Origin of the sequence: Rugamonas rubra (assembly GCF_900114705.1) — a bacterium.
Taxonomy (GTDB): Bacteria; Pseudomonadota; Gammaproteobacteria; order Burkholderiales; family Burkholderiaceae_D; genus Rugamonas; species Rugamonas rubra.
In genome coordinates, this window is sequence record NZ_FOTW01000011.1 from 168,121 (window position 1) to 283,463 (window position 115,343).

A 115,343-nucleotide genomic window follows, 5' to 3' on the forward strand; every position below is an offset into this window, starting at 1 on the left:
CGATCGGCCGCATGATGGCCGCCTTGGCCTGGCGGTACTCGGCGTTGTGCAACAGCTCGCTGGCGGCCTGGCGCCGCGCCGGTTCGGCCGCGCCGCCGCCCTCGAGCAGGGCCATGGCGGCCAGCTCGGTGTGGGTCAGGCTGTCGGAGTTTTGTTTGGCTTCGCTCAGCAGCGAGAATTCCAGCGCGCTGAAGCCGGCCCGCCGCATGCGTTCGAGCAGGGGCGCTTCGGCCGGCGCCGCGCGCGCGGCGGGCGCCGCCGCTTCGGCCGCCGCTTCGGCCGGCGCCAGGTCCCAGTAGGCGTGCGGCTCGATCGGCGCCGCGCCGGGCCGGCCGTCGCGCGCCGCCAGGATGTCCTGGTAGTGCTGGCGGTAGCCCGGCTCGCCGGTGGCCACGTAGCTGCGCACCATGCGGGTCAGCTCGTCGGAGGACTGGCGCAGCTCCTCGGTCAGCTGGTAGGAATGGTAGCGCAACTCGTTGGCGTCGTCGATGCGCTGCTCGGCCCAGACATACAGCCAGAAGCTGGCGCAGAACAGCGCCAGCGCGGCGACGGTGAGCCAGGCGCTGCGCGAGAAACGGGACATGGTGCTGCTGGCGGTGGTGGTCATCTTGGTCGTCGGTGGCGCGCCGTGCCACCGGCGCTGGGCGGGCGAAGGGTTTAGACGGCGGGGCCGACGTCCATGCCGTCGTAGGTCTCGATCTGCTGCTCCTCGGCGAAGCGGTAGAACTCCTGGTTGCGCGCGTGCAGGCTGGCGGCGTCGTGTTTCTCGACCTTTTCGACGTGCAGCCAGCTTTGCGCCGGCGTGCCGTCGGCCTGGGCCGCCGAGTCGAACAGGCCGACCACGCGGTAGCCCTTGGCCACCAGCAGCGGCGCCGCCTGTTCCAGCTTGGCCTTGGCCTGGTCGGCGAAGAAGTAACCCCACAGCAGCGGCTTGCTGCTGTCCCAGGGGGCGTTTTGCGCCATGTCGGCGAACAGTTCGGTCATGTCCTCTTGGCTGATTTTTTTGATGCTCATGCTGCGCTTTCCTTGTGTGTCGTGGTGGCTTGTTAGGCGTATTGTAGCGCCAGCCGCCCGGGCGGTGGCCTTAGGCGAGGGCGGAAAACAACAGCCGCACGCGCAGGCCGCGCCCGCCGGCGCCGTCGGCCAGCACGATGGCGGCGCCGTGCAGGGCGGCGATGTCGGCCACGATGGCCAGGCCCAGGCCGGCGCCGCCGGGGTTGCGCTCGAGCGTGGCGGCGGCGCGGTAGAACGGCGCGAAGACCTTTTCGCGCTCGGCGGCGGCGATGCCGTGGCCGCTGTCCTCGACCTCCAGCAGCACCCGGCCGGGGCCGCCGTCGGCCGCCGCGCCGGCCAGCACGCGCAGCACCACGCTGCCGCCGGGCGGCGTGTAGCGCAGCGCGTTGTCGAGCAGGTTGGCGACCAGCTCGTGCAGCAGCAGGGCGTGGCCGCGCACCAGGCCGTCCAGCTCGGCCTCGAGCGACAGGTCGATGTTGCGCGCGACGGCGGCCGGCGCCTGCTCCAGCGCCACCTGGCGCAAGGTGTCGCGCAGCGCCACCGGGGCCAGCGCCGTGCCCTCGCCGCCATGCTCGATGCGCGCCAAGGTCAGCAGGCGGTTGGCCAGGTTGACCGTCGAGTCGGTGGTGGCGGCGATGCTGCGCACGATCTCGCCCAGCGCGGCGCGCAGCCGCTCAGGGTCGTGCTGTTCGCGCTCGCACTCGCGCAGCGCCAGCTCGGCCTGGGTCTTGAGCACCGTCAGCGGCGTGCGCAACTGGTGCGAGGCGTCGGCGATGAAGCGGCGCTGGCTGGCGATCAGGCTTTGCAGCCGCGCCATGGCGCCGTTCATCGCCGCCACCAGCGGGCGCACCTCCTTGTGCACCAGCGCCGGGTCGACGTCGGACAGGTCGGACAGGCTGCGCGTCTCGACCGCCAGCTTGAGCCGCATCAGCGGGCGCAGCACCAGGCGCACGGCGAACCACACCAGCAGCGCCAGCGCCACCAGCAGGCCGGCCTGCCACAGCAGGGTGTCGAACAGGATCTGGTTGGACAGGCCGCGCCGCGCGTCGAGCGTCTCGGCCACCTGGATCAGCGCGATGCCGCGCATCGAGTCGTCGTACACCGGCTGCAGCAGGGCGGCGATGCGGATGGCCTGGCCGTGGTAGCTGGCGTGGTAGAAGCGCACCAGCGCCGGGTAGGCCTGCGAGCGCGGCACGTTGGCCGGCACCGGCGGCAGGTCGGCGTAGCCGGACACGGTCTCGCCACGGATGCCGGTGACCTTGTAGTAGATGCGGCCCAGGGTGTCGGTCTCGAAGCTGTCGAGGGCGACGTAGGGCACGTCGGCCACCACCTTGCCGTTGACCACCGAGACGCGCTCGGCCAGCGCCCGCGTCGAGGCCAGCAGCGAGCGGTCGTAGGCCATGTCGGCGGCGTCGAGGGCGTTGCGGTAGACCGAGACGGCGTTCAGCAGCACCAGCACGATCAGCGGGCCGAGCAGCCAGCGCAGCAGCTGGCCGCGCAGGCTGCCCAGCGCGGCCGGCGCCGCAGCAGCGCCGGTGGCGGCGCGCGCGCGCAGGGCGGCCGGCAGCCTCATTCAGGCGGCCGGGGCGGCCGGGGCGGCCGGGCTGGCCGGGGCGGCCGGCCTTGGTTGCAGCAGGTAGCCGATGCCGCGCAGCGTGGTGATGACGGCGCCGCCGGCCGCGCCGGCCGCCACGCCGCTGTCGAGCTTCTTGCGCACGCGGTGGATGTACAGCTCGATGGCGTCGAGGTTGGCGTCGTCGGCCAGCGCGAACACCTCGTCGAACAGCTTCTCCTTCGACACGGCGCGGCCGGCGCGGGTGATCAGCGCCTCCAGCACGGCGTGCTCGCGCGGCGTCAACGCCATCGGCGTGCCGGCGTAGCTGAACATGCGCGTCACCGTGTCGAAGCTGAGCGCGCCGCAGCTGTGCACCAGGCTCTCGTTGCCGACGCTGCGGCGCAGCAGCGCCTTGACCCGCGCCTCCAGCTCGGCCAGCTCGAAGGGCTTGGCCAGGTAGTCGTCGGCGCCCAGGTTGAGGCCCTGCACCTTGTCGTCCAGGCCGCCGCGCGCGGTCAGGATCAGCACCGGCGTCTGGCCGCGCGGCGCGGCGCGCGCGCGCAGCCGGCGCAGCACCTCCAGCCCGTCCATGCGCGGCAGCGTCAGGTCGAGGATCACCAGCGCGTAGTCCTGGGTGTGTAGCAGGGCGTCGGCGTCGGCGCCGTTGTCGGCGCACTCGACCGTGAGGTGGGCGTCGCGCAGCGCCTTGGCCAGCCAGCGCGATAGTTCGGTGTGGTCTTCAACTAACAGAATGCGCATATTTTCTTGCCAACAGTTTGAAGTAAGTTCAGTGTAGGGCCACAATCATCGCCGCCGCCGGGCCAATTGGGAAGCGCACCCCGCCGATTGTGGCGCCTTGACGACAAGCCGGGCCCGCCACCCCCGCTGAAAGCCAATTGAAAGGAAGCGACTTCTATAGTGGCAGCCTGATTCAACGATCAGGCAACTCACCAATAACTATATCCTCTGGAGACCCACATGAAGAAAACCACCCTGTCACTCGCCGCGCTGGCCCTGCTGGCCGCCGGCGGCGCCGCCCAGGCCCAATCGAACGTCCAGGTCTACGGCCTGCTCGACATGGGCGTCGACTACGCCTCCGACGCCAAGGCCGGCGGCGGTTCGCTGACCCGGGTCACTTCCGGCGGCATGAACACCTCGCGCTGGGGCCTGCGCGGTAGCGAGGACCTGGGCGGCGGCCTGAAGGCGGTGTTCCAGCTCGAGGGCGGCATCCTGATGGACAGCGGCGCCTCCGACGGCGTGCTGTTCAAGCGCCAGGCCAACGTCGGCCTGGAGGGTGGTTTCGGCCGCGTCGTGCTGGGCCGCTCGTTCAGCAACGTGTACGACACGGTGATCGCCTTCGACCCGATGGGCTTCGCGCCGCTGTACTCGTGGGCCACCTCCGGTCCGGCCACCGGCCCGAGCAAGTACGGCTTCACCACCGCCTTCGACAACCTGGTCAAGTACTCCGGCAAGGTCGGCGCCTTCAAGTTCGGCGCCTCCTACGGCTTCGGCGAACAGGCCAGCGGCGCGCGCGACAGCAGCAAGATGGGCCTGTCGACCGTCTACACCACCGGCCCGGTCAGCCTGATGGCGACCTGGGAGCGGGTCAACGGCAACACCGTGGCCGCCACCGGCAACCGCGACAAGAACACCGTCTGGCACATCGGCGGCAACTACGAGAACGGTCCGCTCAAGCTGACCGCCGTGGTGCGCGACTTCAAGACCGTGGCCGGCAAGGCGCTGACGCCGGACGTCGAGGCGACCACCTACTGGGGCGGCGTCAACTACAAGATCAACGCGGCCACGCTGACCGGCGCGATCTACCACGTCAACGTCAAGAACGTCGCCGGCGGCAAGGATGCCGACCCGACCATGTACGTGGCGCGCTACCGCTACGCGCTGTCCAAGCGCACCGACCTGTACGTTTCGGCCGCCTACGTCAAGGCCAAGAACGGCCAGCTGACCGGCCTGTCGCGCGACGACGCCGGCTTCGGCGAATCGCAGCGCGGTTTCGTCACCGGCATGCAGCACCGCTTCTAAGCCGCGCCTCTAGGCCTCGATCGGGCCCGGCGAATTTTCGAGGAATGTTGAAAAATCGCCGGGTTTTGAAAGCGCTTTGAAAGCTTCACCGTTCTACTATACCCATACCAGATGAAGAAAATTTTGCTGGCTTTGCTGGCGCTGATATCCGTCCCGCCGCAGTCCGGCGCGGCGGCCCAGCCGGCAGGCGTGGAGTGCATCGTCCCGTCCAAGCCGGGCGGCGCGATGGACCTGACCTGCAAGCTGGCGCAACAAGGATTGAACGGACTGCCGGGCCGGCCCGCCGGCGCCATGCACATCAGCTACCTGCCCGGCGGCATAGGCGCGGTGGCCTGGCACTCGCTGGTGTCGCAGCGGCGCGCCGAGCCGAACACCCTGGTGGTGTTCTCCGGCGGCTCGCTGCTCAACCTGGCGCAGGGCAAGTTCGGCCGGGCCACGGCGGGCGACGTGCGCTGGGTGGCGGCGCTGGGCGCCGACTACGGCATGATCGCGGTGCGCGCCGATTCGCCCTACAAGACGCTGGGCGACCTGGTCGCCGCCTTGAGGAAGCAGCCGGACAAGGTGCTGGTGGGTGTCTCGGGCACCATCGGCAGCCAGGATTGGTTGAAGATCGCGCTGGTGGTGAAGGCCGCCGGCGTCGATCCGAAGGTGTTGCGCTTCGTCGCGCTGGAGGGCGGCGGCGAGGCCTTCACCGCGATGCACGCCAACCATGTGCAGGTGGTCTCGGGCGACGCCTCGGAGGCCACGCTGTACTCGGCGGGCGGCAACACGCGGGTGCTGGCGGTGCTGTCGGAACGGCGCCTGCCGGGCGTGTTGGCGAATGTGCCGACGGCGCGCGAGCAGGGCATCGACGTGGTTTGGCCGATCATCCGCGGCGTCTGGATGGGGCCGCAGGTGGCCGAGGGCGACTACCGCAAATGGGTCGCCACCTTCGACCGCGTGCTGGCCACGCCGGAGTTCGCGCAGAGCCGCGCCGCCTACGGCCTGTATCCGTTCAGCCTGACCGGCGAGGCGCTGGCGGCCTACGTGAAGAAGGCGGTCGACGACTACGGCCGGCGCGCCAGCGAACTTGGCTTGATGCGCTAGGCGCCGCCGCAGGCAATACGCAGTACGCGGTACGCAACTCGCAGTAGGAACAAGGCAGTAAAACGCGGTACATAAGGCGAATCATCGCCACATATAAACGACGGAGACAAGACATGATGTTGAAAACCACCCTGGCCGCTGCATTGACCACCGTATTCGCCTCGGCCGCCCTGGCCCAGGTGCCGGCCGGCTACCCGGCCGACTACCAGAAGATCATCGACGGCGCCAAGAAGGAGGGCAAGCTGGTGGTCTACGGCGCCACCGACAGCAAGGCGACCCAGCCGCTGATCAAGGACTTCAGCGCCCAGTTCCCCGGCATCAGCGTCGAGTACAACGACATGAACTCGACCGAGGTGTACAACCGCTTCATCTCCGAGGTGGCGGCCGGCGGCAACACCGCCGACGTCATGTGGTCGTCGGCGATGGACCTGCAGATGCGCCTGGCCTCGGACGGCTACGCCCTCAAGTACAAGTCGGTCGAGGCGGGCAAGATCCCCGGCTGGGCGATCTGGGACGAGCAGGCCTACGGCACCACCTTCGAGCCGGCCGCCATCGTCTACAACAAGCGCCTGGTCGAGGCCAAGGAGGTGCCGCAGACCCACGCCGACTTCACCAAGCTGATCCAACTGCCCAAGTTCAAGGACAAGGTCACCACCTACGACATCGAAAAATCCGGCGTCGGCTTCATGTTCATGACCCAGGACGCGCGCGAGAATCCCAAGTTCCTCGAGCTGGAAAACGCCTTCGGCGCGGCCAAGGTGCGCGTGCAGTCGTCCACCGGCACCATGATGGAGCGCATCTCCTCGGGCGAGAACCTGATCGGCTACAACGTGCTGGGCTCCTACGCCCTGGTGCGCGCCAGGACCGACCCGTCGATCGGCGTGGTGTTGCCGAAGGATTACACGCTGATCCTGTCGCGCGTCATCTTCATCAACAAGGCCGCCAAGAACGTCAACGGCGCCAAGCTGTGGCTCGACTACATGCTGTCGCACCGCGGCCAGACGGTGATCGCCAACGACTCCAAGCTGTACGCCATCCGCGCCGACGTCAGCGGCGAGACCACCTCGGCCGACCTGATCAAGCAAATCGGCAAGGACAACGTCAAGCCGGTGCCGGTGCACCCGATCATCCTGCAGTTCCTCGGCCCGGCCAAGCGCATGGCCTTCCTCAAGCAGTGGAAAGAAACCGCCGGCAAGAAGTAAGCCGCGCCGCTTCACGCTTCACCACCGGGGTCGGTGCCAGGGTTCGCGTCGCGGGCCGTGGCTAATCACGCCCGATCCCGGCCAGCACGCCCCATTTCAAGGCCCGATACTATGCAAACCATGACCCTTCCCAGCTCCGGCCGGCGCAGCCTCAATTGGCCGCGCGGCGTGGTGGTGGCGCTCGCCCTCGTCGCCATCTTCCTGCCGCTGTTCCTGATCTTCTACCAAAGCTTCCTGTCGGCGCCGTTCTTCATGCCGGTCAAGGAGCTCGGCTTCGACGCCTACCGCTTCATCTTCGACGACCCCGACTTCAGCCTCGCCTTCCGCAACGGCCTGATCCTGGCCACCGGCCTGGCGGTGATCGCCGTGCCGCTGGGCGGCATGCTGGCCTTCCTGATGATCCGCACCGACCTGCCGTGCCGCGGCTGGATCGCGCCGATGCTGCTGGTGCCGATCTTCGTCTCGCCGATGGTGATGGGCTTCGGCTACGTGGTCGCCATGGGGCCGGTCGGCTTCTACTCGACCTGGGCCAAGGACCTGCTCGGCTTCATCCCGTGGAACATCTACTCCTTCGGCAGCATCGTCGTCATCGCCGGCCTGACCCACGTGCCGCACGTCTACCTGTACGCCTCGTCGGCGCTGAAGAGCCTCGGCTCCGACGTCGAGGAGGCGGCCCGCGTGGCCGGCGCCTCGCCGCTGCAGGTGATGCTCAACGTCTCGCTGCCGATGATCATGCCGGCGCTGGCCTACGCCGCCGTGCTGGTGTTCTTCCTCGGCTTCGAGGTGTTCGGCCTGGTGCTGGTGCTGGGCGACCCCGAGGGCCACATGGTGCTGGCCACCTACCTGTACAAGTTGACCAACAAGCTGGGCACGCCGTCCTACCACCTGATGGCCGCCGTCGCCGTCTGCCTGGTGATGGTCACCATGCCGCTGGTGATGCTGCAGCGCTGGCTGCTCAAGTCGGCCAACAAATACGTCTCCATCAAGGGCAAGGGCGCGCGCACCAAGGTCATGCCGCTGGGTAACTGGAAATGGCTGGCCTTCGCCCTGATCGCCGGCTGGCTGATGTTCACCATCGTCATGCCGATCTCCGGCATCGTGCTGCGCTCCTTCGTGCTGTACTGGGGCGAGGGCGTGCACCTGGCCGACGTGCTGACCCTGCAGCACTTCCGCGAGATCCTCGAGCAGCCGTCGCTGATGCGCGGCATCCTCAACACGGTGCTGATCGGCGTCATCGGCGGCGCCCTGGCGGTGGTCTGCTACAGCGCCATCGCGCTGGCCATGCACCGCAAGCCGGACGGCATCACCCGCCTGCTCGACTACAGCGTGCTGGTGCCGCGCGCCGTGCCGGGCCTGCTGGCCGGCTTGTCCTTCCTGTGGGTCTTCCTGTTCGTGCCGAGCTGGTTGGACGGCATGTTGAAGGGCATGGACAACAGCGTCGCCCTGTGGCTCAGCGCCCATGCGATACCGCTGCTGCGCGAGGTGCGCTCGACCATCTTCGCGCTGTGGCTGGCCTACTCGGTGGTCTGGCTGGCCTACGGCATGCGGCTGATCTCGGCCGCGCTGCTGCAGGTCGGCCCCGAGCTGGAGGAGGCCGCCCGCGCCGTCGGCGCCAGCCGCGGCCAGGTCAGCCGCGACGTCACCCTGCCGCTGATCAAATACGGCATGCTGGGCGCCTGGCTGATGGTGTTCCTGATCTTCGAGCGCGAGTATTCGACCGGCGTCTACCTGCTCTCGCCCGGCACCGAGGTGATCGGCGCCATGTTGGTGTCGCTGTGGGCCGGCGGTTCGACCGACCTGGTGGCGGCGCTGTCCTTCATCAACATCACGCTGGTCGCCATCGGCCTGGGCATCGCGCTGCGCTTCGGCGTCAAGCTGCATAACTAATCAAATCAAAAACATGAAACGAGACATCATCATGAACGAACTGACCGTCAACGACCTGCACCTGGACTACGGCAGCGGCGCCCACACCAACCCCATCCTCAAGGGCGTCTCGATGCACCTGCAAAAGGGCGAGGTGGTGGCCCTGCTCGGCCCGTCCGGCAGCGGCAAGACCACCTTGCTGCGCGCCGTCGCCGGCCTGGAGAGCGCCAAGTCGGGCACCATCGACATCGGCGAGCGCCGCGTCTTCGACGGCAGCCGCGCCTTCGAGATGCCGGCCGAGCAGCGCAACCTGGGCCTGGTGTTCCAGTCCTACGCGCTGTGGCCGCACAAGACGGTGTTCGACAACGTCGCCTACGGCCTCAAGCTGCGCAAGATGGGCACTAGCGAGATCAAGGAGCGCGTCGACGAGGTGCTCAAGCAGCTCGGCCTGGGCCACCTGGGCGAGCGCTTCCCGCACCAGCTGTCCGGCGGCCAGCAGCAGCGCGTGGCGATCGCCCGCGCGCTGGTCTACAACCCGCCGGTGATCCTGCTCGACGAGCCGCTGTCGAACCTGGACGCCAAGCTGCGCGAGGAGGCGCGCGCCTTCCTGCGCGAGCTGATCGTGCGCCTGGGCCTGTCGGCCCTGATGGTGACCCACGACCAGGCCGAGGCGATGGCCATCTCCGACCGCATCCTGCTGCTCAACAACGGCAAGATCGAACAGCAGGGCACCCCGCAAAGCATGTACGAGACGCCGGACACCCTGTTCACCGCCGAGTTCATGGGCAGCAACAACCGCCTGCCGGCCCGCATCGTGCAGCGCAACGGCGCCGCCGTGCGGCTCGACGTCAACGGCGTGGCGCTCAATGCCACGGCGCGCGGCGCCAGCGGCGGCAAGGAGCCGAGCACCATCATCCGGGTCGAGGAGGTGAAGATCAGCGCCAGCCCGGTGGACAACGCGCTGCAACTGCCGCTGCTCACCTGCATGTACCTGGGCGACCGCTGGGAGTGCCTGTTCAAGGGCGCCGACGGTAGCGAGCTCAGCCTGCGCGCCTACTCGAAGTACCGGCTGGAGCCGGGCAGCTACTGGCTGCAACTGCCGGCCGACAAGCTCTGGGTCTTCTAAGCAAGCCGGCGCCACGCCGCAACCGTCAAGGCCGCCCGGCATCCGCCGTGGCGGCCTTTTTTATGGCCGCGCGCCGTCGCGTCGCCGCAAAGGCCGCAGGCCGTGCCCGCCCGCGTGGTGGCGCCGCCGCCCGACATCTAAAATGCCGCGCCGCCGGCCGGCCGGGGTAGAATGCCGCCTTCGCCAAATTCGGCCCTTGTGCCGGATAGGGGGCTTCTTGTCGATTTTGACAACAGTTAGCGTGGTTATTGGTGAGATTCGCCGGAATGCAACACGCAAATAGTTGCTTTGTGTATATATTTCCGCGTTGAATACACCACCCTAGTTTATAATTTGAAAAGATCGTTGGCCGGAAATTCCGCGCCATCCCGGGTGCAAGTTCGAACGGTTTTTTTATTGAAAGTTCGAGGTTAGGTGAAATGCGCACCAATGGCGTACAGTTTTCGATTGCGGCGCACGCCGCCTGGGCCCCTGGCTTGGCCACGGCGGCCGATTGGGCGGCGTGGGCGCGGGCGCCGTTCGACATCGTCGGCTCCGGCGAGCCGGGCGTCAAGCAGATGCCGGCCATGCTGCGCCGGCGCGCCGGCGCCTTCGGCAAGATGGCGCTGGAGGTGGCCTACCAGTGCCTGGACGGGCGCAGCGAGGTGCCGACCGTGTTCTGCTCGCGCCACGGCGAGGTGGTCCGCGCCGTCGAGCTGTTGAGCGAGCTGGCGCGCGGCGAGGCCTTGTCGCCGACCGGCTTCGGCATGGCGGTGCACAACGCCAGCGCCGGCCTGTTGACCATCGCCCGCGCCGAGCGCGCCAACCACATCGCCCTGGCGGCCGGCGCCGCCACCGTCGAGCACGCGGTGATCGACGCCTGCGGCCTGCTGGCCGACGGCGCGCCGATGGTGCTGATGGTGGCGTGCGACAGCGCGCTGCCGGAGTTGTTCGCCGGTTTCGCCGACTGCCACGAACAGCCGCACGCCTGGGCCTGGTTGATGGTGCCGGCGGCCGACGACGCCGTTTCGCTCAGCTGGAGCGGCGCCGCCGCCGAGGCCGCCGACGCCGACGCCGACGCCATGCCCGGCGCGCTGGCGGTGCTGCGCTTCCACTTGAGCGGCGCGCGCCAACTGGAGCGCCACGCCGAGCGGCGCCGCTGGCGCTGGAGCCGCGATGCTTGAGCGCCTGGCGGCGCAGGCGGGGTTGTACTGGCGGGTGCTGGCCACCGGCCTGTGTTTCGTCGTCTTCGGCGTCGGCGGCCTGGTGTTGCGGCTGTTGGTGTTCCCCCTGCTGAATTTGCTGGTGCGCCAGCCGCAGCGGCGCGTCGCCTGCGCGCGCGAGCTGATCCGCCGCGCCTTCCGCGCCTATGTCGACCTGATGCGTTTGCTCGGCGTGCTGCGCTACGAGCTGAACGGGATGGACAAGCTGGCGCGCGGCGGCCTGCTGATCCTGGCCAACCACCCGACGCTGATCGACACGGTGTTCCTGATGGCCTTCGTGAAGAACGCCGACTGCATCGTCAAGGACGCGCTGTGGAACAACCCGTTCACCGGCGGCCCGGTGCGGGCGGCCGGCTACATCAACAACGCCGGCGGCGCCGAGCTGGTCGACGACTGCATCGCCTCGCTCAGGCGCGGCAACAATTTGATCGTCTTCCCCGAGGGCACGCGCACCGGCGGCGACGGGCTGATCACGCTCAAGCGGGGCGCCGCCAACATCGCCGTGCGCGGCGCGCGCGACGTGACGCCGGTGCTGATCCGTTGCCAGCCGCTGACGCTGGGCAAGGGCGAGAAGTGGTGGCGCGTGCCGCCGCGCCGGGTGCGCTTCGTCATCGAGGTGCAGGACGACGTGGCGGTGGCCGGCTTCAGCGGCGACGACACCAGCGAGGTGATGGCGGCGCGCCGTTTGACCGAATTTTTACAGATTTATTTTACCGGGAAGTGCCAAGAACATGCTTGAGCTAGAAGTGAAGGAAATGATCATCGAGGTGCTGCAGCTGGAGGACATCACTGCCGCCGACATCGACGCCGAGGCGGCGCTGTTCGTCGAGGGGCTCGGCCTCGACTCGATCGACGCGCTGGAACTGGGCGTCGCGCTGCAGAAGAAATACGGCATCACGCTGTCGGCCGACTCGCAGGACACGCGGCGCCATTTCGCCTCGGTGAAGGCGCTGGCGGCGATGATCGCCAGCCACAGAACAAAATAAGGGAACCGCGAAATGATACAACTGAACGAGATGGGCCGCGACGAGCTCTACACCTGGATCGTCGACCTGCTGGCCGAGATGTTCGAGCTCGACAAGGCCGAACTGACGCCGCAATCGAACCTGTACGCCGACCTCGACATCGACAGCATCGACGCCGTCGACCTGGCCGTCAAGCTCAAGCAGCTGACCGGCAAGCGCCTGCAGCCGGAGGTGTTCAAGACCATCCGCACCATCAACGACGTGGTCGACGCGCTGGCCGGCGTGACGGAGCCGGCGGTATAAACAGCATGTTGTTGACCATCCTGACGGTGTTGATCACGCTGCTGTACCCGCTCGCCATCTGGCTCGGCAAGGGACAGGTCGAGCCGCGCTGGCTGGCCTGCCTGCTGCTGCTGGCGGCCGCCACGCGGCTGCCGGCGCTGCGCCTGAGCGGCGTGGCGCGCTGGTCGGTGGGCGGCGCGCTGCTGCTGGCCGGCTGCGCCGTGTGGAGCAACCTGCTGCTGCCGCTCAAGCTGTACCCGGTGCTGGTCAACGGCGCCCTGCTGGCCGGCTTCGGCTACAGCCTGGGCACGCCGCTGTCGGCGGTCGAGCGCATGGCGCGCCTGGGCGGCGAAGATTTTCCGCCGGCGGCGACGGCCTACATGCGCCGCGTCACCCAGGTCTGGTGCGGCTTCTTCGTCGTCAACGGCGCCATCGCCGGCGCCACCGCGCTGTGGGCCTCGGAGGCCGTCTGGTCCTTGTACACCGGGGTGGTCTCCTACAGCCTGATGGGCGCGCTGTTCGGCGTCGAATATCTGCTGCGCCTGCGCTTCAAACGGTTGCACCATGTCTGAGAACTTGTACCGGCTGGCCGCGCGGCAGGCCGCGCGCGGCGTCGACGCGCTGGTCGGCTGGCGCGCCGGCCGGCCGCTCGACAACGCCCACTTCATGGCGCGGGCGCGGGCCTGGCGCGCGCTGCTGCAAGGCCGCGCCGGGCGGAACTTCGCCCTGTACCTGGAGGACAGCGTCGAGTTCGGCGCCGCGTTGCTGGGCGCCTGGCAGGCCGGCAAAACCGTCTGGCTCAGCGCCGACACGCTGGAGGCCAGCTGCGCCGCGCTGCGCCGCCAGGTCGACGGCTTCCTCGGCGAGTTCCCGGCCGCGCTGGCGCCGCTGGCGCCGCTGCCTGAGTCCGCCGCCAACGGTGCCGGCGCCGATAATGCCGCCGCCGCCGCCGCCGCCGCCGCCGATGCAGGCCCCGGCCCCGGCACCGCCGCCGCCTCCGCCGACAACTTCTATGCCGGTGCCGACCGCCTCGACGAGCCCGCCGCCGCGCCGTGGCCGGCGCTGGCGGCCGACTTCCCGGCGCTGGTGGTGTTCACCTCCGGCAGCACCGGCGCCGCCCAGGCGATCCCCAAGAAACTGTCGCAACTGGCCAGCGAGGTGGCCACGCTGGAGACGCTGTTCGGCGCCGCCGCCGACGGCTCCGCCGTGCTGGCCACGGTGTCGCACCAACACATCTACGGCCTGCTGTTCAAGGTGTTGTGGCCGCTCAGCGTGGGCCGCCCCATCCACGCGCTCAGCCTGGCCTATCCCGAGCAGCTGGCCGTGGCGCTGGCGGCCGGCCCCTGCGTGCTGGTGGCCAGCCCGGCCCATTTGAAACGCCTGCCCGAGCAGCTCGACTGGAGCGGCGCCGCGCGCGCGCTGCGCGCCGTGTTCTCGTCCGGCGGCCCGCTGCCGCTGGAGACGGCGCAGGCCAGCGGCAGGCTGCTGGGCCGGGTGCCGGTCGAAGTCTACGGCAGCTCGGAGACGGGCGGCATCGCCTGGCGCCAGCGCCGCGCCGGCAGCGACGAGTCCTGGCTGGCCTTCCCCAGCGTGGCCTGGCGCCTGGCCGCCGGCGACAACCTGCTCGAGGTGCGCTCGGCCCACCTCGCCGACGACGACTGGCTGACGCTGGCCGACCGCGTCGCCAACGTCGACCACGCCGGGCAGAACCGCCTGCTGCTGCTGGGACGCAGCGACCGCATCGTCAAGATCGAGGAAAAGCGCGTCTCGCTCGACGCCATGGAGGCGGCGCTGGTCGCCACCGGCATGGCGCGCGAGGCGCGCGTGGTGCTGTGCGACCCGCTGGCGGGCGAGCGGCAGAAGCTGGCCGCCTTCGTCGTGCCGACGGCCGCCGGGCAGGCGCTGCTGGCCGGCGCCGGCAAGCAGGCCCTCAACACCAGGTTGCGCGCCGCGCTGGCCGGCGTGGTCGAGGCGGTGGCGCTGCCGCGCCGCTGGCGCTACCTGGACGCCATGCCGATCAACGCGCAGGGCAAGACCACGCTGGCGGCCCTGCTGGCGCTGCTCGACGAGGCGTCCGCGCCGGGCGCAGCCGCTGACGCCGCAGTCGCTGCTGTCGCCCCCCCTGCGCCGCGCCTGCCGCACCTGCGCGAGCTGGAACGCGACGTCGACTCGACGCCGCCGCGCGTGCTGTTGGCGCTGACCGCGCCGTCCAACCTGTTGTACTTCGCCGGCCACTTCGACCAGGCGCCCATTTTGCCCGGCGTGGTGCAGGTCGAATGGGCGATCCACTTCGGCCGCCGGTACTTCACCCTGCCGGTCCGCTTCAAGGGCATCAACGCGCTCAAGTTCCAGCACGTGATCCGGCCCGACCGCGAGGTGCAACTGGAGCTGGTGCACGACCGGCAGAAGAACTGCCTGCAGTTCCGCTACCTGTCGGACGAGGGCCAGCACGCCAGCGGCCGCGTCATGTTCGAAGCGGAGGAGGGCGGTGTTTAAACCCTGCATCGTGGTCCCCGTCTACAACCACGAACACGCCATCGGCGCCGTGCTCGACGGCCTGCTGCGCCACGACGTGCCCTGCATCCTGGTCGACGACGGCAGCTCGGCGCCCTGCGCGCAGGCGCTCGACGCGCTGGCGCTGGCCCACCCGGGCCGCGTCACGCTGGTGCGGCTGGAGCGCAACCAGGGCAAGGGCGTGGCGGTGCTGAGCGGCTTCCGCCAGGCCGCCGCGCTGGGCCACAGCCACGCCCTGCAAATCGACGCCGACGGCCAGCACGACACGGCCGACGTGCCGCGCTTCCTGGCCGCCGCCGCCGCCCGGCCGGCGGCGATCATCGCCGGCCATCCGGTCTACGACGAATCGGTGCCGAAGGCGCGCCTGTACGGCCGCTACGCCACCCACGTCTGGGTATGGATCAACACGCTGTCCTTCGACATCAAGGACTCGATGTGCGGCTTCCGCGTCTATCCGCTGGCGCCGGTCAACGCGCTGGCGGCGCGGCGCCGCATCGGCGCGCGCATGAACTTCGACACCGACATCCTGGTGCGCCTGTTCTGGCGCGGCCTGGAGGTGGTCAACCTGCCGACCCGGGTGTCCTACCCGAGCGACGGCGTGTCGCACTTCCGCCTGTGGCGCGACAACCTGCTGATCTCCTGGATGCACACCAAGCTGTTCTTCGGCATGCTGCCGCGCATCCCCTTCCTGTTGGCGCGCAAGTGGCGCCGTTCGGCCGCCGGGAGCGCCCGGTGACGGCGCGCGGCCAGCACTGGGCCTCGCTCAACGAGGTCAGCTTCGTCGCCGGCATGCGGCTGCTGTTCTGGATCTGCCGGGTGTTCGGCCGCTGGCCGTTCCGCGTCGTGCTGTATCCGGTGCTGGGCTGGTACCTGCTGAGCCAGCCACGGGCGCGGCGCGCCTCGGCCGAGTTCCTGGCGCGGGTGCGGCGCCACGCCGGCCGGCCGCTGCCCGGCGTGCTGCGCCACTTCGGCAGCTTCGGCGAGGGCATCCTCGACAAGATGCTGCTGTGGGGCGGCCTGTTCAAGCTCGACACGGTGCGCTTCTTCGGCGCCGAGTTGATCGACCAGGCGCTGGCGCAGGGCCGGGGCGGCCTGCTGATCTGCTCGCACCTGGGCAACCTGGAGCTGTGCCGCGTGCTGTCGCGCCAGCGCCACGACATCAAGCTGACCGTGCTGGTGCACACCCGCCACGCCCGCGCCTTCAACCAGATGCTCGGCCGCCTCAACCCGGCGAGCCAGCTCAACCTGCTGCAGGTGACCGAGATGACGCCTGCCACGGCGATGCTGCTGTCCGAGCGCGTGGCGCGCGGCGAGTTCGTCGTCATCGCCGGCGACCGCGTGCCGGTGTCGCCCAATCCGCGCGTCGCGCTGGCCGAGTTCATGGGCGCGCCGGCCGCCTTTCCGGTCGGCCCCTACGTGCTGGCCAGCGTGCTGCAATGCCCCGTCTACCTGCTGTTCTCGCTGCGCCTGGGCGCCGTCTCCGAGGTGCACATCGAGCCCTTCGCCGATGCCGTGCGCCTGCCGCGCCGGGAGCGCGATAGCATGTTGGCCGCGCTGGCGGCCGGCTACGCCAAGCGGCTCGAACACCACTGCCTGCGCGCGCCGCTGCAGTGGTTCAATTTCTACGATTTTTGGCACCTACCCGAATTGGATACCCCCGATGCGCCCCGCTGACCTGAAAACCACCCGGCGCGCCGTGCGCTTCGACCGCGAGCGCTTGTCCATCGAGGACATCGTCGCCATCGCCCACGGCGAGGCCGGCGCCACGCTGTCGGACGATCCCGCCTTCCGCGCCATGATCGCGCGCGGCGCCGATTTCCTCGACCGCCTGCTGCGCGAGGACGGCAACATCTACGGCGTCACCACCGGCTACGGCGACTCCTGCACCGTCAACGTGCCGGCCGAGCTGGTGGCCGAGCTGCCGCACCACCTGTACACCTACCACGGCTGCGGCCTGGGCGAATACTTCGATCCGGCGCAGACGCGCGCCATCCTGGCGGCCCGCCTGGCCTCGCTGAGCAAGGGCTACTCCGGCGTCAGCGTCGAGCTGCTGCTGCAGATCACCCGCCTGCTCGACGCCGGCCTGCTGCCGTTGATCCCGTCCGAGGGCTCGGTCGGCGCCAGCGGCGACCTGACCCCGCTGTCCTACCTGGCGGCGGTGCTGTGCGGCGAGCGCGAGGTGTGGCGCGACGGCGCGCAGGTGCCGGCCGCCGAGGCGCTGCGCGCGGCCGGCATCGCGCCGCTGCGCCTGCGGCCGAAGGAGGGCCTGGCGATCATGAACGGCACCGCCGTGATGACGGCGCTGGCCTGCCTGGCCTTCGACCGCGCCGAGTACCTGACGCGCCTGTGCACCCGCATCACGGCGATGGCCTCCTACACGCTGGACGGCAACGCCCACCACTTCGACGAAGTGCTGTTCGCCGCCAAGCCGCACGCCGGCATGCAGAACGTCGCCGCCTGGCTGCGCAGCGACCTGCCGACCGAGCAGTGGGAACGCAACGGCAAGCGCCTGCAGGACCGCTACTCGATCCGCTGCGCGCCGCACGTGATCGGCGTGCTGGCCGACGCCCTGCCGTTCTTCCGCAGCTCGATCGAGAACGAGCTCAACAGCGCCAACGACAATCCGCTGATCGACCCGGACGGCGAGCGCGTGCTGCACGGCGGCCACTTCTACGGCGGCCACATCGCCTTCGCCATGGACGGCATGAAGAACGCCGTGGCCAACCTGGCCGACCTGCTCGACCGCCAGATGGCCTTGATGGTCGACAGCCGCTACAACCACGGCCTGCCGGCCAACCTGTCCGGCGCCAGCGGCCCGCGCGCCGCCATCAACCACGGTCTGAAGGCGCTGCAGATCAGCGTCTCGGCCTGGACCGCCGAGGCCCTCAAGCTGACCATGCCGGCCTCGGTGTTCTCCCGTTCGACAGAATGCCACAACCAGGACAAGGTCAGCATGGGCACCATCGCCGCGCGCGACTGCCTGCGCGTGTTGCAGCTTACCGAGCAGGTGGTCGCCGCGCTGCTGATCACCGTGCGCCAGGGCGTCTGGCTGCGCCAGCAGGCCAACCCGGAGCTGCCGCCGCACGCCGCGATCACGCGCATGCTGGCCGAGCTGGGCGCCGACGTCGCCCCGGTGCAGGAGGACCGCCGCCTGGAGCCGGACCTGCGCCTGCTGATCGAACGCATCCGCGCCAAGGCATGGGAGCTGTATGTCTAGGCCGCCCAAGGACAGCCGCTGGTTCGCCGAGCTGGAGATGCAGGTGCAGTTCTTCGACCTCGACCCGATGGAGATCGTCTGGCACGGCCGCTACGTCAAATACCTCGAGGTGGTGCGCTGCGCGCTGCTCGACAAGATCGGCTACAACTACCCGGCGATGAAGGAGTCGGGCTACGCCTGGCCGGTGATCGACATGCACCTGCGCTACGTGAGCCCGGCCACCTTCGGCCAAAAGCTCAAGCTGCGCGCCGACATCGTCGAGTGGGAGAGCCGCTTGAAGATCGACTATCTGATCACCGACGCCGAGAGCGGCAAACGCCTCAACCGCGCCAGCACCACCCAGGTCGCCGTGCACATCGCCAGCAAGGAGATGTGCTTCGTGTCGCCGCCCGTACTATTTGAAAAATTGGGAATCGAAGCCGAATGAAGCCGAACGTAAAACGCATCGCACTGACCCTGCTGTTGGCGGCATCGTCCGCCATGGCCGCCGCGCCGTCGCCGGTGGCGAAGATCCAGGCCATGCTGGCCAAGCCCAAGCTGATGTGCGGCCGCTTCGACCAGAGCAAGCAGCTGGCCGGCATGAAGAAGCCGCTGGCCGCCAACGGCCGCTTCTGCGTGGTCAACGGCAAGGGCGTGCTGTGGCGCACCCTGCAGCCTTTCCCCAGCACGCTGCGGCTGACCCGCGACGAGATCGTCAACTACCAGGGCGACCGCGTCGCCATGCGGCTCGACGCCAAGACCGAGCCGACCGTGCGCATGATCAACAGCGTGCTGTTCTCGCTGCTGGCCGGCGACCTGGGCCAGCTCGAAACGCTGTTCGAGGTCGACGGCAGCGCCGAGGCGAACAGCTGGAACGTGGCGCTGAAGGCGCGCGAGCCGGCGCTGGCCAAGGCCGTCGGCGCCATCAAGCTGGAAGGCGGCGCCTACGTCAAGAGCATCGTCATGAGCGAGGCCAGCGGCGACCGCACCAGCATCGTGTTCTCGGCGATCCAGACCGGCGACGGCGCGATGACGGCGGAAGAGGCGGCCCTGTTTTGAAGCCCATGGCGCGCGCGAAAAGCCTGGCGCTGCTGTGGGCCGTCGTGGTCGGCCTGCTGCTGGGGCACAACGCCTATCTGTGGCTGGTCAAGCGCATCGTGCCCGACACCGACATCATGGCGCTGCTGCCGACGCAGGAGCGCGACCCGGTGCTGCAGCAGTCCTTCACCCACATGGTGGACGCGGCCCAGCAGCGCCTGGTGGTGCTGGTCGGCGCGGCCGACTGGAACGACGCCAAGCGCGCCGCCGACGCCTACAGCGCCGTGCTGGCCGCGCGTCCCGAGCTGTTCGAAGCGACAGCGGTCAACGAGCAGACCCAGGCCGACTGGCTGACGCTGTTCCAACAGCACCGCCTGGTCTTGTTGACGGCGCAGCAGGAGGGCCAGCTGCGCACGCAGCCGGCCGCCTTCTGGTTGCAGTCGGCGCTGAGCAAACTATATAGCCCGTTCGGCGGCCCCAAGCTGGGCGCCTGGCAGGACGATCCCTTCGGCCTGTTCTCCGGCTGGGTGCAGGAGCGCGCGCTGGAGACGCCGGTGCGCCCGCGCGATGGCCACCTGTTCGTCGCCGACGACAAGGCGCAGTACGTGCTGCTGCCGCTGACCCTGAAGGTGCCTGCGCTGTCGATGACGGCGCAGGAAACCGTGCTGCCGCTGCTGGCCCGGGCCGGCGCCGCCGCGCGCCAGGCCGCGCCGGCGGCGCAGCTGATCCAGGCCGGCGTGATCCTGCACGCGGCCAACGCCAGCGGCCAGGCCAGCGGCGAAATGTCGACCATCGGCATCGGCTCGCTGACCGGCATCGTCCTGCTGATGTGGTTCGCCTTCCACTCCTTCAAGCCGATCGGGTTGATCCTGCTGTCGATCTTCATCGGCTGCCTTGGTTCCCTGTCGCTGTGCTGGCTGCTGTTCGAGCGCATCCATTTGATGACGCTGGTGTTCGGCGCCAGCCTGATCGGCGTGGCGCAGGACTACGGCATCTACTTCCTCAGCAACCGCCTCGGCGCCGACGACAAGCTCGACTCGCCGGCCCTGCTCAAGCGCCTGCTGCCCGGCCTCAGCCTGACGCTGCTGGCCGCCGTGATCGGCTACATGGGCCTGGCGCTGACGCCGTTCCCCGGCCTGCGCCAGATGGCCGTGTTCTCCGCGCTGGGCCTGGTGTTCGCCTGGCTGACGGTGGTGTTCTGGTTCCCCGTGCTGATCGGCCCGCGCGCGCTGAAGAGCGGCCCGCTGGTGCGCCGCTACGGCGCCGCGCTGGCGCGCTGGCCGCTGCTGCGCCTGAACCGCGCCACGCTGGTGGCCGCCGCGCTGTTCGCGCTGGCCGCCGGCGTCGGCATCGGCCGGCTCGGCGCCAACGACGACATCCGCCTGCTGCAGAATCCGTCCAAGCACCTGATCGCCGACCAGATCAAACTGAGCAAGCTGCTCGACGCGCCCACGCCGGTGCAGTATTTCCTGGTGCGCGGCGCCAGCGCCGAGCTGGTGCTGCAACGCGAGGAGGCGCTCAAGCTGCGCCTCGACCCGCTGATCGCCGGACGCGGCATCTCCGGCTACCAGGCCATGTCGAACTGGGTGCCGTCGGCGCGGACCCAGGCGGCGCGGCTGGCGCTGCTCGAGGCCAAGCTGCTGCAGGACGGCGGCCCGTTGGCCGACCTGGCCGGGCAGACCGGCGCCGGCGCCGACTGGATCGACGCCACCCGCGCCGGCCTGCGCGCCGCCGGCACGCCACTGACCCTGGACGACTTCCTGCGCACCCCGGCCAGCGAGCCGTGGCGCCACCTGTGGCTGGGCCACACCGGCGGCGGCTACGCCAGCATCGTCGCGCTGCGCGGCCTGGACGGCAAGCGCGCGGCGCAGGTTAGCCAGGCCGGCGCCGGCATCGACGGCGTGCAGTGGGTCGACAAGGTGGCCGAGATTTCCTCCGTGCTGGGCCGCTACCGCCAGTACATGGGCTGGGTGGTGCTGGGCGCCTACGCCGTGGTGTTCGCGCTGCTGCTGCCGCGCTACCGCCGGCGCACCTGGCGCGTGCTGGCGCCGACCGCGCTGGCCAGCGTCGCCACGCTGGCGCTGCTCGGCTTCGCCGGGCAGAACCTGCAGCTGTTCCACGTGCTGGCGCTGATGCTGCTGCTCGGCGTCGGCGTCGACTACGGCATCTTCATGCAAGAACATCCCGACCGCCGCGACCACACGCCCTGGCTGGCGGTGGGCATGTCGGCGGCGAACACGATCCTGTCCTTCGGCCTGCTCGGCCTGAGCAAGACCCCGGCGCTGCAGGCCTTCGGCCTGACCATGCTGCTGGGCACCGCGCTGGTCTGGCTGGTCGTCCCCTGTTTCGCCTCCTCCTCATCCTCATCCGAAAGCCGTCATGACTGAAGCCCCGAACCCGCCTGTGCCACAACAGGTGGAAATCCTCATCATCGGCGCCGGTCCGGCCGGCGCGGTCGCCGCCGCGCTGCTGCGCCAGCAGGGCCGCCAAGTGCTGGTGCTCGAGCGCGAGCTGTTCCCGCGCTTCTCGATCGGCGAGAGCCTGCTGCCGCAAAGCATGGCCTATTTGGAGCAGGCCGGCATGCTGCAGGCGGTGGTGCAGGCCGGCTTCCAGTTCAAGAACGGCGCCGCCTTCATGCGCGACGGCTGCTACACCGACTTCGATTTCCGCGACAAGCACTCGGCCGGCTGGGGCACCACCTACCAGGTGCAGCGCGCCGACTTCGACCAGGTGCTGGCCAAGGAGGCCGAGCGCTTCGGCGCCGAGGTGCGCTACCGCCACGAGGTGCTCGCCGTCGAGCTGGCGCGGCCGCAGGGCGGCTCGCGGGTCACCGTCAGGGACGCCGACGGCGCCAGCTACCAGGTCGACGCCGGCTTCATCCTCGACGCCAGCGGCTTCGGCCGCGTCCTGCCACGCCTGCTCAAGCTGGAGACGCCGTCCAACTTCCCGGTGCGCGGCGCCATCTTCACCCACGTCGAGGACGGCATCCGTGGCGCCGGCTTCGACCGCAACAAGATCCGCGTCACCGTCCACCCCAAGCATTGCGACGTCTGGTTCTGGACCATCCCCTTCGCCGGCGGCCGCTGCTCGCTCGGCGTGGTGGCCGAGACCAGCTTCCTCGAGCAGTACCCGGGCACGCCGACCGAGCGCCTGCAGGCCATCGTCGGCGAGGAACCCTCGCTGCTGGCGCTGCTGGCCGAGGCCAAGTGGGACACGCCGGCGCGCCAGATCGTCGGCTATTCGGCCAACGTGGAAAAACTGTGGGGGCCGGGCTACGCGCTGCTGGGCAACGCCGGCGAGTTCCTCGACCCGGTGTTCTCCTCCGGCGTGACGATCGCCTTCAAGTCGGCCAGCCTGGCCGCCGCCGCGCTGCAGCGCCAGTTCGCCGGCGAGACGGTGGACTGGCAGGCCGACTTCGGCGCGCCGCTGCGCAAGGGCGTCGACACCTTCCGCACCTTCGTCGAGTCCTGGTACGCCGGCGGCTTCCAGCGCATCATCTTCCATCCGAACCAGCAGCCCGAGGTCAAGCGCATGATCTCGGCGATCCTGGCCGGCTACGCCTGGGACCAGAGCAATCCCTTCGTCAAAGAGACGCCGCGCCGCCTGGCCGCGCTGGAGGCGCTGTGCACGCCGGCCTGAGCAAGCTGAAGAAGGCACCGCGCGGCGCGGCGGCTGCGGCGCTGGCCGCGCCGATGCGCCTGGCCGCGCCGGCCGCGCTGGCCTTGCTGCTGGCGCTGGCCGGCTGCGCCAGCGCGCCGCCGCAGGCCCGGCTGGGCCTGAAGCTGGCGCCGGCCGCGCTGGGCGCCGCCATCAGCGTCGAGCAGCACTTGAAGGTCGAGCGCAACGGCCGCATCGACGAGCTCGACGTCGCCCTGCAGGTCGAGCCGGAGGCGCTCGACATGGTCGGCCTGGCCTTCGGCCAGCGCGTGCTGACGTTGCACTACGACGGCAAGGAGCTGAGCTCCTGGCGCCATGTGATGCTGCCGTCGCAGGTGCGCGCCGAGGACGTGCTGGAGGACGTGCAGCTGGCGCTGTGGCCGGCCGAGGCCATCGCCGCCGCGCTGCCGGCCGGCTGGCGCGTCGCCGAGCAGGGCGCGCGCCGCACCTTGTACCTGGACGGGCAGCCGATCATGTTGATCGACTATAGCGGCCAACCGCGCTGGAGCGGCACCGTGGTACTGGAAAACCTGCGTTATCATTACCGGCTGACGATCCAGTTCGCGCCGACTACCGATTGAGGCTGATGGTGGACCCGAGTACCTATTATTTGAACGCCTGCGGCCTGGTCTGCGCGCTCGGCGACAGCCACGCGCAGGTCAAGGCGCGCCTGTTCGCCGGCGACAGCGGCGTCGCCATGACGGACGCCTGGTCGGCCGCGCGCGCGCTGCCGCTGGGCCGCGTGCTGACCGCGCTGCCGTCGGTGGCGCATCTGCCGCCGCCCCAGCGCAGCCGCAACAACGCGCTGGCGCTGGCCGCGCTGGCGCAGATCCGCCCGGCGCTCGATGCGGCCATCGCCCGCCACGGCGCCGACCGCGTCGGCGTGGTGGTCGGCACCAGCACCTCCGGCATCGCCGAGACGGAACGGGCGGTCCGCCAGCAGATCGAACGGGGCGAGCTGCCCGCCGACTTCCACTACTGCCAGCAGGAGATGGGCTCGCCGGCCGCGATGCTGGCGGCCGAGCTGGGCGTGCTCGGGCCGGCCTATGTGCATTCGAGCGCCTGCTCGTCGAGCGCCAAGGCGATGGCCAGCGCGGCGCGGCTGATCAAGATGGGCCTGTGCGACGCCGTGCTGACCGGCGGCGTCGACTCCCTGTGCGCCTTCACCGTGGCCGGTTTCGGCGCGCTCGAATCGGTCAGCGCTGCGCCGTGCAATCCGATGAGCGCGCACCGCAACGGCATCAACATCGGCGAAGGCGCCGCGCTGTTCCTGATGAGCCGCGAACCGGCCGCCGTGGCGCTGCGCGGCTGGGGCGAGTCGTCCGACGGCCACCACATCTCGGCGCCCGATCCGGCCGGCGTCGGCGCCCGCCTGGCGATGACGCAGGCGCTGGCGCGCGCCGGCGTGGCGCCGGCGCAGATCGACTACATCAATATGCACGGCACGGCCACGGTGCAGAATGACGCGATGGAGTCGCGCGTGGTCGCCGAGTTGTTCGGCGCCACGGTGCCGGTCAGCTCGACCAAGCCCTTCACCGGCCACACGCTGGGCGCGGCGGCGGCCATCGAGGCGGCGCTGTGCTGGCTGGCCATGCAGGACGACAACCCGGACGGCAAGCTGCCGCCGCACCTGTGGGACGGCGCCGCCGACGCCGCGCTGCCGGCGCTGAACCTGGTGCCGCGCGGCGCCGCGTTGGGCCGGCCGCTGCGCTGGGCGTTGAGCAATTCCTTCGCCTTCGGCGGCTCGAACGCTGTGCTGCTGCTGGGGCGGACGACATGAGCGAGGCAATGAACGACACGATGATCGACGCAATGAACGACACGATGATCGACGCAATGAACGACCCAAGCGGCTTTCCGCCGGTCGCCAGCCTGCTGCCGCACTCCGGCCGCATGGTGCTACTCGAGCGCGTGCTCAGCGCCGACCACGACAAGCTGTGCGCCGAGGTGCGCATCGACGCCGACAGTATGCTGTGCGGCGCCGACGGTGTCGGCGCCTGGGTCGGCATCGAGTACATGGCGCAGGCGATAGCCGCCCACGCCGGCTGGCACGCGCTCAAACGCGGCGAGCCGGTCAAGGTCGGCTTCCTGCTGGGCAGCCGCAAGTACGAGGCGGCCCGCGCCTGCTTCGCGCCGGGCAGCACGCTGCACGTGCACGTGCAGCGCGTGCTGCAGGGCGAGAACGGCTTGGGGGCCTTCGAATGCCGCATCGACGCCGCCGGCGCGCCGGCCACCCTGGCGACGCTGGCGACGGCCACGGTGACGGTGTTCCAGCCCAAAAATGTGAATGAATTTCTCAAGGACGGAAGCGCGGTATGAGTATGAATCAGAATAAATCCATGAGCGTGCTGGTGACGGGATCGTCGCGCGGCATCGGCAAGGCGATCGCCCTGCGCCTGGCGCGCGACGGCTACGACGTGGTGCTGCATTGCCGCAGCCAGCGCGCCGAGGCCGAGGCGGTGGCCGAACAGATCGCGGCGCTGGGCCGCGCCGTGCGCGTGCTGCAGTTCGACATCGCCGACCGCGCCGCCACGGCGGCCGCGCTGGAGGCCGACATCGCCGCCCACGGCTGCTACTACGGCGTGGTGTGCAACGCCGGCGTGGCGCGCGACAACGCCTTCCCGGCCATGTCCGGCGAGGACTGGGACATCGTCCTGCGGACCAACCTGGACGGCTTCTACAACGTGCTCAACCCCTTGGTGATGCCGCTGGTGCAGCGCCGCAAGCCGGGCCGCATCGTCACGCTGGCCTCGGTCTCGGGCCTGATCGGCAACCGCGGCCAGGTCAACTACAGCGCCGCCAAGGCCGGCATCATCGGCGCCACCAAGGCGCTGGCGCTGGAGCTGGCCAAGCGCGCCATCACCGTCAACTGCGTCGCGCCCGGCCTGATCGAGACCGACATGATCGGCGAGGTGCCGCTCGACGAGGCGCTGAAGATGATCCCGGCGCGCCGCGTCGGCCAACCGGAGGAGGTGGCCGCCGCCGTCAGCTTCCTGATCGGCGAGGAGGCCGGCTACATCACCCGCCAGGTCATCTCCGTCAACGGCGGTATGGCATGAGCCGCCGCGTCGTCGTCACCGGCATGGCCGGCATCAGCCCGATCGGCAACGACTGGCCGGCCATCCGCGCCCGCCTGGTCGAGCGCCGCAACGCCGTGGTGCGCATGGCCGAATGGGCCGACTACGAGGGCCTCAACACCCAGCTGGGCGCGCCGGCCGCGCCGTTCGAGCTCACCGAGCGCTACCACCGCAAGGCGGTGCGCAGCATGGGCCGCGTCGCGCTCATGGCCACCCGCGCCAGCGAGCTGGCGCTGCAGGACGCCGGCCTGCTCGAGCATCCCCTGCTCAAGAGCGGCGACATGGGCGTCTCCTTCGGCTCCTCGGCCGGCACGCCGAGCGCCATCGGCGACTTCGGCCGCATGATGGAGGAGCGAACCACCAAGGGCATCAACGCCACCACCTACATCAAGATGATGGCGCACACGGCGCCGGTCAACATCGGCGTGTTCTTCGGCCTGACCGGGCGCGTCATCACCACCTCGAGCGCCTGCACCTCGGGCAGCCAGGGCATCGGCTACGCCTACGAGGCGATCCGTGGCGGCAAGCAGACGGCGATGGTGGCCGGCGGCGCCGAGGAGCTGTGCGCCACCGAGGCGGCGGTGTTCGACACCCTGTTCGCCACCAGCACCCGCAACGACGCCGGCCACACCACGCCGCGCCCCTTCGACGGCGGCCGCGACGGCCTGGTCATCGGCGAGGGCGCCGGCTGCCTGATCCTGGAGGAGTACGCCCATGCCCAGGCGCGCGGCGCCGCCGTCCACGCCGAGCTGGTTGGCTTCGGCACCAACAGCGACGGCTGCCACGTCACCCAGCCGAACGCGGCGACCATGCAGACGGCCATGCTGCTGGCGCTGGCCGACGCCGGCCTGCGGCCGGCCGACATCGGCTACGTCAACGCCCACGGCACCGGCACCCAGCAGGGCGACATCGCCGAGTCGCAGGCCACGCTGGCGGTGTTCGGCGGCGCCACGCCGATCAGCTCCCTGAAAAGCTACATGGGCCACACGCTGGGCGCCTGCGGCGCGCTGGAGGCCTGGATCAGCATCGAGATGATGCGCGACGGCTGGTTCGCGCCGACCGTCAACCTGGACCAGGTCGACCCGCAGTGCGCGCCGCTCGACTACATCACCGGCGCCGGCCGCGAACTGCAGTGCGAGTATGTGATGTCGAACAATTTCGCCTTCGGCGGCATCAACACCTCGCTGATTTTCAAGCGTTGGCGCGGGGTGTAGCGCAAGAAGTGTGGCACAGTGCATAATGTTCGCTAAACGATAAGGACTGACATGAATAAATTGATTTCCAGCGCCATTCTGGCCGGCGCCGCGCTGGCCGGCGCCCTGCCGGCGCAGGCCGCCGACACCGTGTTGATGATGCCGATCGCCGCCGCCATGGCCGCCAACGACGCCCAGTCGCGCCTGGGCGACTCGGTCAAGTTCTACTTCGCCGACCAGCCGACGCCGCCGGTGGCCAGCAAGATCACCAGCGACAAGACCAGCCTGCGCACCAACGGCTTCGGCAAGTCGGCCGACAAGTCCTGCAACTGGGTGTTCTTGTCGGCCATGTTGGCGCTGCAGAAGCGCGCCCACGAGGTCGGCGCCGACGCGGTGGTCAACATCGTCAGCAACTACAAGGAGAAGGTGGTGGCCAGCCAGACCGAGTTCGAGTGCCACGACGGCGCCATCATGTCCGGAGTCGCGCTGAAGGGCGACTTCGTTAAGTTGGCCAAGTAAGCCAGATGAGCGCACAAGCGCTGCTTTGGCTGGCCGACAGCGCCAGCGTCGACGACGCCGCCCTGGCCAAGGGACTGGCCTGGCTCAGCGCCGGCGAGGCGGCGCGCCACCGCGGCTTCGTCCGGCCGCACCGCCAGCGCCAGTTCCTGATCGGCCGCACGCTGCTCAGGATGGCCCTGGCCGAGGTGCTCGGCTGCGCCCCCGAGTCGCTGCTGTTCGAGCAGCTGGCCGGCCGCGCGCCGCGGCTGCTCAAGCCGGGCGCCGCCAAGAACGGCGCGGCGCCGGGTTTCAGCATTTCGCACAGCGGCCAATGGGTCGCCTGCGCGGTCAGCGCCGACACCGCGCTGGGCCTCGACATCGAGGTGCCCGACCCGGCCCGCGACCTCGAGGCGCTGGCCGAACACGCCTTCGACGACGCCACCCGCGCCCGCTGGCGCGCCGCCGCGCCGGAGCGGCAGCTGGCGCTGTTCTACCGCCTGTGGAGCGAGCAGGAGGCGCGCATCAAGCTGGGCCCGGCGCCGGGCGACCCGGCGCCCAGCTGCGTCGTCCTGCCGCATCCGCTGTTGTCGGTGGTGCTGTGCAGCGCGCGGCCGCTGGCCGACATGCCGACCATCGAGCTGGTCACCCTGTAGCGCGCCGGCGCCGTCGAGCCGGCGCCGCTCGCCCTTCCCGATCTGTCGAAGTGCCATAAAATAGTGCGCAAAGGCATTAAATATGGCATAGTGGCAATATCCGCTGGGCAACATTTCACAGGCTTGCCCGTGTTTTGCGGTCGCCGTCCCACCGCCGGGTTTGTCGCCCGGCGTTTTTATGCCGCACACTAAAAAATCAACAAGGGAAGAATCAAGATGAACCAAGCATTCAAACATATCCTGCTCGTCGCCGGTTTGCTGGGCCTGGCCCTGCTGCAGGGTTGCGCCACCAAGATCAAGGCGTCGAGCACCCAGAACCCGCCGCCGGCCGAGGCCTTCGCCTCCTACGGCCGCATCGAGTTGAAGTCGGCGGTGTTCCGCGACGGCTACCGTGGCGACCAGTCGGGCCTGGCCAAGATCGACGCCAACATCAAGCTGGACCTGGCCGCCTCGCTGGAAAGCTGGAACAACAAGCCGGCCAACGGCCGCACCCTGGTGATCGAGCCGGTGGTCGAGGAGTTGGCCTTCAAGCACGGCGCCAAGCGCGTGCTGCTCGGGCCCCTGGCCGGCAGCTCGGGCGTGCTGATGCGCGTGACCTTCCGCGACCAGCGCGGCAACGTGGTCGCCACGCCGGAGTTCTTCCAGCGCGCCGACGCGATGGCGGCCGGCTTCCTGTTCGGCGTGCACGACAACCTGATGTTGACCCGCATCTCCAACCTGGCCAGCGGCTACGTCATCGCCAACTATGAACAAAGCGTTGGCGGCCCCACCGGCGCCGACGACAAGGCCGTCAAGCTCAAGTAAACGCCACTTGGCGCGGGCCGCGCCCGCCTACTGCCACAGCCAGTTCCACAGGCCGGGCAGGGGCGGGCGCAGCTCGCCGGCGCGCACGGTGCTGGCCAGCGCGGCCCGCTCCAGTGCGTCGCGCTGGTCGTAGAAGGGCTTGGCGGCGAGCGGCATGCCCAGTTCGCGCGCCACGTCGAGCAGAATCTCCAGATATTCGGCGAGGTGGCGCGCGGTGTAGCCGTTGACGTCGTGGAAGGTGACCACCACCGGCGTGCTGCCGTCCACCACGGCCATGGAACCGGCGGCCCAGCGCTGGCGCGTCTCGGCCAGCCGGGCCAGCATGTTGGCGCGCTTGTGCCAGCTGAAGTTGATGCCGTAGATCTTGCCGTCGTTGGCGTTCAGGTCGGTCAGCAGCATCTGCATGCCGTGCCGGTGGTAGGCCGCCAGCGTGTCGGCGTCGTAGGCCCAGAACGGCGGCCGCACCAGCGTCGGCGCGCGCCCGGTCAGGCCGGCCAGGTCGTCGACGCCGCGTTGCAGCGTTTCCTCCAGCTCGGCCGGGCCCATGAAGCGGTGGTTGGCGTGCAACAGCGTGGCGCTGTGGAAGGCCACCAGGTGGCCGTCGGCGTGCTCGCGGCGGATCAACTGGCGGCCGATGTCGGTGCCGCCGCCGTGCCAGGCCCGCGTCTGCGTGAAGAACACCGCCTTGATGTCGTCCTGGTAGGCGTTGTGCGCCAGCGTGGCCAGCACGCGCTCGGTCGGGTTGTCGCTGGCGGCGGCGCTGGGGCCGTCGTCGAAGGTGAGCAGGAATCGGATCGGCGCCGCCGCGCCCGGCGCCGCCGCGCTCTCGGCCACGGCCGGCGCGCCGTCCGGCTCGGCGCTCGCTTGCGAGCAGGCGCTGGGCGCGGCGTTCAATAGCAGGGCCAACAGGCTGGCCTGCAGGCAGGCGCGCAGGGTGGAGCTGGGCGGCGCGGAAGGGTGGGGGCGGGTCGACACGGTGGCGGGCAACTTACGATTTGCGAGCCGCATTGTAGCGGTTTTACAGCGGCCGCGCTCGCCACGCGCACGGCCGCAAGCCTTGCCCAGCCTCATTTTTTGTGAAATCCATAACTACTTGCTGGCCAGGAATTATAATGGCGTCCAGCAGCGATTTACCTTCCCCCAACGCGCGTCGTTGGCGGCGAATTTCAGCCATTTATAAGAAGAACCTATGAGCGCCAATTTCGACTCCATGCCGCAGCCGGCCGAACCCCATGTGCCGGAGACCGCGTTCGGCAAGTGGTTCCTGCGCACCAACACCTGGACCGTCCACGTGCTCGAGCGCGCCATCGCCGACCTGCAACGCCTGATGCCGGCCGACGCCGTCCGCCATGCCGTGGTGGCCGACGTCGGCTGCGGCTACGGCCGCTCGCTGCACAAGCTGCAGCAGCGCTTCGCGCCCGAGCGCCTGATCGCCATGGACATCGACCCGGAGATGCTGCGCGCCGCGGCCGCCGAGATGGCCGGCCTGGGCCTGGCCGCCGAGTACATCTGCTGCTCGAGCTCCAACATCGCCCTGCCGGACGACTCGGTCGACCTGTTGTTCTGCCACCAGACCTTCCACCACCTGATCGACCAGGAGCGCGCCATCGCCGAGTTCCACCGCGTGCTCAAGCCGGGCGGCGTGCTGCTGTTCGCCGAGTCGACCCGCCGCTACATCCACTCCTGGATCATCCGCCTGCTGTTCCGCCATCCGATGGAGGTGCAGAAGACGGCGCCGGAATACCTGGCCATGGTGCGCGCCGCCGGCTTCGCCGTGCCCGACGCCGCCGTCTCCTACCCCTTCCTGTGGTGGAGCCGGGAGGACCTGGGTGTGCTCGAGACGGTGCTGCGCATCAAGCCGGCGGCCCGGCGCGAGGAGACGCTGATCAACCTGGTGGCCAGAAAACCGCTGGCCTGAGCCGGCCGCCGGGCGCGCTTCAACGCGAAATGCCGGCTGCGTACGTCGAGGGTCAGCCCCTAGGGTCCGGCCCTGGCTGACCCTGGCTCCGCGTCCTTGGGCGGCGGCCCGACTCGCGTTATACTGCGACCAATAGTATTCGAAAGGCAATGCGGCGCGCCCCGATTGACGCGCCGCAAGCGCCGCCGCGCCGTCCTTGTGGCCGGCGGCGCGATGCAGTATGTTTCAATCCTTTCCACATTTTCCCGCCGACATGAGCCATCCGAACCAGTTTTCCCTGTTGTCGCAGCGCCGCTTCGCGCCCTTCTTCTGGACCCAGTTCCTCGGCGCCTTCAACGACAACCTGTTCAAGACCGCCTTGATGGTGATCCTGACCTACGACGCGCTGAGCTGGACCACGCTGTCGCCGTCGCTGGTGACCAACCTGATCCCCGGCCTGTTCATCCTGCCCTACGTGCTGTTCTCGGCCACCGCCGGCCAGTTCGCCGACAAATACGAGAAGGCCGGCCTGGCCCGCTTCGTCAAGTGGATGGAGCTGGCCATCATGCTGGCCGCCGGCGCCGGCTGGATGACGCACACGCTGTGGCTGCTGGTGGCCGCCGTGGTCGGCATGGGCGTGCACTCGACCCTGTTCGGCCCGGTCAAATACGCCTACCTGCCACAGCAGTTGTCGCCCGAGGAGCTGATCGGCGGCAACGGCGTGATCGAGATGGGCACCTTCGTCGGCATCCTGCTCGGCGAGATCCTCGGCGCCGTGCTGGTGCTGCACCAGCCCTACGGCATCGCCCTGGTGGCCGGCGCCACCGTGCTGACCGCGCTGCTCGGCCTGGCCGCCAGCTACCGCATCCCCTTGACGCCGGCGCCGGCGCCCGAGCTGAAGATCAGCCGCAACCCGCTGGCCGAGTCGATCCGCAACATCGCCTTCTCGCGCAAGAACAAGGTGGTCTTCCTGGCCATGCTGGGCAACTCCTGGTTCTGGTTCTACGGCGCGCTGATCCTGGCCCAGTTCCCGGTCTACGCCAAGGACTACCTGCACGGCGACCACAGCGTGTTCGTCCTGCTGCTGACGGTGTTCTCGCTCGGCGTCGGCAGCGGCTCGCTGCTGTGCGAGCGCCTGTCCGGGCGCAAGGTGGAGATCGGCCTGGTGCCGTTCGGCTCGATCGGCCTGTCGCTGTTCGGCCTCGACCTGTACTTCGCCAGCCTGGGCTACCACAACACGGCGGCGGTCGACTTCGCCGGCCTGCTGGCCCAGCACGCCAGCTGGCGCATCCTGTTCGACGTGCTGATGATCGGCCTGTTCGGCGGCTTCTTCATCGTCCCCCTGTTCGCCCTGATCCAGACCCGCTGCGACCCGCAGCACATCTCGCGCACCATCGCCGGCATGAACATCCTCAACGCCCTGTTCATGGTGGCGGCGGCCGGCGTCGCCATCGTGCTGCTGGGGCAGGGCTTCACGATCCCCCAGCTGTTCCTGGTCACCGCCGTGTTGAACGCCCTGGTGGCGCTGTACATCTTCTCGCTGGTGCCGGAATTCCTCATGCGCTTCCTCGCCTGGCTGTTGATCCACACCGTGCACCGCGTCAAGTGCATCGACGCCGAGCGCATCCCGGCCGAGGGCGCGGCGGTGCTGGTGTGCAACCACGTCAGCTATGTCGACGCCATCGTCATCGGCGCCGCCAGCCCGCGCCCCATCCGCTTCGTCATGGACCACCGCATCTTCAAGCTGCCGCTGCTGGGCTGGATCTTCCGCACCGCCCGCGCCATCCCCATCGCGCCGGCCAAGGAGGACCCGTGGCTGATGGAGAAGGCCTATGTCGACATCGCCCAGGCGCTGCACGAGGGCGACCTGGTCTGCATCTTCCCCGAGGGCCGGCTGACCAGCACCGGCGAGCTCAACGAGTTCAAGGGCGGCATCGCCAAGATCGTCGCCCGCTCGCAGGTGCCGGTGATCCCGATGGCGCTGCGCGGCCTGTGGGGCCACCTGCTCAGCCGGGGCGCCGAGAACGTCTTCGAGCGCACCTTCCGCACCGGCTGGCGCTCGCGCCTGGCGCTGGCCGTCGGCCAGCCGGTGGCGCCGCAGGACGCCACGCCGGAGCGCCTGCGCGAGCAGGTGCTGGCGCTGCGCGGCGGCTGGAAATAGCCCCGTCTCGGACGACTTGTCCATACAACTTTGGTTAAAGTTTGTAACTTACCACTGCTTACAATCTTGATTTTCAATTAGGCAATGTTTCTTTAAACTTCACTTTGTCCCCGCCGTGCGAACGGCGGGGCAGGGTGCGGTGCCGCTGCGCGGGCCGCCTTGATCCGATCTTTCTTGGAGGAATCAACGTGCGACATAAGAACATCATTGCGGCCGGTCTGGGCCTGGCCGGCTTGCTGGCGCTGGGCGCCTGCGGCGGCGACAGCAGCAGCAGCCCGAGCGCCAAGCAGCCGCAGGGCTTGCCGCTGGCGCCACCACCACCGAGCGGTTTCACGCTGGCGGTCGACTTCAACCAAGGCATTGCCGGCTGGACCGGCGGCACCGCCGACTATACCGTCAACACCAAGCCGACCGAGGTCAAGTTCGCCTTCCAGCCCATGCCGGCCCCGCTCAGCGGCAACGGCTACTTCATCGGCGCCCACAACAACAGCGACGACGTGCTGGTCTACGTGAAGAAGCAGTTCGGCGGCTTCGCCCCGTCGACCAAGTACAAGCTGAACTTCGAACTGCGCTTCGCCAGCGACATCGCCTCCGGCTGCTACGGCGTGGGCGGCTCGCCCGGCGACGCGGTGCACATGCTGGCCGTCGCCAGCCCGATCGAGCCGCTCACCGAACTGCAAGGCGCCGAGGACTACCGCCTCAACATCGAGCGCGGCAACCAGGCCGCCAACGGCCAGTTCGGCCGGGTGCTCGGCACGCTGGGCAACGGCACCACCGACTGCCACGTGCGCACCTATGTGTCGAAGGCGGTCAAGTCGGCCGAGGCGATGGAGGTGCAGAGCGACGCCCAGGGCAAGTTGTGGGTCTTGTTCGGCATGGACTCCGGCTTCGAGGCCAGCGGCCACGCCATCCTGCAGAACGCCAGCGTGACCGCCACGCCGCTGTAAGGCGGTCAGCGGCGTTCCTTCACCCCGCACCCCGATCCGCCACGGTCGGGGTCAGACCCCGGTTGGGGTCTGACCCCTTGCCTGCGGGGTTATGCCTGCGTCCCACCAAGCCACCAAGCCACCACCTCGTGGATGAAGCAGTTTTTCTCTTCGATATCCCCCTGGTTTCTCTCTATGAACGGGGGCACCAGGACGTTTTCCGATCCGTATCCGCCTAAAAAGTTGCTTGACTTAATTAGAATGATCGTTCATTCTATGATCCATGTCATTTTGCCGGCCCTGTTTGCCGCGCCAACTTTTTCAGAAAGTCTACGATGGAACCAATCATTCCCACGTCTTCCCGCCGCGCGGCGGGGACTATCGTCTTGCTCTGCAGCGCCGCCGCCCTGGTCGCCGGCTGCTCCAAATCCACGGCCGAAGCACCTCATGCGCAGGTGGCGGAAGTGGGCGTGTTTACCGTCGCGCCCCAGGCGCTCAGCCTGACGACCGAACTGCCGGGCCGCACCGCCGCCTTCCAGGTGGCCGAAGTGCGCCCGCAGGTCGGCGGCTTGATCCAAAAGCGCCTGTTCGTCGAGGGCGCCGACGTCAAGGCCGGCAGCGCGCTGTACCAGATCGACCCGGCCAGCTACCAGGCCGCCGTCAACTCGGCCAAGGCGGCGCTGTCCAAGGCGCGCGCCAACCTGCTCACCAGCGGCCCGAAGGTGGCGCGCTACAAGGAGCTGGTCGCCATCGACGGCGTCAGCCGGCAGGAGTACGAGGACGCCATCGCCGCCCACGAGCAGGCCAAGGCGGACGTCGAGTCGGCCGCCGCCGCGCTCGACACGGCCGCCATCAACCTGCGCTACACCAACGTCAACGCGCCGATCGGCGGCCGTATCGGCCGCTCGGCGGTGACGCCGGGCGCGCTGGTGACGGCCAGCCAGGCCAACGCGCTCACCACCGTGCAGCAGCTCGACCCGATCTACGTCGACCTGACCCAGTCGAGCAACGAACTGCTGCGCCTGAAGAAGGCGCTGGAGAGCGGCCAGCTGAAGCAGGCCGGCGGCCAGGCCCGCGTCACCCTGCTGCTGGCCGACGGCAGCAAGTACGCCGAGAGCGGCAAGCTGCAATTCTCCGACGTCAGCGTCGATCCGGGCACCGGCAACGTCACGCTGCGCGCGCTGTTCCCGAACCCCAAGCACGATCTGCTGCCGGGCATGTTCGTCCGCGCCGTGCTCGACAGCGGTGTCGACGAGCAGGCCATCGCCGTGCCGCAGCAGGGTGTCAGCCGCAACGCCAAGGGCGAGGCCACCGCGCTGGTGCTGGGCAAGGACGGCAAGGTCGAACAACGCATCCTGGTCACCGGCGGCACGCAGGGCGACAAGTGGCTGGTCCAGTCCGGCCTGGTGGCCGGCGACCGCGTCATCGTCGAGGGCCTGCAGAAGGTCCGTCCGGGCGCCCAGGCCAGCGTGGCCAAGCCGGCCGCCACTGCGGCGGTTGCCGCCGGCGGCGCCGCTGGCAAGGCCCCGGCCAACGCCAACAGCGCCCACTAATTCAGGAGAACAGCAATGGCACGTTTTTTCATTGACCGCCCGATCTTCGCCTGGGTGATCGCGATCGTGATCATGCTCGCGGGCCTGATCGCCATCCTCGGCCTGCCGATCGCGCAGTACCCGAGCATCGCGCCGCCGTCGATCTCGATCAGCGGCAGCTACCCCGGCGCCTCGGCCAAGACGGTCGAGGACGCGGTGACCCAGGTCATCGAGCAGAAGATGAAGGGCATCGACGGCTTGCGCCACATGTCCTCCACCAGCGACTCGGCCGGCGGCATCAGCATCACGCTGACCTTCCACAACGGCACCAACCCGGACATCGCCCAGGTGCAGGTGCAGAACAAGCTGCAGCTGGCCACGCCGCTGCTGCCGGCCGCCGTCACCCAGCAGGGCCTGGTGGTGTCGAAGGCGACCATGAACTTCCTGATGGTCTACGGCTTCGTCTCCGAGAACGGCAGCATGAAGCAGGCCGACCTGGACGACTACGTCGCCGCCAACCTGATCGATCCGCTCAGCCGGGTCGAGGGCGTCGGCGAGGTCACCCTGTTCGGTTCGCAGTACGCCATGCGCATCTGGCTCGACCCGGCCAAGCTGCGCAGCTTCCAGCTGACCCCGGCCGACGTCACCGCCGCCATCACGGCGCAAAACACCGAGGTGTCGGCCGGCGAACTGGGCGGCACGCCCTCGCTGGCCGGCCAGCAGCTCAACGCCACCGTGTCGGCGCAGAGCCGGCTGCAGACGGTGGAGCAATTCGGCGCCATCCTGCTCAAGACCGCCGCCAGCGGCGCCACCGTCCACCTGCGCGACGTCGCCCGCATGGAGCTGGGCAGCGAGAGCTACAACACGGTGGCCCGCTTCAACGGCCACGCCGCCACCGGCGTCGCCGTCAAGCTGTCGAGCGGCGCCAACGCGCTCGACACCGCCAACGCCGTCAAGGCCAAGGTCGCCGTGCTGGGCAAGCAGTTCCCGGCCGGCATGAAGGCCGAGATCGCCTTCGACACCACGCCCTTCGTCAAGCTGTCCATCGAGGAGGTGGTCAAGACCCTGCTCGAGGCGGTGGTGCTGGTGTTCCTGGTGATGTACCTGTTCCTGCAAAACTTCCGCGCCACCCTGATCCCCACGCTGGCCGTGCCGGTGGTGCTGCTGGGCACCTTCGGCGTGCTGTCGGCGCTGGGCTATTCGATCAACACCCTGACCATGTTCGCCATGGTGCTGGCGATCGGCCTGCTGGTCGACGACGCCATCGTGGTGGTCGAGAACGTCGAGCGCGTGATGACCGAGGAGGGCTTGTCGCCGATCGAGGCGACGCGCAAATCGATGGGCCAGATCACCGGCGCCCTGGTCGGCATCGCCATGGTGCTGTCGGCCGTGTTCGTGCCGATGGCCTTCTTCGGCGGCTCGACCGGCGTGATCTACCGCCAGTTCTCGATCACCATCGTCTCGGCGATGGTGTTGTCGGTGATCGTGGCGATGGTGTTTACGCCGGCGCTGTGCGCCACCTTCCTCAAGCCGGTGGAAAAAGGCCACAAGGCGGCCGACACCGGCTTTTTCGGCTGGTTCAACCGCAGCTTCGAGCGCAGCACCAACCGTTACCAGGGCTGGGTCGGCGCCATGTTGAACCGTGGCGGCCGCTCGATGGTGTTGTACGCCATCCTGCTCGGCGTGCTGGCGCTGGTGTTCATGCGCCTGCCCACCTCCTTCCTGCCGGAAGAGGACCAGGGCGTGCTGTTCGCCCAGGTGCAACTGCCCACCGGCGCCACCCAGGAACGCACCCTGAAGGTGATCGAGCAGGTCGAGCAGCACTTCCTGGTCGACCAGAAGGCCGCCGTGGAATCGGTGTTCTCGGTGGCCGGCTTCAGCTTCGGCGGCAACGGCCAGAACACCGGCATCGCCTTCATCCGTCTGAAGGACTGGTCCGAGCGCAAGGCCGTCGAGCTGCGCGCGCCGGCCGTGGCCGGCCGCGCCATGGGCGCCTTCTCGCAGATCAAGGACGCGATGGTGTTCGCCTTCGCCCCGCCGGCCGTGCTCGAATTGGGCAACGCCAGCGGCTTCGACCTGCAGTTGCAGGACCAGGCCGGCCTGGGACACGAGGCGCTGATGGCGGCGCGCAACCAGCTGCTCGGCATGGCGGCGCAAAACCCGCTGCTGATGGCGGTGCGCCCCAACGGCCAGGAGGACACGCCGCAGTACAAGATCACCGTCGACCAACAGAAGGCCGCCGCGCTGGGTCTCGACATCGGCGAGATCAACAAGGTGCTCAGCACCGCCTGGGGCAGCGCCTACGTCAACGACTTCGTCGACCGTGGCCGCGTCAAGAAGGTGTTCCTGCAGGGCGAGGCGCATGCCCGCATGGTGCCGGAAGACCTGGACAAATGGTCGGTGCGCAACGCCAACGGCGAGATGGTGCCGTTCTCCGCCTTCACCACCGCCAAATGGATCTTCGCCTCGCCGCGCCTGGAGCGCTACAACGGCCTGTCGTCGGTCGAGGTGATGGGCATGCCGGCGCCGGGGCAGAGCTCGGGCGTGGCCATGGCCGAGATGGAGAAGATGGCGGCCAAGCTGCCGGCCGGTATCGGCTACGAATGGGCCGGCATGTCGGTCGAGGAGCGCGACTCCGGCTCGCAGACCACGGTGCTGTACGCGCTGTCGGTGCTGATCGTCTTCCTCTGCCTGGCGGCGCTGTACGAGAGCTGGTCGATCCCGTTCTCGGTGCTGATGATCGTGCCGCTGGGCGTGCTCGGCACCGTGCTGGCCACCTGGGGCTTCCACCTGTCGAACGACATCTACTTCCAGGTCGGCCTGCTGACCGTGGTCGGTTTGTCGGCGAAGAACGCGATTTTGATCGTCGAATTCGCCAAGGAGCTGCAGGAGCAGGGCATCGAGCTGAAGGAGGCGACTTTGCGCGCCGTGCGTCTGCGCCTGCGGCCGATTCTGATGACCTCGATCGCCTTCGGCCTCGGCGTGCTGCCGCTGGCCATCAGCAGCGGCGCCGGCTCGGGCAGCCAGAACGCCATCGGCGTCGGCGTGCTGGGCGGGATGCTGTCGGCGACCTTCCTGGGCATCTTCTTTGTACCGGTGTTCTTCGTGCTGGTGCGCGGCTTCTTCGCCAAGAAGCCTGCCGCCGCCAAGCCGCACGACGCCGCAATTGTGGAAGCGAACTAACATGAAAAAATCTATCCTCTCCCTCGCCGCGGCGGCCCTGCTGGCCGGCTGCAGCCTGGCGCCGGTGTACCAGCAGCCGGCCGCGCCGGTGGCCGCCAGCTGGCCGGCGGGCGACGCCTACAAGCCGGCGCCGGCCGCCGCCGAGCCGCGCAAGGTGGCCGACATCGCCTGGCGCGACTACTTCGCCGACGAGCGCCTGCGCCAAGTGATCGCGCTGGCGCTGGCCAACAACCGCGACCTGCGCGTCTCGGCGCTCAACATCGAGAAGGCGCGCGCCCAGTACGGCATCGAACAGGCCGCGCTGCTGCCCAAGGTGTCGGCCACGGTGAGCCAGAACGCCACGCGCACGCCGGGCACCATGCGGCCCGACGGCGAGCCCGCCGTCAGCCGCCAGTACAGCGGCGGCCTGGGCGTGGCGGCCTACGAGCTGGACTTCTTCGGCAAGCTGCGCAGCCTGTCCGAGGCCGGCCTGCAGCAGTACCTCGGCACCGAGGAGGCCCGCCGCGCCCAGCAAATCAGCCTGGTGGCCGAGGTGGCCAACGCCTACCTGACGCTGATCGCCGACCAGCAGCGCCTGGGCCTGGCGGCCAGCACCCTGAAGAGCCAGCAGATCAGCTTTGAGCTGAGCAAGCGGCGCTTCGCCGCCGGCGCCACCTCCGGCCTGGACATGTACGAGTCGCAGAGCAGCGTCGAGGCGGCGCGCAACGACATGGCCGTCTACACCGCCCAGGTGGCGCTGGACCAGAACGCGCTGACCCTGCTGGTGGGCGGCGCCGTGCCGGCCGCGCTGCTGCCGAGCGGCCAGTTCGACGCCGTCAGCCGGCTGGCGGCCATTCCGGCCGAGCTGCCGTCGGCGGTGCTGCAGCAGCGCCCCGACGTGCTCGAGGCCGAGCGCACGCTGCGCGCCGCCAACGCCAACATCGGCGCGGCGCGCGCCGCCTTCTTCCCCAGCATCTCGCTGACGGCGTCGGCGGGCAGCGCCAGCAGCAGCCTGTCGGGCCTGTTCAAGGGCGGCTCGTCGACCTGGAGCTTCCTGCCGCAGCTGAACCTGCCGATCTTCGACGGCGGCGTCAACCGCGCCAACCTGAACATCGCCAAGACCGAGCGCGACATCGCCGTGGCGCGCTACGAGAAGGCCATCCAGAGCGCCTTCCGCGAGGTGGCCGACGCGCTGGCCCAGCGCGGCACGCTCGACGAGCGGCTGGCCTCGCAGCAGGCGCTGGCCGAGGCCTCGGCCAAAAGCTTCGCCATCCACGAGGCGCGCTACCAGAAGGGCGCCGAGTCCTACCTGAACGCGCTGGTGTCGCAGCGCGCCTTGTACAGCGCCCAGCAGGGGCTGATCAGCGCGCGCCTGAGCCAGGCCAGCAACGCCGTCACCCTGTATAAGGTGCTGGGCGGCGGCTGGCAGCCGGACGCTTGAAGCGACCCGGCGGCGGCGAACCAGGGTCAGACCCTAGGGTCTGACCCTAGATTTGCGCCGGTGGGGTTTGTCGGCGCCACCTGCGCCTTCGTTGCGCCGCAAGCTGTTGGATTTCCGCCCGCGCCGGCCGGGGCGAAATTGACAAATCGCCCCGGCCTGTTCACAGTACCGCCCCAGGCAGGTTTTCTCACCCAAGGATAGTGACATGCGCACCACCGAAAAACGACGTAGCGACCCGGAACGCACGCAGCACCGGCGCAAGCAGGTGCTCGACGCGGCGGCGCTGTGCTTTGGCCGCAGCGGTTTTCATGGCGCCAGCATGGCCGAGATCTCCAAGGCCGCCGGCATGAGCGCCGGCCACATCTACAACTACTTCGACAACAAGGACGCCATCATCCTGGCCTTCGTCGAGCAGGACATCGAACGCGTCATGGCCGAGCTGCTGCGCCTAGAGCAGAGCGACGACCCGCTGCAGGCCATGCTCGACGACGCCGCCAGGTCGGTCAACGAGAACGTCGACCCGGCCAAGTGGCGGCTGCCGATGGAGATCAGCGCCGAGGCGGCGCGCAATCCGCGCATCGCGACGGCGGTGGTCGAGGCCGACCTGCGCGCGCGCCAGCGCTTCCAAGCCCTGTTCCGCGCGGCGCGCGAACGCAAGGGCCTGGCCGCCGACGACTTCACCATCGACGGCCGCATCGAGGCCATCATCGCCTTGTTCCAGGGCGTGTCGCTGCGCGCGCTGCACAACCCCGCCTTGGACGAAGCCGCGCTGGTGGCCAGCTTCGTCGTCGCCCTGCGGGCGCTCTGCCTCACCTAGCGGCGTGGTGCCGCGCGCCCATGTAGAATCGGGGTTCTTCCGGTTTTCCATTGGAGCGCCATGAGCAGCTACGTCTTCCCTCCCCACAACATCGTCGGCCTGCCGGTGGCCGGTAGCGAGGCCCGCTTCCCGGTGCGCCGGGTCTACTGCGTCGGCCGCAACTACGCCGCCCACGCCCGCGAGATGGGCTTCGACCCCGAGCGCGAGCCGCCTTTCTTCTTCTGCAAACCGAACGACAACGCCGCCGTCGTCGCCGTCGCGCCGGAGCGGGTGCTCGACCTGCCGTATCCGCCGTCGACCGCCAACCTGCACTACGAGTGCGAGCTGGTGGTCGCCATCGGCAAGGGCGGGCGCGACATCGCCGTGGCCGACGCGCCCGGCCACATCTTCGGCTACGCCGTCGGGCTGGACATGACGCGGCGCGACCTGCAGTTCAAGATGCGCGACGCCGGCCGCCCCTGGGAGATCGGCAAGGCCTTCGACTATTCGGCGCCGGTCGGCCAGATCGTGCCGGCGGCGCAGGCCGGCGACATCGGCCACGCCGCCATCACGCTCGAGCTGGACGGCGCGCGCAAGCAGGACAGCAGCATCGCCCATTTGATCTGGTCGGTGGCCGAGACCATCGCCAACCTGTCGACCCTGTTCACGCTGCAGCCGGGCGACTTGATCTTCAGCGGCACGCCGGAGGGCGTGGGCGCAGTGCAGCGCGGCCAGACCCTGGTCGGCCGCGTCGCCGGCTTGCCGCAGCTGGCCGTGCGCATGGTGTGAGCGCCTAGCGGGTGTTGGCGCCGGCCGGCGCCAGCAGCGCGTCGATGGCGGCCAGCGCCGCCGCCGAGCCCATCGCCAGGCCGACATCGCGCGCGCTGAGCACGGCCGGCTCGCGCGGATTGATGCGGATCAGGCGGCCGCCGTCCAGTTCCAGCACGCGCTCGCTGAAGTCGCGCACCGAGGCGATCGCCGTGCCGGCGCCCAGCTCGATCACCAAGGGCCGGCTGGCGGCGGCCAGCCAGCCCAGTAGGCGTTGCTGCTGCACTTGGGCGTGGCCCTGGTTCCAGTCCCAGTCGCCGAACATCAGGATGTTGGGGCGCGCCAGGCCGCCGCAGTCGGGGCAGCGCGGCGCCGCGTTGAGCAGGCGGCAGTTCTCCTGGTCGACCTCGGGCACGAAGCCGGCCGCGCTCCAGATGTCGCCGCTGCACGGCGCCAGGCACTGCAGCTGGTGGATGCTGCCGTGGCATTCGAAGATGCGCTGCGGGTCGAAGCCGGCCTTTTGGAAGTGGCCGTCGACGTTGCTGGTGAACACGCCGTAGCCGAGCGGCATGCGCTCGCCCCAGCGCTTGAGCAGGCCGAAGCCGGCGTGCGGCGTGGTGGCGCGGTACAGGCCGAGGCGGTGGCCGTAGAAGCCCCAGGCCAGCGCCGGATCGTCGCGGAAGGCCTGCGGCGAGGCGATGCGGCTGAACTCCATGTGGGCGCGGCCGAGCGCCGGGTAGCTGCGCCAAAAACCCTCGTTGCTGCGGAAGTCGGGCAGGCCGGAGTCGACCCCCATGCCGGCGCCGGCGGCCACCACCAGCGCGTCGGCCTGGCCGATCAGGGTGGCGGCGTGTTCGAGCAGGACGGATTCGGGCACAGGCGGCATGGCGCGCTTTCGCAGGGAGGGTGCGACGATGTTACCGCGCCGGCCGGGCCAGTTCAATCGGCGCACGGGCAAACTGTTGTCTAGATGATAATTTGTAGAAGTATGTGTGCAAGCATGGTAAATGCGCAAACGTGCTGCTATAATTCGAGCCTCGTCGGGGCGTAGCGCAGCCTGGTAGCGTACTTGCATGGGGTGCAAGGGGTCGAGTGTTCGAATCACTCCGTCCCGACCAATGGATTCAAAGAAAAAAGGCCAACCTTCGGGTTGGCCTTTTTCTTTTTTAGGCCGGGTTGCGTACCCGGAGCGATCCTTTTCTTGCTTCTTCTCAAATTCATCGGCGCGGGACGAGCGCCATAATTTCTGATGTGTTCCCCCATATTTCGCGCGCGAACAGGCGCTAGATTGGACGCCTCTTGAAAAAGCTCGACTCCCGGCCGCTATTCCCGCCCGGAATCCATCTTCTGTCATTCGATGACTTTGAACGCATCTGCGTTTGCTCATTCCCCAACGATCCAGAAAGACTTCGGCTATTTCTGCTTTTCAAGCAATGGATTCGGCAGCTACGGGCCTATCAAGTCAGGGCTATACTGTGGGTAGACGGCTCATTCGTGACCGAGAAGGCGGGGCCGGGGGATATCGATTGCATCATGTGGTCGCCGACGTTCGCTGCACCCTTATCCGATGACGAGTCGCGAAAGGTCGCCTTGTTGATTGATCGACCCACGCTTGCGGCTCAGTACGGGATTGATTTATATATCGAGTCGCCAACGCCAGAAACGGCGCTGACGCGCGCGTCCTACTGGCGAGGTTTGTTTGGCTTTCAGCACGACGGTAGGACTGCGAAGGGCATTGTGGAGTTAAGGATATGAGCATAGATTTCCTGAGAAACCACGCTCAAACGCTTGGCGACTTCGCCCGTGAAACGGCGGAGCGGGCGGCGCAGAATCCATCTGACTTCTGGCTGCGCATGGCGGCGGAAAACCAAACCCAGGCGGCACAAGATGCCGAGCGCGATCTTTCGCAGGCCTACGCCGAGCAAGTTGGCGAACTGTTGGATTTGCGCCTTACGGGGCCGACGGCGAACGGCTCGATAGCGCTGGACGCGTTCATCCGAATCGCCGAGCCGCTGTCCAAGGCTTGGCAGGCGGCGGCCTACCGCATCCGCCATGGCGTGCCGCAAGGGCGGGGCGGTGGGGAAATTGCCGACACCTTGAACCTGAAATTGGCGGGCATCGCCCATGGTTCGACACGGATTCTCGTCACCGGCGATGCCGCGACCGATCTGACCGGCGAAAGCCTATTGCACGCCACGCTGGTGCAGACCTTTCGGCTATTGCGTGCTACGAATGACGAGTTCTACGATGCGGTCGATGCGATCGGCGGGCGATCCGCTCAGTATTTCGGGGAGGTGATGAAAGCCCTTGGTCGCGCGGGCTTGTCCGCCGAGTTTTCGTGGCGTTCACCAATTGGCCATCATGTTTGGCATGGTAGTTCGGAGGACGTCCTGCGTATCCGCACTCTGCTCAATGCGGTGGTCGCGCCCGAGGTCTATGAAGAAGAGATCAATGGATGCGTCGCAGGCATTGTGGACACCGGCCGTCTCGAGCTGAGAACGCGCGAAGGACATATCCACATCCGCTTCCCGCTGGACTTGACCGGCAAGGTGCAAAAGCTCTCGACCCGAAAATCCATCACGATCCACGTGAGCACGACGAAATATTGGGATGCAGTGGCAAAGAAAGACGTCTTCAAACGTTGGATGATTGATGTTCTCGCGTAGCACGCGCTGTGCACTTTTTCGCAGAATTTCGCGCCGGCCACCGGGTGTTAAAAATTAAATCTTAATTTATCGATATCATCCGAGCTCCCCAAACCGCAGGAGCTCGCTATGCCCCCCGTTCGCCTTGCCGCCGCCCTGACCTTGGCCTTCGCCAGCCTGGCGGCGCTACCGATGCATGCCGCCGCCCAGAACGACAACGTCTGCATCAATTGCTTCGAACAGCGCTGGATCTACTTCGGCGGCGACCTGTCCAGTTAGACATCGGCCTGGCCCATACGGCGCCGCACAAGCCGCTCGAGGTGCGCTCGGCCGACGGCAGCGTGCCCTATTCGCCGGACACCGACGACCAGGTGGCCAAGGAGGCGCTGCTGCTGCGCCGCGGCGGTCGCATCGGCGAGGGGGAGCGGCTGCGCGTGTCGGCCTACCAGTCGGCGCGCAACATGACGGCGATGTGGGCCACGCCGGCGTCCGCCTGCAACAAGGAGTTCTTCAAGATCCAGCGGGACTACTACGCGAACTTCAACGCGCTGTTCAACACGCCGTCGAAGTACTTCCTCTACTACGACGAGATCCGCGTGCTGAACTGGGATCCGGCCTGCGCCGACGTCACGGCCGGCAAGTTCCTGGCGGACATGACCAAGACGGTGCAGGCCGATTTGCTGGCCAGGCATCCGGCGTTGGAGAGGTACATCTGGAACGACATGTACGACCCCACCATGAACGCGGTGGAGAAGTACTGGCTGGCCCGGGGCAGCATGGCCGGCGCGGTCGACGGCTTGCAACCCAAGACGGTGGTGGTGAACTGGACGGATTCGACCGACGCCAAGCGCATCGAATCGTTGAAGTATTTCGGCGACAGGGCGATGCGGCAGATGATCGCCGGCTACTACGACAAGACGGACTTGAGCGACATCGACAGATGGCGCGACGTCCTGAATACTGCTGAGAGCAACGGTCTGCGCGGTGTGCAGGGTTTCATGTACACCACTTGGCATGCCAATGAGGGCTACGGCCAGCTGGAGGCGGTTGCCGAGCACATCAAGTCAAAGAGCAAGCGTTGGCCCCAGTAGGCGAGGGCGGGAATACTGTCCCGGCAACCATTCGTGGCAGGATGCGCCGGCGGCCGGGTTTCGGCGGAAAAAAAAGGCCGAACGGTGAGTTCGGCCCAAGGGGAGGAAGACTTTGTGGCGGCGCGCTGGCCGCTTAGAACTCGACCCAGTCGTCGTCGGCGCCGGCCAGCGCCGCCGCCGGTTTGGCTGCCGGGGCGGCCGGGGCCGCCGTGCGCGGCGCGGCGGCGAGGGCGGTGCGCGGGCGGCGCGGCGCGGCCGGCGCGGCCATGCGCGCGCGTGCCACCGTGGCGCGGGCGGGGGCCGGCGCCGCCAGGCGGGCCGCCGTGCCGCCGGTGTCGAGCTTGAAGATGCTGACCACCTCGGCCAGCTTGGCCGACTGGTCCTGCATTGACTCGGCGGCGGCGGCGGCCTGCTCGACCAGCGCGGCGTTCTGCTGCGTCACCTGGTCCATCTGCGTGATGGCTTGGTTGACCTGCTCGATGCCGGTGCTCTGCTCGTCGCTGGCCTGGCTGATCTGGGTCATGATCTGGGTCACCCGGGCGATGCTCTCGACGATCTCGTGCATGGTCTGGCCGGCCTTGTCGACCAGGCCGGAACCGAGTTCGACCTTCTGCACCGAGTCGTCGATCAGGCCCTTGATGTCCTTGGCGGCGGCCGCCGAGCGCTGCGCCAGGTTGCGCACCTCGGAGGCGACGACGGCGAAGCCGCGCCCCTGCTCGCCGGCGCGGGCCGCCTCCACCGCCGCGTTCAAGGCCAAAATGTTGGTCTGGAAGGCGATGGCGTCGATCACGCTGATGATCTCGACGATCTTGCGCGAGGAGTCGTTGATCGAGCCCATGGTGTGCACCACCTCGCCGACCACGGCGCCGCCGCGGCTGGCGATGGCCGAGGCGCTGATGGCCAGCTGGTTGGCCTGGCGGGCGTTGTCGGCGTTCTGCTTGACGGTCGAGGTCAGCTCCTCCATCGCCGAGGCGGTCTCCTCCAGCGAACTGGCCTGCTCCTCGGTGCGCGAGGACAGGTCGGCGTTGCCGGCCGCGATCTGGCTCGACGCCGTGGCCATGGTCTGGGTGCCGCTGCGCACTTGGTCGACGATGTCGACCAGGTAGGTGTTCATGTCCTTGAGCGCGCCCATCAGCTGGCCCGTCTCGTCGCCGCCGGCGACGACGATGTGGCTGGTCAGGTCGCCGGCGGAGACGGTCTCGGCCACCTTGACGGCGGCCTTGATCGGCCCGGTGATGGTGCGCGTGATCCACCACGAGGCGGCGGCGCCGATCGCCAGCGCCACCACGCCGAGCGCGACCAGCAGGCTGCGGCCGCTCTGGTACTGTTGCTGGATCTGTGCGGCGCTGGCGTCGAGCAGGGCGGCCTTCTGGTCGGAGAATTTCTTCAGCGCGTCGAGGTATTGGATGCGCTTTTGCGTCATCTCGCCCTCGTACAGCGACTTGGCCTGGGCCAGGTCGCCGGCGCCCTTGGCGACGAAGACGGCCTTGCGCACACCGGTGTAGGCCTTGCGCGTGTCGAGCACCTGCTGGAACAGCGGCTTGAGCGCGCCGTCGCCAAGCTCGGCGCCCATCTTGTCCTGGATCTGCGTGGCGCGGCCGGACGACTCGGCCATCAAGGTCTCGAGCGCCTTCTGGTCGGCCGCATCGGCCACCATCCAGGCGCCGGTGGTGCGCGCCGCGTTCACTTCGATGACCTTGACCCATTCGGCGATCAGGCGCTCGTCGCGGATCTTCACGCCGACCATCTCCTCGGTCAGGGCGCTGGCGCTGCTCAGGCGCAGGATGCCGATCAGCGTCATCACGATCAGCAACAGCAGGATGACGGAGAAGCCCAAGCCGAGCCGGGTGCCGATTTTCAAATTCTTCATGGTGCTCTTCCTTGTGGGATGCGAAGCCGGCCTGCGCAGCGTTCTGGCGGCCGGGCCGGATGACGATCCGACAATGCAATGCTAGCATTGTTTACTTGTAATTAATAGCCGTAAGGAAATATTGTGGCGGAATTTTTCATGGCGGTTTTTCATTCTCCGCCGCAGATTCGGGAGCAGGTGTCCCGATTCAGCAACATAAAAAATGCCGCCGCCGGTTTCCCCCGGGCCGCGCGCGACAGGAGGGAAATACATCGAAGAGGCGATTGACATGAAAAAAATGCAATGATACATTTCTGTCACCACCACAAGTGGTATTGCTGTTCGATTGGATTTTTAACTACTCTAAAAGGTTGGAAAAATGAAAAATCAGAATCAAACCAAACTGTTCGCCTTCAAACTGGCCGCGAAGAAAGAGCAAGAAACCAAGGCCGCCCCGCAATGGAAACAGCGCGACGGCGTCGCCCTGGCCGGCTGCTCCGGCCCGGACGCCCGCGCCGATCGCTTTGGCGGTGGCAGTGCCGGCCGCGATAACGGCATCTGGTGCTAAGCGCGGCCCAGCCCGCTTGACTTCCGCGTGGCACTGAGCTTCGCGTCCTGGCCGCGCCGCCGTGGGCGGCCAGCGACGATACGGCTGCGGGCACGGCCCAGGCCGGCCTTGCCGACGCGCCAACTTCTCGCCATTTGACGGGTGCCCATGGCCAAAAAAGTCCTGATTGTCAGCAACAGCTCGGATCTGCACGCCGACCTCGTCGTTCCCATTCTGATCGGCAAGGGTTGCACCCCCTTCCGCCTCGATCTCGACCGTTTCCCCCGCGACTACGAACTGTGCCAGCGCTTCCGCCAGGGCGAGTGGGGCGGCGACCTGCGCCACCTGCCCAGCGACCAGCGCGTCGGCATGGGCGAGATCGGCGCGGTGTGGGCCAGGAAGCCGGCCGAGTACGCCTTCCGCAGCGCCGACCTGTCGGCCCAGGAGTCCGCCTATGCCAAGCAGGAGACGGAGCAGGCCCTGTTCGGCCTGCTGATGGCGCTCGACTGCTTCTGGATCGGCCACCCGTCCGCCGTGCGGGCGGCGATGTGGAAGGGCGAGCAACTCAAGCGCGCGATGGCCCTGGGCTTCCGCGTGCCGGCCACCATCGTCAGCAACGCGCCGGCGCGGGTCCGCGCCTTCCGCCAGGGCGTGCCGGGCGACATCGTCTTCAAGTCGATGTCGACGCCGGCGCTGGGCGCCGACGAGGTGGCCGAGGCGCTGCGCCAGACCGGCGGCATCGGCACCACCATCGTCAGCGAGGAGATGATGGACAACATCGACGCCGTCGGCGAGCTGGCCTGCCAGTTCCAGGAATACATCCCCAAGCAATACGAGCTGCGCGTGACCATCATCGGCGAGCAGCTGTTCGCCGCCAAGATCCACTCGCAGGACGACGCCCGCACCATGGTCGACGTGCGCGACATGGCGGCCGAGATCCGCTACGAGGCGACCACGCTGCCGGCCGAGATCGAGCGGCGCTGTCGCGCCTTCGTCGCCGGCTACGGCCTGCAGTTCGGCGCGCTCGACCTGATCGTCACGCCGGACGGCGAACACGTCTTCCTGGAAAACAATCCCGCCGGCCAGTTCCTCTACATCGAGCAATTGATTCCCGAGTTCAAGCTGCTCGAGACCTTGGCCGACACCCTGCTGCGGGGCGCCGCGTGAGCGCGCCGCTGCACCTGTTGCACAGCCTGCGCGGCATCGAGCTGGCGCGCGACAGCCGGGTGCTGCTGCTGGCCGCCTCCCACCTCGACATGGAGCTGCTGCCGCCACTGTACGAGCAGCTGCGCGGCATCGGCCCGTGCGAGCGGCTCGACGTGGTGCTGCATTGCCGTGGCGGCGAGGTCAACGCGGCGCGCCGCATCGCCCTGCTGCTGCGCCGCCACGCCCGCCAGCTGGCCTTCATCGTGCCCTATTATTGCCAGTCGGCCGCCACCATCCTGTGCCTGGCGGCGGACCAGATCGTCGCCGGCGAGATGGCGCTCTTCTCGCCCATCGACCCCTTGCTGCACGGCGGCGGCGACGACGGCGCCGCCACCACGCTGTCCTGCATGGACATCAAGCGCTTCGGCGACATGGCCGCCGACTGGTTCGGCGCCGACTCGCAGCAGGCCAGGGAGCAGTCGCTGGAGCTGCTGTGCAACAGCGTCTTCCCGCCGACCCTGACCGCCTTCTACCGGCGCAGCGAGGAGCTGCGCCAGATCGGCGAGGAGTTGCTGGCCCACCAGCTGCCGCGGCTGGACGGGGCGGCGCGCCGGCGCATTGTCGAACAGCTGATGTACGGCTACCATTCGCACGACTACGCCATCGACGGCGACGAGCTGGGCCGGCTCGGCCTGCGCGTCGAGCGCCACGAGCAGGTCGAGCAGCTGGCCTGGCAACTGTCGACGGTGTTCCAGGCGGCCGTCGGCGGCAGCGCGCGCCAGTCCGTCGAACAGCCCTGGCACGACGTGCTGCTGGCCAGCAGCGACGGCCTGCGCCTGCGCCAGCACCGCGCCGACGGGCTGCTGCCGGCATGGAGCGAGACGCAGGTGCTGCGATGAGCGGCGAGCTGTTCTTCGGCGCCACGCTGCGCTACCTGCTCGGCTTCCTGCTGCTGTGCGGCGCCTGGGGCAAGTCCGCCTCCTTCGCCGGCCTGAAGCACAACCTGGTCGAGTCCTTCGGCCTGTCGGCCGGCCTGGCCGCCCTGCTGGCGCCGCTGCTGGTGGGCGCCGAGGGGCTGCTCGGCGCGGTCCTGCTGGTCGACTCGGGCGCCGACGACCAGGCCCTGCTCGCCGCGTTGGCCATGCTGCTCAGCTTCACGCTGGTGGTCGGCTACCAGTTCGTCAGCCGCGACGTGGTGCGCTGCAGCTGCTTCGGCGAGGCCGAGCGGCCGGTGTCCGGCTACGACCTGCTGCGCAACCTGCTGTTGATCGCCGCCATCGTCGGCGCGCTGGCCGGCGGCGGCCACGGCGGCGAACCGGCGGCCGGCGGCGCGCTTGCCGCCGCCGGCGAGGAGGTGGGGGCCGGCCTGGCCGCGCGCCTGATGTGCGCCGGCCTGGGCCTGCTGTTGGCCGTGCTCTGCGTCCACTTCCACGACCTGGTCACGCTGCTGGGCACGCCGGAGGAGGGCGCATGAGCGAACTCGACACCATCCACCTGGCGCTGGCCGCGCTGGCCGGCGCCATCGCCCTCAACCTCAAGCTGAGCTTCCGTCTGCTGGGCCTGCTGAAACAACACGGCCTGGACGGCGCCCGGGCCGACGCCCTGCCGCTCGGCGCGCCCGTGCCGGCCGTGCGCGGCCGTCCGCTGGTCGGCAAGGGCCCGTGGCGCGAGGCGCTGCCGGCCGGCCGGCCGACGGTGCTGCTCTTCCTGTCGAGCAAGTGCGTGAAGTGCCGCGCCAAGCTGGCCGAGCTCGCCGCGCTGGCGCCGCTGGCCGCCTGCGCCGGCGTCGAGCTGCGCCTGGTCAGCACCGAGCCGGGCTGGCGGCTGCGCCGCTGGCTGGCCGGCAGCGGCCTGGACGGCGTCACGCTGCGGGTCGGCGCCAAGCCCTACCGCCGGCTCAACCCCTTGCTGGCCTCGCCGGCCTACCTGTTCGTCGACGAGCACGGCGCGCTGCAGGCCGGCGGCCCGATCGGCGACGACGACTGGCTCAGCTTCGCCGCGCAGATGCGCGAGCTCGACGCGGACGCGGCGGCATGAGCGCGGCCAAGCCGGCCGCCAAGCCGGCCGCCGCGCCCGGCGCCGGGCCAGGACCCGGACCCGGCGCCGGCCGGCCCCACCTGCAGCGGCTGCGCCTGCTGCGCGCCTTCGCGCCGCGCCTGCTGGCCGGCCTGTTCTTCATGGGCTTGACGGTGGCCGTCGAGCTGCTGTACCCGAAGGCCTTGTCGCACTTCATCGACAACATCGGCGGCGGTGGCGGCGACTGGGCCGGCCGCTTCGGCCTGCTGATGCTGGCCGTGTTGACGCTGCAGGCGCTGGCCACCACCCTGCGCTACTACCTCTTCGAGTCGACCGGCCTGATGATCGTCACCCGCATCCGCCGCCTGCTGTACGGCGCGCTGATCCGCCAGCCCATCGCCTTCTACGACAAGCACAACGTCGGCGAGCTGACCGGCCGCCTGGCGGCCGACGTCGAGGTGCTGCACGACACCTTGACGATGGGCCTGGCCATCTCCTTGCGCTCGTTGTGCGTACTGCTCGGCGCCGCCGCCATGCTGCTGTCGATCTCGCCACAGCTGAGCGTGGTGCTACTGGTCTGCGTGCCGCTCAGCCTGTACCTGGGCAAGCGCGCCGGCGGCCTGCTACGCGGCCGCGCCCGCGAGATCCAGCAGCGCCAGGCCGACTGCGGCAAGGTGGCGCACGAGCACTTCACCAACATCCGCCTGGTGCACGCCTTCGGCCAGCACGCCGGGGCGCGGCAACGCTACCACGCCGCCACGGCGGCGGCGCTGGACGCCGCGCTGGGCAACGTGCGCCTGCTGGCCGGCTTCCGCGGCGTCTCCTCGCTGCTGACCTATCTGGCGCTGCTGCTGACGCTGTGGCTGGGCGCCGGGCTGATCGCCGGCGGGCGGCTGACGGTGGGCCAGCTGGTCAGCTTTGTGCTGTACGCCGGCATGGTCAGCGCCTCGGCCGGCGCGCTCAGCGACTACTGGGGCGACTGGATGCGCTCGATCGGCGCCACCGAGCGCGTCTTCGAGATCATCGACAGCGCGCCGGAAGGCGAGGGCGCGGCCGGCGCCGGCCGCCGGCTGCAGGGCCGCATCGCCTTCGACGGTGTCAGCTTCGCCTACCCGGAGCGGCCCGGGCGGGCCGCGCTGGACGACGTCAGCTTCGCCATCGCCGCCGGCGAGAAGGTGGCGCTGGTCGGCGCCTCGGGCGCCGGCAAGTCGACCATCGCCAGCCTGCTGCTGGGCTTCTACCGGCCCGACGCCGGCGCCATCCGCTTCGACGGCCAGACGGCGGACGCGCTGGCGCTGGCCGACATCCGCGCCAACATCGCCATCGTCGAGCAGGAGCCGTCGCTGTTTTCCGGCAGCATAGGCGAGAACATCGCCTTCGCCGTGGCCGGCCGCGCGGTGGCGCCGGCCGAGGTGGAGGCGGCGGCGCGGCTGGCCAACGCCCACGACTTCATCGCCGCCTTCCCGCAGGGCTACGACACCATCGTCGGCGACCGCGGCGTGCAGCTGTCGGGTGGACAAAAGCAGCGTGTCGCCATCGCCCGCGCGCTGCTGCGCGACCCGCGCATCCTGATCCTCGACGAGGCCACCAGCGCGCTCGACTCGGCCAGCGAGTTGCTGGTGCAGACGGCGCTCGAGCAGCTGATGCGCGGCCGCACGACGATCATCATCGCGCACCGCTACTCGACCATCGTCAAGGCCGACCGCGTGCTGGTGCTGCGCCAGGGCGCCGTCGCCCAGCAGGGCACGCACGCCGAGCTGCTGCGCCAGCGCGACGGCCTGTACTTCCAGTTGATGGAGAACCAGTTGGCGATGTACCGCGACAGCGCCTAGCCGGCGCGGCGGGAACTTTTCCCGCGCGGCGCGCTACAGGAAGCGGTCGAGGATCTTCTTGCTGTGCTTGTCGAGTCGCTGCGTGTCGCGGATCAGGAAGTGGATGCCGTGGGTGTCCGACACCAGCAGCGTGTCGAGGCCGATGCGGCGGATGTCCTCCTCGCCGCGCAGCACGAACTCGGCGTCGCCACGGTCGGTGGCCACGCTCCAGGTGCACGGCGTGGCGTAGCTGGAGACGGCGACGATGCGCGCGATCTCCGGCATGAACTCGCGCCCGCCCAGCTCCTCGCGCACCAGCGCGGCGGTGGCGGCCGGCAGGTCCTCCAGGCGGTCGATCCAGGCGACCTCCTTGCCGTCGCTGCTGACGATGGCGATGCCGTCCTGCGGCGCCTGCACCGGGAAGGCGCGCGCCGGCGCGACGTTGTCGTGGACGGTGCCGTCGGCGCTGGTCAGGCTGAGGCGGCCGTAGCTGTTGCGGCTCAAGGTGAATGGCGTGGTGGTCATGGTGCGGTGCTCTCTGGGTTGCGTATTGTGCTTATTCCGGGTTCGAAGTGCGCTCGTCGTCCGGATCGGTGTCGACGTTGCGCGCCTGCGCCTGGTACAGCCGGTGGTAGGCGCCCTCGAGCGCCATCAGGGCGTCGTGGCTGCCTTCCTCGACCACCACGCCACGGTCCAGCACCACCAGGCGGTCGGCCCGTTGCAGGGTCGACAGGCGGTGGGCGATGGCGATGGTGGTGCGGCCGTGCACCAGGTTGTCGAGCGCCTTCTGGATCTCCTTCTCGGTCTCCGAGTCGACCGAGGAGGTGGCCTCGTCGAGGATCAGGATCTTCGGATCGATCAGCAGGGCGCGGGCGATCGAGATGCGCTGGCGCTCGCCGCCGGACAGGCCCTGGCCGCGCTCGCCGACCATCGAGTCGTAGGCCTGCGGCAGGCGCAGGATGAACTCGTGGGCGTGGGCGGCGCGGGCGGCGGCGATGATCTGCTCGCGGCTGGCGTCCGGCTTGCCGTAGGCGATGTTCTCGGCGATGGTGCCGAAGAACAGGAAGGGCTCCTGCAGCACCAGGCCGATGTTGCGGCGGTAGTCGGACACCGGGAAGGAGCGGATGTCGACGCCGTCGAGCATGATGGCGCCCTCGGACACGTCGTAGAAGCGGCAGATCAGGTTGACCAGCGTGCTCTTGCCGGAACCGGAGTGGCCGACCAGGCCGATCATCTCGCCGGCCTTGATGTCGAGGTTGATGCCGCGGTTGACCGCGCGGTTGCCGTAGCGGAAGCCGACCTCGCGCAGGGTGATGTTGCCCTCCACCTTGGCCAGCTTGACCGGGTTGGTGGGTTCGGGCACGGAGGAGACGTGGTCGAGGATGTCGAAGATGCGCTTGGCGGCCGAGGCCGACTTCTGCGTCACCGAGACGATCCGGCTCATCGAGTCGAGCCGGCCGTAGAAGCGGCTGCTGTAGGCGATGAAGGCGGACAACACGCCGACCGTGATGTGGCCCTTCGACACTTGGTAGATGCCGAACACCCAGATCACCAGCAGGCCCAGCTCGGTGAGGAAGGAGACGGTGGGCGAGAACAGCGACCAGATCTTGTTGAGCTTGTCGTTGACGGCCAGGTTGTGCTTGTTGGCGGTGCGGAAGCGCGACGCTTCGCGCGCCTCCTGGGCGAAGGCCTTGACCACGCGGATGCCGGGGATGGTGTCGGCCAGCACGTTGGTGACCTCGCCCCAGACCCGGTCGATCTTCTCGAAACCGGTGCGCAGGCGGTCGCGCACGACGTGGATCAGCCAGGCGATGAAGGGCAGCGGCAGCAGGGTGACGGCGGCGAGCCAGGGGTCGATCGAGCACAGGATCACGCCGGTCATGATGATCATCAGCACGTCGGAGGCGAAGTCGAGCAGGTGCAGCGACAGGAACACGCAGATGCGGTCGCTCTCGCTGCCGATGCGCGACATCAAGTCGCCGGTGCGCTTGCCGCCGAAGTACTCCAGCGACAGTTTCAGCAAATGCTCGTAGGTGGCGGTGCGCAGGTCGGCGCCGATGCGCTCGGACACCAGGGCCAGCACATAGGTCTTGGCCCAGCCCAGCACCCAGGCCAGCACGGCCGAGGCGACCAGGCCGGACATGTACAGCGTCACCAGCATGGTGTCGACCGGCTTGCCGTTCTGGTAGGGGATCAGCACATTGTCCATCAGCGGCATGGTCAGGTAGGGCGGGATCATGTGCGCGGCGGTGCCCAGCAGCATCAGGATGAAGCCCAGCGCCAGCTGGCCCTGGTAGGGCTTGGTGAAGCGCCACAGGCGGAACAGGGTCCAGGTCGACGGCGGCGTGTAGACCACCTTGGTGCAGATCGGGCATTCCTCCTGCTCCGGCTCGAGCGGCGCCTTGCAGCTGGGGCAGACGTTCTTGTCGTCGAGCGCCAGCGGTTCGCCCGTGACGCGGCTGTGCAGGCGGGCGGCGAACTGCTCGACCAGGCGGATGGCGTGCAGGTTCTGCCCCAGGGTGAAGCGCCAGTCGGCCAGCCGGCCTTGTTGATCCAATAATTCGAGGTGGCCGACGCCGGCGTGGTCGTGGTGTTTCAAGGCCAGGCCGGCGCGGAAGGGCCAGTCCTGCCAGGCGTTCTGGCCGGCCGCGCGGGCCAGAATACGGCCTTCCGTGACAACAATTATGCCCTTGGAGAAATGAAGTTGCGCATCCAGGTCAACCACCAAGGCACTGACAACGTTTTCCCCTTTGGAAAGTTGCGCCTGCACATCCGAGCGCCAGGCGAGCGGCAGTTCGACGAGGCTGGATTCTGAGGAAAGTTGTGCTGTTGTCATCGTGCTGCGGACTCCGGATGTTCTTTGCCTCTGGCAAAGTCTGAAAACTGTGGGAAAAATCGTGAAATCCGGCCCCGCACCCCGAAATAAACGCGATCGCGGCGCCGGATTGCGGCTGATGGGGGCGCTTATTTACGGTATTCTGTCACTGAGGAACATTTGACGGAAATCAACGCGGAGGGGCCAGATCTTTGCGGCGAGTATACAGCAAGAGCTGCTGTCGAGAAAAACGAATAATGCCTTACCGCCACAACAATGGCAGCGCCAAAACAGGGCGGAATTGCCGCGCATAAATGCAAAATCGGGCGGGGGACGGGGCGGCAGGTTTACAATACGGCGCAAGCTGCGACGGCCGTTAACAAAGATGCATCACAAAGTACAAGAATAGAAACATGACTAAGAAGAAAGACATAGAATTTCTCCGTGTGACCCACTTGCGCGGACCGAATATCTGGACCTATCGCCCGGTGATCGAGGCCTGGCTGGATATTGGCGCGCTGGAAGACTTTCCTTCGAATAAGCTGCCCGGCCTGTACGAGCGGCTGACCGCCATGTTGCCGGCGCTGGTCGAGCACCGCTGCGGCGTCGGCGAGCGCGGCGGCTTCCTCGAGCGCCTGCGCGACGGCACCTACGCCGGCCACATCCTGGAACACGTCGTGCTGGAGCTGCAAAACCTGGCCGGCATGCGCACCGGCTTCGGCAAGACGCGCCAGACCGCCGAGGGTAGTGGCATCTACAAGATGGCCTTCCGCACGCGCCAGGAGCAGGTCGGCCGCGCCGCCCTGGCCGCCGGCCGCGAACTGCTGATGGCCGCCATCGAGGACCGCCCCTACGACCTGGCCGCCACCGTTGCAAAGCTCACCGACATGGTCGACGCGCTGTGCCTGGGGCCGAGCACCGGCAACATCGTCGACGCCGCCACCGAGCGCAAGATCCCGTCCATCCGCCTGACCGACGGCAACCTGGTGCAACTGGGCCACGGCGCCCGCCAGCGCCGCATCTGGACCGCCGAGACCGAACGCACCAGCGCCATCGCCGAGGGCATCGCCAGCGACAAGGACCTGACCAAGACCCTGCTGGCCGCCTGCGGCGTGCCGGTGCCCGAGGGCGAGCTGGTCACCAGCGCCGAGGCGGCCTGGGAGGCGGCGCAGGACATCGGCCTGCCGGTCGTCGTCAAGCCCTACGACGGCAACCACGGCCGCGGCGTCTCGCTCAACCTGATGACCCGCGCCGACGTCGAGGCGGCCTACCTGCTGGCCGCGCGCAAGGGCGGCAGCAAGAGCGTCATCGTCGAGCGCTGCATCGTCGGCAACGAGCACCGCCTGCTGGTGGTCGGCAAGCGCCTGGTCGCCGCCGCCGCCGGCGAGGCCCTGTGGGTGGTCGGCGACGGCGTCTCCAACATCATCGCCCTGGTCGACAGCCAGATCAACACCGACCCGCGCCGCGGCACCACCGAGGACGCGCCGCTGAACGCCATCGCGCCCGACGAGGGCGCCGAGGTCATCCTCGAGCTGCAACGCCAGGGCATGACGGCGCACTCGGTGCCGGCGGCCGGCCAGAAGGTGCTGATCCAGCCGAACGGCAACGTCGCCGCCGACGTCACCGACCTGGTGCACCCGAGCGTGGCCGCCATGGCCACCCTGGCGGCGCGCATCGTCGGCCTGGACATCGCCGGCATCGACGTCGTCGCCGAGGACATCTCCCGCCCGCTCGAGGAGCAGGGCGGCGCCATCATCGAAGTCAACGCCAGTCCCGGCCTGCTGGCCCACCTGAAGCCGGCCAGCGGCCAGCCGCGCGCGGTCGGCGCGGCCATCGTCGACCACCTGTTCGCGCCGGACGAGAGCGGCCGCATGCCGATCGTCGGCGTCAGCGGCGGCCAGGGCACCACCATCACGGCGCGGCTGATCGCCTGGCTGCAGCAGCTCGCCGGCAGCAAGGTCGGCCTAAGCTGCGCCGACGGCCTGTTCGTCAACGGCCGCCTGCTGCCGCGCGACGGCTTGTCCGACTGGGAGTCGGGCGAGCGCCTGCTGCTCAACAAGAGCGTCGAGGCGGCGGTGTTCGAAAGCGGCGCCCGCATGATCCTCGGCGAGGGCCTGGCCTACGACAAGTGCGCCGTCGGCGTGGTCACCGACGTCAGCGGCCACGAGGCGCTCGGCGAGTTCTACATCGACAGCGCCGACCAGCTGTACTCGGTGCTGCGCACCCAGGTCGACGTGGTGCTGCCGAGCGGCACGGCGGTGCTCAACGCCGACGACCCGCAGGTGGTCGAGATGGCCGAGCTGTGCGACGGCGCGGTGATCTTCTACGGCGTCGACCAGCAGGTCGAGGCGATCAGCAGCCACCGCAAGCAGGGCCTGCGCGTGGTCTACCAGCACGGCGCCGGCATCGTCATGGCCGAGGGCGCCGAGGAGCTGGCCACCGTGTCCTTGTCGCCGCAGCTGCCGACCCAGGCCGTGCTGGCCGCCGTCGCCGCCGGCTGGGCGCTGGGCCTGTCGGCCGAGCTGATCGGCGCCGGCCTGCGCACCTTCGAGCTCGAACCGAAAGCCGCAGCGTATTGAGAAAACCGGCGCCGCCCAGCGGCGGCGCCATGTGACGCGCGTCCCGCCACCCCGGCGACGCGACGCAGATAACACGACAGGATAATCGGATTTATGGAAGTTATACGCACCCGCGCGCTACGCGGCCCCAATCTGTGGAGCCACCACACGGCCGTCGAGGTCATCGTTTCCTGCGCCGCCGACGAGCAGGCCATCGCCCGCCTGCCCGGCTTCGAGGCGCGCCTGCGCGCCCGCTTCCCGGCGCTGGGCGCGCTGCAGCCGACCGGCCACGACGCCGACAATGTGCCGCTGGCGCGCGTGCTGGAACTGGCCGCGCTGTGCCTGCAGGCGCAGGCCGGTTGCCCGGTCACCTTCAGCCGCACCACGCCGACCTTCGAGGACGGCATCTACCAGAGCGTGGTCGAGTACAGCGAGGAGGCGGTCGGCCGCCTGGCGCTGACCTTGGCGCACAACCTGATCAACGCCGCCCTGGCCGACACCCCGTTCGACCTGGACGGCGCGCTGGCCGAGCTGCGCGAGCTCGACGAGGACGTGCGCCTGGGCCCGAGCACCGGCGCCATCGTCGCCGCCGCCGTGGCGCGCGACATTCCGTTCCGCCGCCTGACCGAGGGCAGCATGGTGATGTTCGGCTGGGGCAGCAAGCAGCGCCGCATCCAGGCCGCCGAGATGGACAGCACCAGCGCCATCGGCGAGGCGATCGCCCAGGACAAGGAGCTGACCAAGAAGCTGCTGCACGCGGCCGGCGTGCCGGTGCCGCTGGGCCGCGCCGTGGCCGACGCCGACGACGCCTGGGCCGCCGCGCTGGAGATCGGCCTGCCGGTGGTGGTCAAGCCGAAGGACGGCAACCAGGGCAAGGGCGTCACCGTCAACATCAACTCGCGCGAGGAACTGGTGCGCGCCTTCGAAGTGGCGCGCGAGTTCCGCGACGACATCATGGTCGAGCGCTTCCTGCCCGGCAACGACTACCGCCTGCTGGTGATCGGCGACAAGCTGGTCGCCGCCGCCCGCCGCGAGCCGCCCCAGGTGGTCGGCGACGGCGTGCACTCGGTGCGCGAGCTGGTCCAGCAGGTCAACGCCGACCCGCGCCGCGGCAGCGGCCACTCGACCTCGCTGACCAAGATCCGCTTCGACGACATCGCCCTGGCCCGTCTGGCGCTGCAGGGCTACGAGGCGGACTCGGTGCCGCCCAAGGGCCAGCGGGTGATCCTGCGCAACAACGCCAACCTGTCGACCGGCGGCACCGCCACCGACGTCACCGACGACGTCCACCCCGAGGTGGCCGCCCGCGCCGTCGAGGCGGCGCAGATGATCGGCCTGGACATCTGCGGCGTCGACGTGGTCTGCGACGGCGTGCTGCAGCCGATCGAGCAGCAGCGCGGCGGCGTGGTCGAGGTCAACGCCGCGCCCGGCCTGCGCATGCACCTGGCGCCGTCCTACGGCAAGGGCCGCGCCGTCGGCGAGGCCATCGTCAACACTATGTTCGCCGAGGGCGAGAACGGCCGCATCCCGGTGGTCGCCGTCACCGGCACCAACGGCAAGACCACCACGGTGCGCCTGATCGCCCACCTGCTGACCGCCGCCGGCCTGCGCACCGGCATGACCAACACCGACGGCGTCTACGTCGAGGGGCGCCGCACCGACAGCGGCGACTGCAGCGGCCCGCGCAGCGCGCGCAACGTGCTGCTGCACCCGGACGTCGACGCCGCCGTGTTCGAAACGGCGCGCGGCGGCGTGCTGCGCGAGGGCCTGGCCTTCGACCGCTGCCAGGTGGCGGTGGTGACCAACATCGGCACCGGCGACCACCTCGGCCTGAACTACATCACCACCGTCGAGGACCTGGCCGTGCTCAAGCGCGTCATCGTGCAGAACGTCGCCGCCAGCGGCTTCGCCGTGCTCAACGCGATGGACCCGATCGTCGCCGGCATGGCCGCCAACTGCCGTGGCAAGGTGATCTTCTTCGGCGCCGAACGCGGCCACCCGGTGATCGCCACCCACCTGGCGCAGGGCAAGCGCAGCCTGTTCGTCGACGCCGGCCAGCTGGTCGCCGTCGAGGGCGCGCAGCGCCACGCCGTGGCGCTCGACCAGGTGCCGATCACCCGCAACGGCGCCATCGGCTTCCAGGTCGAGAACGTCATGGCGGCGGTGGCCGCCGCCTGGGGCGTGGGCATCGGCTGGGACGCCATCCGGCTCGGCCTGAAAACCTTCGCCAACGACTCCGACAACGCGCCCGGCCGCTTCAACGTGTTCGACTACCGGGGCGCCACCCTGATCGCCGACTACGGCCACAACCCGGACGCCATCCTGGCCCTGGTGCAGGCGGTCGAGACCATGCCGGCCAAGCGCCGCAGCGTGGTCATCAGCGGCGCCGGCGACCGCCGCGACGAGGATATCCGCCAGCAGACGGAAATCCTCGGCAAGGCCTTCGACGACGTCGTGCTGTACCAGGACCAGTGCCAGCGCGGCCGCGTCGACGGCGAGGTGGTGGCGCTGCTGCGCGCCGGCCTGGCCGCCGCGCCGCGCACCAGCCACATCGACGAGATCAACGGCGAGTTCCTCGCCATCGACACCGCGCTGGCCCGGCTGGGCGAGGGCGACCTGTGCCTGATCCTGGTCGACCAGGTGGAGGAGGCGCTGGCCCACATCGCCAAGCGCATCGCCGAGGGCTGAGCGCAGGCCGCCTGCTGCCGCGCCGGCCGCCGCCGCGTCGCCCCCCAGGGCGCCGCCGCGGCGGCTTTTTTTATGTCCGGTTTTTCTAATTCGCAACACTTGCGGGATAATATCCACCCTTCGAAAACGGATATTCCGGATGGCTTGCGCCATATATATTCCAGCTCGGCAGAAGCGGCGCCGGCATATTCATTTTCATTGACCAGTTCGCTACGATAACAATATCCTCGCCGTTTCCCTGCCTGGCCGCCGGGAATATCACGCCGGCCGGCCATTCGAAACTCATCCATTCCTCCTCCGGCGGCGGCGCGGCGCCATGGTGCTATTGATAATTCTCTCTGATTATCACCATTTTAGAATGGATGGGCCGGCGGAAAACTTTCCATTGCATTCGATTTTATTGCTGTTCGCTATGGCATTATATTCAGGCGTGCCGACGATTCGATTATCTCGTGGCCGCATCGACAATATCGATGATCGACTCGCCGAACGAAATCAATATACAAGGAGATGTCAATGGATCCGTTTGTTGGTCAAATCATATTGTGGCCGGTGCCCTGGGTGCCCGAGGGCTGGGCCTTGTGCGACGGCAGCACGCTCAACGTGCAGCAGTACGCCGCGCTGTTCTCGCTGATCGGCATCACCTACGGCGGCAACGGCAGCAGCACCTTCCAGCTGCCCGACCTGCGTTCCAAGGTGCCGCTGGGCAGCCAGGTGATGCAGACCATAGGCCAGGCCAGCGGCGCGGCCAGCGCCAGCGTCACCGCCGTGGGCAGCGGCAGCGTCACGGTCGGCGTCAACAACATGCCGTCGCACACCCACACGGCCACCTTCACGCCGGGCGCCAGCACCAGCGTCAACGTCGCCATCCCGGTCGACAGCGGCGGCGAGACCGACAACGTGCCCGGCACCACGCTGGTGCTGGGCAAGGCCATTGCCGGCCTGGCGGCGGCCAAGATCTACAGCTCCAACCCCGCCAACACCACGCTCAAGCCGTTTTCCGCCAGCGTGGTGGGCGGCGGCGGCACCATCGCCAACGCCAACACGGGCGGCGGCCAGGCCATTCCGTTCACCGTGTCGGTGCCGGTCAGCGTCAGCACGCTGCAGCCGGCGCTGACGATGAACTACATCATCGCGCTGACCGGCATCTATCCGCCGCGGCCTTGAGGTCGATGCCGGCGCGCCGCCGCCATGGCATCGATGCCGTGGCATGGCGCATCGGCGACGGATGCAATTTACTAAAAATTATCAAATAAATATATTTAAAATTAAGTCATGTTTTATCGCCGCATTTGTTTCGGCGCCGTTCGGCACGGCGGGCGTGGATACTCTGTCTATTCAATTCTGCAATTTTCTGTGCGGCACTAGCATATGTTTTTCTGTTAAAAACTAAAACAATGTCACGCCCACCGAAATTTGCATATTCAGCACAACACTCCGTTTCCATTCGATTTTGTCGATTGCTGGTGCCGACGGTATAATTTGATGGATATTCACAAATCTAGCGAAAATTTAGTCGGCGTTCGTCCACGTGCCCGTTGTCGTCGATGCGCAAGACGCGTTGGCGCCGCAGGCGGATGCAGACCTGCACCTTACTGAGGAAATAGCGATGTCCATTCTTGCCCGCCCGGATCAACTCCCTTCCGACGATCCATTCCTGCCGCTCCCGTCCACAGCGCCGTCGGCCGCCGCCCCCAGCGAACTGGTGTTCATCGAAAGCGACGTCGCCAACCTGCAGCAGTTGCTGGACGGACTGGCGCCGGGCAAGGAGGTGCACCTGCTCAGCGCCGGCGCCGACGGCCTGGCGCAGATGGCAGCGGTGCTGGCCGGGCGCAGCGGCATCGCCTCGCTGCAGATCGTCTCGCACGGCGCCGCCGGCCAGCTCAGCCTGGGCAGCCTGCTGCTCGACCAGCAGGGCGTGGCGCAGCATGGCGCCGAGCTGGCGACCATCGGCCGCGCGCTGGCGCCCGACGCCGACCTGCTGCTGTACGGCTGCGAGGTCGGCGCCGGCGCCAAGGGCGCCGCCCTGGTGCAGGCGCTGGCGCGCGCCACCCACGCCGACGTGGCAGCCTCCAGCGACGCCACCGGCGCGGCCGCGCTGGGCGGCAACTGGAACCTCGAGGTGCACAGCGGCCGGGTCGAGCCGCACACGCTGCTGGCCGACGGCGCCGACTACCAGGCGCTGCTGCCGACGGCGCAGAACATGAACCTGCCGACCGGCGTCTACGTGCGGCCGGGCGGCACCAGCTACACCTGGAGCTACAGCACCTACACCAGCGGCGGCGTGACGCAGACCATCGACAAGGTCAGCATGAGCAACATCAGCCACCCGTCCTTCCTCTGGTATGTGACGCGCGGCGACTTCCAGTACAGCTCCAACGGCGGCTCCAGCTGGACCACCTACGTGGTGCCCACCGACGGCTTCACCCCCGTCTCGGTGATCGGCACCATTTGGCGCTTCGTCGACACCATGCCCGGCGACACCACCCACTACGACAGCTTCTCCAACAGTTGGATCACCGTCGAGAGCCCGGGCAGCAACACCACCTCGGGCGGCAGCATCACGCCCGACAACGCGCCCACCGACATCGTCTCCAACAAGGTGGTGTTCCTGTCCGACGCCACCGCCGGCCTGAGCGTCGCCACGCTGACCCCGACCGATACCGGCGCCACCTTCGGCGGCAAATGGGAGATCGACAGCCAGTCGGTGCCCAACCTGTTCACGCTGGCCTCGGACGGCGCCACCGTGCGCACCGCCACCTTGAGCCTGGGCGCCGGCGCGGTGCCGGCCATCGAGCAGACCGGCAGCATCACAGTCCGCTACTACGACCTGTACCAGACCGACGCCAGCGGCAACCCGATCGGCGGGCAGGGCTACAGCAAGACCCTGACCTACACGGTCAAGGATGAGAGCTCGGCCGACCTCAACTTCACCGACGACATCAATGTCAGCAGCCACGCCGCCGGCGACCAGCTGGCGCCGGCCATGGCCACCCTCAGCACGGGCAACGTGGTCACCGTCTGGCAGTCGGACGGCCAGGGCGAGGCGAGCGGCAAGAACGGCATCTACGGCCAGATCCACGACGCGCTGGGCAACGCCGTCGGCGCCGAGTTCGCCATCACGGCGGCGGCCAACGGCATCGACGATATCGCGCCGACCGTGGCCGCGCTCGGCGGCGGCCGCTTCGTCGTCGCCTACGCCACCACGCCGGGCGCCAACGGCCTGGACATCGGCTACCGCATCGTCGCCGCCGACGGCACGGTGGGGGCCCAGTCGCTGGCCAACACCACCGTGGCCGGCGAGCAGAGCCAGCCCAGCGTCACCACCCTGAGCAATGGCGACTTCGTCATCGCCTGGAACAACGCCGGCACCGTGCACGCGCAGAAGTTCGACGGCGCCAGCGGCGCCAAGTCCGGCGTCGAGCTGGTCATCGACGCCGGCGGCAGCGACATCAGCCCCAGCGTGGCGGCGCTGAGCAACGGCGAATACGTGGTGGTCTGGGGCGACTACAACACGGCCAACGTCAACGCCGTGGTCAGCAGCGCGCCGTCGACGGTGCTGGCGGTCAGCACCGACGCCAGCGCCTACTCCTACTACACCTCGGCGCCGCTGGCCCACGTGGTCGGCCTGAGCGGCGGCGGCTTCGTCGTCGCCTGGGACAGCGCGGCGGCCGACCTGGTCAACTACAGCCGCACCGACATCTTCTTCCGCCAGTACGACAACGCCGGCACGCCGGCCGGCGCCATGGTGCAGGCCAACACCTCGTCCGGCGGCTACAAGTACGAGGCCTCGCTGGCCGCGCTGAGCGACGGCGGCTTCGTCGTCGGCTGGGAGGCCGACAGCGGCGACTACGACCTGAACGGCCTGTTCGGCCGCCGCTACAACGCCGCCGGCGTGGCGCAGGACGCCAACGAGTTCGAGATCAACCAGCACCGCCGCGGCGACCAGCACAGCTCGGCGCTGGCCGGCGTGGCCAACGGCAACTTCGCCGCCGCCTGGGTCGACGCCACCTCCGACGGCGCCGCCAACGCCGGCGTCGAGGGCCGCCTGCTGCTGCCGGTCGACGTACTTCCCGTGTTCGTTGGCGCCACCACCACGCTGGCGCTGGCGCAGAACGCCGGCGCCGCCGACATCGCCGCGCTGCTGCACGTCAGCGACAGCGACAGCGGCCAGACGCTGACCTGGACCCAGAGCAGCGCGCCGGCCCACGGCACGCTGGTGCTGAGCGGCGCCACCGCCAGCAGCGGCGGCGCCGACATCGGCGCCGGCGGCACCTTGAGCTACGCGCCGGCCGCCGGCTTCGCCGGCACCGACAGCTTCACCGTGCGCGTCTCCGACGGCATCGCCAACGCCACCCGCACCATCAGCGTCACCGTCACGCCGGGCACGCCGGGCGGCCTCGACCTGGCCAGCGGCAGCGACAGCGGCGCCAACACCGGCGACAACGCCACCAAGGCCACCAGCCTGGACTTCTCCGGCACCAGCGCCGCCGGCGACAGCAGCAGCACGGTGCGGGTCTTCGTCGACGTCGACGGCAACGGCGTCTACGACGCCGGCACCGACCGCGCCGCCAGCGCCACCGTCAACAACGGCAGCTGGAGCGTGACCGGCCTGAACACGGCCGGCGTGGCCGACGGCACCTACCACGTCTACGCCCAGGTCACCTCGGCCGCCGGCGCCGTCAGCGGCGCCGTCAGCGCGGCGCTCGACGTCACCCTCGACACCACCGCGCCGACCACCACCTTCAGCGCCCTGGCCCTGTCGGTCGACAGCGGCAGCAGCGCCAGCGACTTCATCACGGCGACGGCGGCGCAAACCGTCACGGCCACGCTGAGCGCGCCGCTGGCCGCCGGCGAGGTGGTCTGGGGCTCGCTCGACAACGGCGCCACCTGGAGCGACATCAGCGCCATGGTCAGCGGCAGCGCGCTGAGCTGGACCGGCGTCACCCTGGCCGGCAGCAGCACGCTGAAGCTGAAGGTGGCCGACGCCCAGGGCAACGACGGCAGCGTGGCCGGCCACAGCTTCAGCTACGACAACGTGGCGCCGAGCGCCGGCGTGGTGGTCGCCGACGACAACCTGACCGGCGCCGACACCTCGCTGGTCACCATCACCTTCAGCGAGGCGGTGGCCAACTTCAGCAACGCCGACCTGACGGTGGCCAACGGCACCCTGAGCGCGGTCAGCTCGGCCGACGGCGGCACCACCTGGACGGCGACCCTGACGCCGACGCTGAGCGTCATCGATGCGACTAACATCATCACGCTCAACCAGGCCACGCTGACCGACGTGGCCGGCAACGCCGGCGTCGGCAGCGTCGATTCCAACAACTACGCCGTCAGCACCATGGTGCCGACGGCCACCGTCACGCTCGACGACAGCGCGCTCAAGATCGGCGACACGGCCACCGTCACCATCGTCTTCTCCGAGGCGGTGACGGGCTTCGACAGCGCCGACCTGACGGTGCAGAACGGCACGCTGGGCACCGTCTCGACCAGCGACAACATCACCTGGACCGCCACTCTGACGCCGAGCGCCGGCGTCAGCGACAGCAGCAACTTCATCCGCCTCGACAACAGCGGCGTCGTCAACGGCGGCAGCACGGCCGGCGTCGGCGTGACCGACTCGCTCAACTACACGGTCGACACGCTGCGCCCGACCGTCGCCGTGACCATGAGCGACGCCGCGCTGGCGGCCGGCCAGACCGCGCTGGTCACCTTCACCTTCTCGGAGGCGGTCAGCGGCCTCACCAACGCCGCGCTGACGGTGGCCAACGGCGCGCTCAGCGCACCGGCCTCCAGCGACGGCGGCCTGACCTGGACCGCCACCTTCACGCCGACGGCGGGCCTGGACGACGCCAGCAACCTCATCACCATCGACACCAGCGCCGTCAGCGACGCCGCCGGCAACGCCGGCAGCGGCAGCAGCAACTCGCCCAACTACATCCTCGACAGCACCGCCCCCACCGCCAGTGTGGTGGTGGCCGCCAGCTCGCTGGCGCTGGGCCAGACCAGCCTGGTCACCATCACCTTCAGCGAGGCGGTCGACAACTTCAGCACGGCCGACCTGACGGTGGCCAACGGCGCCTTGAGCGGACTCAGCTCGGCCGACGGCGGCATCACCTGGACCGCCACGCTGACGCCGAGCGTCGGCGTGCTCGACGCCAGCAACCTCGTCACGCTCAACCAGGCCAGCCTGACCGACCTGGCCGGCAACGCCGGCGTCGGCAGCGTCGATTCCAACAACTACGCGGTCAGCACGGTGGTGCCGACGGCCACCATCACGCTCGACGACAGCCTGCTCAAGATCGGCGACACGGCCACCGTCAGCATCGTCTTCTCCGAGGCGGTGAGCGGTTTCGGCGCCGCCGACCTGACGGTGCAGAACGGCACGCTGGGCACCGTCTCGACCGTCGACAACGTCACCTGGACGGCCACCTTGACGCCGACCGCCGGCGTCAGCGACGCGACAAACTTCATCCGCCTCGACAACACCGGCTACACCAACCTGGCCAGCGTGGCCGGCGTCGGCGTGACCGATTCGGCCAACTACGTGGTCGACCAGCAGCGCCCGACGGCCACCGTGGTCGTCGCCGACAGTGAGTTGAAGGCCGGCGAGAGCAGCCTGGTGACGATCACCTTCAGCGAGGCGGTGACCGCCTTCGACAACAGCGACGTGACGCTGGCCAACGGCACGCTGAGCACCTTGTCCAGCAGCGACGGCGGCACCACCTGGACCGCCACGCTGACGCCAACGTCGGCCGTGACCGACGCGAGCAACCTGCTGACGCTGGCCAACGCCACGCTGACCGACCTGGCCGGCAACGCCGGCACCGGCAGCACCGACTCGAACAACTACGTCGTCAGCACGGTGCGGCCGACGGCCAGCATCGTGGTCGCCGCCGCCAGCCTGGGCGTCGGCGCCACCAGCCTGGTGACGGTCACCTTCAGCGAGCCGGTGACGGGCTTCGACAACAGCGACCTGAGCATCGGCAACGGCACGCTGAGCGCGCTCAGTTCGGCCGACGGCGGCATCACCTGGAGCGCCACCCTGACCCCGGCCAACGGCGTCAGCGCCGGCGCCAACGTCATCGCGCTGAACGCCGCCGGCGTGCTCAACGAGGCCGGCAACGCCGGCCTGGGCAGCGTCAACTCGAACAGCTACGCGGTCGACACGGCGCCGCCGCCGAGCACGCCGCCGGCCGTGCCCGGCACCGTCGACGGCGTGCCGATCAGCACGACGACGACCACCGACCCGACCACCGGCCTCAACAACAGCGCCGTCGACGTGCCGGTGGTGGTGCCGACCCGGCCGGACGATCCGAACACGCCGAACGCCACCTTGGCCGACATCCCGCTCGGCGTCGCGGCGCCGGCCGGCAGCGCCGGCACCACCTTGACGGTCAGCCTGCCGGTCGGCACCGGCCTGCAGGCCGACGGCCCGACCGCGCTGTTGAGCAACGCCCAGGCGCTGCTCGACCTGATCATGCGCATCGAGCAGAAGACCGTGGCCGGCTCGAGCGTGCAGCACGACATGACGGGGCAGGGCAGCGACTTCCTCGCCGCGCTGCTGAGCAACACCCTGCTGCAGACCAAGACGCTGGTGCCGACGGTGGCCGCCGGCGCCGGGCCGCAGACCATCTTCATCAACGGCAGTTCGAGCACGCCGCCGGCCGGCGGCGCGGCCAACGGCACGGCCATCGGCATCGTCATCGACGCCAGCCATTTGAACACCGGCAGCGTGCTGCAGCTCAACAACGTCGACTTCGCCGCCGTGGTCGGCGGCGCCACGCTGCGCGGCGGCGGCGGCCAGAACTTCGTCATCGGCGACGGCGCCGTGCAAAACATCCTGCTCGGCGCCGACGACGACCGCCTGCTCGGCGGCGGCGGCGACGACATCATCGGCAGCGCCGGCGGCAACGACTACCTCGACGGCGGCGCCGACAACGACAAGGTGGCCGGCGGCATCGGCAACGACAGCCTGCTCGGCGGCGGCGGCGGCGACGTGCTGCAGGGCGGCCGCAGCACCCAGGGCGGCTGGACCTTCTACCTCGGCGCCGACGGCGCGCTGAGCGCGCAGCACCAGACGGCGCTGTTCGCGCCGGCGGCCAGCGAGGCGCTGGCCCGCGCCGAGCTGAACGGCGCCAGCGCCGAGCTGGCCTTCCTCGCCGCCGCGCCGGCCAGGCTGGCCGACGTGGCGCTGCTCTACCACGCCGCCTTCGGCCGCGCGCCCGACCTGTCCGGGCTGAACTTCTGGCTGGGCGGCGCCGGCACGACGGGCCAGATCGCCGACGGCTTCCTGCAGTCGGCCGAGTGGCAGGGCGGCGACAAGGCCAAGCTCGACGACGCCGCCTACGTCCAGCAGCTGTACCACCAGGTGCTGGGCCGGGCGCCCGACGCCACCGGCCAGGCCTACTGGCTGGCGGCGCTGCAGGGCGACGCCGGGCACGCCGCCATGGGCCGCGCCGAGGTGCTGCTCGGCTTCGCGCTGAGCAACGAGCACCGCGCCCTGCAGGCGGCCGGCGCCGGCCTGAGCGTGGCCAGCGCCGGGCTGGAGCAGGAGACCGGCTGGATCGCCGGCGGCGGCGACGACCGCCTCGACGGCGGCGCCGGCAGCGACGTGCTGGTCGGCGGCGACGGCGTCGACACCGCCGTCTACACCGGCAAGCTGGCCGACTACAAGCTGGTGCTGGCGGCCGACGGCGCCTTCAAGGTGGCCGACAAGGCCAACGCCGACCTCGACACGCTCAGCGGCATCGAGCAGGGCGCCTTCGCCGACGGCGCCGTCGACCTGTCGTTCAGCCAGGCCGCGGCGGCCACGCTGCAGACCGTCGGCCTGCTGTACGAGGCGGTGCTGGACCGCGCCGGCGACCTGGCCGGCTTCAGCTGGTGGGTGCAGGGCGGCGATGGCGCCGCGGCGCTGGCGCGCGGCTTCGCCAACTCGGCCGAGTTCAAGGCGCGCTACGACGGCGTCGACGACGCCGCCTTCGTCAAGTCGCTGTACGCCAACAGCGCGCTGGCCGACACGGCCGCCGGCGGCAGCGCCCACTGGGGCGACTACCTGGCCGGCCACAGCCGGGCCGAGCTGATCGGCGCCTGGGTGGCGCAGCAGGACGTCGTCGCCGCCCAGTTCGCCGGCAACGGCCTGTGGCTGGTCTAGCCGGCGCGGCGCCGCCGCGCTAGCCCCCCTCCGGCGGCGCCCGTGCGCGCCGCCGCCTCCCTCGTCCTCCCTCCGCCCCCCGTCGCCGCGTCTCCGCCGCGTCCGCAGCCCCCTGCGGACGCCGGCAAATCAGTCCAAATGGACTATTCAGCTGCGAGAAGAGCAAGTTTATCATTTGGAAATCTTTATTGATTTCTGTAATGCGATAAGCCCGCCGCTGCCGTCCAACACGCCCACGCCCAGGCACTAACGCCGGCCGCGCCGCGCCCGCGCGCGCCGCCGGCGTGCCGTCCCGTCGTCCGCCGCGTCCAGGCAGCACCCGCGCCACCCATTCTTTGGAGAACTCCCCATGCAAGCAATCGACAAGCAAGCGATCCCGCCGCAACCCTGGTCCGCGTTGGCGGCGGGCTGGTCCATGCGGCCCCAGGGCCTGGGCGCCGCGCCCGGCGCCTACGCCGCCGCCGCGCCGTCGACCGTCTTCGGCTTCGACGACATGACCACCGGCAACACCTGGCCCGGCATGGGCGACTTCAGCCTCGCCGTCACCCAGACCGTCGGCCAGGATGTGCTGACACTGACGGCGCCGGGCGGCCGGGGCCTGGTCAACGACGGCGCCAGCCTGGGCATCGGCGACATCGCCAATTTCAGCGGCAAGTTCTTCGCCGTCGATAGCTCCAACGGCTACCCGGCTTCGGTGACCCTGGCGCTGGACGGCTGGCGCACCTTCGACCTGAGCGGTTTCCACTTCGCCGACCTGGACGGCGGCGGCCGCTCATACATCCTCACCACCAGCAAGGGCTCGCAGTCCTTCTACTTCGACGGCGACCCGTACTATGCCAGCGTGCAGCGCTTCAACAGCGACATTCTGCGCGGCGTGACGTCGGTGACGATCCGCGCCGAAGGCGGCATGCCGGCCTCGATCGCGCTCGACGACGTCGAGTTGTCCAACCTCTCGCCGCGCAACACGGCCCCCGTCTTCGCCGGCGCCAGCACGCTGAACGTGCAGCAGGACGCCGCCGCCACCAGCTTCGCCGACCTGCTGCATGTTGTCGACGGCGACGCCGGCCAGCACCTGGGCTGGTACCCGGGCAGCAATCCCGGCCACGGCAGGCTGTATTTCGCCGGCGGCGTGGGCGCCACCGGCGGCGGCGACATCGCGCCCGTCGGCACCTTCACCTATACGCCGGCGGCCGGCTACATCGGCACCGACAGCTTCGTCGTGCGGGTCAGCGACGGCTATTCCGTCACCGAGCGCACCATCAGCGTCAACGTCGCGCCGGCCACGCCGGGCGCGCCCGATCTGGCCGCCGCCGGCGACAGCGGCGCCAGCGACAGCGACAACCTCACCGCCGCCACCAGCCTGGCCTTCGCCGGCAGCAGCGCCGCCGGCGACAGCGCCAGCACGGTGCGCGTCTTCCTCGACGTCGACGGCAACGGCGCCTACGACGCCGGCACCGACCGCGGCGCCAGCGCCACCGTCGCCAACGGCGGCTGGAGCGTCGCCGGCCTGGACACCGCCGGCCTGGCCGACGGCCACTACCGCGTCTACGCCCAGCTGAGCTCGGCCAGCGGCGGCCTGAGCAGCGCCCTCAGCGGCCCCCTCGAGCTGACCTTGGACCGCACGGCGCCCGGCGCCATCGGCCAGCTGGCCCTGTCGGCCGACAGCGGCGCCGACGCCGCCGACTTCGTCACCAACGCGCCGGCGCAGACGGTGCGCGCCGTGTTGTCGGCGCCGCTGGCGGCCGGCGAGCACGTCTGGGGCTCGCTCGACGACGGCGCCCACTGGAGCGACGTCAGCGCCTACGTCAGCGGCGCCACGCTGGCCTGGAACGACGTCACGCTGGCCGGCAGCGGCACGCTGCTGCTGCGCGTCGGCGACGCCGCCGGCAACCTGGGCGCCGTCGCCCGCCAAGTCTATGTGCTCGACAGCACGGCGCCGACGGCGACCCTGCTGGTCGGCGACAGCGAGCTCACCGGTGCCGAGACCACCACGCTGACCATCACCTTCTCCGAGGCGGTCGCCGACCTGGCGCTGGACGACCTGAACGTCACCAACGGCACGCTGAGCGGGCTCGCCAGCGGCGACGGCGGCACCACCTGGCACGCCACGCTGACGCCGCCGCCGGGCCAGAACTCGGCGAACAACGTCGTCACGCTCAACCTGGCCGGCGTGCACGACCAGGCCGGCAACGGCGGCAGCGGCAGCGCCGGCTCGAACAGCTACGCCGTCCACACCGTCGTGCCGACCGCCACCATCACGCTGAGCGACACGGCGCTCAAGCTGGGCGACAGCGCCACCGTCGAGATCGTCTTCTCCGAGGCCGTCGCCGGCTTCTCGCTGGCCGACCTGACGGCGGGCGGCGCCACGCTGGGCGACCTGAGCACCGCCGACGACATCCACTGGCGCGCCACGCTGACGCCGAACGCCGACGCCACCCTGGCCGGCCAGGTGCTGCGGCTCGACAACACCGGCCTGGTCAACGGCGGCGGCAACGCCGGCGTCGGCCACACCGACTCGGCCAGCTACGCCGTCGACACCGTGCGGCCCAACGCCGTCGTCAGCGTGGCCGACGCGCTGCTCACTTGCGAGCGCGGCAGCGTGCTGACGATCCGCTTCGCCGAGGCCGTCAGCGGCCTGGGCAAGGCCGCGCTGCAGGTCGGCGGCGCCAGCGTGGGCGAGCTCACCAGCGCCGACGGCGGCCTGAGCTGGACCGCCACGCTGACGCCGAACGCCGGCCAGGACGGCGGCGGCCACGTCGTCACGCTGGACCAGTCCGGCGTGTTCGACCTGGCCGGCAACGCCGGCCAGGGCAGCGTCGCCTCCAACGCCTACGCCGTCGACACCACGCGCCCCGGCGCCACGCTGACGCTGGCCGCCGACGCGCTCAAGGCCGGCCAGTCCGGCCAGCTCAGCATCGCCTTTTCCGAGGCCGTCAGCGGCTTCGACGGCAGCGCCCTGGCGCTGGCCGGCGGCAGCCTGAGCGGCCTGGCCACGACCGACGGCGGCGCCACCTGGCGCGCCACCTACACGCCGGCCGCCGACGCCACGCTGGCCGACGTCCAGATCACGCTCGACATGGCCGGCGTGGCCGACCTGCACGGCAACCACGGCGCCGGCGTCGCCGCCTCCAACCACTTCGCCGTCGACACGCTGCGCCCCAGCGCCGGCATCGTCGTCGCCGACGCCGCGCTGGCGGCCGGCGAGAGCAGCCGGGTCGACATCACCTTCAGCGAGGCCGTCGAGCAGTTCGACCTGGCCGACCTGGCGGCCGACCACGGCACGCTGAGCCAGCTGAGCACCAGCGACCACATCCACTGGAGCGCCACGCTGACGCCGACGGCCGGCCAGAACAGCGCCGCCAACCACGTCACGCTGCTCGGCGCCGGACTGCGCGACGCCGGCGGCAACGCCGGCCTGGACGCCAGCTCGAACGCCTATGCGCTCGACAGCGCGGCGCCCACCGCCAGCATCGTCGTCGACCAGGCGCAGCTGGCGGCCGGCCAGAGCGCGCGGGTGACGATCAGCTTCAGCGAGGCCGTCGCCGGCTTCGACAACGCCGACCTGAGCGTGGCCAACGGCAGCCTCAGCGCCGTCGCCAGCGTCGACGGCGGCATCACCTGGACGGCCACGCTGACGCCGACGCCGAACCTGGCGGCCGCCCACAACGTCGTCACGCTGGCCAACGCCGGCCTGCGCGACCTGGCCGGCAACGCCGGCGCCGGCCACACCGAGTCCAACGCCTACGCCGTCGACACCAGGGTGCCGAGCGCCACCATCACGCTCGACGACCGCGCCTTGACGATCGGCGACAGCGCCACCCTGACGATCGTCTTCAGCGAGCCAGTACACGGTCTCGACAACAGCGCCCTGACGCTGGCCAACGGCACGCTCGATACCCTGGTCAGCGCCGATGGCGGCCTCACCTGGAGCGCCACACTGACCCCGGCGGCCGGCCTGAGCGCGGCCGACAATGTGGTCCGCCTCGACAACAGCCGCGTCGTCAACGGCGCCGGCACGGCCGGCGTCGGCCACACCGACTCGCCCACCTATACGGTCGACACCGAGCGCCCGCACGCCAGCGTCGTCGTCGCCGACGCCACCCTGCTGGCCGGCCAATCGACGCTGGTCAGCATCAGCTTCAACGAGCGGGTCGTCGGCCTCGAGCTGGCCGACCTGAGCGTGGCCAACGGCACGCTGAGCGGCCTGAGCACCAGCGACGGCGGCCAGCACTGGAGCGCCACCTTGACCCCGAGCGCGGCCACCAGCGACGCCAGCAACCTAGTGCGTTTGGACCAGGCCGGCGTCGTCGACCTGGCCGGCAACGCCGGGCAGGGCGGCGCCGACTCGAACAACTACGCCGTCAGCACCGTGCGGCCGGGCGCCAGCATCGTCGTCGCCGAGTCCGCGCTGGCGGCCGGCAAGACCTCGCTGGTGACGATCACCTTCAGCGAGGCCGTCAGCGGCTTCGACAACGCCGACCTCGTCGTCGGCCACGGCACGCTCAGCGCCGTCCAGTCCAGCGACGGCGGGGTCACCTGGAGCGCCACGCTGACCGCCGCCGACGGCCCCTACAGCGGCGCCAACGTGGTGGCGCTGAACGCCGCCGGCCTGCACAACGGCGCCGGCAACAGCGGCCTGGGCGTGGTCAACTCGAACGCCTACGCGGTCGGCACGCCGCCCGCGCCCGCGCCGACGCCGGCGCCCGGCGTGCCCAGCGTCGTCGACGGCGCCGCCGTCGTCACCGTCGTCGCCACCGACCCGCAGACCGGCCAGCACACACAGACCGTCACCGTCGCGCCGGTGCCGGCCGGCCGGCCCGACGATGCCGGCACGCCCAACACCCATCTGGCCGACATTCCGCTGGGTATCGCCGGCAGCGGCACCGGCGGCACCACGCTCAGTGTCGCCCTGCCGACCGGCAGCGGCCTGCAGGCGCAGGGCGCGGTCGCATTGCTCGGCGCCGCCCAAGCCGCGCAGGCGCTCAACGCCGGCATCGCCCAGCACGCGGCGGCCGACGCCGGCGCTGCGCTCGAAGGGCAGGGCGCCGCCTTCCTGCAATCGCTGGCGGCGACGACCCAGTTGCAGGTGCTCAGCTTGACGCCGACGGCGGCCGCCGGCGCCGGCCCGCAGACCATCCACCTGAACGGCTCGTCGAGCACGCCGCCGGCCGGCGGCGCGCCCAACGCCACCGCCATCGGCCTGGTGCTGGACGCCACGCAGATGGCGGCCGGCAGCGTGGTCGAGCTCAACAACGTCGACTTCGCCGCCGTGGTCGGCGCCGCCACCCTGCGCGGCGGCGCCGGGCAAAACTACGTGGTCGGCGACGGCGCGGCGCAAAACATCTTCCTCGGCGCCGACGACGACCGCCTGTTCGGCGGCGGCGGCGACGACCTCCTCGGCAGCGCCGGCGGCGACGACTACCTCGACGGCGGCGCCGACCGCGACACCGTCGTCGGCGGCGTCGGCAACGACAGCCTGCTCGGCGGCAGCGGCGACGACCTGCTGCAGGCCGGCCGCAGCAGCCAGGGCGCCTGGACCTTCCGCCTGGCCGCCGACGGCACGCTGAGCGCCCAGCACCAGACGGCGCTGTTCGCCCCGGCGGCCGGCGAGACGCTGTCGCGCGCCGAGCTGAACGGCGCCAGCGCCGAGCTGACCTTCCTCGCCGCCAAGCCGGGCCAGCTGGCCGAGCTGGCGCTGCTGTACCACGCCGCCTTCGGCCGCGTCGCCGACCTCGGCGGGCTCAACTTCTGGCTGCACAGCGGCGCCTCCAGCGCGCAGGTCGCCGACGCCTTCCTCGCCTCGGCCGAGTGGCAGGGCGGCGCCCAGGCCAGGCTGGACGACGGCGCCTTCGTCGAGCAGCTCTACCAGCAGGTGCTGGGCCGCGCCGCCGACGCCGGCGGCCAGCAGTACTGGCTGGCCGCGCTGCGCGGCCAGGCCGGCCAGCCGGCCGTCGAACGCGCCCAGCTGGTGCTCGACTTCGCCCTCAGCGCCGAGCACCGCGCCAAGCTGGGCGGCGGCGCCGGCCTGGCCGTCGCCGCCGCCGCGCCGGCCGGCGAGAACGGCTGGATCGCCGGCGCCGGCGACAACCGCCTCGACGGCGGCGCCGGCAACGACACCCTGGTCGGCGGCGACGGCGTCGACACCGCCGTCTACGCCGGCAAGCTGGCCGGCTACCGGCTGGTGCTGGGCGGCGACGGCGCCTTCAAGGTGGTCGATAAGGCCAACGGCGACGTCGACACGCTCAGCGGAATTGAACAGGGCGCCTTCGCCGACGGCAGCGTCGACCTGTCCTTCAGCCAGGCCGGCACGGCCGCGCTGAAGACCGTGGGGCTGATGTACCAGGCGGTGCTGGACCGCGCCGCCGACATGGATGGGCTCGCTGCTTGGGTACAACACTTCGCCGGCGCGGACATGCTTGCGGCCAACTTCGCCGCCTCCGCCGAGTTCCAGGCGCGCTACAATCGTCTGGACGACAACGCCTTCGTCAAGGCGCTGTACGGCAACAGCGGCCTGAGCGACAACGCGGCCGGCGGCGCCTCCCACTGGACCGAATTCCTCGGCACGCACACGCGCGCCGAGCTGGTCGGCGCGTGGGTGGCGCAGCAGGACGTGGTCGGCGCCCAGTTTTCGGGCACGGGCTTGTGGCTGCTGTAAATTGGCCAAATGGGAGATAGGCAAAGGCTATTAATTCAATATAATTAATTGCCTTTGTCTAATTGGTTTGGCTAATTAGAATGATTCCATCGTTCACCCCACAGGAGCAAGCAATGCGCCAGCCGCCCATCACCACCGCCTCCGGCATTCCCGTCGCCGACAACCAGAACTCCGCCAGCGCCGGTCCGCGCGGCCCCCTGCTGTTGCAGGACTTCCACCTGATCGAGAAGCTGCAGCACTTCAACCGCGAGCGCATCCCCGAGCGCGTGGTCCACGCCAAGGGTTCCGGCGCCTACGGCAGCTTCACCGTCACCCACGACATCTCGCGCTACACCAAGGCCAAGCTGTTCAACGGCGTCGGCAAGAGCACCGTCACCTTCGCCCGCTTCTCCACCGTCGGCGGCGAGCGCGGCAGCGCCGACACCGAACGCGACCCGCGCGGCTTCGCGCTGCGCTTCTACACCGAGGAGGGCAACTGGGACCTGGTCGGCAACAACACGCCGATGTTCTTCATCAAGGACCCGATCAAGTTCCCCGACTTCGTCCACACCCAGAAGCGCTGCCCGCAGAGCAACCTGAAATCGCCGACCATGATGTTCGACTTCTGGAGCAAGGCGCCGGAAAGCCTGCACCAGGTCACCATGCTGTTCTCCGACCGCGGCACGCCGGACGGCTACCGCCACATGGACGGCTTCGGCAGCCACACCTACAGCCTGGTCAACGAGGCCGGCGAGCGGGTCTACGTCAAGTGGCACTTCAAGACCCAACAGGGCATCAAGAACCTCAGCGCCGCCGAGGCCTCGCGCCTGGCCGGCGCCGACCCCGACCACGCCCAGCGCGACCTGTTCGAGGCCATCGAACGCGGCGACTTCCCCCGTTGGGACGTCAAGCTGCAGGTCGCCACCGAGGCCGAGCTGGCCGCCTGGGAGGCGCGCACCGGCTGGAACCCCTTCGATCTGACCAAGGTGTGGCCGCACAAGGACTTTCCGCTGCAGCCGGTCGGCGTGTTCGAACTGAACCGCAATCCGGACAACTACCACGCCGAGGTCGAGCAGGCCGCCTTCTCGCCGGCCAACGTGGTGCCCGGCATGGGCTACTCGCCCGACAAGATGCTGCAGGGCCGCCTGTTCGCCTACCACGACGCCCAGCTGTACCGGGTCGGCACCAACCACCAGCACCTGCCGGTCAACGCGCCGCGCTGCCCCTTCCACAACCAGCAGCGCGACGGCGCCATGGCCATCGCCAACGGCGGCATCGCGCAGAACTACGCCACCGTCGAGGCCGCCGGCAGCCGGCCGTCCGGCCTGGGCCACGGCGAACCGGGGCTGGCACTGCACGGCGCCGCCGGCCGCTACGACGGCCGTGGCGGCGAGGACGACTACACCCAGGCCGGCAACCTGTTCCGCCTGATGACGGCGGCCGAGCGGCAGAACCTGTTCGACAACCTGGCCGGTCCGCTCAGCCAGGTCGGCGCGGAGATCGTGCAGCGCCAGCTGGGCCACTTCGACCAGGCCGACCCGGCCTACGGCGCCGGCGTGCGCGCCGCCTTGCAGGCGCGCGCCCGCTAGCGCGCCGGGCGGCGCCGAGTGGGGCCGGGCGCGTCGCCGGCGCGTTCGGCCGGCGCGCCGCCCCGGCCCTGGCGCCGCCGCCCGCGCCGCCGGTCCTCCCCCTGCGCCACGCGGAACTGCACTACAATCAGGCTGGCAACCCACCACTAGCTTGCGTTTCGCGGAGGTCGTTTGAAAAAAACCATCAGCAGCAAGGCCGCCGTGTCGGGCCAGGTCGTCCTGGTGCTGCAGGGCGGCGGCGCGCTGGGCGCCTACCAGCTCGGCGTCTACCAGGCCATGCACGAGGCCGGCATCGAGCCGGACTGGGTCATCGGCACCTCGGTCGGCGCCATCAACGCCGCCATCATCGCCGGCAACCCGCTGCACCAGCGGCTCGAGCGCCTGCGCCAGTTCTGGCAGCGCATGGAGCAGAACCCGCTCGGCTTCGCCGGCATGCCGCGCGCCTTCGCCAACGCCATGACCATGGGGCAGGGCATTCCCGCCTTCTTCGAACCCAACCTGGCCGCCTGGTGGAACCTCGACGCCCGCGTCGGCCCCGAGCGCGCCTCCTTCTACCAGACCGCGCCGCTGCGCACCACCCTGGAAACCCTGGTCGACTTCGACTACCTGAACGCCCACCACACCCGTCTGACGGTGGGCGCCGTCAACGCCCGCAACGGCGCCATGCGCTACTTCGACAGCAGCAAGGAGAAACTCGACGCCTCGCACATCATGGCCTCCGGCGCCATCCCGCCGGCCTTCCCGGCGGTGCGCATAGACGGCGAGCCCTACTGGGACGGCGGCATCTACTCCAACACGCCGATCGAGGCGGTGCTCGACGACGAGCCACGGCGCAGCTCGGTGATCTTCTCGGTGCAGGTGTGGAACCCGGACGGCAGCGAGCCGCAGAGCGTGCTGCAGGTGCTCGACAAGCACAAGGAGATCCAGTACGCCAGCCGCGCCGGCAACATCGAACAGCAGCGCAAGCTGCACCGGCTGCGCCACGTGATCCGCCAGCTCAGCCTGCACCTGCCCGACCAGGCGGCCGCCTCGGCCGAGCTGCGCGAGCTGGCCGCCTGGGGCTGCGGCACCACCATGCACATCGTCGCGCTGAAGGCGCCCCGCTTGGGCAACGAGGACCACACCAAGGACATCGACTTCAGCGCCCAGGGCATCCGCCAGCGCTGCCAGGCCGGCCAGGACGACGCCCGGCGCTTCATCGAGCAGCGTCCCTGGGAGCAGCCGGTCGACCCGATCGAGGGCGTGCTGATCCACGAGCTGCCGCCGCTCGACTGAGCGTGCCTCGGCCGTCCGGTGCGGCGGAGCGGGATTTCCTTCCTTGTAAAGAATGTATTGAGTAAAATGAACTGTTGCTCTATTTGAAATGACATTTTTTACATATAAGGATGAAAATGAAACGTACCCCATGGTTGCCCGAACTGGCTGCCGGCCTGCTGCTGGCGACGCTGGCCGTCGCGGCCCAGGCCCAGTCCCCGGTGTTCAACGCCGACAATAAACTGGTTCCCTCGCCCGAGTATCCCGACCGTGGCGACGACCTGCTGTCCTATGAGCCGAACCTGGCATTCCGATTGGGTCGGCCGACCTTCGGCGCCGGCCTCTCCACCGTGCCGACCTACCAGTCGATCAGCGTGTACTGGGCGCCGCCCGACGGCGCCGAAGGCAACACCGCCACCGTGCATTACCGTGCCCAGGGCCAGCAGGAGTGGAAGGAGGGCTTGGCCTTGTGGTTCGACCCGCGCAACAAGGAGTATCGCGGCAGCCTCACCATGTTGAAGGCGGGCACGTCCTACGAGGTGCAGGTGCAACTGCAAAGCGGCACCACCGAGAGCAAGAACGAAACCACCTGGAGCGACAATTATCCGATCGGCGAGACCCGGATCATGAAGGGCGGAGTCAAGACGCTGGAACTGGTCGACTCCGGCCGGCCGGATGCCTACGTTCTGTACGTGCCCGAACCCGGCTCGCAAATTGATATGGGCGTGCCTAACCTGCTGATGGGCAATGGTAATAATTGCATCACGGTCAAAGCGTCATATGTGATCGTGCGTGGTTTTACCCTGAAGAACTGCCAGCGCCAGGGCATCGCGATCATGGCGCCGTCGCACGACGTGGTGATCGAGGAGAACGACATCAGCGGCTTCGGTGGCGGCATCCTGAACAGCAACCAGGAGGCGCCGATCGCCGGGCCGACCAACAAGATCGTCACCGGACGCGAGTACGATGCCGGCATCTACTGCTATAGCTATGTAAACGCGCTCGACCAACGCGCCAGCCGCATCACCATTCAACGCAACAGGATCTACGAGCCGCGCTACGGTTCGCAGGATTGGGGGCCCGCGCCCGTCACGCATCCGAATTCGGCGCAGGCCATCATGTTCGGCAAGTGCGGCACCAACAACGTGATTCGCTATAACGAGATTCGTTCCGTCGCCGGCCACTATTTCAACGACGGCATAGGCGGCGAATCCAATTTCACCTTCGAGGGCTTCCCCTTTGCCGATTCGGATATCTATGGCAACAACATCTCCGGCGTCTACGACGATGCCATTGAATCGGAGGGCGGCAACCGCAACGTTCGCATATGGGGCAACTATCTGCACCGCACCTACATGGGCATTGCCATGGCGGCCGTTGCGCAGGGACCTCTGTATGTCTTTAGGAACGTTCTTGGCGATACCGTTGGGATGGCCAATCCGAACGCGGCCAACCAAGACACTGCAAGTCACGGTAACTTTTTCAAGATCGGCAGCAAAACCGAGAAGGTGAACGGCGGCCGCATCTATCTCTTCCACAATACAAATTTGCAACCCCGTCCACCGGCGGGAACCGGCCTGACGTATAACGTTGGAACCGGCGGCGCGATCGGCATGGCCGGCGGCGCTACTTGCAACGTGGTGAGCCGCAACAACGTCATATCGGCGGCCACAAAGTGGTGGACGGTGGTGCAATTGAATGAGGAGTGCGGTAAAAACGACATCGACTATGACGTGTATTGGGGGCGCCTGATCGACGGGGTCGAAGCACATGGCACTTACGCCGAGCCTATCTTCAACGCGACTCTGGATCCCGTCCTGGTCAGGGCGGATCTGCACGACGCCACCGGACCGCGCACTAGCGGACAGGTGTTCAAGGCCACTGTGGACGTCGCGGCGATCGGCGACTTTACGTTGAGAGCCGGTTCCCTCGGCCGTGGCAAAGCCCAGCGCCTGCCGAACTTCAACGATGAGTACGCCACGCCGGACGCCGGCGCGCACCAAAGCGGCACGGGCAAAATGGAGTTCGGCGTGGACGCCTACCGCACACCGAAACCGTAAACGCGGCACGCGGGGGCGCGCCCGGCCGAAGCCTAGTCGACGCGCGTCCCCAGCACCTCCTGGCACACCTCCAACCAGGCGCGCGCCGCGTGCGACAGGTAGCGCCCGTTCCACACCTGCGCCACCTGCCACTGCAGTTCCGGCTCGACCAGCCGCAGCGCGTCCATGCGACCGATCGCCAGCCGGTGCACGAAGGGCTGCGGCAGCAGCGCCACACCCATGCCGGCCGAGGCCATCGCCACCAGCCAGTCCCACTGGCCGCTCTGCGCCGCCACCTGCGGCTCGAAGCCGGCCCGCGCGAAGGCGGCGCGCAGGCTGCGCGTCAGCGCGAAGTCGTCCTTCAGCAGCACCAGCGGCAGCGCCGCCAGCTCCCTGAAGCGCAGCGTGCTCTGCCCCTTGCGGAAGCTGCCCAGCGCCGCCAGCGCCCACAGCGGATAGCTGGCGATCTGCAGCGCCTCCAGCTCCAGCGCCGGATCGACCGGCAGCACCGTCATGCCGATCTCCAGCTCGCCGGCCGCCACCTGGCGCTCGATCGCCTGTCCGGTGCCCTCCTGCAGCGTCAGCGCGATCTGCGGATAGCGCGCGCGGAAGGCCTTCAACACCGGCGTGAACAGCAGGTTGATCATCGGCGGAATACCCACCGTCAGGCTGCCGCGCGTGCGCGCCTGGGTGTCGCGCACCTCCAGGTTGAGTTGGCGCAGCGTGGCCAGCATGTCCTCGCCGCGCGCGAAGACGACGCGGCCGGTGTCGGTCAACGTCAGCTTGCGGCCCTCGCGCAGCAGCAGCTGGGCGCCGACCTCCTGCTCCAGCTGGCGCACCATCTTGCTGATGGTCGACTGCGTCACGTGCAGCGACTCGGCCGCCTGGGTGAAGCTGTTGAGCCGCACCGTCTCGACGAAATAGCGCAGCGAGCGCAGGTCCATGGTCTTCCTTGCCATGAAAAAAACGACTGAAACAGAGGAAATTAAGTCATACAGCGAATGATTCACTAATTTTATACTGCTTCGCATAATCTGTATAACAATCAGGAGCACACATGTACGAAGACCGCATCCGCCGCCCGGCCTTGATGGAAAAACTGATGAGCGCCGAGCAGGCCGCCAAGCTGTTCGCCGACGGCATGACCGTCGGCATGAGCGGCTTCACCCGCGCCGGCGACGCCAAGGCGCTGCCGGCCGCGCTGGTCGAGCGCGCCCGCCACGAGCCGCTGCGCCTGACCCTGATCACCGGCGCCTCGCTGGGCAACGACAGCGACGGCCTGATGGCCAGCGCCGGCGTGGTGGCGCGCCGCCTGCCGTTCCAGAGCGACGCCGCGCTGCGCCGCAAGATCAACAGTGGCGAGGTGATGTTCATCGACCAGCACCTGTCCGAGACCGCCGAGCAGCTGCGCTCGGGCGACCTGGCGCCGGTCGACGTCGCCGTCATCGAGGCGGTCGCCATCACCGCCGACGGCGGCATCGTCCCTAGCATGTCGGTTGGCAATTCGGCCAACTTCGTCCTGCAGGCCAAGAAGGTGATCGTCGAGATTAACCTGGCCGCGCCGCTGGCGCTCGAGGGCCTGCACGACATCTACCTGCCGGCGCCGCGGCCGCGCCGTGGCGCCATCCCGCTGATCAACGCCTGGCAGCGCATCGGCACCAGCGCCATCCAGGTCGACCCGGCGCGCATCGCCGCCATCGTCATCACCGACAGCCCGGACAGCCCGTCCAACGCGCTGCCGGGCGACGCCGAGACCGACGCCATCGCCGGCCACGTCATCGCCTTCCTCGAGGGCGAGGTCAAGGCCGGCCGCATGGGCCCGGAGCTGCTGCCGCTGCAGGCCGGCATCGGCACCATCGCCAACGCCGTGCTGCACGGCCTGATCGACTCGCCGTTCCGCGACATGACGATGTACTCCGAGGTGCTGCAGGACAGCGCCATCGAGCTGCTCGACTCGGGCCAGTTGGCGATGGCCTCGGCCTCCTCGATCACCCTGTCGGCCAAGATGCACCAGCACTTCATCGACAACCTCGAGCGATACCGCCAGCGCATCGTGCTGCGCCCGCAGGAGATCAGCAACCACCCCGAGGTGGTGCGTCGGCTCGGCATCATCGCCCTCAACACCGCGCTCGAGTTCGACATCTATGGCAACGTCAACTCGACCCACGTCGGCGGCACCCACATGATGAACGGCATCGGCGGCTCCGGCGACTTCGCCCGCAACGGCCAGCTGTCGCTGTTCGTCAGCAAGTCCGTCGCCAAGGGCGGCGCCATCTCCAGCGTGGTGCCGATGGCCTCGCACGTCGACCACACCGAGCACGACGTCGACGTGCTGGTGACCGAGTGGGGCCTGGCCGACCTGCGCGGCCTGGCGCCGCGCGAACGCGCCGTGCTGATCATCGAAAACTGCGCCCACCCCGACTACCGCCCCCAGCTGCGCGCCTACTACGAGGAGGCCCTGCTCGGCGGCGGCCAGACCCCGCACGTGCTGGAGAAGGCGCTGTCCTGGCACGCCCGCTACAAAACCGCCGGCACGATGCTGCAGCCCGCCGCCTAAGCCACAGCCGCCGGGGTCACCGCCGGTGTCACACCGCCGCACCGCCGGGGTCAGTGCCGACATTCGGACATTCAGGCGGTGAATGTCCGAATGTCGGCACTGACCCCGCTTCTTGCCTCTTGGGCCCGGCGTTGAAGAAATGCCGGGCTTTTGCCGTTTCGCCGGCCGAATATTCGGCCTTCGCCGCAAACTGGAGCGGACGGCGCTTTGCGAATCGGCGTAAAACGCGGAAAATAGCGGCATCGGCAACTTCCATTTTTACGGGACCAGCAATGACCATCAAAATCAGCCAAAACTTCGACTCCGGCGCCATCGAGGTGCTGCGCGCCGACAGCGCCGCCGCCATCGACCTGAACCTGCGCAAGGATTCGCACGCCGACATCCACCAGTGGTTCCACTTCCGCCTGCAGGGCGCCCGCGACCAGGCCTGCACCATGCGCTTCCTCAACGCCGGCCAGGCCACCTACGCCAAGGGCTACGAGGACTACCAGGCCGTCGCCAGCTACGACGGCGACAGCTGGTTCCGCGTGCCGACCAGCTTCGACGGCGAGGTCATGACGATCCGCCACACCCCCGAGCTCGACAGCGTCTACTACGCCTACTTCGAGCCGTACTCGTTCGACCGCCACCTGGGCCTGCTGGGCGAGGTGGCCGAGAACCCGCTGGCCCGCGTGCTCGACCTGGGCAACACCGTCGACGGACGCGACCTCAACCTGGTCGTCATCGGCCGGCCCGAGGCGGAGAAGAAGATCTGGATCATCGCCCGCCAGCACCCCGGCGAGTCGATGGCCGAATGGTTCGTCGAAGGCCTGATGGACTCGCTGCTCGACGACGCCAACCCGATCGCCCGCAAGCTGCTGCAGCGCTGCGTGTTCTACATCGTGCCGAACATGAACCCGGACGGCGCGGTGCGCGGCAACCTGCGCACCAACGCCGCCGGCGCCAACCTGAACCGCGAGTGGATGACGCCGTCCGTCGAGCGCAGCCCGGAAGTGCTGTACGTCAAACAGAAGATGCACGAGACCGGCATCGACATGTTCTTCGACATCCACGGCGACGAGGCGCTGCCCTACAACTTCGTGGCCGGCAACGAGATGCTGAGCAATTTCACGCCCGAGCAGGCCGCCAGCCAGAAGGCTTTCATCGAGCGCTACAAGAACGCCAGCCCGGACTTCCAGGACAAGTTCGGCTACGCCGCCAGCAAGTACAAGGAGGACATGCTGACCCTGGCGTCGAAATACGTCGGCCACCACTTCGGCTGCCTGGCGCTGACCCTGGAGATGCCGTTCAAGGACAACGCCGACCTGCCCGACGCCCACGTCGGCTGGAACGGCGCGCGCAGCGCGGCGCTGGGCGCGGCGCTGCTGCAGCCCATCCTGCTGTCGCTGGACTGAGCCATGGGCGTCGAGATCGAACGCAAGTTCCTGCTGCGCGGCGACGCCTGGAAGAGCCTGGGCGAGCCGGTGTTGCTGCGCCAGGGCTACCTGTCGTCGGAGCGCGAGCGGGTGGTGCGGGTGCGCATCGAGAACGGCCAGGGCATGCTCACCATCAAGGGCGCCAACGTCGGCGCCAGCCGCGGCGAGTGGGAGTATCCGATTCCGCTGGCCGACGCCGAGCAGCTGCTCGACGGCCTGTGCGAGCGGCCGCTGATCGAGAAGTACCGGCGCCGCATCGAGTTCGCCGGCAACGTCTGGGAGGTCGACGAGTTCCTCGGCGCCAACGACGGCCTGGTCGTCGCCGAGATCGAGCTGGCCAGCGAGGACCAGGCCTTCGAGCGGCCCGACTGGGTCGGCGACGAGGTCAGCGACGACGCCCGCTACTTCAACGCCAACCTGATCCGCAAGCCGTATTCGCTCTGGTAGTCGGCCGTTCGGCCGCACAACCAGCCACGCCAGCGGCACCGTAGAAGTAAAAAAACCTCGCTTCGGCGAGGTTTTTTGATTGCGGGCGGTTCCCTTGCTGACATGTGCCAAGACCGGCGATCTCAAGCGATATACGATCATTGAAGTTCTCCCTTCCTTTTCCAAAAATGCCTCCTGCCAACGCCCGTCCTTTATGTTGATGAGGAACCCGTGCACGCCGAGCTCGTTCTCAAGTGCAAAGAACCCATAGAAGCGGCGAAAGTACTTGTCGGCATCCGGGAAGTCATCGGCGTCAATCAAGTAAAAGTCGGGGTCGCGCTGGCGGGGACTCCATTGGCTAGCGTGCCGAGCATGGTGCGATCCGCCTTGGGTGCTGAGCAAGTGCTAGGCACCACAGTCGTCTACTTCATGGCGGGAAACGATATGATCAAGGTCCATATCGCGGCCCGATCTCTGGCGGAAGTGCGCAAGCAGTGCGCGCGGATCGCCAGACAGCTTTCCGGTAAAATCGGCTCGGTGTCTACTGCAAATGCGAGCGTCCTGGTTTCATTGAATGGATCGGCCGAGGTGCTGATGGTTGGCGAGAGGCTGTCCTTTGCGCTGCGCCTTTGGGCAATCGCGCTGGAGAAGTTCATCGGCAAGTTTTTCCCGGCCGCTATCGCGTTTGCATTGGCAGCAATGTTCTTGTCCGGCACAACTGCAGTCGCTTCCGCAGCAATTGGCGCGGTCGCCGCCGGTGTCGGGGCGCTGGTCGAAGCGGCCATTGCCGCCGGCCGCGCGGGAGAATGGACGTGGACGTGGAGGGATTTATCATGAACTCAATGGCACATGCCAAGCCCATGCGCTTGGTCACCGATTTGGAGCGGCCGGTGTTTGACGTTCTGCGCGACCTGCCGCCTGGATACACTGTTGACATACAGCCTGACCAGGTCGAAATCGTGCCGGAATGGGGGCAGGCATTTTTCTACGAACCTGATTGCCTCGTGATGGCACCCGACGGCCGGCGCCTGCTCGTTGAAGTCAAGTCGCGCTACGCCTTGACTTTGATGAACATGGCGCTATTGACGACCATCCAGCACCACGTGCAAGTTAGCGGTGCGGAGTTTCTGGTGCTAGTGCCGGACGCGCAGACAAAGCCATCGCCGGGCCAGTTGTTGGCGCAGTTCGACCTGCTGCATATCGCCTACCTCCACGGCTCGTCCGGCGTGGTTCCTGCCGTGCTTGGCGCTTTCCGCGACGCTACTGAAGACAGACCGCGAAAAATTGCCACGCCGTCGCAACAGTAAAAGAGCCGTTCACCGGCGTATTGGCTCTGGCACGCCATCGATTTTGTACTATGCTGGGAACATGGATGATCGCCTAATAGCGCTTGAGGCGCATTTCAACGCCATCCTTCCGACCCTCGCGACGAAGGCGGATGTCGAGGCTTTGCGTGCCGAAATTCACAAGTGGATGCTGGGAACCATTGTAGGCATGTTCATCGGCTTCGCCGGCCTGATGCTGGCCATGCAGAACATGGCGCGGCAGCCGGCCGTGGCCCAGCCCCCGGCGCCTGGCCCGGCACAGCAGACTCGGCAATTGGAAGCGCCGCCGCCGTCCATCATCGTCAATCTCCCGCCCAAATAGCAAAAGCCCCCGTTTGACCGGGGGCTTTTGTTGTCGACACCGCCGAAGCGGGGCGGCTTAGTGGAAGTGCTCGGTGCCGCTCGGCGCGTCCTCGGGCATTTCGGCGTGGGCCAGCTCGCCGACCGGGTCGGCGAACAGCGGCGCGCCGCAGTCGTCGCAGAACTCGGCCACGTAGCGCTCGCTGTGCTTCTTGATGGCGGTGACGCCGGCCTCGTTCAGGTAGCCGACGATCTCGTCGACCGGCGTGACCGGCTTGCCCGACACGGCGTCGGGGCCGCCCTGCACGCCGCCCTCGGGTGGCGTGCCTTCCTCGTCCTCCTGGCCGTACAGCGGCCAGACCACGCCGTAGATCACGTCCGGCGCCTGGCGCTGGGTGAAGCCGATGCGGTATTCGTCGACCTGGCCGTCGGCCGACTCCTCGCCGAAGCCGGCGATCACGGCGCGCAGCTCGGAGGCCTCGACGCCCAGGGTGTGCGTCAGGTAGTGCACGGCGGCGCGGATCGACACCGGACGGATCAGCTTGTCCGCCTCGCGGCAGGCCATGTAGTAGGCCTCCGGCAGCAGCAGCTCGATGCCGCAGCCGGGCAGCAGGCGCGCCACGGTCGGCGTCGCCTGGGCGCGCCACTGCTCCAGCGCCTTGCCGCGCTCGGCGATGAAGTTGGCCTGGTTGGCCGGCATCTGCCAGCGGAACAGCGGGCCGCCGGCCGGCGCCACCACGGCCACCAGCAGGTAGCGCGTGTCGGCCAGGAAGGGCGCCGTCTCCGGCGCCTTGTTGTCGGCCTTCAGCGCCGTGCCCTTCAGCGCGGCCTGGGCCAGCTTGTGGGTCTTGGCGTAGGTCTCGACGTGGCTGCGCGGCAGCTGGTCGATCGAGTACAGCGCCGGCGACATGGCCACCTGCGTGCCGTCGGCCAGCAGGTGGGCGGCGAAGTGGGCCGACAGCGTGCTCAGCAGCTCGCCCGAGATGGCGCCGGAGGCGATCGAGAAGCGGGTCCAGGCCAGGATGGGCGCGGCCACCAGCAGCACGTCGTACTGGGTCGGCACGCCGGCCACGTCGACGGTGACGGTGGTCGACTCGCTGACCGCCTCGACGCCGTCCATCAACACGTCGTAGGCGTTCAAGTCTTCCTTGAACAGGCTGTTGAGCGTGGTGTCGATGGTGTCCTGGTGGCCGGTCTTGAGGAGTTTCTGAAGCTGCGCATCGAGGCTGTGCTCCCAGGCCCGCTCTTCGACGCGGCTGGCCGCCTGGCCGACGGCTTGGGAGAAGGTCACAAGGCGTTGGCTCTCGGCGGACAATTTATGGGATGAATCTTTGGATGGACGACGCATAGCGGCTATAAGAGTCTCGGTAAAAGTGGAAAAAGCGGATCAGTCAAGCAAATGATAACCCTTATGTGACGTATTGTAGTGGATTCGCGCACATCGCGGCACCTCGATGGGCGATTGCGCCGCCGGCGTCCTTCGAGGGTCAGACCCTGAGGGTCTGACCCTGGCTTCGGCGTCCCGGGGTGGGGCAAAAAAAACGCCGGACGAATCCGGCGCTTTCCGCTCACCCGGCGCGGCCGGGCTTAGGCGGCCAGCAGCTGGCGCAGCACGAAGGGCAGGATGCCGCCGTGCTTGTAGTAGTCGACCTCGATCGGCGTGTCGATGCGCAGCAGCACCTTGACGTCCTGGCTGGAGCCGTCGGCGCGGTGGATCACCAGCGTGGCCAGTTGTTGCGGCTTGATCTCGCCCTCCAGGCCCTTCAGGTCGTAGACCTCCTTGCCGGTGATGCCGAGCGTCTCGACGCTGTCGTTGCCGATGAACTGCAGCGGCAGCACGCCCATGCCGACCAGGTTGGAGCGGTGGATGCGTTCGAACGAGCGCACGATCACCGCCTTCACGCCCAGCAGCTGGGTGCCCTTGGCGGCCCAGTCGCGCGACGAGCCGGTGCCGTACTCCTCGCCGCCGAACACCATGGTCGGCGTGCCGGCCGCGACGTACTTCATCGCCGCGTCGTAGATCGACAGCTGTTCGCCGCTCGGTTGGTGGATGGTGATGCCGCCCTCGACGGCCGAGCCGTCGGCCTTGGCCGGGATCATCTTGTTCTTGATGCGCACGTTGGCGAAGGTGCCGCGCATCATGATCTCGTGGTTGCCGCGGCGCGAGCCGTAGGAGTTGAAGTCCGCCTTCAGCACGCCGTTGGCCAGCAGCCATTGGCCGGCCGGGCCGTCCTCCTTGATCGAGCCGGCCGGCGAAATGTGGTCGGTGGTGATCGAGTCGCCGAACACGCCCAGCGCGCGCGCGCCCTGGATGCCGGTGGCGGCCGCCTTCGGCTCCATGGTGAAGCCGTCGAAGAAGGGCGGCTCGGCGATGTAGGTCGAGGCCGGCCAGTTGTAGACCTGGCCCTCGGTCGAGGAGACGTCCTGCCACAGCTTGCCGGGGTTGCCCTTGACGTCGGCGTAGTTGGCCTTGAACACCTTCGAGTTCATGGCGAACTTCATCAGCTTGGCGATCTCCTTCGAGCTCGGCCAGATGTCGCCCAGGTAGACGTCCTGGCCGTCCTTGCCCTTGCCGACCGGCTGCGTCATCAGGTCGACCGTCATGTTGCCGGCGATGGCGTAGGCCACCACCAGCGGCGGCGAGGCGAGGAAGTTGGAGCGGATGTTCGGGTGGATGCGCGCCTCGAAGTTGCGGTTGCCCGACAGCACGGCCGAGGCCACGATGTCGTTGCTGCTGATGGCCGCGTTCAGTTCCGGCGTCAGGTCGCCGGCGTTGCCGATGCAGGTGGTGCAACCGTAGGCGGTGACGCCGAAGCCGAGCTGCTCCAGGTAGGGCAGCAGGCCGGCGGCGGTCAGGTATTCGGTCACCACGCGCGAGCCGGGCGCCAGCGAGGTCTTGATGTGCGGCGCCACCGTCAGGCCGGCCTCGACCGCCTTCTTGGCCAGCAGGCCGGCGGCCAGCAGCACGCTCGGGTTGGAGGTGTTGGTGCAGGAGGTGATGGCGGCGATCAGCACGTCGCCGTTCTTCACGTTCACGCCGTTGCTGGTGGTGTAGTTCCGGTTCAGGTCCTCGGCTTTTTTGTTGAAGCCGTTTTCCGTGGTCGGCTTGGAGAACAGCTCGGTGAAGTTGTTCTTGACGTTGCCGATCTCGATGCGGTCCTGCGGCCGCTTGGGGCCGGCCAGCGACGGCGTCACCGAGGTCAAATTCAGTTCCACCACGCGGGTGTAGTCGATCTCGCCGGCCTTGGGCACGCCGTACAGGCCCTGCGCCTTGAAGTAGCCGGCGAAGGCGTCGATCTCGGCCTTGCTGCGGCCGGTGCCCTCGAAGTACTCGATGGTGGCGTCGTCGACCGGGAAGAAGCCCATGGTGGCGCCGTATTCGGGCGCCATGTTGGCGATGGTGGCGCGGTCGGTCAGCGACAGCGTCTCGGTGCCTTCGCCGAAGAACTCGACGAACTTGCCGACGACCTTCTCCTTGCGCAGCAGTTCGGTGATGGTCAGCACCAGGTCGGTCGCGGTGCAGCCTTCGCGCAGCACGCCGGTCAGGTTGACGCCGATCACGTCCGGGGTCAGGAAGTAGACCGGCTGGCCCAGCATGCCGGCCTCGGCCTCGATGCCGCCGACGCCCCAGCCGACCACGCCGATGCCGTTGATCATGGTGGTGTGCGAGTCGGTGCCGACCAGGGTGTCGGGGAAGTAGACGCCGTCGGCCGCCTTGTGCACGCCGCGCGCCAGGTATTCCAGGTTGACCTGGTGGACGATGCCGAAGCCCGGCGGCACCACGCCGAAGGTGTCGAAGGCCTGCATGCCCCATTTCATGAACTGGTAGCGCTCGTTGTTGCGCGAGAACTCCAGCTTCATGTTCAGGTCCAGCGCGTTCTTCTCGCGGAAGTGGTCGATGGTCACCGAGTGGTCGACCACCAGGTCGACCGGCACCAGCGGCTCGATCTTCTTGGCGTCGATACCCATCTTGTTGGCGACGTTGCGCATCGCCGCCAGGTCGGCCAGCAGCGGCACGCCGGTGAAGTCCTGCAACACCACGCGCGCCACCACGAAGGGGATCTCGTCGGTGCGCTCGCCGGTCGGCGCCCAGCCGGCCAGCTGCTTGATGTGCTCCTCGGTGACCTTCTTGCCGTCGCAGTTGCGCAGCACCGATTCCAGCACCAGGCGGATCGATACCGGCAGGCGCGAGACCTTCAGGCCCAGGCTTTTCTCCAGCGCCGGTAGCGAGTAGAACTGGCCCTTCTTGCCTGCCGAAATAGTGAAATCCTTGAGCGTGTTCAGAGTGTTGCGGGACATGACTTCTCCTTCAGTGGGTATCGTCTATTCTTGATTTTCAGTGTGACCATGGTGCTGCGCGGCGCCCGCCGGGGAGGGGGGCGCCGCCTACATCAAAGCTTGGCCTCGGCCGGCGCGGCCGGCGCGGCGCTGACCGGGGCCAGCTGCTCGGCGTTGCGGCACTCGTTGGCCAGCTGGCGGTTCTGCTTGGAGTCGAGCAGCATGCCCTTGGCCGGGATGCCGATCCAGACCAGGCCGTACAGCTTGTTCTCGAAGCGCAGCGCGCCCGTCTCGGTGCCGACCCGGGTCAGCCGGTGCAGCCGCTTCTTCCAGCGCAGCGCGATGTGGTTGTCGTCGTCGACGTTCTTGAAGATGGTGATCTTGTTGCCCAGCTCGCAGTGGAAGTCGGTGATGGCCGAGCCGGCCACGGCCGGCTCGTCGGCCTCCTCGTCGGGCGTCTTGGCCACGGCCTTGGCCTCGGCCGCCTTGACGGCCTTGTGCTTGACCGGCTTCTTGACTTCGGCCTGGGCGCTGGCGGCCAGGGTGAGGGAGGCCAGCGCGAGGCTGCAGGCCATGAATAATTTGGAGATGGACATCAGATTGTTTCCTGTGGGTGGACGTTGGAGCTGCCGTTGATCAACGCGACGACCGACTCCGGCAAAGCCAGGCCGGCCAGTTTGGCGCGTTGCAAAACGGTCCAATAATATCGGTAGCTGGCGCGGTCGTGCAAGCGCCCGTTCTGCGCGATCGGCCCCCATTGCGCCAGTTGCGCCTCGTGCAGGATGGTGGCCGCCTCGTTGACCTCGGACAGGCGCGGCGTGAAGGCCTTGATGACCGGCTTGATCTGGTTCGGATGGATGCTCCACATCCGCGTGAAGCCGAACTCGGCGGCGGCGCGCTGGGCGTCGTTGGCGGCCACGGCGGTGTCCTTGATCTCGGTCGTCACGTTGTGCGACGGCACCTTGCCGTGGGCGTGGCAGGCGGCGGCGATCTCCAGCTTGGCGCGCACCACCAGCGGGTGGCTGAACTGGCCCGGCGTGCGCATGGCGTTGCCTGGAATGGCGCCGTAGTGGGCCGAGACGAAGTCCATGATGCCGAACGACAGGCACTCGACCTGCGGCAGGGCGGCGATGGCGTAGGCCTCGCGCAGCGCGCCGTGGGTCTCGATGAGCACGTGCACCGGCAGGTCGGCGCGCCCGGCCGCCAGCGCGTGGCGGTTGATCAGTTCGATCGCGGCGGCCACCTCGGCGGCGCCGTGCACCTTGGGCAGCACGATGTAGGCCAGCTTGGCGGCGGCGCCGCAGATGGTGGCGACGTCGTTGGCGAAGTGCGGGCTGGCGGTGTCGTGCACGCGCGCGCCGATGCGCGAGAACTTGTTGTCGGCCGAGGCGACCAGCTCGGCCACCAGGCGGGCGTGGGCCTCCTCGTTGCCGGCGCTGGCGCCGTCCTCGCAGTCGAGGGTGATGTCGAACAGCGGGCCAAGCTCTTGTTGCAAGGCGATCGATTTACGCATCAGCTTTTCGGCGCCGGCGTAGTGGTCGCAGGCCGGCAGGAGCAACGGCTGGCGATTGCCTTGGAATAAAACCTCGGTTGGGTGCATGCGGGATGGGGGTGGTGTTGCGGTTGCGGCGGTCGCGGTGGCGGCCGGCAGGGTGGCGTCCGTCGGGCTGGCCGGGGGCGCTGCGGGGGAGGCTTCGGGTGAGGCTGAATACGACTCCGCCGCGCTGCTCTCGGCAGCGCGGCGGGTGCGGCGGATCGGTGGTTTAACCGGTTCCACGGTCGCTGTGTGGATTAGCCCAGCAGGTGTTTCACGCCGTTTTGCTCTTCCAGCAGTTCGTTCAGGGTGACATTGATGCGCTCTTGCGAGAATTCATCGACGCTCAGGCCCTGGACGATCTTGTACTCGCCGTTTTCGGTGGTGACCGGGAAGCCGAACATCACGCCTTCCGGAATACCGTAGGAGCCGTCCGAAGGGATGCCCATGGTGGTCCACTTGCCGGCGGTGCCGAGCACCCAATCATGCACGTGGTCGATGGCGGCGTTGGCTGCCGACGCTGCCGACGACAGGCCGCGCGCTTCGATGATGGCGCCACCGCGCTTGCCGACGGTCGGCAGGAACACGTCCTTGTTCCACACGTCGTCGTTGATCATGGTCTTGACCGATTGGCCGTCGATTTCGGCGTAGCGGTAGTCGGCGTACATGGTCGGCGAGTGGTTGCCCCAGACGAACAGTTTTTCGATCGAAGCGACCGGCTTGCCGGTTTTCGCGGCGATTTGCGAGGCGGCGCGGTTGTGGTCCAGGCGCAGCATGGCGGTGAAGTTCTTGGCCGGCAGCGAAGGCGCCGATTTCATCGCGATGTAGGCGTTGGTGTTGGCAGGGTTGCCGACCACCAGCACTTTGACGTTGCGCGAGGCGACGGCGTCGAGCGCCTTGCCCTGCACGGTGAAGATCTGCGCGTTGGCTTCCAGCAGGTCCTTGCGTTCCATGCCTGGGCCGCGTGGACGGGCGCCGACCAGCAGGGCGACGTCGGCGTCTTTGAAGGCGGTCATCGGATCGGCGTGGGCGGTCATGCCGGCCAGCAGCGGGAAGGCGCAGTCGTCGATTTCCATCATGACGCCTTTGAGGGCCTTCTGGGCGCGCTCGTCGTTGATTTCCAGCAGTTGCAGGATGACCGGCTGGTCTTTGCCGAGCATGTCGCCGTTGGCGATGCGGAACAGCAGGGAATAGCCGATCTGGCCGGCGGCGCCGGTGACAGCAACACGCATTGGGGTTTTAGCCATGATGAATCTCCAAAGTGGGAATGAAAACGTCTGAAGCTGGGCCTACGCTTATTCGGGAAAACAGTAATGATACCAAAACCGGCGGCCTTGTCGGGCCGATATTCGCGGCCGCGCCCGGGCCAATTCCGGCCTGGCCGCCGCGCCGCGCCGGGCGGCGCCGCCCTGCGGGCCGGCGCCAACGGCGTCGCGTTGACCTTTGTTGCTACAGGGACTATGCTTTTCTTGCTCGTGGCGGCCGCGCCGCCATGCCGGAAACCGCATGGTTGGCGAGTGTAGGCTGCTTGAAACCATCTGTCAATCGTATCTTATGTCTTATATAAGACACATAAGTTAAGCGTCTTTTTGCTGGACGGGAAGGGGCTTTTGTGTTGAAATCTCGCCCTATGAATCCCGTCCCGCCCAACCCGAGCCAGAATCCCGCCGCCGCCACCACAGGCGGGGCGGTCGGCCCGACCGCGGCAAGCGCAGGCCCGTCGAGCTCGCCAACCTTTTCCCCACTGTACCAGCAAATCAAGGCGCTCATCACGCAGAGCCTGCAGTCGGGCGAGTGGAAGCCCGGCGAGCTGATTCCCAGCGAGGTCGAACTGGCCAACCGCTTCAAGGTCAGCCAGGGCACCGTGCGCAAGGCCATCGACGAGCTGGCCGCCGAGAACCTGGTCATGCGCCGCCAGGGCAAGGGCACCTTCGTCTCGACCCACCACGAGGCGCGCGCCCACTTCCGCTTCCTGCGCCTGATGCCCGACGAGGGCGTGCCGCACTATCCGGAGAGCCGCTTCATCGAGGTCAAGCGCATGCGCGCCCCGGCCGACGTGGCCCGCCTGCTCGACCTGAAGTCCGGCGACGCCGTCATCTTCGTCAAGCGGGTGCAGTATTTCGACGGCATGCCGACCATCGTCGAGGAGCTCTGGCTGCCCGGGCTGACCTTCAAGGGCCTGACCGCCGAGCGCCTGGTCGAGTACAAGGGGCCGATGTACGGCCTGTTCGAGTCCGAGTTCGGCACCCGCATGATCCGCGCCGCCGAGAAGATCCGCGCCGTCTGCGCCGACGCCGGCGCCGCCGCGCTGCTGCAGATCGCCGCCGGCACGCCGCTGCTGTGTTCCGAACGCGTCTCGTTCACCTATGGCGACAAGCCGGTCGAATTGCGCCGTGGCCTGTATTCGACCGAGCGGCACCATTACCAGAACGATTTGAATTGACGTTTTGAATGAATTGGATTGAATCGCCTGAACCGAATTAACGCCGGCCTTGAACCGGCCTCGAACCAGACGCCGGCGCCCCGATGGGGCAAGATGGCCTGGTTTGAAAAATGATGAGACCGTCGGCGTTCAGCGCCGGCGCGGCACGGGGTCCGCAACGCTAGCTTGTTGTTTTGTAAAGCGTTGTTGTGCTGAATATACGTTGAACTACAGAAAGTAGCGCGCGGTCGGTGTTGTAAAACACTATTTTCGTTATATGTAACGATAGATATTGGTCTGAACTATGAAAATAGGCGAAAATCGCAGTCTCAATATTTTTTGTCAAAGCTTAAGGGAGGTCTTGTTATGTCTGAAGCCGTAAGGGAAGTACCAAAAAAAGAGCGGCCGGAATTTCGGAATATTCACGTCACGGAATTGTCGAACTACCGCTTGCCCTTAGCCGGCATCGTATCCATCCTGCACCGCATCAGCGGTTTCATGATGTTTGCCTTGTTGCCAGTGGTGTTGTATCTGCTGGAGTTGTCGCTCCGTTCGGAAATCTCCTTCGCCTATTTCCAAGGCATCGCCTCGCACCCGCTGTGCAAATTGGTGATCCTGGCGCTGGTCTGGGGTTATATGCAGCACTTCTGCGCCGGCGTGCGCCACCTGTTCATGGACCTGCACTTCGGCCTGGACAAGGATTCGGCCCGTAAATCGGCCGCCAGCGTGCTGGTGATCAGCCTGACCGCGACCCTGTTGGTCGCCCTCAAATTGTTTGGAGTGTTCTGATGGCAAATAACAATATCGGCCCAAAACGCCTGGTAGTGGGCGCCCACTACGGCCTGCGCGACTGGCTGGCCCAGCGCGTCACCGGCGTGCTGATGGTGGCCTACACCGTGGTCCTGCTGGTCGCCTTCCTGACCGGCAACAACTTCACGTATGAAGGCTGGGCCGGCCTGTTCGCCCAGCAGTGGTTCAAGCTGATCAGCGCCGTCACCCTGTTCGGCCTGTTCTATCACGCCTGGGTAGGTGTGCGCGACATCTGGATGGACTACGTCAAGTCCATCGGTCTGCGTCTGACCCTGCAAATTGCCACCATGCTGTGGTTGATCGCTTGCGCGTTTTACGCAGTGCAAATTCTCTGGAGTGTTTAATCGTGGCAGCTATCAAATCCGCAATCCCCACCCGCCGCTTTGACGCGGTCATCGTCGGCGCCGGCGGTTCCGGCATGCGCGCATCCCTGCAACTGGCCGAGGCCGGTTTGAACGTGGCGGTGCTGTCGAAGGTCTTCCCGACCCGTTCGCACACCGTGGCGGCGCAGGGCGGCATCGGCGCCTCGCTGGGCAACATGGCCGAGGACAACTGGTTCTGGCACATGTTCGACACCGTCAAGGGCGGCGACTACCTGGGCGACCAGGACGCCATCGAGTTCATGTGCCGCGAAGCGCCGAAGGTCGTCTACGAGCTGGAACACTTCGGCATGCCGTTCGACCGCAACCCCGACGGCACCATCTACCAGCGTCCGTTCGGCGGCCACACCGCCAACTTCGGTGAAAAAGCCGTGCAGCGCGCCTGCGCCGCCGCCGACCGCACCGGCCACGCCCTGCTGCACACCCTGTACCAGCGCAACGTGCGCGCCCGCACCCACTTCTTCGTCGAGTGGATGGCGATCGACATCATCCGCGACGCCGAAGGCGACGTCGTCGGCGTGGTCGCGCTGGAGATGGAAACCGGCGAATGCATGATCCTGGAAGCCAAGACCACCATCTTCGCCACCGGCGGCGCCGGCCGCATCTTCGCCGCCTCCACCAACGCCTTCATCAACACCGGCGACGGCATGGGCATGGCGGCACGCGCCGGCCTGCCGCTGCAGGACATGGAGTTCTGGCAGTTCCACCCGACCGGCGTGGCCGGCGCGGGCGTCCTCATCACCGAGGGCGTGCGCGGCGAGGGCGGCATCCTGATCAACAGCGAAGGCGAGCGTTTCATGGAACGCTACGCGCCGACCCTGAAGGATCTGGCGCCGCGCGACTTCGTCTCGCGTTCGATGGACCAGGAGATCAAGGAAGGCCGCGGCTGCGGTCCGAACAAGGACCACGTCATGCTGGACCTGCGCCACATCGGCGCCGACACGATCCAGAAGCGTCTGCCGTCGATCCTGGAAATCGGCCACAAGTTCGCCAACGTCGACGCCACCAAGGAACCGATTCCCGTCGTGCCGACCATCCACTACCAGATGGGCGGTATTCCGACCAACATCCACGGCCAGGTGGTCGCCCCCGGCGCCGACGGCAGCCAGAAGATCGTCAACGGCCTGTACGCGATCGGCGAATGCGCCTGCGTCTCGGTGCACGGCGCCAACCGCCTGGGCACCAACTCGCTGCTCGACCTGCTGGTCTTCGGCCGCGCCGCCGGCAACCACGTGGTGGCCTCCAACCTGAAGCAGAAGGAAAACAAGCCGCTGCCGAAGGACGCCTCCGAGTTCGCCATGGGCCGCCTGAACAAGCTGGAAACCTCGACCGGCAGCGAAACCGTGCAGGGCGTCGCCAACGACATCCGCGCCACCATGCAGAAGTTCTGCGGCGTGTTCCGCACCGACGAGCTGCTCAAGCAGGGCTATGTCGAGATCATGAAGCTCGACGAGCGCCGCAAGCACGTCTCGTACAAGGACAAGTCGATGGTCTTCAACACCGCCCGCGTCGAGGCGCTGGAGTTGGACAACCTGATCGAAACGGCCAAGGCGACCATCACCTCGGCGGTGGCGCGCAAGGAATCGCGCGGCGCCCACGCCCACAGCGATTTCCCCAACCGCGACGACGACAACTGGATGAAGCATACCCTGTGGTTCTCCGAAGGCAACCGCCTCGACTACAAGGCGGTGGTCACCAAGCCGCTGACGGTCGACACCTTCAAGCCGAAACCACGTACTTTCTAAAGGTCAGAACATGGCACGCACTATCAAACTTAAAATCTACCGCTACGATCCCGACCAGGACGCCAAGCCGTACATGCAGGACGTCACCGTCGAACTGAAAGACACCGACAAGATGCTGCTCGACGCGCTGCAACGCATCAAGTCCGACGTCGACGACTCGCTGTCGCTGCGCCGCTCCTGCCGCGAAGGCGTGTGCGGTTCCGACGCGATGAACATCAACGGCAAGAACGGCCTGGCCTGCACCACCAACCTGAACGAGCTGACCCAGCCGATCGTGTTGCGTCCGCTGGCCGGCCTGCCGGTGATCCGCGACCTGATCGTCGACATGACGCAGTTCTTCAAGCAGTACGATTCGATCAAGCCCTACCTGATCAACGACTCGATCCGCCCGGAGAAGGAACGCCTGCAAAGCCCGACCGAGCGCGAAGAGCTCGACGGCCTGTACGAGTGCATCCTGTGCGCCTGCTGCTCGACTTCGTGCCCGTCGTTCTGGTGGAATCCGGACAAGTTCGTCGGCCCGGCCGGCCTGCTGCAAGCCTACCGCTTCATCGCCGACTCGCGCGACGAAGCCACCGGCGCGCGTCTGGACAACCTGGAAGATCCGTACCGCCTGTTCCGCTGCCACTCGATCATGAACTGCGTCGACGTTTGCCCCAAGGGTTTGAACCCGAACAAGGCGATCGGCAAGATCAAGGAACTGATGGTCCGCCGCGCGATCTAAGCGGCCGCGCCGTAGCACGGCGCACAGCGGGTGGCGGCGTCGCCGCCCGCCACTTGCCGCGCCGCCACCCCAGTGGGGCCGGCGGCGCGCAGAAAAAAGTAGCCCGACATGACAGAACAGAACACCCTTGCGCACCAGTCCGACCCGGCCAACCGCGCGCGCCTACGCTGGCGTGCCCGCCGCGGACTGCTGGAAAACGACATTATCCTGACCCGTTTCCTCGATGCGCATGAAACTGAATTGACCGACGAAGAAGTGGACGCGTTCACGCGGCTCCTCGATTTGTCGGACAATACGCTGATGGATCTGGTGCTGGCCCGCAAGGAGCCGGACGGCGAGGTCGATCTGCCGCAGGTGCACGCACTGCTGCAACGGCTGCGCCAGGCATAGCTGCCGACCCCGGCGGCCCACGGTCGGCGGCGCGTTCGCGCCGCGTCCGGCGGCAACGGGCGGCACGTCCAGAATTTTTGCCTTTTTTTTATTTGTCGCATCTCTCCAAGAAGGAAGAGTCCATGAACACCTCTGATAACAAAGCCACACTGTCGTTCTCCGATGGCAGCCCATCGATTGAATTCCCGATCTACCAGGGCACCGTCGGTCCGGACGTCATCGACATCCGCAAACTGTACGCCGGCACCGGCAAGTTCACCTACGACCCGGGCTTCATGTCCACCGCGGCGTGCAACTCGTCGATCACCTACATCGACGGCGACAAGGGCGAGCTGCTGTACCGCGGCTACCCGATCGAGCAGTTGGCCGTCAACGCCGACTTCATGGAATCGTGCTACCTGCTGCTGAACGGCGAACTGCCGAACGCAGCGCAAAAGGAAAAGTTCGTCGACACCGTGACCAAGCACACCATGGTCCACGAGCAGATGCAATTCTTCTTCCGTGGCTTCCGCCGCGACGCCCACCCGATGTCGGTGCTGGTCGGCACGGTCGGCGCGCTGGCCTCGTTCTACCACGACTCGCTCGACATCAACGACCCGCACCACCGCGAAGTGTCGGCCATCCGCCTGATCGCCAAGATGCCGACCCTGGTCGCCATGTCGTACAAGTACTCGATCGGCCAGCCTTTCGTCTACCCGCGCAACGACCTGTCGTACAGCGCCAACTTCATGCGCATGATGTTCGGCAACCCGTGCGAAGAGTACAAGGTCAACGACGTGCTGGTGCGCGCGCTCGACCGCATCCTGATCCTGCACGCCGACCACGAGCAAAACGCCTCGACCTCGACGGTGCGCCTGTCCGGTTCGTCCGGCGCCAACCCGTTCGCCTGTATCGCTGCCGGCATCGCCTGCCTGTGGGGCCCTGCCCACGGCGGCGCCAACGAAGCGGCACTGAACATGCTCAAGGAAATCGGCACGGTCGACAAGATCCCCGAGTTCATCGCCAAGGTCAAGGACAAGAACTCCGGCGTCAAGCTGATGGGCTTCGGTCACCGCGTCTACAAGAACTTCGACCCGCGCGCCAAGCTGATGCGTGAAACCTGCCACGAAGTGCTGAACGAACTGGGCCTGCACGACGACCCGTTGTTCAAACTGGCGATGGAACTGGAAAAGATCGCGCTGAACGACGAATACTTCGTCTCGCGCAAGCTGTATCCGAACGTCGACTTCTACTCCGGCATCGTGCAGTCCGCGCTGGGCATCCCGGTCTCGCTGTTCACCGGTATCTTCGCCATGGCCCGCACCATCGGCTGGATCGCCCAGTGGAACGAGATGATCTCCGATCCGGAACAAAAGATCGGCCGTCCGCGCCAGCTGTTCGTCGGCTCGACCACGCGCGACGTGCTGCCGCTGGACCAGCGCGCCTAAGCCCGCCGGCAGTCCCTTGACGGCCCGCTCGACATGTCGAGCGGGCCGTTGTTGCTTGTGCGGGGCGGGCAGCGCCGGGCGGCGCCTGGTGTGCCTCGGAGCAACATGCCGCGCGCGCGCCGCTTCCTTGCTATACTCGATCCCATCTCATGTAGAAGGAAGCGAGGCAGTCATGGCGCTGGAAAGAGTGTTGTTGATGCACGGCCCGGTGCAATCGCGCGGCATCAACCCGGTGGTGCACCAGGAGTTCTACATCGAGCAGCAGCGCGGCGATCCCTACGCGCTGTTCAACAGCCAGCAGAACATCGTCTCGATGGCCTACGTGTTCCGCAAGCTGGGCTTCAAGATCTGCTACAGCGGCTGGGAGGAGGACGCCGAATGGCTGAACGCCAACGGCGACTTGTTCGACTACCTGGTGATCTCCAACCAGCACGTGCTCAACACCGAGAGCACCTTCTTCGGCCAGACCATCGCCAACAACAAGGAAAAGCTGTACTACGTGTCGATGAAGGGCCTGCAGCTGATCCGCCGCGAGCTGGGCGACGAGGCCGTCGTCTTCAAGACGCGCGCCGACGTCACCGTGCACCAAGGCCACGCGGTGCTCAACCTGGCCCGCATCGCGCGCCATTCGAAGGACATCCTGATCGAGTATATGCGGGTCAGCAATATGTACTCGGCGCCGGACTTCATGGTCATGGGCGAGATCGCGGTGCTGGAGGCGGTCTACAACAGCCTGTACGAGCACAGTGCGGCCGGCACCTCCTACCACGTCTCGTCCCACGTCGACCACACCTTCACCTACCTGGCGATGAAACAGGCCGGCCAAATCAACCGCATCTTGACCATGAGCCGCGAGCTGTTCGAGTCGGTGGTGTGGCGCGGCCAGCCGCGCTATTTCCAGCACATCGATCCGACCTACGCCGCCACCTACTCGTTCGACAGCGAGATGGCGATCCATCCGGACACCCGGGTCGAGGACCTGGTGGCGCGCATCTCGCCGGAGGTGTCGGGCGCGGAGGCGCGCCCGCCGGGCGAGGGCGGCGCCACGCCCGCCTAGTCCCGCGCCAGCGCCCGGCCCAGCGGGTGGGCCAGGAAGAAGCGCAGGTCGTCCGGCACGCCCAGGCCGTACATGCCGGCGCGGTCGCGGCCGATGTTGTGGTAGCCCAGCTTGCGGCCGCGCGCGATCAGCTCGTTGTAGGCCGGCGCCACATAGAATTCGCCGTTGACGCGCAGGCCCCGGGCGATCATCTGCTCGGCGGCGGCGACAAAGTCGCTGCCGCGGGCGAAGTTGTAGATGCCCACCGTGGCCTCGTCCGAGACCACCTGCTTTTCCACCACCTCGACGATCGCGCCGCCGCCGTCCAGGCGCACGAAGGACCATTTGGGATCGTCCGCCGTCATCGTCATGATCAGGCCGTCGAGCCGCTCGGCCGCCATGCGCGCCAGATAGTCGTCGATGCGGGCGTCGATGTACTGGTCGCAATTGGCGATCATCAGCGGCTGCTCGTTGTCGATCAGTTCGCGCGCCAGCAGCACGGTGCAGGCGGCGCCCTCGGTCACCTGCGCCACCGGCACGACCACGCAGCCCGGCGCGATCGCCGCCAGCCTGGCGCCCAGCGCGTACTGCTCGAGGTGGGCCCGCTGGCACAGGAAGATGAAGCGGTGCGGCTGGGCCGGGCGCAGGTTGTCGACCACCACCTCGATCATGCTCTTGCCGCCCAGCGGGATCAGCGGCTTGGGCTCGACATAGCCGGCCTGGGCGAAGCGGCTGCCATGGCCGGCCATCGGCAACACGATATTCAACATCAGGGCTCCCCCAGGTATTTGTCGTCCACCGCGCCCGGCACCTTGACCACCAGCGTGACGCAGTCCTCCAGCGCCACGAAGTCGGTCGACTCCAGCGGCGCGACGACGACGATGTCGCCGCTGGCGTACTCGACGCCGTTCATGCGCACCCGGCCGCTCTGGATCACGGTGATCTCCTGGGCGATCTTGTGGTAGTGGCGCGCCTCGCTGTCGCCGGCGCGGTAGTGCTTGATCCCGACTTCGGCGGCGCCGGTGGCCAGCGCAGTCGGCGTGAAGTCGCCGACGAACCAGCCCCGCGTCATGTCGGCCAGCTTGTAGGTCCGCATCGGCTTAGCCTTTCGGGATGTCGAGGTAGGCGCGCAGCTCGTGCATTTTGCCGTCGCGCCATTCGACGATGTCGACGCCCTGCAGCCGCACGGCGTCCAGGTCCAGGGTGAATTCGATGAAGCAGGTGTCGCCGTCGGCGTAGACGCGCTTGGCCTGGAAGGACAGCGCCCGGCAGCCGGCGAAGATGGCCCCGATCGCGGCCAGCGCCGGCTGCTTGCCTTCGATGCGCTTGACCACCGGGTCCTCCAGCGCGAAGTCGTCGGCCAGCAGCGCGGCCACGCCGGCCAGGTCCTTGGCGTCGAAGGCGCGGATGTATTGTTCGGTCAGTTGTTTGCTCATGTCTGGGTTCCTTTGGCGGAGTCAACGCGCGAGGCGCGCCTCGTATTCCTCGATCTTTTTTGGCGAGTAGAAGGTGTGGTAGGCCGCGTTGGGAATCGGCAGCGCGGTCAGTTTGCGGTTCAACAGCACCAGTTCGTTGAGCACCGGCGCGATGTAGTAGACCCCGTCGACGCAGGTGTCCTTGCGGATCGAATGCTGCGCCGCCAGCACGAAGTCGGCGCCGCGGGCGAAGTAGTAGAAGCCGGCGATGGCATGGCGGCTGATGGGGTGCTTCTCGGCCGTTTCGACGATGTCGTGCTCGCCCTCCAGCCGCACGTAGGACCAGCGCGGGTGCACCGAGTCGAAGGTCAGGCAGCCGGCGTCGCTGCCCAGCGCGCGGAAGCGGGCCAGCAGCGGGTCCAGGTCGAGGTCGAAGATCTGGTCGCCGTTGACGATCAGCAGCGGCTCGTCGTTGCCGATGTGGTCGATCGCCAGCAGCGCGCTGCAGGCCGCGCCCTTGGTCTGGTTCAGCAGGCGGATGATGACGCTGTCGGCGCCGGCCAGCAGGCGCACCGTGCTGTCGAGGTGGTAGCGGCTGCAATCCTCGTCGCGCAGCACGAAGATGAAGCGCTTGTCGCCGCCGATGCTCGACAGGTTCTCCAGCAGGTGCTGGATCATCGGCTTGCCGTCGATCTCGATCAGCGGCTTGGGGAAGGGGTAGTCGCTGCCCTCGAAGAACATCGACTGCACGCTCAGCGGCACCAGGATGTTAAGCATGGGCGGCCTCCAGTTCGGCGATCCTGTGCATGATGTTGGCGTGGTTGACCTCGCGCACGTCGGTCACGCACAGCACGTGGGCGCCCGAGTCGCGCGCCGCCTTGATGCCGTTCGGGTTGTCCTCGACGATCAGGCACTCGGCCGCCTGCAGGCCCATGCGGCGGATCGCCGCCAGGTACATGTCGGGCGCCGGCTTGGGCGCCACCACGTCCTCGTTGGACAGGAAGAAGTCGAGCAAGGGCAGCAGCTCGGCGCGCTCCATCATCAGGGCGATGGTCTGGCGGATCGAATTCGAGCACACCGCCATGCGGTAGCCCTGCGCCCTCAGCCGCGACAGCGCGTACTGGTGCTGGAACACCGGCTTGCACTTGGCGTAGATGACTTCGAGCGTGTAGATCTGTTTCATTTCGTTGATGAAGCCGTGCAGCGCCGGCGGCAGGCCGCGCTCCATCGACAGCATGCGCAGCTTGGTCTTGGTCGGCAGGCCGTCGTAGGTGACCAGGTGGTCGTAGCGGCTGATCGCCATGCCGAACAGTGTCAAGGCGCGGTTCAGCGCCTCGAAGTGCCATTCCTTGGCGTCGATCAGCACGCCATCCATGTCGAAGATGACGGCTTTAATCTGGCTCACTGAAGTATTCCTTTGCGGCGGAGGGGAAGTCGGTGCACAGGCTCAGGCCGGCATGGCGCTGCAGTCCGGCCGCGCGCAGGCCTTGCCACAACGCCAGGTGCGGACGCCGGTGCAGTTCGGGCGAGACGATGCAGACCGGCTTGTCGCGCGCCAGCCAGTCGGCCACCAGCTGCGCCGGGTACCACTCGCCGTGGAAGGCGTCCAGCCAGATGCCGGCGGCCTGCGCCAGGAACGCCGGCGCGCTCTCGTATTCGCTGAGGCGGGTGTAGGCCGGGGTGGCCTGCGCCAGGTAGCCCAGCGCGTCCGGCAGCGCCATGTCGAAGACGAAGGCGTCGTCGATGCGGTGCGCGGCCAGCGCGGCGGCGACCTTGGCCTGCAGGCCGTCGGCCTTGATGTTGAGCGCCAGCGGCCGGCCGCCGGGGTGGCGCGCGCACAGGGCCAGGAAGGCGTCCAGCGTCATCTCGCCGCCGCGCGGCATGTCGTGCGAAATGACCACCTCGCCGCCGGCGTCGCGCAAGTCGGTCTCGATGCCGAAGCCGCCGCGCAGGGCGCGCTCGAACGCGCCCGGCGAATTTTTCTGCGCCGCCGCGCTCCAGCAACCCCGGTGTGCCACGATCTTCATGCCTGCCTAGCCTTGCGATCGATGCGATCGGACAATTGTACCGTAATGGCGCCGGCGCGAGACCTCTTTTCGGGGCGCGCCGCCACGCCGTTCGGCCGCGCCGTCCGGCCGCGCGCGGCTCAGTCGGCGTCGAGCAGCAGGCGCAGGTCGGCCTCGCTCATCGGCTCGTGGAACAGCTTGCCCTGGATTTCGTCGCAGCCGTTCTGGCGCAGGAAGTTTTGCTGCGCCAGGCTCTCGACGCCCTCGGCCACCACCGGCAGGTGCAGCGAGCGGCCGATGCCGATCGGCGTGCGCACCAGGTCGCCGCTTCCGGGGTTCGTCGGCGCCGGTGCCACTCGTTCCCGGACAGAACGGGCTAAATTTGCAGGCGGCGCGGCGCTGGCAAGCGGGCGCGGCAGGCGGCGCCGGCGCGGCCGACCGGGGGAGGCGCGGTGGTGCACGCGTCGCGCCGGCATCGGCTATAGTGTTGCAATTGCCATCACTGTCGAGGTCGCATGAAGGTCGAAAAAACCACCCTGGGCGGCGTCCGCGTGCGCCTCGAGCCGCTGTGCGCGGCGCATCTGCCGGCCTTGGCCGTGGCCATCGGCGACGGCGAGCTGTGGCAACTGCCGGTCACCTTCGTGCCGCCGCCCGAGCAGCTGGACGGCTTCCTGGCCGACGCCGAGGCGGCCTACGCCGCCGGCCGCGAACTGGCCTTCGCCACCATCGACATCGCCAGCGGCGCGGTGGTCGGCAGCACCCGCTTCCGCGAGATCCACAGCAAGCACCTGCGCGCCGAGATCGGCTTCACCTTCATCGGCCAGAGCTGGCAGCGCAGCCACGTCAACACCGAGGCGAAGTATTTGATGTTGTGCCACGCCTTCGAGCACTGGGGCTGCAACCGGGTCGAGTTCCTCACCGACTTCCTCAACGCCAAGTCGCGCGCCGCCATCGCCCGCCTCGGCGCGCAACAGGAGGGCGTGCTGCGCAAGCATATGGTGATGCGCGAGGGGAGGGTGCGCGACTCCGTCATCTTCAGCATCACCGGCGCCGAATGGCCGGCCGTCAAGCGGGCGCTGGAGGAAAAGCTGGCCGCGGCGGCGTGAGGGGGGGGCTAAGGCGCAGGTGGTGTCGGCAAACCCCAACGGCGCAAATCCAGGGTCAGACCCTAGGGTCTGACCCTCGCTCTCGCCGTTGGGGTTTGCCGGCGCAGCTGCGCCATGGCTGTCCGCATAGAAAACGGGCGACAACGACCTTGGTCAACCGCCGCCCGTGCGCGTTCAAGCCGCGCCGCTGCTGCGCGGCGCCGAATCGGCTGTCACATAGTTGCCACTTGCTTAGTTACCACTTGATCTCGCCCTTGGCGACCTTGGCGCTGGTGTCGAGCGCGCCGGCCAGGCCGACGCTCGGGTACAGCGTCTTCATGGTGGCGATCAGCTCGGCCGAGTTGGCCGCCTTGGCGCTTTCCAGCTCGAAGCGCAACAGGTAGTCGCGGGTGAAGGCGATGCTGTCGACCGTCAACGGGGCGCCGACCTTGAAATGGCCCGGCACGACCGTGCTCGGCTTGAGCGCCTCGATGCCCTTCAGCGTGGCCAGCCACTGCTGGCGCGACTCCGGCGTTTGCGTGTCGGCGGTCCAGACGTGCAGCTCGTTGAACACCACCACGCCGCCGACCACCGCCTTGATCGACGGAATCCACACATAGCTGCGCTCGACCGGCACGCCGTGCTCGCTGGCGATCTTCAGGCTCTGGCCCTCCAGCTTGATGGTGTCGCCCTGCAACACCTGCGGCATGACGATGCCCTGCGGCGCGTTGTCCTTCAGAATCGGACCCCAGTAGCCGACCTTGGCCTTGGCCTTCTTCTCCATCGCCGCCACGGTGTGCGCGCTGGCGACGATCTGCGCGTCGGGGAAGGCCGCCTTGATGACGTCCAGGCCGAAGTAGAAGTCGGGGTCGCCGTGGCTGACATAGACGGTGGTCAGGCGCTTGCCGCTGGCGCGGATCAGCTCGACCAGTTTCAGCGCCTCGGCGCGGGAGAACTGGGCGTCGATCAGCACCGCGTCCTTGTGGCCGCTCACCAGCACCGAGGCGACCGGAAAGATCGCCGCCTCGCCCGGGTTGAACACTTCCAGCTTCAGCGGCGCAGCGGCGGCGGCCGAGGCGGGCACCATGCCCAGGGCGGTGCTGGCGGCGAGGGCGGCGGACAGGATGGTGTGCTTGAACATGATGTTTTCTTTCGGATGAGGTTGGGATGGACGTATCTTAAATTTCTTAATCCGATAGAAAAAGGGGATAATTCGACCAAGTTAATTGCATGGATCGGACGAATCATGGATCGCATCACTTCCGCCCAGGTGTTTGTCGCCATCGCCGAGCGCGGCAGCATGATCGCCGCCGCCGAGGTGCTCGACATGTCGCGCGCCATGGTGACGCGCTACCTGGCGCAAATGGAGGACTGGGCCGGCGCCCGCCTGCTGCACCGCAGCACGCGCCGGCTCAGCCTGACCGACGCCGGCGAGCGGACCCTGGCGCGCTGCCGCGCCATGCTCGAGCTGGCCGACGCCATCGAGGTCGGCCCCAGCGACGAGGCCGACACGCCGCGCGGCCTGCTGCGCATCACCTGCTCGCAGTCGCTGGCGCAGGCGGCGCTGGCCGGCGCCGTCAGCGAGTACCTGCGGCGCTACCCGCACACCTCGGTCGACCTGCAGGTCAACAACCGCGCCGTCAACCTGGTCGAGCAACGCATCGACCTGGCCTTGCGCATCACCAACGCGCTGGAACCGAACCTGATCGCCCGCCAGCTGGGCAACTGCGCCTCGGTGGTGTGCGCCGCGCCGGCCTACCTGGCGGCGCGCGGCACGCCGCTGCGCGCCGAGGACTTGGCCGGCCACAACTGCCTGACCTACACCTACTTCGGCAAGAGTTTGTGGCAGTTCAGTTACTGCGGCGAGACGCTGTCGGTGCCGGTCAGCGGCAACCTGTCGGCCAACGAAGATTTGGTGCTGCTGGCGGCGACGGTGGAGGGCGCCGGCGTGTCGTTGCAGCCGCTGTATTCGGCGGCGCCGCTGATCGCCGCCGGCAAGCTGGTGGCGCTGCTGCCCGACCACCTGCCGCAACAGATGGGCATCCACGGCATCTACACCTCGCGCCAGCATATGCCGCCGGCCTTGCGCGCCATGCTCGACCATCTGTTGGCCTGGTTCGCCGGCCATCCGACCTGGCTGGCGCACGGCGCCGGCTAGCGGGGGCCGGCTAGGGCGCGCACGATTCATTGAAATCATGCCAATATTGCCGCTGAAAGCGTGTCTGCTGGCGGCCTGAGCAAAACAATTATCGGTGCAATCCGCTCGCGCAATTGGTTGTTGGGATACAATACCGCGTGCTACCCTGAATGACCGTATTTAAAGTATTGAACGAAACTTAGCCCTTCCCCACAACTTGATGTGCAATCCGCTAACCGGTCAGGCCGTGTCGCGGAAGGTTAGATTAACCCGCTAATCTCGCGAAGCGCGAAGAAAGGTGAGCAATATGATGCAACAACACTCGTCCAACTCCTACCTGTTTGGTGGGAACGCCCCGTACGTGGAAGACCTGTACGAAGCGTATCTCAACAACCCGGGTTCCGTGCCAGACAACTGGCGCGCCTACTTCGACGCCATGCAGCACGTGCCGGCCGTCGATGGTTCCAACAAGCCCGACGTGGCCCACGCCAACGTCATCGCCTCCTTCGCCGAACGCGCCAAAGCCGGTCCGATCCGCACCGTGGTCGCCTCCGCCGACGCCGAAATGGGCCGCAAGCGTGTCGCCGCGACCCAGTTGATCGCCGCCTACCGCTACCTGGGCACGCACTGGGCCAATCTGGACCCGCTGCAACGCCAGGAACGTCCGACCATCCCGGAACTGGAGCCGAGCTTCTACGGTTTCACCGATGCGGACATGGACACCGTATTCAATATCAGCAATACCTATTTCGGTCCAGAAACCGCGACCCTGCGCGATCTGATCAACTTCCTGCGTGACACCTACACCCGTTCGATCGGTGCCGAGTTCATGTACATCTCCGACCCGGCCGAAAAGCGCTGGCTGCAGGAGAAGCTGGAATCGATCCGCTCGACCCCGAGTTTCACCCCCGAGAAAAAAATCCACATCCTCGACCGCCTGACCGCGGCCGAAGGCCTGGAACGCTATCTGCACACCAAATACGTCGGCCAGAAGCGCTTCTCGCTCGAAGGCGGCGAGACCTTCATCGCCTCGATGGACGAGACCATCCAGCGCGCCGGCGAAAAAGGCGTGCAGGAGATCGTCATCGGCATGGCCCACCGTGGCCGTCTGAACGTGCTGGTCAACACCCTGGGCAAGGCGCCGCAGGAGCTGTTCGAAGAGTTCGAAGGCAAGCACGGCGACGACCTGCCGGCCGGCGACGTCAAGTACCACCAAGGTTTCTCTTCCGACATCTCCACCGCGGGCGGCCCGGTCCACCTGTCGCTGGCCTTCAACCCGTCCCACCTGGAGATCGTCAACCCGGTCGTCGAGGGTTCGGTCAAGGCCCGCATGGACCGCCGCGGCGACAAGGAAGGCGCGCAAGTGCTGCCTATTCTGGTGCACGGCGACGCCGCCTTCGCCGGCCAGGGTGTTGTGATGGAAACGCTGAACCTGGCGCAGACCCGCGGCTACGGCACGGGCGGCACGGTGCACATCGTCATCAACAACCAGATCGGTTTCACCACCTCCGACCCGCGCGACTCGCGTTCGACGCTGTATTGCTCGGACGTGGTCAAGATGATCGAGGCGCCGGTGCTGCACATCAACGCCGATGATCCGGAAGCCGTCGTGCTGGCGACCCAGATCGCGCTCGACTACCGCATGGAGTTCAAGAAGGACATCGTCCTCGACATCATCTGCTACCGCAAACTGGGCCACAACGAACAGGACACCCCTGCGCTGACCCAGCCGCTGATGTACAAGAAGATCGGCCAGCACCCGGGCACCCGCAAGCTGTACGCGGACAAGCTGGTGGCGCAGGGCGTCATCCCCGCCGACGGCGGCGAGAAAATGGTCGCCGCCTTCCGCGACGCCATGGACGCCGGCAAGCACACGGTCGACCCGGTCATTTCCAACTTCAAGAACAAGTACGCCGTCGACTGGCTGCCTTTCCTGAACCGCAAGTGGACCGACAGCGCCGACACCGCCGTGCCGATGACCGAGCTGAAACGCCTGGCCACCCGCATCACCACCGTGCCGGAAGACTTCAAGGTCCACTCGCTGGTCGAGAAGGTGCTGGGCGACCGCGCCACCATGGGCCGCGGCGAAATGAACCTGGACTGGGGCATGGGCGAACACCTGGCCTACGCCTCGCTGGTCTCGTCCGGCTACGCCATCCGCCTGACCGGCCAGGACGCCGGCCGTGGCACCTTCGTGCACCGCCATGCCGTGCTGCACGACCAGAACCGCGAGAAGTGGGATGCCGGTTCGTACGTGCCGCTGTGCAACGTATCGGACAGCCAAGCACCGTTCACCGTGATCGACTCCGTGTTGTCGGAAGAGGCCGTACTGGCCTTCGAATACGGCTACGCCAGCGCCGAACCGAACACCCTGACCATCTGGGAAGCCCAGTTCGGCGACTTCGCCAACGGCGCCCAAGTGGTGATCGACCAGTTCATCAGCTCCGGCGAAGTGAAGTGGGGCCGCGCCTGCGGCCTGGTGATGATGCTGCCGCACGGCTACGAAGGCCAGGGTCCAGAGCATAGCTCGGCCCGTCCCGAGCGTTTCCTGCAACTGTGCGCCGACAACAACATGCAAGTGGTCCAGCCGACCAGCGCATCGCAGATCTTCCACGTGCTGCGCCGCCAGATGGTGCGCCAGTTCCGCAAGCCGCTGGTCATCCTGACGCCGAAGTCGCTGCTGCGCAACAAGGACGCCGGTTCGCCGCTGACCGACCTGGCCAAGGGCGTGTTCCACACCGTCATCGGCGAAGTGGACGAGAAGATCGACGCCAAGAAGGTCAAGCGCGTCGTCGCCTGCTCGGGCAAGGTCTACTACGACCTGGTCAACGCCCGCAAAACGCGCGGCCAGACCGACACGGCGATCATCCGCGTCGAGCAGCTGTATCCGTTCCCGCACAAGTCGTTCGCCGCCGAGCTGAAGAAGTTCCCCAACCTGGCCGAAGTGGTCTGGGCGCAGGACGAGCCGCAGAATCAGGGCCCATGGTTCCAGATCCAGCACAACATCTTCGAGAGCATGGACGCTGGTCAGCGCCTGGCCTACGCCGGTCGCCCGGCCTCGGCCTCGCCTGCGGTCGGTTACTACGACAAGCACTATGCGCAGCAGAAGGAACTGCTGGAGACCGCGTTCTCCAAGCTCAAGGGTTTCATCCTCACCAAATAACGATGGAGCGCCGCGCAGCCCAGGCTGACGCGGCGCCACGATAACAATACAAACACGGAGTTTTACATGGCACAAATCGAAGTTAAAGTACCCCAGCTGTCCGAATCGGTCGCCGAAGCGACCATGCTCACCTGGCACAAGAAGATCGGCGAGTCCGTCGCCCGCGACGAGAACCTGATCGACATCGAAACCGACAAAGTGGTGCTGGAACTGCCGGCCCCGGCCGCCGGCGTCATCGTACAAATCATCAAGGGCGACGGTGCTACCGTCGTCGCCGGCGAAATCATCGCCATCATCGACACCGAAGGCTCGGCCAAGGTCAGCCCGATGGAAGTGTCGGCCGCGCCAGCCGCGCCAGCCGCCGCCGCACCAGCCGCCGCCAACAAGGGCGACGTCGCCATGCCGGCCGCCGCCAAGATCCTGTCGGAAGCCAACATGAGCGCCGCGCAAGTGGCCGGCTCCGGCAAAGACGGCCGCGTCACCAAGGGCGACGCCCTGGCCGCCGTAGCGGTCAAGCCCGCCGCTCCGGCACCGCTGGCACCAGCGGCCGCCAAGCCGGCCCTGCAGCAAGTTGCCGCGCCTAGCGCCGCCAGCCTGGGCGAGCGTCCGGAAGAGCGCGTGCCGATGAGCCGCCTGCGCGCCCGTATCGCCGAGCGCCTGCTGCAGTCGCAGTCGACCAACGCCATCCTGACCACGTTCAACGAAGTGAACATGGCTCCGGTGATGGAACTGCGCAACAAGTACAAGGACAAGTTCGAGAAAGAGCACGGCGTCAAGCTGGGCTTCATGTCCTTCTTCGTCAAGGCCGCCGTTGCCGCGCTGAAGAAATACCCGATCATCAACGCCTCGGTCGACGGCAACGACATCGTCTACCACGGCTACTTCGACATCGGCATCGCCGTCGGTTCGCCACGCGGCCTGGTGGTGCCTATCCTGCGCAACGCCGACCAGATGTCGATCGCCGACATCGAGAAGAAGATCGGTGAATTCGGCGCCAAGGCCAAGGAAGGCAAGCTGACCCTGGACGACCTGACCGGCGGCACCTTCTCGATCTCCAACGGCGGCACCTTCGGCTCGATGCTGTCGACCCCGATCATCAACCCGCCACAGTCGGCCATCCTGGGCGTGCACGCCACCAAGGACCGCGCCGTGGTCGAAAACGGCCAGATCGTCATCCGTCCGATGAACTACCTGGCGATGTCCTACGACCACCGCATCATCGACGGCCGCGAAGCCGTGCTGGGCCTGGTCGCCATGAAGGAAGCGCTGGAAGATCCGGCCCGCCTGCTGCTGGACCTGTAATTTCGACGTCGTCACCCGTCCACCCGCGACCGTGCGTTGAGGGTCAGACCCTAGGGTCTGACCCTGGCTTTGCGGTCGCGGGTCTATCCAGAGAGGTCAAGCATGAGCGTCTCCGAAGAAATCAAACGTTTGCACGAACTGAACCAGGCCGGCGCCCTGTCCGACGCGGAATTCGCCCAGGCCAAGGCGCGCCTGCTCAACGGTCCGGCCCTGGACAAGGGCAGTGAGGGCGGCAGCGGCGGCAGCGAGCTGGTGCAGGAATTCAACCGCTTCCGCCGCTCGCAACGCGACCGCTGGCTGGGCGGCGTCTGCGGCGGCCTCGGCCAAGCCTCGGGCATGGAGTCGTGGATCTGGCGCTTGATCTTCGTGTTGTTCACGCTGTCGTTCGGCTTCGGACTGGTGATTTACATACTGTTATGGATCTTCGTCCCGGACGAAGAACAGATTGGGAACTAAAAAATGAGCACAACTAAACAATTCGACGTCGTCGTCATCGGTGGCGGCCCAGGCGGCTACATCGCGGCCATCCGCGCGGCCCAGCTGGGCTTCTCGGTCGCCTGTGTCGACGCGGCGGAAAACGCCAAGGGCGGCCCTGCCCTGGGCGGCACCTGCACCAACGTCGGTTGCATCCCGTCGAAGGCGCTGCTGCAATCGTCCGAGCACTACGAGCACGCCGGCCACTCCTTCGCCGACCACGGCATCGACGTTTCCGGCCTGAAGCTGAACCTCGGCCAGATGCTCAAGCGCAAGGACACCATCGTCAAGCAGAACAACGACGGCATCGTCTTCCTGTTCAAAAAGAACAAGGTGACCTTCTTCCACGGCCGCGCCAGCTTCGCCGGCGCCGCCACCGCGGAAGGCTACCCGCTGAGCGTGTCGGCCCCGGCCAACGAGACCATCAGCGCCAAGCATGTCATCGTGGCGACCGGTTCCAACGCGCGTGAACTGCCGGGCGCGCCGTTCGACGAGAAACTGATCCTGTCGAACACCGGCGCACTGGCGATCGACGCCGTGCCGGCCAAGCTGGGCGTGATCGGCGCCGGCGTCATCGGTCTGGAAATGGGCAGCGTGTGGCGCCGCCTGGGTTCCGAAGTGACCGTGCTGGAAGGCCTGCCGGTGTTCCTCGGCGCGGTCGACGAGCAGATCGCCAAGGAAGCCGGCAAGCTGTTCGCCAAGCAGGGCCTGAACATCAACCTCGGTTGCAAGATCGGCCAGATCACCCCGGGCAAGAACAACGTTTCCGTGGCCTACGAGAACGCCAAGGGCGAGGCGCAGACCGCCGTGTTCGACAAGCTGATCATCTCGATCGGCCGCACGCCGAACACCAACGGCCTGGCCGCCGACAAGGTCGGCCTGCAACTCGACGAGCGCGGCTTCATCGCCGTCGACGGCGACTGCAAGACCAACCTGCCGAACGTGTGGGCGGTGGGCGATGTGGTGCGCGGCCCGATGCTGGCGCACAAGGCGGAAGAAGAGGGCGTTGCCGTGGCCGAGCGTATCGCCGGCCAGCACGGTCACACCAACTTCAACACGATTCCTTGGGTGATCTACACCTCGCCGGAAATCGCCTGGGTCGGCCAGACCGAGCAGCAGCTGAAAGCCGCCGGTATCGCCTACAAGGCCGGCACCTTCCCGTTCATGGCCAACGGCCGCGCCCGCGCGCTGGGCGACACCTCGGGCATGGTCAAGTTCCTGGCCGACGCCACCACCGACGAGATCCTCGGCGTGCACATCATCGGACCGATGGCTTCCGAGCTGATCGCCGAGGCCGTCGTGGCGATGGAATTCAAGGCTTCGGCCGAGGACATCGCGCGCATCTGCCACGCCCACCCATCGCTGTCGGAAGCGACCAAGGAAGCCGCGCTGGCGATCGACAAGCGCACCTTGAACTTCTAAGATCGCGGCCTTACCCCGCAAAGCGGCCGACAGGGGTCAGACCCCACGGGGTCTGACCCCGGCATCCGGTTTGCGGGGTCAAC

96 protein-coding genes, 1 tRNA gene and 1 pseudogene (1 of these 98 running past the window's edge) are annotated in these 115,343 nt (G+C 68.1%); 74 read left to right on the forward strand and 24 right to left on the reverse strand.

Annotation, left to right across the window (positions count from 1 at the left end; genetic code table 11):
* From BM252_RS12770 to BM252_RS12785, 4 genes are all read right to left on the reverse strand, one after another.
* Positions 1–607: the 5' portion of a putative bifunctional diguanylate cyclase/phosphodiesterase gene (locus BM252_RS12770; RefSeq protein ID WP_174900515.1), read on the reverse strand. Its footprint begins 2,540 nt before the window's first position; only the first 607 of its 3,147 coding nucleotides appear in the window; it begins with the start codon at positions 605–607; the stop codon falls past the left edge of the window.
* Positions 608–657: 50 nt separating this feature from the next.
* A complete protein-coding gene (locus BM252_RS12775) occupies positions 658–1,014 on the reverse strand; it encodes a ribonuclease E inhibitor RraB (RefSeq protein ID WP_093387926.1) in 357 nt (118 codons plus the stop codon).
* A 70-nt stretch (positions 1,015–1,084) separates the two neighbouring features.
* Complete coding sequence (locus tag BM252_RS12780) at positions 1,085–2,587, reverse strand: sensor histidine kinase (protein WP_093387927.1); 1,503 nt, start codon at positions 2,585–2,587, stop codon at positions 1,085–1,087.
* Positions 2,588–3,328: a response regulator gene (locus BM252_RS12785; protein WP_093387929.1), complete on the reverse strand. Its 741-nt coding sequence runs from the start codon at positions 3,326–3,328 to the stop codon at positions 2,588–2,590.
* Between the two features lie 219 nt (positions 3,329–3,547).
* Here BM252_RS12785 and BM252_RS12790 point away from each other — a divergent pair, with 219 nt between their 5' ends.
* The 26 genes from BM252_RS12790 (at position 3,548) to BM252_RS12915 (ending at position 28,968) form a co-directional block, all read left to right on the forward strand.
* Positions 3,548–4,609 carry a porin gene (locus tag BM252_RS12790; protein ID WP_093387930.1) on the forward strand — a complete coding sequence of 354 codons (1,062 nt, stop codon included), beginning with the start codon at positions 3,548–3,550 and terminating at the stop codon, positions 4,607–4,609.
* Between the two features lie 111 nt (positions 4,610–4,720).
* Positions 4,721–5,695: a Bug family tripartite tricarboxylate transporter substrate binding protein gene (locus tag BM252_RS12795; protein WP_093387932.1), complete on the forward strand. Its 975-nt coding sequence runs from the start codon at positions 4,721–4,723 to the stop codon at positions 5,693–5,695.
* A 113-nt stretch (positions 5,696–5,808) separates the two neighbouring features.
* Complete coding sequence (locus BM252_RS12800) at positions 5,809–6,897, forward strand: ABC transporter substrate-binding protein (protein ID WP_093387933.1); 1,089 nt, start codon at positions 5,809–5,811, stop codon at positions 6,895–6,897.
* A 111-nt stretch (positions 6,898–7,008) separates the two neighbouring features.
* Complete coding sequence (locus BM252_RS12805) at positions 7,009–8,784, forward strand: ABC transporter permease (RefSeq protein WP_093387935.1); 1,776 nt, start codon at positions 7,009–7,011, stop codon at positions 8,782–8,784.
* A gap of 31 nt (positions 8,785–8,815) precedes the next feature.
* Positions 8,816–9,889: an ABC transporter ATP-binding protein gene (locus BM252_RS12810; protein ID WP_093387936.1), complete on the forward strand. Its 1,074-nt coding sequence runs from the start codon at positions 8,816–8,818 to the stop codon at positions 9,887–9,889.
* 419 nt (positions 9,890–10,308) lie between these two features.
* Entirely contained in the window at positions 10,309–11,052 is a 744-nt protein-coding gene (locus BM252_RS12815) for a beta-ketoacyl synthase chain length factor (protein ID WP_093387938.1), read from the forward strand.
* Complete coding sequence (locus tag BM252_RS12820) at positions 11,045–11,830, forward strand: lysophospholipid acyltransferase family protein (RefSeq protein ID WP_093387939.1); 786 nt, start codon at positions 11,045–11,047, stop codon at positions 11,828–11,830. Before BM252_RS12815 ends, BM252_RS12820 begins: the two co-directional genes overlap by 8 nt.
* Entirely contained in the window at positions 11,823–12,077 is a 255-nt protein-coding gene (locus BM252_RS12825; protein ID WP_093387941.1) for a phosphopantetheine-binding protein, read from the forward strand. The genes BM252_RS12820 and BM252_RS12825 overlap by 8 nt, the downstream gene beginning before the upstream one ends.
* 12 nt (positions 12,078–12,089) lie before the next feature.
* The gene (locus BM252_RS12830; protein WP_245774232.1) at positions 12,090–12,359 is read left to right on the forward strand and encodes an acyl carrier protein; all 270 of its coding nucleotides are present in this window, start codon (positions 12,090–12,092) and stop codon (positions 12,357–12,359) included.
* A 5-nt stretch (positions 12,360–12,364) separates the two neighbouring features.
* A complete protein-coding gene (locus BM252_RS12835) occupies positions 12,365–12,910 on the forward strand; it encodes a COG4648 family protein (RefSeq protein WP_093387942.1) in 546 nt (181 codons plus the stop codon).
* Positions 12,903–14,834 carry an ApeI family dehydratase gene (locus tag BM252_RS12840; protein WP_093387944.1) on the forward strand — a complete coding sequence of 644 codons (1,932 nt, stop codon included), beginning with the start codon at positions 12,903–12,905 and terminating at the stop codon, positions 14,832–14,834. Before BM252_RS12835 ends, BM252_RS12840 begins: the two co-directional genes overlap by 8 nt.
* The gene (locus BM252_RS12845; protein ID WP_093387945.1) at positions 14,827–15,588 is read left to right on the forward strand and encodes a glycosyltransferase family 2 protein; all 762 of its coding nucleotides are present in this window, start codon (positions 14,827–14,829) and stop codon (positions 15,586–15,588) included. The genes BM252_RS12840 and BM252_RS12845 overlap by 8 nt, the downstream gene beginning before the upstream one ends.
* Positions 15,585–16,526, forward strand: a complete 942-nt coding sequence (locus tag BM252_RS12850; protein ID WP_245774233.1) for a lysophospholipid acyltransferase family protein — start codon at positions 15,585–15,587, stop codon at positions 16,524–16,526. The genes BM252_RS12845 and BM252_RS12850 overlap by 4 nt, the downstream gene beginning before the upstream one ends.
* The gene (locus BM252_RS12855) at positions 16,513–18,069 is read left to right on the forward strand and encodes an HAL/PAL/TAL family ammonia-lyase (RefSeq protein WP_093387947.1); all 1,557 of its coding nucleotides are present in this window, start codon (positions 16,513–16,515) and stop codon (positions 18,067–18,069) included. The genes BM252_RS12850 and BM252_RS12855 overlap by 14 nt, the downstream gene beginning before the upstream one ends.
* A complete protein-coding gene (locus tag BM252_RS12860; RefSeq protein WP_093387949.1) occupies positions 18,062–18,496 on the forward strand; it encodes an acyl-CoA thioesterase in 435 nt (144 codons plus the stop codon). Before BM252_RS12855 ends, BM252_RS12860 begins: the two co-directional genes overlap by 8 nt.
* 53 nt (positions 18,497–18,549) lie before the next feature.
* A complete protein-coding gene (locus BM252_RS12865; protein ID WP_425442312.1) occupies positions 18,550–19,107 on the forward strand; it encodes an outer membrane lipoprotein carrier protein LolA in 558 nt (185 codons plus the stop codon).
* A 5-nt stretch (positions 19,108–19,112) separates the two neighbouring features.
* The gene (locus BM252_RS12870) at positions 19,113–21,473 is read left to right on the forward strand and encodes an MMPL family transporter (RefSeq protein WP_093387953.1); all 2,361 of its coding nucleotides are present in this window, start codon (positions 19,113–19,115) and stop codon (positions 21,471–21,473) included.
* Positions 21,466–22,725 carry an NAD(P)/FAD-dependent oxidoreductase gene (locus BM252_RS12875; RefSeq protein ID WP_093387954.1) on the forward strand — a complete coding sequence of 420 codons (1,260 nt, stop codon included), beginning with the start codon at positions 21,466–21,468 and terminating at the stop codon, positions 22,723–22,725. Before BM252_RS12870 ends, BM252_RS12875 begins: the two co-directional genes overlap by 8 nt.
* A 53-nt stretch (positions 22,726–22,778) precedes the next feature.
* A complete protein-coding gene (locus tag BM252_RS12880) occupies positions 22,779–23,324 on the forward strand; it encodes a DUF3261 domain-containing protein (RefSeq protein ID WP_093388114.1) in 546 nt (181 codons plus the stop codon).
* 5 nt (positions 23,325–23,329) lie between these two features.
* Positions 23,330–24,523 (forward strand): beta-ketoacyl-ACP synthase, encoded by a 1,194-nt coding sequence (locus tag BM252_RS12885; protein WP_093387956.1) that lies wholly within the window; start codon positions 23,330–23,332, stop codon positions 24,521–24,523.
* A gap of 56 nt (positions 24,524–24,579) precedes the next feature.
* Positions 24,580–25,062: a hotdog family protein gene (locus BM252_RS12890; RefSeq protein WP_093388116.1), complete on the forward strand. Its 483-nt coding sequence runs from the start codon at positions 24,580–24,582 to the stop codon at positions 25,060–25,062.
* Positions 25,063–25,064: 2 nt separating this feature from the next.
* Positions 25,065–25,802: a 3-ketoacyl-ACP reductase FabG2 gene (locus tag BM252_RS12895; RefSeq protein ID WP_093387957.1), complete on the forward strand. Its 738-nt coding sequence runs from the start codon at positions 25,065–25,067 to the stop codon at positions 25,800–25,802.
* Positions 25,799–27,034: a beta-ketoacyl-ACP synthase gene (locus BM252_RS12900; RefSeq protein ID WP_093387959.1), complete on the forward strand. Its 1,236-nt coding sequence runs from the start codon at positions 25,799–25,801 to the stop codon at positions 27,032–27,034. Before BM252_RS12895 ends, BM252_RS12900 begins: the two co-directional genes overlap by 4 nt.
* Positions 27,035–27,085: 51 nt before the next feature.
* Positions 27,086–27,532 (forward strand): excinuclease ATPase subunit, encoded by a 447-nt coding sequence (locus tag BM252_RS12905; protein WP_093387960.1) that lies wholly within the window; start codon positions 27,086–27,088, stop codon positions 27,530–27,532.
* 5 nt (positions 27,533–27,537) lie between these two features.
* The gene (locus BM252_RS12910; RefSeq protein ID WP_093387962.1) at positions 27,538–28,164 is read left to right on the forward strand and encodes a 4'-phosphopantetheinyl transferase family protein; all 627 of its coding nucleotides are present in this window, start codon (positions 27,538–27,540) and stop codon (positions 28,162–28,164) included.
* A gap of 216 nt (positions 28,165–28,380) precedes the next feature.
* On the forward strand, positions 28,381–28,968 hold the full coding sequence (locus tag BM252_RS12915) for a hypothetical protein (RefSeq protein WP_093387963.1): 588 nt from the start codon (positions 28,381–28,383) through the stop codon (positions 28,966–28,968).
* 27 nt (positions 28,969–28,995) lie between these two features.
* Here BM252_RS12915 and BM252_RS12920 read toward each other — a convergent pair whose 3' ends face one another.
* Positions 28,996–29,955 (reverse strand): polysaccharide deacetylase family protein, encoded by a 960-nt coding sequence (locus tag BM252_RS12920; RefSeq protein ID WP_245774234.1) that lies wholly within the window; start codon positions 29,953–29,955, stop codon positions 28,996–28,998.
* Between the two features lie 202 nt (positions 29,956–30,157).
* Here BM252_RS12920 and BM252_RS12925 point away from each other — a divergent pair, with 202 nt between their 5' ends.
* From BM252_RS12925 to BM252_RS12960, 8 genes are all read left to right on the forward strand, one after another.
* On the forward strand, positions 30,158–30,886 hold the full coding sequence (locus tag BM252_RS12925) for a class I SAM-dependent methyltransferase (protein ID WP_093387967.1): 729 nt from the start codon (positions 30,158–30,160) through the stop codon (positions 30,884–30,886).
* Between the two features lie 253 nt (positions 30,887–31,139).
* Complete coding sequence (locus BM252_RS12930) at positions 31,140–33,026, forward strand: MFS transporter (RefSeq protein ID WP_093387968.1); 1,887 nt, start codon at positions 31,140–31,142, stop codon at positions 33,024–33,026.
* A 188-nt stretch (positions 33,027–33,214) separates the two neighbouring features.
* Positions 33,215–33,973 (forward strand): hypothetical protein, encoded by a 759-nt coding sequence (locus tag BM252_RS12935; protein ID WP_093387970.1) that lies wholly within the window; start codon positions 33,215–33,217, stop codon positions 33,971–33,973.
* A gap of 314 nt (positions 33,974–34,287) precedes the next feature.
* Positions 34,288–35,505, forward strand: coding sequence for an efflux RND transporter periplasmic adaptor subunit (locus BM252_RS12940; RefSeq protein WP_093387971.1), 1,218 nt, complete (start codon positions 34,288–34,290; stop codon positions 35,503–35,505).
* A 15-nt stretch (positions 35,506–35,520) separates the two neighbouring features.
* Positions 35,521–38,667: an efflux RND transporter permease subunit gene (locus BM252_RS12945; RefSeq protein WP_093387973.1), complete on the forward strand. Its 3,147-nt coding sequence runs from the start codon at positions 35,521–35,523 to the stop codon at positions 38,665–38,667.
* 1 nt (position 38,668) lies between these two features.
* Complete coding sequence (locus BM252_RS12950; protein ID WP_093387975.1) at positions 38,669–40,087, forward strand: efflux transporter outer membrane subunit; 1,419 nt, start codon at positions 38,669–38,671, stop codon at positions 40,085–40,087.
* 205 nt (positions 40,088–40,292) lie between these two features.
* The gene (locus tag BM252_RS12955; RefSeq protein WP_093387976.1) at positions 40,293–40,904 is read left to right on the forward strand and encodes a TetR/AcrR family transcriptional regulator; all 612 of its coding nucleotides are present in this window, start codon (positions 40,293–40,295) and stop codon (positions 40,902–40,904) included.
* 60 nt (positions 40,905–40,964) lie between these two features.
* On the forward strand, positions 40,965–41,672 hold the full coding sequence (locus BM252_RS12960) for a fumarylacetoacetate hydrolase family protein (protein ID WP_093387978.1): 708 nt from the start codon (positions 40,965–40,967) through the stop codon (positions 41,670–41,672).
* Between the two features lie 4 nt (positions 41,673–41,676).
* On the opposite strand, the gene BM252_RS12965 is transcribed toward BM252_RS12960, so the two are convergent.
* Positions 41,677–42,537, reverse strand: a complete 861-nt coding sequence (locus tag BM252_RS12965; protein WP_093387979.1) for an SIR2 family NAD-dependent protein deacylase — start codon at positions 42,535–42,537, stop codon at positions 41,677–41,679.
* 155 nt (positions 42,538–42,692) lie between these two features.
* Between BM252_RS12965 and BM252_RS12970 the strand changes: the two genes are divergently transcribed.
* The 5 genes from BM252_RS12970 to BM252_RS12985 all read left to right on the forward strand — a co-directional run bounded on the left by BM252_RS12970 (position 42,693) and on the right by BM252_RS12985 (position 45,387).
* Positions 42,693–42,769: transfer RNA gene (locus BM252_RS12970), tRNA-Pro, on the forward strand.
* 181 nt (positions 42,770–42,950) lie between these two features.
* Complete coding sequence (locus BM252_RS12975; RefSeq protein ID WP_093387981.1) at positions 42,951–43,406, forward strand: DUF6932 family protein; 456 nt, start codon at positions 42,951–42,953, stop codon at positions 43,404–43,406.
* A complete protein-coding gene (locus BM252_RS12980) occupies positions 43,403–44,317 on the forward strand; it encodes a hypothetical protein (RefSeq protein WP_093387982.1) in 915 nt (304 codons plus the stop codon). Before BM252_RS12975 ends, BM252_RS12980 begins: the two co-directional genes overlap by 4 nt.
* 108 nt (positions 44,318–44,425) lie before the next feature.
* Complete coding sequence (locus BM252_RS31005) at positions 44,426–44,575, forward strand: hypothetical protein (protein ID WP_174900516.1); 150 nt, start codon at positions 44,426–44,428, stop codon at positions 44,573–44,575.
* 41 nt (positions 44,576–44,616) lie between these two features.
* Positions 44,617–45,387: a hypothetical protein gene (locus BM252_RS12985; protein WP_093387984.1), complete on the forward strand. Its 771-nt coding sequence runs from the start codon at positions 44,617–44,619 to the stop codon at positions 45,385–45,387.
* A gap of 133 nt (positions 45,388–45,520) precedes the next feature.
* On the opposite strand, the gene BM252_RS12990 is transcribed toward BM252_RS12985, so the two are convergent.
* On the reverse strand, positions 45,521–47,257 hold the full coding sequence (locus BM252_RS12990) for a methyl-accepting chemotaxis protein (RefSeq protein ID WP_093387985.1): 1,737 nt from the start codon (positions 47,255–47,257) through the stop codon (positions 45,521–45,523).
* A gap of 358 nt (positions 47,258–47,615) precedes the next feature.
* Here BM252_RS12990 and BM252_RS12995 point away from each other — a divergent pair, with 358 nt between their 5' ends.
* The 6 genes from BM252_RS12995 (at position 47,616) to BM252_RS13020 (ending at position 52,777) form a co-directional block, all read left to right on the forward strand.
* Positions 47,616–47,804, forward strand: coding sequence for a hypothetical protein (locus BM252_RS12995; protein ID WP_093387987.1), 189 nt, complete (start codon positions 47,616–47,618; stop codon positions 47,802–47,804).
* 147 nt (positions 47,805–47,951) lie between these two features.
* On the forward strand, positions 47,952–48,950 hold the full coding sequence (locus BM252_RS13000; protein WP_093387988.1) for an ATP-grasp domain-containing protein: 999 nt from the start codon (positions 47,952–47,954) through the stop codon (positions 48,948–48,950).
* On the forward strand, positions 48,947–49,828 hold the full coding sequence (locus BM252_RS13005; protein WP_245774235.1) for an SDH family Clp fold serine proteinase: 882 nt from the start codon (positions 48,947–48,949) through the stop codon (positions 49,826–49,828). The genes BM252_RS13000 and BM252_RS13005 overlap by 4 nt, the downstream gene beginning before the upstream one ends.
* Entirely contained in the window at positions 49,825–50,403 is a 579-nt protein-coding gene (locus BM252_RS13010; RefSeq protein WP_093387990.1) for a MauE/DoxX family redox-associated membrane protein, read from the forward strand. Before BM252_RS13005 ends, BM252_RS13010 begins: the two co-directional genes overlap by 4 nt.
* Positions 50,400–50,966 (forward strand): hypothetical protein, encoded by a 567-nt coding sequence (locus BM252_RS13015; protein WP_093387991.1) that lies wholly within the window; start codon positions 50,400–50,402, stop codon positions 50,964–50,966. Before BM252_RS13010 ends, BM252_RS13015 begins: the two co-directional genes overlap by 4 nt.
* Positions 50,963–52,777, forward strand: a complete 1,815-nt coding sequence (locus tag BM252_RS13020) for an ABC transporter ATP-binding protein (protein ID WP_093387993.1) — start codon at positions 50,963–50,965, stop codon at positions 52,775–52,777. The genes BM252_RS13015 and BM252_RS13020 overlap by 4 nt, the downstream gene beginning before the upstream one ends.
* A gap of 33 nt (positions 52,778–52,810) precedes the next feature.
* On the opposite strand, the gene BM252_RS13025 is transcribed toward BM252_RS13020, so the two are convergent.
* Both BM252_RS13025 and BM252_RS13030 read right to left on the reverse strand, forming a co-directional pair.
* Positions 52,811–53,281, reverse strand: a complete 471-nt coding sequence (locus BM252_RS13025; RefSeq protein ID WP_093387994.1) for a cyanophycin metabolism-associated DUF1854 family protein — start codon at positions 53,279–53,281, stop codon at positions 52,811–52,813.
* A gap of 31 nt (positions 53,282–53,312) precedes the next feature.
* Positions 53,313–55,592 carry a cyanophycin metabolism-associated ABC transporter gene (locus BM252_RS13030; RefSeq protein WP_093387996.1) on the reverse strand — a complete coding sequence of 760 codons (2,280 nt, stop codon included), beginning with the start codon at positions 55,590–55,592 and terminating at the stop codon, positions 53,313–53,315.
* A 392-nt stretch (positions 55,593–55,984) separates the two neighbouring features.
* On the opposite strand from BM252_RS13030, the gene BM252_RS13035 reads away from it, so the two are divergent.
* Both BM252_RS13035 and cphA read left to right on the forward strand, forming a co-directional pair.
* A complete protein-coding gene (locus BM252_RS13035; RefSeq protein ID WP_093387997.1) occupies positions 55,985–58,150 on the forward strand; it encodes a cyanophycin synthetase in 2,166 nt (721 codons plus the stop codon).
* A 93-nt stretch (positions 58,151–58,243) separates the two neighbouring features.
* Positions 58,244–60,817 (forward strand): cyanophycin synthetase, encoded by a 2,574-nt coding sequence (gene cphA, locus BM252_RS13040; protein ID WP_093387999.1) that lies wholly within the window; start codon positions 58,244–58,246, stop codon positions 60,815–60,817.
* Between the two features lie 85 nt (positions 60,818–60,902).
* Here the strand turns inward: cphA and BM252_RS30095 are convergent, their stop codons facing one another.
* Positions 60,903–61,103, reverse strand: coding sequence for a hypothetical protein (locus tag BM252_RS30095; RefSeq protein ID WP_139236474.1), 201 nt, complete (start codon positions 61,101–61,103; stop codon positions 60,903–60,905).
* A gap of 230 nt (positions 61,104–61,333) precedes the next feature.
* Here BM252_RS30095 and BM252_RS13045 point away from each other — a divergent pair, with 230 nt between their 5' ends.
* The 7 genes and pseudogenes from BM252_RS13045 (at position 61,334) to BM252_RS13070 (ending at position 81,511) form a co-directional block, all read left to right on the forward strand.
* Entirely contained in the window at positions 61,334–61,984 is a 651-nt protein-coding gene (locus BM252_RS13045; RefSeq protein WP_093388000.1) for a phage tail protein, read from the forward strand.
* A gap of 442 nt (positions 61,985–62,426) precedes the next feature.
* Positions 62,427–62,969 (forward strand): annotated as a pseudogene (locus BM252_RS32215) (DUF4347 domain-containing protein); the annotation flags it as partial.
* A gap of 1,593 nt (positions 62,970–64,562) precedes the next feature.
* Complete coding sequence (locus tag BM252_RS13050; RefSeq protein ID WP_425442313.1) at positions 64,563–69,974, forward strand: beta strand repeat-containing protein; 5,412 nt, start codon at positions 64,563–64,565, stop codon at positions 69,972–69,974.
* A 349-nt stretch (positions 69,975–70,323) separates the two neighbouring features.
* On the forward strand, positions 70,324–76,629 hold the full coding sequence (locus BM252_RS13055; protein ID WP_093388003.1) for an Ig-like domain-containing protein: 6,306 nt from the start codon (positions 70,324–70,326) through the stop codon (positions 76,627–76,629).
* A 113-nt stretch (positions 76,630–76,742) separates the two neighbouring features.
* A complete protein-coding gene (locus tag BM252_RS13060; protein WP_093388005.1) occupies positions 76,743–78,197 on the forward strand; it encodes a catalase in 1,455 nt (484 codons plus the stop codon).
* 171 nt (positions 78,198–78,368) lie between these two features.
* Positions 78,369–79,472 (forward strand): patatin-like phospholipase family protein, encoded by a 1,104-nt coding sequence (locus BM252_RS13065; protein WP_245774236.1) that lies wholly within the window; start codon positions 78,369–78,371, stop codon positions 79,470–79,472.
* Between the two features lie 116 nt (positions 79,473–79,588).
* Entirely contained in the window at positions 79,589–81,511 is a 1,923-nt protein-coding gene (locus BM252_RS13070; RefSeq protein WP_174900517.1) for a fibronectin type III domain-containing protein, read from the forward strand.
* 32 nt (positions 81,512–81,543) lie between these two features.
* Here the strand turns inward: BM252_RS13070 and BM252_RS13075 are convergent, their stop codons facing one another.
* Entirely contained in the window at positions 81,544–82,434 is an 891-nt protein-coding gene (locus tag BM252_RS13075) for a LysR substrate-binding domain-containing protein (RefSeq protein WP_093388008.1), read from the reverse strand.
* A gap of 113 nt (positions 82,435–82,547) precedes the next feature.
* Between BM252_RS13075 and scpC the strand changes: the two genes are divergently transcribed.
* The 6 genes from scpC to BM252_RS13105 all read left to right on the forward strand — a co-directional run bounded on the left by scpC (position 82,548) and on the right by BM252_RS13105 (position 87,535).
* Positions 82,548–84,047 carry a succinyl-CoA:acetate CoA-transferase ScpC gene (gene scpC / locus BM252_RS13080; RefSeq protein ID WP_093388010.1) on the forward strand — a complete coding sequence of 500 codons (1,500 nt, stop codon included), beginning with the start codon at positions 82,548–82,550 and terminating at the stop codon, positions 84,045–84,047.
* Between the two features lie 272 nt (positions 84,048–84,319).
* Positions 84,320–85,441, forward strand: a complete 1,122-nt coding sequence (locus tag BM252_RS13085) for a M14 family metallopeptidase (RefSeq protein WP_093388011.1) — start codon at positions 84,320–84,322, stop codon at positions 85,439–85,441.
* A 3-nt stretch (positions 85,442–85,444) separates the two neighbouring features.
* On the forward strand, positions 85,445–85,909 hold the full coding sequence (locus tag BM252_RS13090; RefSeq protein WP_093388013.1) for a CYTH domain-containing protein: 465 nt from the start codon (positions 85,445–85,447) through the stop codon (positions 85,907–85,909).
* Between the two features lie 210 nt (positions 85,910–86,119).
* The gene (locus BM252_RS13095; RefSeq protein ID WP_093388014.1) at positions 86,120–86,725 is read left to right on the forward strand and encodes a hypothetical protein; all 606 of its coding nucleotides are present in this window, start codon (positions 86,120–86,122) and stop codon (positions 86,723–86,725) included.
* Positions 86,722–87,195, forward strand: coding sequence for a hypothetical protein (locus BM252_RS13100; protein ID WP_139236476.1), 474 nt, complete (start codon positions 86,722–86,724; stop codon positions 87,193–87,195). The genes BM252_RS13095 and BM252_RS13100 overlap by 4 nt, the downstream gene beginning before the upstream one ends.
* A 61-nt stretch (positions 87,196–87,256) precedes the next feature.
* Positions 87,257–87,535: a hypothetical protein gene (locus BM252_RS13105; protein WP_093388017.1), complete on the forward strand. Its 279-nt coding sequence runs from the start codon at positions 87,257–87,259 to the stop codon at positions 87,533–87,535.
* A 57-nt stretch (positions 87,536–87,592) separates the two neighbouring features.
* Here the strand turns inward: BM252_RS13105 and BM252_RS13110 are convergent, their stop codons facing one another.
* The 5 genes from BM252_RS13110 to BM252_RS13130 form a co-directional block, all read right to left on the reverse strand.
* Positions 87,593–88,861 carry a DUF2863 family protein gene (locus tag BM252_RS13110; RefSeq protein WP_093388019.1) on the reverse strand — a complete coding sequence of 423 codons (1,269 nt, stop codon included), beginning with the start codon at positions 88,859–88,861 and terminating at the stop codon, positions 87,593–87,595.
* 239 nt (positions 88,862–89,100) lie between these two features.
* Positions 89,101–91,812, reverse strand: a complete 2,712-nt coding sequence (acnA, locus tag BM252_RS13115) for an aconitate hydratase AcnA (protein WP_093388020.1) — start codon at positions 91,810–91,812, stop codon at positions 89,101–89,103.
* A gap of 92 nt (positions 91,813–91,904) precedes the next feature.
* Positions 91,905–92,387: a hypothetical protein gene (locus tag BM252_RS13120; protein ID WP_093388022.1), complete on the reverse strand. Its 483-nt coding sequence runs from the start codon at positions 92,385–92,387 to the stop codon at positions 91,905–91,907.
* Positions 92,387–93,391: an HpcH/HpaI aldolase/citrate lyase family protein gene (locus tag BM252_RS13125; RefSeq protein WP_093388024.1), complete on the reverse strand. Its 1,005-nt coding sequence runs from the start codon at positions 93,389–93,391 to the stop codon at positions 92,387–92,389. Before BM252_RS13125 ends, BM252_RS13120 begins: the two co-directional genes overlap by 1 nt.
* Before the next feature lie 191 nt (positions 93,392–93,582).
* On the reverse strand, positions 93,583–94,572 hold the full coding sequence (locus tag BM252_RS13130) for a malate dehydrogenase (protein ID WP_093388026.1): 990 nt from the start codon (positions 94,570–94,572) through the stop codon (positions 93,583–93,585).
* A 383-nt stretch (positions 94,573–94,955) separates the two neighbouring features.
* Here BM252_RS13130 and BM252_RS13135 point away from each other — a divergent pair, with 383 nt between their 5' ends.
* The 8 genes from BM252_RS13135 to BM252_RS13170 all read left to right on the forward strand — a co-directional run bounded on the left by BM252_RS13135 (position 94,956) and on the right by BM252_RS13170 (position 102,277).
* A complete protein-coding gene (locus BM252_RS13135; protein ID WP_093388027.1) occupies positions 94,956–95,768 on the forward strand; it encodes a GntR family transcriptional regulator in 813 nt (270 codons plus the stop codon).
* A gap of 345 nt (positions 95,769–96,113) precedes the next feature.
* Positions 96,114–96,536 (forward strand): succinate dehydrogenase, cytochrome b556 subunit, encoded by a 423-nt coding sequence (gene sdhC / locus BM252_RS13140; protein ID WP_093388029.1) that lies wholly within the window; start codon positions 96,114–96,116, stop codon positions 96,534–96,536.
* On the forward strand, positions 96,536–96,901 hold the full coding sequence (gene sdhD / locus BM252_RS13145; RefSeq protein WP_093388031.1) for a succinate dehydrogenase, hydrophobic membrane anchor protein: 366 nt from the start codon (positions 96,536–96,538) through the stop codon (positions 96,899–96,901). The genes sdhC and sdhD overlap by 1 nt, the downstream gene beginning before the upstream one ends.
* A gap of 2 nt (positions 96,902–96,903) precedes the next feature.
* Positions 96,904–98,682: a succinate dehydrogenase flavoprotein subunit gene (gene sdhA / locus BM252_RS13150; protein ID WP_093388032.1), complete on the forward strand. Its 1,779-nt coding sequence runs from the start codon at positions 96,904–96,906 to the stop codon at positions 98,680–98,682.
* A gap of 10 nt (positions 98,683–98,692) precedes the next feature.
* Positions 98,693–99,403, forward strand: a complete 711-nt coding sequence (locus BM252_RS13155) for a succinate dehydrogenase iron-sulfur subunit (protein WP_093388033.1) — start codon at positions 98,693–98,695, stop codon at positions 99,401–99,403.
* Between the two features lie 108 nt (positions 99,404–99,511).
* Positions 99,512–99,793, forward strand: a complete 282-nt coding sequence (locus BM252_RS13160; RefSeq protein WP_093388035.1) for an FAD assembly factor SdhE — start codon at positions 99,512–99,514, stop codon at positions 99,791–99,793.
* A gap of 122 nt (positions 99,794–99,915) precedes the next feature.
* On the forward strand, positions 99,916–101,220 hold the full coding sequence (gltA, locus tag BM252_RS13165) for a citrate synthase (protein ID WP_093388036.1): 1,305 nt from the start codon (positions 99,916–99,918) through the stop codon (positions 101,218–101,220).
* A gap of 172 nt (positions 101,221–101,392) precedes the next feature.
* Entirely contained in the window at positions 101,393–102,277 is an 885-nt protein-coding gene (locus BM252_RS13170; RefSeq protein ID WP_139236478.1) for a hypothetical protein, read from the forward strand.
* Here BM252_RS13170 and BM252_RS13175 read toward each other — a convergent pair.
* The 7 genes from BM252_RS13175 to BM252_RS13205 form a co-directional block, all read right to left on the reverse strand.
* Complete coding sequence (locus BM252_RS13175; protein WP_093388039.1) at positions 102,274–103,026, reverse strand: glycosyltransferase family 2 protein; 753 nt, start codon at positions 103,024–103,026, stop codon at positions 102,274–102,276. The genes BM252_RS13170 and BM252_RS13175 overlap by 4 nt on opposite strands.
* Complete coding sequence (locus BM252_RS13180; RefSeq protein WP_093388041.1) at positions 103,026–103,352, reverse strand: cupin domain-containing protein; 327 nt, start codon at positions 103,350–103,352, stop codon at positions 103,026–103,028. The genes BM252_RS13175 and BM252_RS13180 overlap by 1 nt, the downstream gene beginning before the upstream one ends.
* A 4-nt stretch (positions 103,353–103,356) precedes the next feature.
* The gene (locus tag BM252_RS13185) at positions 103,357–103,692 is read right to left on the reverse strand and encodes a nuclear transport factor 2 family protein (protein ID WP_093388042.1); all 336 of its coding nucleotides are present in this window, start codon (positions 103,690–103,692) and stop codon (positions 103,357–103,359) included.
* Positions 103,693–103,713: 21 nt separating this feature from the next.
* The gene (locus BM252_RS13190) at positions 103,714–104,448 is read right to left on the reverse strand and encodes a glycosyltransferase family 2 protein (protein ID WP_093388044.1); all 735 of its coding nucleotides are present in this window, start codon (positions 104,446–104,448) and stop codon (positions 103,714–103,716) included.
* Positions 104,441–105,076, reverse strand: coding sequence for an HAD family hydrolase (locus BM252_RS13195; RefSeq protein WP_093388045.1), 636 nt, complete (start codon positions 105,074–105,076; stop codon positions 104,441–104,443). The genes BM252_RS13190 and BM252_RS13195 overlap by 8 nt, the downstream gene beginning before the upstream one ends.
* A complete protein-coding gene (locus BM252_RS13200) occupies positions 105,063–105,698 on the reverse strand; it encodes a PI-PLC domain-containing protein (protein ID WP_093388047.1) in 636 nt (211 codons plus the stop codon). Before BM252_RS13200 ends, BM252_RS13195 begins: the two co-directional genes overlap by 14 nt.
* 119 nt (positions 105,699–105,817) lie before the next feature.
* Complete coding sequence (locus tag BM252_RS13205; protein WP_093388048.1) at positions 105,818–106,153, reverse strand: EAL domain-containing protein; 336 nt, start codon at positions 106,151–106,153, stop codon at positions 105,818–105,820.
* Between the two features lie 39 nt (positions 106,154–106,192).
* Between BM252_RS13205 and BM252_RS13210 the strand changes: the two genes are divergently transcribed.
* Positions 106,193–106,783 (forward strand): GNAT family N-acetyltransferase, encoded by a 591-nt coding sequence (locus tag BM252_RS13210; RefSeq protein ID WP_093388050.1) that lies wholly within the window; start codon positions 106,193–106,195, stop codon positions 106,781–106,783.
* A 235-nt stretch (positions 106,784–107,018) separates the two neighbouring features.
* On the opposite strand, the gene BM252_RS13215 is transcribed toward BM252_RS13210, so the two are convergent.
* Positions 107,019–107,903, reverse strand: a complete 885-nt coding sequence (locus BM252_RS13215) for an MBL fold metallo-hydrolase (protein ID WP_093388051.1) — start codon at positions 107,901–107,903, stop codon at positions 107,019–107,021.
* A gap of 105 nt (positions 107,904–108,008) precedes the next feature.
* Here BM252_RS13215 and BM252_RS13220 point away from each other — a divergent pair, with 105 nt between their 5' ends.
* The 5 genes from BM252_RS13220 (at position 108,009) to lpdA (ending at position 115,260) form a co-directional block, all read left to right on the forward strand.
* Positions 108,009–108,920, forward strand: coding sequence for a LysR family transcriptional regulator (locus BM252_RS13220; protein WP_093388053.1), 912 nt, complete (start codon positions 108,009–108,011; stop codon positions 108,918–108,920).
* Positions 108,921–109,206: 286 nt separating this feature from the next.
* Entirely contained in the window at positions 109,207–112,062 is a 2,856-nt protein-coding gene (locus BM252_RS13225) for a 2-oxoglutarate dehydrogenase E1 component (RefSeq protein WP_093388054.1), read from the forward strand.
* Between the two features lie 66 nt (positions 112,063–112,128).
* Positions 112,129–113,364: a 2-oxoglutarate dehydrogenase complex dihydrolipoyllysine-residue succinyltransferase gene (gene odhB / locus BM252_RS13230; protein ID WP_093388056.1), complete on the forward strand. Its 1,236-nt coding sequence runs from the start codon at positions 112,129–112,131 to the stop codon at positions 113,362–113,364.
* Between the two features lie 102 nt (positions 113,365–113,466).
* Positions 113,467–113,820: a PspC domain-containing protein gene (locus BM252_RS13235; protein WP_093388057.1), complete on the forward strand. Its 354-nt coding sequence runs from the start codon at positions 113,467–113,469 to the stop codon at positions 113,818–113,820.
* Between the two features lie 3 nt (positions 113,821–113,823).
* Complete coding sequence (gene lpdA, locus BM252_RS13240; RefSeq protein ID WP_093388059.1) at positions 113,824–115,260, forward strand: dihydrolipoyl dehydrogenase; 1,437 nt, start codon at positions 113,824–113,826, stop codon at positions 115,258–115,260.
* The last annotated feature ends 83 nt before the right edge of the window (positions 115,261–115,343 follow it).

Excerpts from the sequence above, each read along its gene's own strand:
- BM252_RS12775 (WP_093387926.1), bottom strand. The coding sequence starts at position 1,014 with ATGAGCATCAAAAAAATCAGCCAAGAGGACATGACCGAACTGTTCGCC.
- BM252_RS12780 (WP_093387927.1), bottom strand. The coding sequence starts at position 2,587 with ATGAGGCTGCCGGCCGCCCTGCGCGCGCGCGCCGCCACCGGCGCTGCT.
- BM252_RS12785 (WP_093387929.1), bottom strand. The coding sequence starts at position 3,328 with ATGCGCATTCTGTTAGTTGAAGACCACACCGAACTATCGCGCTGGCTG.
- BM252_RS12790 (WP_093387930.1), top strand. The coding sequence starts at position 3,548 with ATGAAGAAAACCACCCTGTCACTCGCCGCGCTGGCCCTGCTGGCCGCC.
- BM252_RS12795 (WP_093387932.1), top strand. The coding sequence starts at position 4,721 with ATGAAGAAAATTTTGCTGGCTTTGCTGGCGCTGATATCCGTCCCGCCG.
- BM252_RS12800 (WP_093387933.1), top strand. The coding sequence starts at position 5,809 with ATGATGTTGAAAACCACCCTGGCCGCTGCATTGACCACCGTATTCGCC.
- BM252_RS12805 (WP_093387935.1), top strand. The coding sequence starts at position 7,009 with ATGCAAACCATGACCCTTCCCAGCTCCGGCCGGCGCAGCCTCAATTGG.
- BM252_RS12810 (WP_093387936.1), top strand. The coding sequence starts at position 8,816 with ATGAACGAACTGACCGTCAACGACCTGCACCTGGACTACGGCAGCGGC.
- BM252_RS12815 (WP_093387938.1), top strand. The coding sequence starts at position 10,309 with ATGCGCACCAATGGCGTACAGTTTTCGATTGCGGCGCACGCCGCCTGG.
- BM252_RS12820 (WP_093387939.1), top strand. The coding sequence starts at position 11,045 with ATGCTTGAGCGCCTGGCGGCGCAGGCGGGGTTGTACTGGCGGGTGCTG.
- BM252_RS12825 (WP_093387941.1), top strand. The coding sequence starts at position 11,823 with ATGCTTGAGCTAGAAGTGAAGGAAATGATCATCGAGGTGCTGCAGCTG.
- BM252_RS12830 (WP_245774232.1), top strand. The coding sequence starts at position 12,090 with ATGATACAACTGAACGAGATGGGCCGCGACGAGCTCTACACCTGGATC.
- BM252_RS12835 (WP_093387942.1), top strand. The coding sequence starts at position 12,365 with ATGTTGTTGACCATCCTGACGGTGTTGATCACGCTGCTGTACCCGCTC.
- BM252_RS12840 (WP_093387944.1), top strand. The coding sequence starts at position 12,903 with ATGTCTGAGAACTTGTACCGGCTGGCCGCGCGGCAGGCCGCGCGCGGC.
- BM252_RS12855 (WP_093387947.1), top strand. The coding sequence starts at position 16,513 with ATGCGCCCCGCTGACCTGAAAACCACCCGGCGCGCCGTGCGCTTCGAC.
- BM252_RS12860 (WP_093387949.1), top strand. The coding sequence starts at position 18,062 with ATGTCTAGGCCGCCCAAGGACAGCCGCTGGTTCGCCGAGCTGGAGATG.
- BM252_RS12865 (WP_425442312.1), top strand. The coding sequence starts at position 18,550 with ATGGCCGCCGCGCCGTCGCCGGTGGCGAAGATCCAGGCCATGCTGGCC.
- BM252_RS12870 (WP_093387953.1), top strand. The coding sequence starts at position 19,113 with ATGGCGCGCGCGAAAAGCCTGGCGCTGCTGTGGGCCGTCGTGGTCGGC.
- BM252_RS12875 (WP_093387954.1), top strand. The coding sequence starts at position 21,466 with ATGACTGAAGCCCCGAACCCGCCTGTGCCACAACAGGTGGAAATCCTC.
- BM252_RS12880 (WP_093388114.1), top strand. The coding sequence starts at position 22,779 with ATGCGCCTGGCCGCGCCGGCCGCGCTGGCCTTGCTGCTGGCGCTGGCC.
- BM252_RS12885 (WP_093387956.1), top strand. The coding sequence starts at position 23,330 with ATGGTGGACCCGAGTACCTATTATTTGAACGCCTGCGGCCTGGTCTGC.
- BM252_RS12890 (WP_093388116.1), top strand. The coding sequence starts at position 24,580 with ATGAACGACCCAAGCGGCTTTCCGCCGGTCGCCAGCCTGCTGCCGCAC.
- BM252_RS12895 (WP_093387957.1), top strand. The coding sequence starts at position 25,065 with ATGAATCAGAATAAATCCATGAGCGTGCTGGTGACGGGATCGTCGCGC.
- BM252_RS12900 (WP_093387959.1), top strand. The coding sequence starts at position 25,799 with ATGAGCCGCCGCGTCGTCGTCACCGGCATGGCCGGCATCAGCCCGATC.
- BM252_RS12905 (WP_093387960.1), top strand. The coding sequence starts at position 27,086 with ATGAATAAATTGATTTCCAGCGCCATTCTGGCCGGCGCCGCGCTGGCC.
- BM252_RS12910 (WP_093387962.1), top strand. The coding sequence starts at position 27,538 with ATGAGCGCACAAGCGCTGCTTTGGCTGGCCGACAGCGCCAGCGTCGAC.
- BM252_RS12915 (WP_093387963.1), top strand. The coding sequence starts at position 28,381 with ATGAACCAAGCATTCAAACATATCCTGCTCGTCGCCGGTTTGCTGGGC.
- BM252_RS12925 (WP_093387967.1), top strand. The coding sequence starts at position 30,158 with ATGAGCGCCAATTTCGACTCCATGCCGCAGCCGGCCGAACCCCATGTG.
- BM252_RS12930 (WP_093387968.1), top strand. The coding sequence starts at position 31,140 with ATGAGCCATCCGAACCAGTTTTCCCTGTTGTCGCAGCGCCGCTTCGCG.
- BM252_RS12940 (WP_093387971.1), top strand. The coding sequence starts at position 34,288 with ATGGAACCAATCATTCCCACGTCTTCCCGCCGCGCGGCGGGGACTATC.
- BM252_RS12945 (WP_093387973.1), top strand. The coding sequence starts at position 35,521 with ATGGCACGTTTTTTCATTGACCGCCCGATCTTCGCCTGGGTGATCGCG.
- BM252_RS12950 (WP_093387975.1), top strand. The coding sequence starts at position 38,669 with ATGAAAAAATCTATCCTCTCCCTCGCCGCGGCGGCCCTGCTGGCCGGC.
- BM252_RS12955 (WP_093387976.1), top strand. The coding sequence starts at position 40,293 with ATGCGCACCACCGAAAAACGACGTAGCGACCCGGAACGCACGCAGCAC.
- BM252_RS12960 (WP_093387978.1), top strand. The coding sequence starts at position 40,965 with ATGAGCAGCTACGTCTTCCCTCCCCACAACATCGTCGGCCTGCCGGTG.
- BM252_RS12965 (WP_093387979.1), bottom strand. The coding sequence starts at position 42,537 with ATGCCGCCTGTGCCCGAATCCGTCCTGCTCGAACACGCCGCCACCCTG.
- BM252_RS12980 (WP_093387982.1), top strand. The coding sequence starts at position 43,403 with ATGAGCATAGATTTCCTGAGAAACCACGCTCAAACGCTTGGCGACTTC.
- BM252_RS31005 (WP_174900516.1), top strand. The coding sequence starts at position 44,426 with ATGCCCCCCGTTCGCCTTGCCGCCGCCCTGACCTTGGCCTTCGCCAGC.
- BM252_RS12990 (WP_093387985.1), bottom strand. The coding sequence starts at position 47,257 with ATGAAGAATTTGAAAATCGGCACCCGGCTCGGCTTGGGCTTCTCCGTC.
- BM252_RS12995 (WP_093387987.1), top strand. The coding sequence starts at position 47,616 with ATGAAAAATCAGAATCAAACCAAACTGTTCGCCTTCAAACTGGCCGCG.
- BM252_RS13000 (WP_093387988.1), top strand. The coding sequence starts at position 47,952 with ATGGCCAAAAAAGTCCTGATTGTCAGCAACAGCTCGGATCTGCACGCC.
- BM252_RS13010 (WP_093387990.1), top strand. The coding sequence starts at position 49,825 with ATGAGCGGCGAGCTGTTCTTCGGCGCCACGCTGCGCTACCTGCTCGGC.
- BM252_RS13015 (WP_093387991.1), top strand. The coding sequence starts at position 50,400 with ATGAGCGAACTCGACACCATCCACCTGGCGCTGGCCGCGCTGGCCGGC.
- BM252_RS13020 (WP_093387993.1), top strand. The coding sequence starts at position 50,963 with ATGAGCGCGGCCAAGCCGGCCGCCAAGCCGGCCGCCGCGCCCGGCGCC.
- BM252_RS13025 (WP_093387994.1), bottom strand. The coding sequence starts at position 53,281 with ATGACCACCACGCCATTCACCTTGAGCCGCAACAGCTACGGCCGCCTC.
- BM252_RS13030 (WP_093387996.1), bottom strand. The coding sequence starts at position 55,592 with ATGACAACAGCACAACTTTCCTCAGAATCCAGCCTCGTCGAACTGCCG.
- BM252_RS13035 (WP_093387997.1), top strand. The coding sequence starts at position 55,985 with ATGACTAAGAAGAAAGACATAGAATTTCTCCGTGTGACCCACTTGCGC.
- cphA (WP_093387999.1), top strand. The coding sequence starts at position 58,244 with ATGGAAGTTATACGCACCCGCGCGCTACGCGGCCCCAATCTGTGGAGC.
- BM252_RS30095 (WP_139236474.1), bottom strand. The coding sequence starts at position 61,103 with ATGAGTTTCGAATGGCCGGCCGGCGTGATATTCCCGGCGGCCAGGCAG.
- BM252_RS13045 (WP_093388000.1), top strand. The coding sequence starts at position 61,334 with ATGGATCCGTTTGTTGGTCAAATCATATTGTGGCCGGTGCCCTGGGTG.
- BM252_RS13050 (WP_425442313.1), top strand. The coding sequence starts at position 64,563 with ATGGTGCAGGCCAACACCTCGTCCGGCGGCTACAAGTACGAGGCCTCG.
- BM252_RS13055 (WP_093388003.1), top strand. The coding sequence starts at position 70,324 with ATGCAAGCAATCGACAAGCAAGCGATCCCGCCGCAACCCTGGTCCGCG.
- BM252_RS13060 (WP_093388005.1), top strand. The coding sequence starts at position 76,743 with ATGCGCCAGCCGCCCATCACCACCGCCTCCGGCATTCCCGTCGCCGAC.
- BM252_RS13070 (WP_174900517.1), top strand. The coding sequence starts at position 79,589 with ATGAAACGTACCCCATGGTTGCCCGAACTGGCTGCCGGCCTGCTGCTG.
- BM252_RS13075 (WP_093388008.1), bottom strand. The coding sequence starts at position 82,434 with ATGGACCTGCGCTCGCTGCGCTATTTCGTCGAGACGGTGCGGCTCAAC.
- scpC (WP_093388010.1), top strand. The coding sequence starts at position 82,548 with ATGTACGAAGACCGCATCCGCCGCCCGGCCTTGATGGAAAAACTGATG.
- BM252_RS13085 (WP_093388011.1), top strand. The coding sequence starts at position 84,320 with ATGACCATCAAAATCAGCCAAAACTTCGACTCCGGCGCCATCGAGGTG.
- BM252_RS13090 (WP_093388013.1), top strand. The coding sequence starts at position 85,445 with ATGGGCGTCGAGATCGAACGCAAGTTCCTGCTGCGCGGCGACGCCTGG.
- BM252_RS13100 (WP_139236476.1), top strand. The coding sequence starts at position 86,722 with ATGAACTCAATGGCACATGCCAAGCCCATGCGCTTGGTCACCGATTTG.
- BM252_RS13105 (WP_093388017.1), top strand. The coding sequence starts at position 87,257 with ATGGATGATCGCCTAATAGCGCTTGAGGCGCATTTCAACGCCATCCTT.
- BM252_RS13110 (WP_093388019.1), bottom strand. The coding sequence starts at position 88,861 with ATGCGTCGTCCATCCAAAGATTCATCCCATAAATTGTCCGCCGAGAGC.
- acnA (WP_093388020.1), bottom strand. The coding sequence starts at position 91,812 with ATGTCCCGCAACACTCTGAACACGCTCAAGGATTTCACTATTTCGGCA.
- BM252_RS13120 (WP_093388022.1), bottom strand. The coding sequence starts at position 92,387 with ATGTCCATCTCCAAATTATTCATGGCCTGCAGCCTCGCGCTGGCCTCC.
- BM252_RS13125 (WP_093388024.1), bottom strand. The coding sequence starts at position 93,391 with ATGCACCCAACCGAGGTTTTATTCCAAGGCAATCGCCAGCCGTTGCTC.
- BM252_RS13130 (WP_093388026.1), bottom strand. The coding sequence starts at position 94,572 with ATGGCTAAAACCCCAATGCGTGTTGCTGTCACCGGCGCCGCCGGCCAG.
- BM252_RS13135 (WP_093388027.1), top strand. The coding sequence starts at position 94,956 with ATGAATCCCGTCCCGCCCAACCCGAGCCAGAATCCCGCCGCCGCCACC.
- sdhC (WP_093388029.1), top strand. The coding sequence starts at position 96,114 with ATGTCTGAAGCCGTAAGGGAAGTACCAAAAAAAGAGCGGCCGGAATTT.
- sdhD (WP_093388031.1), top strand. The coding sequence starts at position 96,536 with ATGGCAAATAACAATATCGGCCCAAAACGCCTGGTAGTGGGCGCCCAC.
- BM252_RS13155 (WP_093388033.1), top strand. The coding sequence starts at position 98,693 with ATGGCACGCACTATCAAACTTAAAATCTACCGCTACGATCCCGACCAG.
- BM252_RS13160 (WP_093388035.1), top strand. The coding sequence starts at position 99,512 with ATGACAGAACAGAACACCCTTGCGCACCAGTCCGACCCGGCCAACCGC.
- gltA (WP_093388036.1), top strand. The coding sequence starts at position 99,916 with ATGAACACCTCTGATAACAAAGCCACACTGTCGTTCTCCGATGGCAGC.
- BM252_RS13170 (WP_139236478.1), top strand. The coding sequence starts at position 101,393 with ATGGCGCTGGAAAGAGTGTTGTTGATGCACGGCCCGGTGCAATCGCGC.
- BM252_RS13175 (WP_093388039.1), bottom strand. The coding sequence starts at position 103,026 with ATGTTGAATATCGTGTTGCCGATGGCCGGCCATGGCAGCCGCTTCGCC.
- BM252_RS13180 (WP_093388041.1), bottom strand. The coding sequence starts at position 103,352 with ATGCGGACCTACAAGCTGGCCGACATGACGCGGGGCTGGTTCGTCGGC.
- BM252_RS13185 (WP_093388042.1), bottom strand. The coding sequence starts at position 103,692 with ATGAGCAAACAACTGACCGAACAATACATCCGCGCCTTCGACGCCAAG.
- BM252_RS13190 (WP_093388044.1), bottom strand. The coding sequence starts at position 104,448 with ATGCTTAACATCCTGGTGCCGCTGAGCGTGCAGTCGATGTTCTTCGAG.
- BM252_RS13200 (WP_093388047.1), bottom strand. The coding sequence starts at position 105,698 with ATGAAGATCGTGGCACACCGGGGTTGCTGGAGCGCGGCGGCGCAGAAA.
- BM252_RS13205 (WP_093388048.1), bottom strand. The coding sequence starts at position 106,153 with ATGCCGGCGCGACGCGTGCACCACCGCGCCTCCCCCGGTCGGCCGCGC.
- BM252_RS13210 (WP_093388050.1), top strand. The coding sequence starts at position 106,193 with ATGAAGGTCGAAAAAACCACCCTGGGCGGCGTCCGCGTGCGCCTCGAG.
- BM252_RS13215 (WP_093388051.1), bottom strand. The coding sequence starts at position 107,903 with ATGTTCAAGCACACCATCCTGTCCGCCGCCCTCGCCGCCAGCACCGCC.
- BM252_RS13220 (WP_093388053.1), top strand. The coding sequence starts at position 108,009 with ATGGATCGCATCACTTCCGCCCAGGTGTTTGTCGCCATCGCCGAGCGC.
- BM252_RS13225 (WP_093388054.1), top strand. The coding sequence starts at position 109,207 with ATGATGCAACAACACTCGTCCAACTCCTACCTGTTTGGTGGGAACGCC.
- odhB (WP_093388056.1), top strand. The coding sequence starts at position 112,129 with ATGGCACAAATCGAAGTTAAAGTACCCCAGCTGTCCGAATCGGTCGCC.
- BM252_RS13235 (WP_093388057.1), top strand. The coding sequence starts at position 113,467 with ATGAGCGTCTCCGAAGAAATCAAACGTTTGCACGAACTGAACCAGGCC.
- lpdA (WP_093388059.1), top strand. The coding sequence starts at position 113,824 with ATGAGCACAACTAAACAATTCGACGTCGTCGTCATCGGTGGCGGCCCA.